General features: G+C 37.3%; 109 protein-coding genes, 1 tRNA gene, 1 other RNA gene, 3 pseudogenes and 1 riboswitch (1 of these 115 running past the window's edge). Of the genes and pseudogenes, 83 read left to right on the top strand and 31 right to left on the bottom strand.

Annotated features, from left to right (window positions below; translation table 11 throughout):
- Together CQ058_RS17800 and CQ058_RS17795 are read left to right on the top strand one after the other, a co-directional pair.
- A protein-coding gene (locus tag CQ058_RS17800; RefSeq protein WP_002016186.1) for a YkvA family protein crosses the window boundary here: on the top strand, positions 1–209 show its 3' portion. It extends 157 nt beyond the left edge of the window; the window shows 209 of its 366 coding nt (coding positions 158–366); its start codon lies beyond the left edge, outside the window; it ends in the stop codon at positions 207–209.
- Positions 210–259: 50 nt separating this feature from the next.
- Complete coding sequence (locus CQ058_RS17795) at positions 260–751, top strand: metal-binding protein (RefSeq protein WP_002089644.1); 492 nt, start codon at positions 260–262, stop codon at positions 749–751.
- A 176-nt stretch (positions 752–927) separates the two neighbouring features.
- On the opposite strand, the gene CQ058_RS17790 is transcribed toward CQ058_RS17795, so the two are convergent.
- Complete coding sequence (locus tag CQ058_RS17790; RefSeq protein WP_105589906.1) at positions 928–1245, bottom strand: magnetosome magnetite crystal formation protein family; 318 nt, start codon at positions 1243–1245, stop codon at positions 928–930.
- A 287-nt stretch (positions 1246–1532) separates the two neighbouring features.
- Here CQ058_RS17790 and lldP point away from each other — a divergent pair, with 287 nt between their 5' ends.
- On the top strand, positions 1533–3194 hold the full coding sequence (gene lldP, locus CQ058_RS17785; RefSeq protein ID WP_002016180.1) for an L-lactate permease: 1662 nt from the start codon (positions 1533–1535) through the stop codon (positions 3192–3194).
- A gap of 71 nt (positions 3195–3265) precedes the next feature.
- A riboswitch (TPP riboswitch) is annotated at positions 3266–3381 on the top strand.
- Between the two features lie 112 nt (positions 3382–3493).
- Positions 3494–5254: a phosphomethylpyrimidine synthase ThiC gene (thiC, locus tag CQ058_RS17780; protein WP_002016178.1), complete on the top strand. Its 1761-nt coding sequence runs from the start codon at positions 3494–3496 to the stop codon at positions 5252–5254.
- Positions 5255–5483: 229 nt separating this feature from the next.
- Here thiC and CQ058_RS17775 read toward each other — a convergent pair whose 3' ends face one another.
- The 3 genes from CQ058_RS17775 to cydA form a co-directional block, all read right to left on the bottom strand.
- On the bottom strand, positions 5484–6842 hold the full coding sequence (locus CQ058_RS17775) for an arsenic transporter (RefSeq protein WP_105589905.1): 1359 nt from the start codon (positions 6840–6842) through the stop codon (positions 5484–5486).
- A 219-nt stretch (positions 6843–7061) separates the two neighbouring features.
- Complete coding sequence (locus CQ058_RS17770; protein WP_002089640.1) at positions 7062–8087, bottom strand: cytochrome d ubiquinol oxidase subunit II; 1026 nt, start codon at positions 8085–8087, stop codon at positions 7062–7064.
- Positions 8080–9435 (bottom strand): cytochrome ubiquinol oxidase subunit I, encoded by a 1356-nt coding sequence (cydA, locus tag CQ058_RS17765; RefSeq protein WP_002034780.1) that lies wholly within the window; start codon positions 9433–9435, stop codon positions 8080–8082. Before cydA ends, CQ058_RS17770 begins: the two co-directional genes overlap by 8 nt.
- 262 nt (positions 9436–9697) lie before the next feature.
- On the opposite strand from cydA, the gene CQ058_RS31855 reads away from it, so the two are divergent.
- Together CQ058_RS31855 and CQ058_RS17760 are read left to right on the top strand one after the other, a co-directional pair.
- Positions 9698–9847: a hypothetical protein gene (locus CQ058_RS31855; RefSeq protein WP_002016173.1), complete on the top strand. Its 150-nt coding sequence runs from the start codon at positions 9698–9700 to the stop codon at positions 9845–9847.
- An 89-nt stretch (positions 9848–9936) separates the two neighbouring features.
- Positions 9937–11022: a hypothetical protein gene (locus CQ058_RS17760; protein WP_002191183.1), complete on the top strand. Its 1086-nt coding sequence runs from the start codon at positions 9937–9939 to the stop codon at positions 11020–11022.
- A 67-nt stretch (positions 11023–11089) separates the two neighbouring features.
- On the opposite strand, the gene CQ058_RS17755 is transcribed toward CQ058_RS17760, so the two are convergent.
- Positions 11090–11974: a LysR family transcriptional regulator gene (locus tag CQ058_RS17755; RefSeq protein ID WP_002129960.1), complete on the bottom strand. Its 885-nt coding sequence runs from the start codon at positions 11972–11974 to the stop codon at positions 11090–11092.
- Between the two features lie 135 nt (positions 11975–12109).
- Here CQ058_RS17755 and CQ058_RS17750 point away from each other — a divergent pair, with 135 nt between their 5' ends.
- A complete protein-coding gene (locus tag CQ058_RS17750) occupies positions 12110–14110 on the top strand; it encodes a YhgE/Pip domain-containing protein (protein ID WP_105589904.1) in 2001 nt (666 codons plus the stop codon).
- Between the two features lie 52 nt (positions 14111–14162).
- Here CQ058_RS17750 and CQ058_RS17745 read toward each other — a convergent pair whose 3' ends face one another.
- The 3 genes from CQ058_RS17745 to CQ058_RS17730 all read right to left on the bottom strand — a co-directional run bounded on the left by CQ058_RS17745 (position 14163) and on the right by CQ058_RS17730 (position 17281).
- On the bottom strand, positions 14163–14543 hold the full coding sequence (locus CQ058_RS17745; protein ID WP_002034775.1) for a VOC family protein: 381 nt from the start codon (positions 14541–14543) through the stop codon (positions 14163–14165).
- A gap of 195 nt (positions 14544–14738) precedes the next feature.
- A complete protein-coding gene (locus tag CQ058_RS17740) occupies positions 14739–15896 on the bottom strand; it encodes an acyltransferase (RefSeq protein ID WP_002129955.1) in 1158 nt (385 codons plus the stop codon).
- 167 nt (positions 15897–16063) lie between these two features.
- On the bottom strand, positions 16064–17281 hold the full coding sequence (locus CQ058_RS17730; protein WP_002016167.1) for a dicarboxylate/amino acid:cation symporter: 1218 nt from the start codon (positions 17279–17281) through the stop codon (positions 16064–16066).
- A 224-nt stretch (positions 17282–17505) separates the two neighbouring features.
- Between CQ058_RS17730 and CQ058_RS17725 the strand changes: the two genes are divergently transcribed.
- The 3 genes from CQ058_RS17725 to CQ058_RS17715 are packed head-to-tail and all read left to right on the top strand — an operon-like array spanning position 17506 to position 19451.
- The gene (locus tag CQ058_RS17725; RefSeq protein ID WP_002191180.1) at positions 17506–17808 is read left to right on the top strand and encodes a PTS sugar transporter subunit IIB; all 303 of its coding nucleotides are present in this window, start codon (positions 17506–17508) and stop codon (positions 17806–17808) included.
- 14 nt (positions 17809–17822) lie between these two features.
- Positions 17823–19124, top strand: a complete 1302-nt coding sequence (celB, locus tag CQ058_RS17720; protein WP_105589903.1) for a PTS cellobiose transporter subunit IIC — start codon at positions 17823–17825, stop codon at positions 19122–19124.
- 9 nt (positions 19125–19133) lie between these two features.
- Positions 19134–19451 (top strand): PTS sugar transporter subunit IIA, encoded by a 318-nt coding sequence (locus tag CQ058_RS17715; RefSeq protein ID WP_002016162.1) that lies wholly within the window; start codon positions 19134–19136, stop codon positions 19449–19451.
- Positions 19452–19561: 110 nt separating this feature from the next.
- Here CQ058_RS17715 and speD read toward each other — a convergent pair whose 3' ends face one another.
- The gene (gene speD / locus CQ058_RS17710) at positions 19562–19933 is read right to left on the bottom strand and encodes an adenosylmethionine decarboxylase (protein ID WP_060749239.1); all 372 of its coding nucleotides are present in this window, start codon (positions 19931–19933) and stop codon (positions 19562–19564) included.
- A 27-nt stretch (positions 19934–19960) separates the two neighbouring features.
- Positions 19961–21088 (bottom strand): polyamine aminopropyltransferase, encoded by a 1128-nt coding sequence (locus CQ058_RS17705; RefSeq protein ID WP_078175845.1) that lies wholly within the window; start codon positions 21086–21088, stop codon positions 19961–19963.
- Between the two features lie 425 nt (positions 21089–21513).
- On the opposite strand from CQ058_RS17705, the gene CQ058_RS17700 reads away from it, so the two are divergent.
- The 5 genes from CQ058_RS17700 (at position 21514) to chbG (ending at position 25732) form a co-directional block, all read left to right on the top strand.
- Entirely contained in the window at positions 21514–21816 is a 303-nt protein-coding gene (locus tag CQ058_RS17700; RefSeq protein ID WP_001023565.1) for a PTS sugar transporter subunit IIB, read from the top strand.
- Between the two features lie 16 nt (positions 21817–21832).
- On the top strand, positions 21833–23140 hold the full coding sequence (celB, locus tag CQ058_RS17695; RefSeq protein WP_002034742.1) for a PTS cellobiose transporter subunit IIC: 1308 nt from the start codon (positions 21833–21835) through the stop codon (positions 23138–23140).
- Between the two features lie 183 nt (positions 23141–23323).
- A complete protein-coding gene (locus tag CQ058_RS17690) occupies positions 23324–23647 on the top strand; it encodes a PTS lactose/cellobiose transporter subunit IIA (protein ID WP_000989054.1) in 324 nt (107 codons plus the stop codon).
- 3 nt (positions 23648–23650) lie between these two features.
- Complete coding sequence (celF, locus tag CQ058_RS17685) at positions 23651–24976, top strand: 6-phospho-beta-glucosidase (RefSeq protein WP_002129947.1); 1326 nt, start codon at positions 23651–23653, stop codon at positions 24974–24976.
- Positions 24977–25027: 51 nt separating this feature from the next.
- Complete coding sequence (gene chbG / locus CQ058_RS17680; RefSeq protein WP_002192270.1) at positions 25028–25732, top strand: chitin disaccharide deacetylase; 705 nt, start codon at positions 25028–25030, stop codon at positions 25730–25732.
- A 40-nt stretch (positions 25733–25772) separates the two neighbouring features.
- Here the strand turns inward: chbG and CQ058_RS17675 are convergent, their stop codons facing one another.
- Positions 25773–26954: a chromate transporter gene (locus tag CQ058_RS17675; protein ID WP_105589902.1), complete on the bottom strand. Its 1182-nt coding sequence runs from the start codon at positions 26952–26954 to the stop codon at positions 25773–25775.
- A 189-nt stretch (positions 26955–27143) separates the two neighbouring features.
- Between CQ058_RS17675 and exsM the strand changes: the two genes are divergently transcribed.
- Positions 27144–27557, top strand: a complete 414-nt coding sequence (gene exsM, locus CQ058_RS17670; protein ID WP_002166452.1) for an exosporium regulatory protein ExsM — start codon at positions 27144–27146, stop codon at positions 27555–27557.
- 73 nt (positions 27558–27630) lie between these two features.
- Here exsM and CQ058_RS17665 read toward each other — a convergent pair whose 3' ends face one another.
- The 3 genes from CQ058_RS17665 to CQ058_RS17655 form a co-directional block, all read right to left on the bottom strand.
- A complete protein-coding gene (locus CQ058_RS17665; protein WP_002191171.1) occupies positions 27631–30309 on the bottom strand; it encodes a sigma-54-dependent transcriptional regulator in 2679 nt (892 codons plus the stop codon).
- A gap of 258 nt (positions 30310–30567) precedes the next feature.
- Positions 30568–31305, bottom strand: a complete 738-nt coding sequence (locus tag CQ058_RS17660) for a polysaccharide deacetylase family protein (RefSeq protein ID WP_002129943.1) — start codon at positions 31303–31305, stop codon at positions 30568–30570.
- A 208-nt stretch (positions 31306–31513) separates the two neighbouring features.
- Entirely contained in the window at positions 31514–32587 is a 1074-nt protein-coding gene (locus tag CQ058_RS17655; RefSeq protein ID WP_002068377.1) for a glycosyltransferase family 4 protein, read from the bottom strand.
- Between the two features lie 450 nt (positions 32588–33037).
- On the opposite strand from CQ058_RS17655, the gene CQ058_RS17650 reads away from it, so the two are divergent.
- Both CQ058_RS17650 and wecB read left to right on the top strand, forming a co-directional pair.
- Entirely contained in the window at positions 33038–34408 is a 1371-nt protein-coding gene (locus CQ058_RS17650) for a UDP-glucose dehydrogenase family protein (protein WP_105589901.1), read from the top strand.
- A 75-nt stretch (positions 34409–34483) separates the two neighbouring features.
- Complete coding sequence (gene wecB / locus CQ058_RS17645; RefSeq protein WP_002034751.1) at positions 34484–35599, top strand: non-hydrolyzing UDP-N-acetylglucosamine 2-epimerase; 1116 nt, start codon at positions 34484–34486, stop codon at positions 35597–35599.
- 53 nt (positions 35600–35652) lie between these two features.
- Here wecB and CQ058_RS17640 read toward each other — a convergent pair whose 3' ends face one another.
- Positions 35653–36780 carry an LCP family protein gene (locus CQ058_RS17640; RefSeq protein WP_002191167.1) on the bottom strand — a complete coding sequence of 376 codons (1128 nt, stop codon included), beginning with the start codon at positions 36778–36780 and terminating at the stop codon, positions 35653–35655.
- Positions 36781–36854: 74 nt separating this feature from the next.
- Entirely contained in the window at positions 36855–37490 is a 636-nt protein-coding gene (locus CQ058_RS17635) for a YigZ family protein (RefSeq protein ID WP_002191166.1), read from the bottom strand.
- A 238-nt stretch (positions 37491–37728) separates the two neighbouring features.
- On the opposite strand from CQ058_RS17635, the gene CQ058_RS17630 reads away from it, so the two are divergent.
- The 7 genes from CQ058_RS17630 (at position 37729) to hpf (ending at position 44002) form a co-directional block, all read left to right on the top strand.
- Complete coding sequence (locus tag CQ058_RS17630; RefSeq protein WP_002016143.1) at positions 37729–38571, top strand: DegV family protein; 843 nt, start codon at positions 37729–37731, stop codon at positions 38569–38571.
- A gap of 162 nt (positions 38572–38733) precedes the next feature.
- Positions 38734–39048 (top strand): winged helix-turn-helix transcriptional regulator, encoded by a 315-nt coding sequence (locus CQ058_RS17625; protein WP_002089608.1) that lies wholly within the window; start codon positions 38734–38736, stop codon positions 39046–39048.
- Positions 39049–39281: 233 nt separating this feature from the next.
- Complete coding sequence (locus tag CQ058_RS17620; protein ID WP_105589900.1) at positions 39282–40631, top strand: C40 family peptidase; 1350 nt, start codon at positions 39282–39284, stop codon at positions 40629–40631.
- 130 nt (positions 40632–40761) lie between these two features.
- Positions 40762–42111: an ATP-dependent helicase ComFA gene (gene comFA / locus CQ058_RS17615; RefSeq protein WP_105589917.1), complete on the top strand. Its 1350-nt coding sequence runs from the start codon at positions 40762–40764 to the stop codon at positions 42109–42111.
- Positions 42111–42815, top strand: a complete 705-nt coding sequence (locus CQ058_RS17610) for a ComFC family protein (protein WP_078175854.1) — start codon at positions 42111–42113, stop codon at positions 42813–42815. The genes comFA and CQ058_RS17610 overlap by 1 nt, the downstream gene beginning before the upstream one ends.
- Positions 42816–42941: 126 nt before the next feature.
- Entirely contained in the window at positions 42942–43139 is a 198-nt protein-coding gene (gene cspC / locus CQ058_RS17605) for a cold shock protein CspC (RefSeq protein WP_001990088.1), read from the top strand.
- Between the two features lie 320 nt (positions 43140–43459).
- A complete protein-coding gene (hpf, locus tag CQ058_RS17600; RefSeq protein ID WP_002034758.1) occupies positions 43460–44002 on the top strand; it encodes a ribosome hibernation-promoting factor, HPF/YfiA family in 543 nt (180 codons plus the stop codon).
- Positions 44003–44105: 103 nt separating this feature from the next.
- Here hpf and CQ058_RS17595 read toward each other — a convergent pair whose 3' ends face one another.
- The gene (locus tag CQ058_RS17595) at positions 44106–44549 is read right to left on the bottom strand and encodes a VOC family protein (protein WP_105589899.1); all 444 of its coding nucleotides are present in this window, start codon (positions 44547–44549) and stop codon (positions 44106–44108) included.
- Between the two features lie 82 nt (positions 44550–44631).
- Here CQ058_RS17595 and CQ058_RS17590 point away from each other — a divergent pair.
- From CQ058_RS17590 to CQ058_RS17540, 10 genes and pseudogenes are all read left to right on the top strand, one after another.
- Positions 44632–45570: pseudogene (locus tag CQ058_RS17590) on the top strand (helix-turn-helix transcriptional regulator).
- Positions 45571–45823: 253 nt separating this feature from the next.
- Positions 45824–48331, top strand: coding sequence for a preprotein translocase subunit SecA (gene secA / locus CQ058_RS17585; protein ID WP_002191158.1), 2508 nt, complete (start codon positions 45824–45826; stop codon positions 48329–48331).
- Between the two features lie 143 nt (positions 48332–48474).
- A protein-coding gene (gene prfB / locus CQ058_RS17580) for a peptide chain release factor 2 (RefSeq protein ID WP_100248371.1) occupies positions 48475–49573 on the top strand; the annotation gives its coding sequence in 2 pieces (ribosomal slippage) (positions 48475–48546 and positions 48548–49573; 1098 coding nt in all).
- 456 nt (positions 49574–50029) lie between these two features.
- Positions 50030–50353, top strand: a complete 324-nt coding sequence (gene cccB, locus CQ058_RS17570) for a cytochrome c551 (protein ID WP_002016129.1) — start codon at positions 50030–50032, stop codon at positions 50351–50353.
- A 323-nt stretch (positions 50354–50676) separates the two neighbouring features.
- The gene (gene ftsE, locus CQ058_RS17565) at positions 50677–51363 is read left to right on the top strand and encodes a cell division ATP-binding protein FtsE (RefSeq protein ID WP_002016128.1); all 687 of its coding nucleotides are present in this window, start codon (positions 50677–50679) and stop codon (positions 51361–51363) included.
- Positions 51353–52246 carry a permease-like cell division protein FtsX gene (gene ftsX / locus CQ058_RS17560; RefSeq protein ID WP_002089596.1) on the top strand — a complete coding sequence of 298 codons (894 nt, stop codon included), beginning with the start codon at positions 51353–51355 and terminating at the stop codon, positions 52244–52246. The genes ftsE and ftsX overlap by 11 nt, the downstream gene beginning before the upstream one ends.
- A 118-nt stretch (positions 52247–52364) precedes the next feature.
- Positions 52365–53801: a S41 family peptidase gene (locus CQ058_RS17555; protein ID WP_012261984.1), complete on the top strand. Its 1437-nt coding sequence runs from the start codon at positions 52365–52367 to the stop codon at positions 53799–53801.
- 95 nt (positions 53802–53896) lie between these two features.
- Positions 53897–55081 carry a PDZ domain-containing protein gene (locus CQ058_RS17550; protein ID WP_181150769.1) on the top strand — a complete coding sequence of 395 codons (1185 nt, stop codon included), beginning with the start codon at positions 53897–53899 and terminating at the stop codon, positions 55079–55081.
- 128 nt (positions 55082–55209) lie between these two features.
- Positions 55210–56925: an ABC transporter ATP-binding protein gene (locus CQ058_RS17545; RefSeq protein ID WP_002089591.1), complete on the top strand. Its 1716-nt coding sequence runs from the start codon at positions 55210–55212 to the stop codon at positions 56923–56925.
- A gap of 65 nt (positions 56926–56990) precedes the next feature.
- Positions 56991–57302: a heavy metal-binding domain-containing protein gene (locus CQ058_RS17540; RefSeq protein ID WP_002068307.1), complete on the top strand. Its 312-nt coding sequence runs from the start codon at positions 56991–56993 to the stop codon at positions 57300–57302.
- Positions 57303–57585: 283 nt separating this feature from the next.
- On the opposite strand, the gene abc-f is transcribed toward CQ058_RS17540, so the two are convergent.
- The 4 genes from abc-f to CQ058_RS17520 all read right to left on the bottom strand — a co-directional run bounded on the left by abc-f (position 57586) and on the right by CQ058_RS17520 (position 61348).
- Complete coding sequence (gene abc-f, locus CQ058_RS17535; RefSeq protein ID WP_002191156.1) at positions 57586–59220, bottom strand: ribosomal protection-like ABC-F family protein; 1635 nt, start codon at positions 59218–59220, stop codon at positions 57586–57588.
- 264 nt (positions 59221–59484) lie between these two features.
- The gene (locus tag CQ058_RS17530; RefSeq protein WP_002191155.1) at positions 59485–60030 is read right to left on the bottom strand and encodes a flavodoxin family protein; all 546 of its coding nucleotides are present in this window, start codon (positions 60028–60030) and stop codon (positions 59485–59487) included.
- Positions 60031–60034: 4 nt separating this feature from the next.
- Entirely contained in the window at positions 60035–60403 is a 369-nt protein-coding gene (locus tag CQ058_RS17525; protein WP_002016114.1) for a MerR family transcriptional regulator, read from the bottom strand.
- A gap of 51 nt (positions 60404–60454) precedes the next feature.
- Positions 60455–61348 (bottom strand): LysR family transcriptional regulator, encoded by an 894-nt coding sequence (locus CQ058_RS17520; protein ID WP_002191153.1) that lies wholly within the window; start codon positions 61346–61348, stop codon positions 60455–60457.
- 152 nt (positions 61349–61500) lie between these two features.
- Between CQ058_RS17520 and CQ058_RS17515 the strand changes: the two genes are divergently transcribed.
- The 24 genes and pseudogenes from CQ058_RS17515 (at position 61501) to CQ058_RS17400 (ending at position 82352) form a co-directional block, all read left to right on the top strand.
- The gene (locus CQ058_RS17515; RefSeq protein ID WP_002191152.1) at positions 61501–62523 is read left to right on the top strand and encodes a YeiH family protein; all 1023 of its coding nucleotides are present in this window, start codon (positions 61501–61503) and stop codon (positions 62521–62523) included.
- Between the two features lie 125 nt (positions 62524–62648).
- Positions 62649–62846, top strand: a complete 198-nt coding sequence (locus CQ058_RS17510) for a helix-turn-helix transcriptional regulator (RefSeq protein WP_000538358.1) — start codon at positions 62649–62651, stop codon at positions 62844–62846.
- 11 nt (positions 62847–62857) lie between these two features.
- Positions 62858–63245: pseudogene (locus CQ058_RS17505) on the top strand (hypothetical protein).
- Between the two features lie 17 nt (positions 63246–63262).
- Complete coding sequence (locus CQ058_RS17500) at positions 63263–63484, top strand: hypothetical protein (RefSeq protein WP_002089582.1); 222 nt, start codon at positions 63263–63265, stop codon at positions 63482–63484.
- The gene (locus tag CQ058_RS17495; RefSeq protein ID WP_002129904.1) at positions 63481–63873 is read left to right on the top strand and encodes a hypothetical protein; all 393 of its coding nucleotides are present in this window, start codon (positions 63481–63483) and stop codon (positions 63871–63873) included. Before CQ058_RS17500 ends, CQ058_RS17495 begins: the two co-directional genes overlap by 4 nt.
- Positions 63874–63889: 16 nt before the next feature.
- Entirely contained in the window at positions 63890–64117 is a 228-nt protein-coding gene (locus tag CQ058_RS17490; RefSeq protein WP_002034710.1) for a hypothetical protein, read from the top strand.
- A gap of 100 nt (positions 64118–64217) precedes the next feature.
- Positions 64218–64979: a MerR family transcriptional regulator gene (locus CQ058_RS17485; RefSeq protein WP_002129901.1), complete on the top strand. Its 762-nt coding sequence runs from the start codon at positions 64218–64220 to the stop codon at positions 64977–64979.
- A complete protein-coding gene (locus CQ058_RS17480; RefSeq protein WP_002191150.1) occupies positions 64976–65596 on the top strand; it encodes a hypothetical protein in 621 nt (206 codons plus the stop codon). The genes CQ058_RS17485 and CQ058_RS17480 overlap by 4 nt, the downstream gene beginning before the upstream one ends.
- Positions 65597–65643: 47 nt before the next feature.
- Positions 65644–66075, top strand: coding sequence for a DUF4362 domain-containing protein (locus tag CQ058_RS17475; protein ID WP_080019288.1), 432 nt, complete (start codon positions 65644–65646; stop codon positions 66073–66075).
- 151 nt (positions 66076–66226) lie between these two features.
- Complete coding sequence (gene uvrB, locus CQ058_RS17470; RefSeq protein ID WP_002016097.1) at positions 66227–68203, top strand: excinuclease ABC subunit B; 1977 nt, start codon at positions 66227–66229, stop codon at positions 68201–68203.
- Positions 68204–68208: 5 nt separating this feature from the next.
- Positions 68209–71079, top strand: coding sequence for an excinuclease ABC subunit UvrA (gene uvrA / locus CQ058_RS17465; protein WP_002016096.1), 2871 nt, complete (start codon positions 68209–68211; stop codon positions 71077–71079).
- Positions 71080–71265: 186 nt separating this feature from the next.
- On the top strand, positions 71266–71646 hold the full coding sequence (locus CQ058_RS17460; protein ID WP_002089574.1) for a phage holin family protein: 381 nt from the start codon (positions 71266–71268) through the stop codon (positions 71644–71646).
- A 156-nt stretch (positions 71647–71802) separates the two neighbouring features.
- Positions 71803–72732 carry an HPr(Ser) kinase/phosphatase gene (hprK, locus tag CQ058_RS17455; RefSeq protein WP_002016091.1) on the top strand — a complete coding sequence of 310 codons (930 nt, stop codon included), beginning with the start codon at positions 71803–71805 and terminating at the stop codon, positions 72730–72732.
- Positions 72733–72756: 24 nt separating this feature from the next.
- Positions 72757–73569 carry a prolipoprotein diacylglyceryl transferase gene (lgt, locus tag CQ058_RS17450; protein WP_002034719.1) on the top strand — a complete coding sequence of 271 codons (813 nt, stop codon included), beginning with the start codon at positions 72757–72759 and terminating at the stop codon, positions 73567–73569.
- Between the two features lie 66 nt (positions 73570–73635).
- On the top strand, positions 73636–74283 hold the full coding sequence (gene ppaX / locus CQ058_RS17445; RefSeq protein ID WP_002089567.1) for a pyrophosphatase PpaX: 648 nt from the start codon (positions 73636–73638) through the stop codon (positions 74281–74283).
- 53 nt (positions 74284–74336) lie between these two features.
- Positions 74337–74843, top strand: coding sequence for an acyltransferase (locus CQ058_RS17440; protein WP_002139159.1), 507 nt, complete (start codon positions 74337–74339; stop codon positions 74841–74843).
- 145 nt (positions 74844–74988) lie between these two features.
- On the top strand, positions 74989–76500 hold the full coding sequence (locus tag CQ058_RS17435; protein WP_002143728.1) for a tetratricopeptide repeat protein: 1512 nt from the start codon (positions 74989–74991) through the stop codon (positions 76498–76500).
- An 84-nt stretch (positions 76501–76584) separates the two neighbouring features.
- Positions 76585–77541, top strand: coding sequence for a thioredoxin-disulfide reductase (gene trxB, locus CQ058_RS17430; protein WP_002089563.1), 957 nt, complete (start codon positions 76585–76587; stop codon positions 77539–77541).
- Between the two features lie 160 nt (positions 77542–77701).
- Entirely contained in the window at positions 77702–78508 is an 807-nt protein-coding gene (locus CQ058_RS17425; protein ID WP_105589898.1) for a DUF368 domain-containing protein, read from the top strand.
- Positions 78509–78723: 215 nt separating this feature from the next.
- Entirely contained in the window at positions 78724–79182 is a 459-nt protein-coding gene (locus CQ058_RS17420; protein WP_001190080.1) for an NUDIX hydrolase, read from the top strand.
- Positions 79183–79202: 20 nt separating this feature from the next.
- Positions 79203–80084, top strand: coding sequence for an RNase adapter RapZ (gene rapZ, locus CQ058_RS17415; protein ID WP_002016084.1), 882 nt, complete (start codon positions 79203–79205; stop codon positions 80082–80084).
- A 3-nt stretch (positions 80085–80087) separates the two neighbouring features.
- A complete protein-coding gene (locus CQ058_RS17410) occupies positions 80088–81041 on the top strand; it encodes a gluconeogenesis factor YvcK family protein (protein ID WP_002016083.1) in 954 nt (317 codons plus the stop codon).
- A gap of 88 nt (positions 81042–81129) precedes the next feature.
- Entirely contained in the window at positions 81130–82080 is a 951-nt protein-coding gene (gene whiA / locus CQ058_RS17405; RefSeq protein ID WP_002016082.1) for a DNA-binding protein WhiA, read from the top strand.
- Positions 82081–82103: 23 nt separating this feature from the next.
- Positions 82104–82352 carry an HPr family phosphocarrier protein gene (locus CQ058_RS17400; RefSeq protein ID WP_105589897.1) on the top strand — a complete coding sequence of 83 codons (249 nt, stop codon included), beginning with the start codon at positions 82104–82106 and terminating at the stop codon, positions 82350–82352.
- Between the two features lie 525 nt (positions 82353–82877).
- On the opposite strand, the gene clpP is transcribed toward CQ058_RS17400, so the two are convergent.
- The 8 genes from clpP to CQ058_RS17355 all read right to left on the bottom strand — a co-directional run bounded on the left by clpP (position 82878) and on the right by CQ058_RS17355 (position 87478).
- Positions 82878–83459, bottom strand: a complete 582-nt coding sequence (gene clpP, locus CQ058_RS17390) for an ATP-dependent Clp endopeptidase proteolytic subunit ClpP (RefSeq protein ID WP_001049163.1) — start codon at positions 83457–83459, stop codon at positions 82878–82880.
- A gap of 240 nt (positions 83460–83699) precedes the next feature.
- On the bottom strand, positions 83700–84569 hold the full coding sequence (locus tag CQ058_RS17385; RefSeq protein WP_105589896.1) for a DUF421 domain-containing protein: 870 nt from the start codon (positions 84567–84569) through the stop codon (positions 83700–83702).
- Between the two features lie 20 nt (positions 84570–84589).
- Positions 84590–84796 carry a DUF1657 domain-containing protein gene (locus CQ058_RS17380; protein ID WP_105589895.1) on the bottom strand — a complete coding sequence of 69 codons (207 nt, stop codon included), beginning with the start codon at positions 84794–84796 and terminating at the stop codon, positions 84590–84592.
- Between the two features lie 11 nt (positions 84797–84807).
- A complete protein-coding gene (gene spoVAE, locus CQ058_RS17375) occupies positions 84808–85158 on the bottom strand; it encodes a stage V sporulation protein AE (RefSeq protein ID WP_000575919.1) in 351 nt (116 codons plus the stop codon).
- Entirely contained in the window at positions 85155–86171 is a 1017-nt protein-coding gene (gene spoVAD / locus CQ058_RS17370; protein ID WP_000938981.1) for a stage V sporulation protein AD, read from the bottom strand. The genes spoVAE and spoVAD overlap by 4 nt, the downstream gene beginning before the upstream one ends.
- Positions 86172–86648 (bottom strand): stage V sporulation protein AC, encoded by a 477-nt coding sequence (gene spoVAC, locus CQ058_RS17365; RefSeq protein WP_002034730.1) that lies wholly within the window; start codon positions 86646–86648, stop codon positions 86172–86174. It abuts the gene before it with no gap.
- A 28-nt stretch (positions 86649–86676) separates the two neighbouring features.
- Positions 86677–87165, bottom strand: a complete 489-nt coding sequence (locus CQ058_RS17360; protein WP_002143725.1) for a YhcN/YlaJ family sporulation lipoprotein — start codon at positions 87163–87165, stop codon at positions 86677–86679.
- A gap of 106 nt (positions 87166–87271) precedes the next feature.
- A complete protein-coding gene (locus CQ058_RS17355; protein WP_000216167.1) occupies positions 87272–87478 on the bottom strand; it encodes a DUF1657 domain-containing protein in 207 nt (68 codons plus the stop codon).
- Between the two features lie 911 nt (positions 87479–88389).
- Here CQ058_RS17355 and CQ058_RS17350 point away from each other — a divergent pair.
- From CQ058_RS17350 to eno, 11 genes are all read left to right on the top strand, one after another.
- On the top strand, positions 88390–88590 hold the full coding sequence (locus tag CQ058_RS17350) for a hypothetical protein (protein WP_002129884.1): 201 nt from the start codon (positions 88390–88392) through the stop codon (positions 88588–88590).
- A 356-nt stretch (positions 88591–88946) separates the two neighbouring features.
- A tRNA-Arg gene (locus CQ058_RS17345) sits at positions 88947–89022 on the top strand.
- Between the two features lie 400 nt (positions 89023–89422).
- Positions 89423–89689 carry a hypothetical protein gene (locus tag CQ058_RS17340; RefSeq protein WP_002143723.1) on the top strand — a complete coding sequence of 89 codons (267 nt, stop codon included), beginning with the start codon at positions 89423–89425 and terminating at the stop codon, positions 89687–89689.
- 512 nt (positions 89690–90201) lie between these two features.
- Positions 90202–91509, top strand: a complete 1308-nt coding sequence (gene rpoN, locus CQ058_RS17335; RefSeq protein ID WP_002016074.1) for an RNA polymerase factor sigma-54 — start codon at positions 90202–90204, stop codon at positions 91507–91509.
- 9 nt (positions 91510–91518) lie between these two features.
- On the top strand, positions 91519–91764 hold the full coding sequence (locus CQ058_RS17330; RefSeq protein ID WP_002089547.1) for a glutaredoxin family protein: 246 nt from the start codon (positions 91519–91521) through the stop codon (positions 91762–91764).
- Positions 91765–91899: 135 nt separating this feature from the next.
- Positions 91900–92928, top strand: coding sequence for a gapA transcriptional regulator CggR (gene cggR / locus CQ058_RS17325; RefSeq protein ID WP_002089545.1), 1029 nt, complete (start codon positions 91900–91902; stop codon positions 92926–92928).
- Between the two features lie 26 nt (positions 92929–92954).
- Positions 92955–93959, top strand: coding sequence for a type I glyceraldehyde-3-phosphate dehydrogenase (gene gap / locus CQ058_RS17320; protein WP_002016071.1), 1005 nt, complete (start codon positions 92955–92957; stop codon positions 93957–93959).
- Between the two features lie 139 nt (positions 93960–94098).
- Positions 94099–95283 carry a phosphoglycerate kinase gene (locus tag CQ058_RS17315; RefSeq protein ID WP_002016070.1) on the top strand — a complete coding sequence of 395 codons (1185 nt, stop codon included), beginning with the start codon at positions 94099–94101 and terminating at the stop codon, positions 95281–95283.
- A gap of 32 nt (positions 95284–95315) precedes the next feature.
- Positions 95316–96071: a triose-phosphate isomerase gene (gene tpiA, locus CQ058_RS17310; protein WP_002016069.1), complete on the top strand. Its 756-nt coding sequence runs from the start codon at positions 95316–95318 to the stop codon at positions 96069–96071.
- A complete protein-coding gene (gene gpmI, locus CQ058_RS17305; protein ID WP_002129880.1) occupies positions 96068–97597 on the top strand; it encodes a 2,3-bisphosphoglycerate-independent phosphoglycerate mutase in 1530 nt (509 codons plus the stop codon). Before tpiA ends, gpmI begins: the two co-directional genes overlap by 4 nt.
- A 30-nt stretch (positions 97598–97627) precedes the next feature.
- The gene (gene eno / locus CQ058_RS17300) at positions 97628–98923 is read left to right on the top strand and encodes a phosphopyruvate hydratase (protein ID WP_002034740.1); all 1296 of its coding nucleotides are present in this window, start codon (positions 97628–97630) and stop codon (positions 98921–98923) included.
- A gap of 49 nt (positions 98924–98972) precedes the next feature.
- Here the strand turns inward: eno and CQ058_RS17295 are convergent, their stop codons facing one another.
- The gene (locus CQ058_RS17295) at positions 98973–99923 is read right to left on the bottom strand and encodes a nucleoside hydrolase (RefSeq protein ID WP_105589894.1); all 951 of its coding nucleotides are present in this window, start codon (positions 99921–99923) and stop codon (positions 98973–98975) included.
- A gap of 286 nt (positions 99924–100209) precedes the next feature.
- On the opposite strand from CQ058_RS17295, the gene CQ058_RS17290 reads away from it, so the two are divergent.
- The 7 genes from CQ058_RS17290 to ssrA all read left to right on the top strand — a co-directional run bounded on the left by CQ058_RS17290 (position 100210) and on the right by ssrA (position 106447).
- Positions 100210–100587: a CidA/LrgA family holin-like protein gene (locus CQ058_RS17290; protein WP_002016064.1), complete on the top strand. Its 378-nt coding sequence runs from the start codon at positions 100210–100212 to the stop codon at positions 100585–100587.
- Complete coding sequence (locus tag CQ058_RS17285) at positions 100584–101276, top strand: LrgB family protein (protein ID WP_002129877.1); 693 nt, start codon at positions 100584–100586, stop codon at positions 101274–101276. Before CQ058_RS17290 ends, CQ058_RS17285 begins: the two co-directional genes overlap by 4 nt.
- Positions 101277–101370: 94 nt before the next feature.
- Positions 101371–101604 carry a preprotein translocase subunit SecG gene (gene secG, locus CQ058_RS17280; RefSeq protein WP_002016062.1) on the top strand — a complete coding sequence of 78 codons (234 nt, stop codon included), beginning with the start codon at positions 101371–101373 and terminating at the stop codon, positions 101602–101604.
- Between the two features lie 161 nt (positions 101605–101765).
- Complete coding sequence (locus tag CQ058_RS17275; protein WP_162836430.1) at positions 101766–102506, top strand: alpha/beta hydrolase; 741 nt, start codon at positions 101766–101768, stop codon at positions 102504–102506.
- A 222-nt stretch (positions 102507–102728) separates the two neighbouring features.
- Complete coding sequence (rnr, locus tag CQ058_RS17270; protein ID WP_374954487.1) at positions 102729–105161, top strand: ribonuclease R; 2433 nt, start codon at positions 102729–102731, stop codon at positions 105159–105161.
- Positions 105162–105499: 338 nt separating this feature from the next.
- Positions 105500–105967 carry an SsrA-binding protein gene (gene smpB / locus CQ058_RS17255; RefSeq protein ID WP_002034685.1) on the top strand — a complete coding sequence of 156 codons (468 nt, stop codon included), beginning with the start codon at positions 105500–105502 and terminating at the stop codon, positions 105965–105967.
- A 125-nt stretch (positions 105968–106092) separates the two neighbouring features.
- Positions 106093–106447: a transfer-messenger RNA gene (gene ssrA, locus CQ058_RS17250) on the top strand.
- 296 nt (positions 106448–106743) lie between these two features.
- Here ssrA and CQ058_RS17245 read toward each other — a convergent pair.
- Entirely contained in the window at positions 106744–107691 is a 948-nt protein-coding gene (locus CQ058_RS17245) for a carbohydrate binding domain-containing protein (RefSeq protein WP_105589892.1), read from the bottom strand.
- A 1113-nt stretch (positions 107692–108804) separates the two neighbouring features.
- Between CQ058_RS17245 and CQ058_RS17235 the strand changes: the two genes are divergently transcribed.
- The 6 genes and pseudogenes from CQ058_RS17235 to alo all read left to right on the top strand — a co-directional run.
- Positions 108805–109482, top strand: a complete 678-nt coding sequence (locus CQ058_RS17235) for a response regulator transcription factor (RefSeq protein WP_002034688.1) — start codon at positions 108805–108807, stop codon at positions 109480–109482.
- A 481-nt stretch (positions 109483–109963) separates the two neighbouring features.
- Complete coding sequence (locus CQ058_RS17230) at positions 109964–110977, top strand: siderophore ABC transporter substrate-binding protein (RefSeq protein WP_002139176.1); 1014 nt, start codon at positions 109964–109966, stop codon at positions 110975–110977.
- Positions 110978–110996: 19 nt separating this feature from the next.
- Positions 110997–112013 carry an ABC transporter permease gene (locus tag CQ058_RS17225; protein ID WP_002166486.1) on the top strand — a complete coding sequence of 339 codons (1017 nt, stop codon included), beginning with the start codon at positions 110997–110999 and terminating at the stop codon, positions 112011–112013.
- On the top strand, positions 112010–113074 hold the full coding sequence (locus CQ058_RS17220) for an iron chelate uptake ABC transporter family permease subunit (RefSeq protein ID WP_002089519.1): 1065 nt from the start codon (positions 112010–112012) through the stop codon (positions 113072–113074). The genes CQ058_RS17225 and CQ058_RS17220 overlap by 4 nt, the downstream gene beginning before the upstream one ends.
- The gene (locus CQ058_RS17215; protein WP_002139178.1) at positions 113071–113823 is read left to right on the top strand and encodes an iron ABC transporter ATP-binding protein; all 753 of its coding nucleotides are present in this window, start codon (positions 113071–113073) and stop codon (positions 113821–113823) included. The genes CQ058_RS17220 and CQ058_RS17215 overlap by 4 nt, the downstream gene beginning before the upstream one ends.
- 568 nt (positions 113824–114391) lie before the next feature.
- Positions 114392–115343, top strand: a pseudogene (gene alo, locus CQ058_RS17210) (anthrolysin O/cereolysin O family cholesterol-dependent cytolysin Alo); the annotation flags it as partial.

Here is a 115343-nt window from a genome sequence, read left to right as displayed (position 1 = left end):
TTGCTTATTTCATTGCACCGATTGATGCCATTCCAGATTTCATTGCTGGAGTCGGTTATACGGATGATTTAGGTGCGTTAATGGCCGCACTATTACAAGCATCGATATACGTAAATGAAGATGTGAAAGATAAGGCACGAGTGAAGTTGGCAGAATGGTTTGGTTCGGATATAGACACATCATTTATCGATCAAAAATTAGATCAATAGGTGAGAACTGTCATAGGATGACAGGGCGAACGTAAGCGAGGAAGTGCATTATGCCATCAGGAAGAACGCATACGAAAATAAACTTAATATCCCTTCCGGTTGTTTTGTTTATGCTCTTTTCGTATGGATTAACAAGTTTTGATTTTTTATTAACTTTTGCAATTGGCTTTTTAGTAGGTACTTCATTTTTAACACCGGATTTAGATACGTACAGTAATGCGTATAATAAATGGGGATTCCTCCGCATTTTTTGGTATCCATATAGGAGCGTAATGCCCCATCGTTCCTTCTTCACACATACGATTATAATTGGTGATATTATTCGTATTGCATACATGTTAATTGTGTTTTCTCCGTTTTTATTCCTATTAAATATAATCGCATTCGGTGGAAATTTAATAGAAATTGCGAAGGAACACGAGGTTGAAATTGTAACGTTTGTAATGGGGATTGTTGTGGCAAGTACGCTCCACATTATAGCGGATAAAGCGAATACGCGCCGAAAGAAAATGATGAGAAAAAAGAAGAAACGCAGAAGATAAAAAAACCGTCCCAAAAGGTATTTTGGGACGGTCTTTTCTTATTAATAGGTAGGTTATTCTTTTCGTATTTTGTAGTTAAGTCGATATTCCTTGTCGAATCGCCGATAAAATTTCATTTACGATCATGCGACATTAATTTTTGGACAGTTCCTTTTTAATCAAACGTTTGTTTAAAACTAAGCTTTCAGTATCTTAATACCTTTCAAGATATTCCAAATGAAGTAGTATAAGCTAATGATTCCGCAAATGCATAAGACGATGATTGCTCCAATTCCAAGTGTTACGTCTGGTTGATCAGATCCGATGCCCATAATTCCTAAAATAACTAATCCAATAAATGAAGCGATGCTTGGAACGATATGTGTCCATAGAGCACGTTTCGCATGTGGTTTCGTTTCAGAATCGCCCACAATCCACACGATAATAGGGAATAAGATAGGTGCAAATAATACACTAAAGTATGATAAAGCTGCTAATATTTTGTTTCCGTTCATATATATCACCTCATAAGTAATGTCCGTTGTTATACTTTTAGTATGCGATAAATTTGGCAACCTTCCTATCGATTAACATTACAAAAACGTGACGCTTTTGTAAGATTTCCTTTTTAAATGATGAAATTTTCGAAAAAATCTTTTTAAATGAAAATTGTTGTGATAAAATTATTGAAAACGTTTTCTTAAATGTTTTGTATTTTTTAGGCTTAAAGGTATGATGACCTGGTAGTCTATTGATAAGGTTATATCTTATTTAAAAGGGGATTCTTTAGGGGGAGAGAACAATGAACACATGGACACAAGTTTACGATCCGTTCGGTAACATTTGGATTTCGGCAGCAGTCGCACTTATTCCAATCATCTTTTTTTTCTTAGCTTTAGCGGTTTTCCGCATGAAGGGGTATGTGGCAGGATTTATTACAGTTGTATTAACGATTTTGGTGGCGTTATTTGCGTATAAAATGCCATTCACAATGGCAATGGCAGCGACCGGATACGGTTTCTTATACGGATTATGGCCAATTGCTTGGATTATCATTATGTCGGTATTTTTATATAAAATTTCTGTGAAAACAGGTCAATTTGATGTCATTCGTGCATCTGTATTATCCATTACGAATGACCATCGTTTACTCGTTATTTTAATTGGATTTTCATTTGGAGCATTTTTGGAAGGGGCAGCAGGATTTGGTGCACCAGTAGCGATTACGGCAGCGCTTCTTGCAGGCCTTGGGCTAAATCCTTTATATGCAGCAGGTCTTTGTTTAATCGCAAATACTGCACCAGTAGCGTTCGGAGCGATGGGGATTCCGATTACAGTTGCTGGACAAGTAACAGGCATTGATCCGCATAAAATTGGACAAATGGCTGGGCATCAATTACCGTTCTTATCTTTATTTGTTCCGTTCTTTATCGTATTTTTAATGGATGGCTTTAAAGGAGTAAAACAAACGTGGCCTGCTTTATTTGTAGCGGGTAGTTCATTTGCAATTACACAGTTTATTACAGCGACGTTTTTAGGACCAGAACTTCCGGATATTACGTCAGCGCTTGTAAGTTTAGTAAGTTTATCGCTATTCTTAAAAGTTTGGCAACCGAAAGAAATTTATCAAACTAAGCAAGCGAATAGTGAAGTAGCAGCAACGACGACGGCGACATCTATGCCGAAACTAACGGTAGGAAAAGTAGTAAAAGCGTGGTCTCCGTTCATTATTTTGACTGTGATGGTAGTCATCTGGAGCCAGAGTTTCTTTAAAGCGTTATTCGCTCCGGGCGGCGCTTTAGAAAGTCTCGTATTTAAATTTGAAGTTCCAAGCTTGCACAATTTAGTAATGAAAGCAGAGCCAATTGTAAATAAACCAACACCTTATGAAGCAATCTTGAAATTAGATATTTTATCAGCGACTGGAACAGCAATTTTAATTGCTTGTATCATTTCTATCTTTATTTTGAAAATGAGTGCAAAAGATGCAGTAGCAACATTTAAAGAAACGTTAAACGAACTAAAAATGCCAATTCTATCTATTGGATTCGTATTAGGATTCGCATTTATCGCAAACTATTCTGGTCTATCATCTACATTAGCGTTAGCACTTGCAGGAACTGGCGGATTATTCCCGTTCTTCTCACCATTCTTAGGATGGATTGGCGTATTCTTAACAGGATCAGATACGTCAGCGAACGCACTGTTCTCGAATTTACAAGCAATTACAGCGCAGCAAGTCGGTGTATCTGAAGTGCTTCTTGTTGCAGCAAATACAACGGGCGGTGTAACAGGTAAAATGATTTCTCCGCAATCAATTGCGATTGCTTGTGCGGCAGTTGGACTTGCTGGGAAAGAGTCAGATTTGTTCCGCTTTACATTGAAGCATAGTTTATTCTTCGTTACTATTGTTGGGATTATGACGTATGTGCAGGCTTATTATTTAACTTGGATGATTCCGTAAACAACAAAAGAAATAAACTTTGCATTTTTCAGATTATAGTGTATGATGGGAAAGTATTGAAAATTAAATCAGTGATAAACTAGGGGTGCCTAACGTATGCGTAGGCTGAGAGAGAAGCGTGTGAACTTCTTAACCCTTTGGACCTGATCTGGCTCGTACCAGCGTAGGGAAGTTAACGGCTTTACATAATTATGTCTTTATGAGCCAGGTCCTTATTCTTTTATGGACCTGGCTCTTTTTATTTTGGCATGCGCTGGCCATATCTCGTCCTTGTCACGAACAGGGGGGCAACAAAGGTTATGAAACAGTCTGTTTCAGCTGAGCAAATTGAATTGAAATCGAGTTTACCAGGAAGTAAGAAAGTGTATGTGGATGGAACACGTGAAGGTATGAAAGTACCAATGCGCGAGATTGAACAAAGCGATACGAACGGTGTTCAAAATCCGCCAATCCGTGTGTATGATACGAGTGGACCTTATACAGATCCAGAGTATAAAGTGGAGCTGGAAAAAGGGATTCCAACGCCGCGCCACTCTTGGACCTTGGGGCGTGGTGATGTGGAAGCTTATGAAGGACGCGAAATTAAACCTGAGGATGACGGTGTGAAAGTGGCTTCAAAACATACACCTGTTTTCCCGCAAATGGATCGTAAGCCGCTTAGAGCGAAGCAAGGTGCAAATGTTTCGCAAATGCATTATGCGCGTAATGGCATTATTACGTCTGAGATGGAATATGTTGCGATTCGTGAAGGGGTAGAGCCTGAATTTGTTCGTAAGGAGATTGCAGAAGGTCGTGCGATTTTGCCGGCGAACATTAACCATCCTGAAGCGGAACCGATGATAATTGGACGTAATTTTCACGTGAAGGTAAATGCAAATATCGGAAACTCTGCTGTATCATCTTCTATTGCAGAAGAAGTAGAGAAGATGACGTGGGCGACTCGCTGGGGTGCAGATACGATTATGGATTTATCTACAGGTAAAAACATTCATACAACACGTGAGTGGATTATTCGTAATGCTCCGGTACCAGTTGGAACTGTGCCAATTTATCAAGCTCTTGAAAAAGTAAACGGAATTGCAGAAGATTTAACGTGGGAAGTATATCGTGATACGTTAATTGAGCAGGCGGAGCAAGGCGTTGATTACTTCACGATTCACGCTGGTGTATTACTTCGTTACATTCCAATTACTGCAAAGCGTATGACAGGTATTGTTTCGCGCGGTGGTTCGATTATGGCGCAGTGGTGTTTATTCCATCATAAAGAAAACTTCCTATATACTCACTTTGAAGAGATTTGTGAAATTATGAAGCAGTACGATGTTTCGTTTTCTCTTGGAGATGGATTACGTCCAGGTTCTATTGCAGATGCAAATGACGAAGCGCAGTTTTCTGAGCTTGAGACACTTGGTGAATTAACAAAAATCGCTTGGAAACATGATGTGCAAGTTATGATTGAAGGACCTGGGCATGTACCGATGCATTTAATTAAAGAAAATATGGAGAAAGAACTTGATATTTGTCAGGGTGCGCCGTTCTATACACTTGGGCCGTTAACGACAGATATTGCACCAGGTTATGATCATATTACTTCAGCGATTGGTGCTGCGATGATCGGCTGGTTTGGAACGGCGATGCTTTGTTATGTAACCCCGAAAGAACATTTAGGTTTACCGAACAAAGATGATGTTCGCGAAGGGGTTATTACGTACAAAATCGCTGCGCATGCAGCCGATCTTGCGAAAGGGCATAAAACGGCTCACCAGCGTGATGATGCACTTTCAAAAGCACGATTTGAATTCCGTTGGCGCGACCAATTTAATTTATCTTTAGATCCTGAACGCGCGATGGAGTACCATGATGAAACGTTGCCAGCAGAAGGGGCGAAAACAGCGCATTTCTGTTCAATGTGTGGCCCAAAGTTTTGTAGTATGAGAATTTCACATGATATTCGTGAATATGCGAAAGAAAATGACTTAGAAACGACAGAAGCAATTGAAAAAGGAATGAAAGAGAAAGCGGTAGAATTCAAAGAAACTGGTAGTCACTTATATCAATAACACGTTACACCTCTTTACTTGATTGATCACACTGTACCTAACTTAAATATAGAAGAAGCCCCCTTTGCTAAGACGGTAGCAAAGGGGGCTTCTGTCGTCTATCCCGCTATTTGTGGGCAGTAAAACTCCCACCTCAAAATTCGGCTGGAGCAAAGAAGTTAGGTGGGAGATAAACTGCCCGTAAAAATCAGTGGGGGATGAACACCCACCCACTGATTAAAGTTTCACTTTATAAGGTGAAGAATAATTGTACCCAGTAGTATAAGAGGAATAATGTGACGACTGTTGTGAGTGGGATTACGATGAGAGATACGCTTAAATAATCTTTCCATTTCACTTTAATTTTGTTTTGTCTTAAGATATACATCCAAATGAGGGAAGCTAGTGTACCGATTGGTAATAATAGTGAACCGATGTCACTACCGATGATATTTGCGAGATAGATAGTTTTTAATGTGACTGGATCTAGTCCCATTTCTGTTAATGTGATTGTACCAATCATAAGTGCAGGGTGGTTATTGAAGACGTTAGAGAGGAGGGAAACGAGTCCGCCCATTGCAAAGCTGGCATAGAGTAGATGCTGACTTACAACTGGTTCGAGCCAACTTACAAGTGCCGCTGTTAACCCTGCGTTATGAAGCCCGTAAATAATTACATACATAGAGAAAGCGAAAATTAAAATGTGCCACGGTGTCTTTTTCAAAATATCGACTGGGTTTGTTCGTAAGTAGTACCATCTCCAGATGAGAAGAACGAGTGAACCGAGTACGGCAACGATTTCGATTGGAATCGATAAGAAGGATGCAACGAATAGAAGACAGCGCATAAGGAAGACGAAGCCTAATACTTTTAACATGAATTTCGTACGTTTTTGTTTCGTATTAACAGAATTTTGTCCTTTTAACGGATGGAAGTTTTTCGTGAAGAAAATCTCTTCAATATCGTATGAAGAAACAGGCAATCTTTCTGGAAGTTTTTTCTTTAAAACTGTATACATGAGCCATGACATAAACAGTAGCCCTAATGTTGCAGGTACAAACATCATAGCTGTATGCATATAAAGAGTCATATTAACAATATTTAATGCGATTAAGTTTACGATATTACTTACACCGATTGGTGCACTAGATGCAGTGGCAATTAAAGCACCGCTTAATAAATAAGGGATTTGTTGATGAGGTTTTAATTGAAGGTTTTTCAGAAGTAAAATCAAAATCGGTGTTGTAATTAAAATACTACCGTCGTTATTGAATAAAAGAGTCATAAGAAAACATAATAATTGAATATACCAGTATAAGCGGCGACCGGAGCCCTTTGCTAAATTTGCAAGTTTTGCTGCGGACCAGTGGAAGAAGCCGAAGCTTTCTAATATAACCGCCATAACGATGGTCGCTAATATCGTTATAGAGGCACCGCCGATTTTACTTATAATGTCCATGACGTCTGGTTTTGATACAAGTCCAGTAATGAGGATAATGCTAGCGCCGACTGCTGCCGGCCATGCCTCATTTATACCACGAGGGCGCCAAAAGATAACAATCATCGTTAAGAAGAATACAATAATAGTAATCCATATTTCAATGCTCATATTTAACCTACCTTTCTATTTTCCCTTGAACAAATGTAGCTTGTCTCAAGTTTATATAGCATTATATTCAAAAGAAAATAAGAAGAACTAGGCATCTACCTTAATCTAGTGAATATGTGTATTTTGAGCAATAAGGCAAGTATAAGGAGTAGTGTAATAACTATTAGGAGAGGAGTCTAATAAATTAGGGGCATTCTATGTGTGAATGCCCCTAATTTACTATTTTTCCTTTAAAAATGTTCGATCTTTTAAGAATAAATTCCAGAAGAAAATAAATCCTGGTAGTAAAATTGCAATCCCGATTGCGTAAAGAATAAGAAGTGCATAGAATGTTTCGACCGTCGTAAAGCTTGTAAATACAGTTACGTCCGGGTAAATGATATAAGGTAAATGGGCGACGCCGTAAGCGTAGCTTGCAAATGCATATTGAGCGACGACAGCTAAAACTGCAATGCGAGGAAAGCCTAGTGTGCCATATTTCTTATTTGTCCACCAAAGGGAAGAGTATCCGATAACAAATAAAATGATAGAGACTGTAAACCATGGGAATTGCTTTATTAGTCCTTGCATAAGCCAGTGTGTTTCAGGGTCCATTACAACGAGAGCGATAATAGCAGTTACGAGCGTTGCAGGACCAAGTATGATGGCATTTCTTCTATAAATTCGGTACGTATCTTCAGAACCTTGTTCCCTAGCAAAGTCAGCAAGAAAGAGAGATGATAGAAATAGTTCCGAAGTTAGTCCGAAGAGCATATAACAATAAATAACGGGACTAGAAAGAAGTTTTCCGTAAAGGAGCACTTCTTTTCCTTCAGACATCGTAATATAGGCACCTTCTGTAACTGGCAGAACGGTAATTAATAGAGCTGGGATTAAGAGCCCGGTAATACCTGAAATAATCCGAAGAAGGTGTTGGTATTTTGGCAGGGAGTAAGCAAATACCATAAATGTACTACGAATCGCAACGAGTACTAAAATTAACATAACTGGTACAAACATAACGGTTGCAAGGGTAAAGGCCGCTTTTGGAAAGAAACCGAGAAAAGCAACGACGACAAAGACAAGAAACGTATTTGTTACTTCCCAAGTTGGTGATAAGTACCGATTAGCAAGCTTGGCAGCAAGCGTCGGGTGTTTAGCGTATACCATGCCCCAAAAACCAGCTCCAAAATCAATAGATCCTAATATGCTATATACGAAAATAAGAGCCCATAAGATGATGATTGCAATGCTTTCCTCATGCACGAGAATCGCCTCCTTCGTGATGTAAATCATTCTTTAACGGATGTTTCTTAAAGAATGTCCGTAGTACAAAGACTGTTAAAATACCGAGTCCGATATATAAAATGATGAATAAAACAAATAAAGGACCGACGAAATCAGCGCGCGTAGAAGCATCTACCGTGCGTTGCATGCCATAAATTGTCCATGGCTGACGACCACTACAACTAAAAATCCATCCGAATTCAATACCGAGCAACATAACGGGTCCACAGGCGGCAGCTCCCCAAAGAAGCCACTTCGGTAACTCTACTCCTTTTTTTCGGTAAACAAAGTACCAATATAAGAGGGCAATAGCTGCAACTGCAAAGGTAAAGGCAGCGGTGCCGACCATTAAATTGAACAGTGTATGTGTGTAAAATGGTGGCCATGTTTCTTGCGGGAATTCCTTTAGACCTTTTACAACGGTGTTAGGGTCTAGTCCCACTAATAAGCTAAGCATGTTCGGAATTTCAAGGGCATAGTTTAGTTCAAGTGTGTTAGGGTCCACAACCCCGCCAATCGATAAAGGCGCGTGTGATGTCGTTTCAAACAAAGCTTCAGCAGATGCTAGTTTTTCAGGTGAATGTTTATGTAAGGCAATAGCAGATTCGTGTCCTGAAAGCCACATCGTAGCACCTGTGATAAATGTAACGACAAGCCCTAACAGTAATCCTTTTTTATGGTAAGCAATTTCACGAGCACTTAAATTTTTCTTTAATAATTTAAATCCAGCGATAGAAGCAATAACAGCTGCTCCAGTTGTATAGGCCGTAATAACGACGTGGAATGCACTTGTGCCAAAGCTCGGATTAAAGAAAGCTTTCCACGGATCAACGTTAAAAACTGAGCCATCTGGATTCATTGAAAAGCCCGCAGGTGTATTCATCCATGTGTTTGCCGATGTAATAAGCACGGCAGATGCAGTGGCGCCAATCATAACGAAAAATAGCGAGATTAATCTCATAACTGGAGGCAGTTTATCAGCCGCATATACATAAATAGACATGAATAAAGCCTCTAAAAAGAAGGCGAAAATCTCAATTTGAAACGGAACGGAAATAACTTGCCCAACAATTTTGGCGAAACCAGGCCAAAGAAGTGAAATTTGTACACCAACAATTGTTCCAGTTGGAATTGCTACACCGAGAAGGATAGCAAAAGCCTTTGTCCATCTTTTTGCCATAATGGCATAGTCGGAATCTTTCTTCCAGTGATAGAGTATTTCACTTATAAAAATCATTAAAGAAAGCCCGACTCCAAGCGTTGCAAAGATAATGTGGAATGCTAATGAAGAACCAAAAAATGCCCTTGCTAATGTTACGGTATCCATATGTATACTCCCCTTCTTTTTGCCATTATTTTCTGATTGAATTGGAAAATTTATTCAAAAAACTACCAGAAATATATATGTATTTAAAAAATGAGTACGGTAATGCAATATTTAAATATTCTAAAAAGAAAGAAATTGATATTTGGTAATATTTTATTTGTTTTTTAGGGCTGAATCTTTTATAATCTTTTATAATCTTTTATGCGAACGTAAGTTCTATTTCCGGGATGAAGAAGTTTATGTGAAATGGAGAGGGTGTTTTATGTATCCTGAAGTCATTAAAAAGATGGCATTTTCAAGAGAGCATAGAGATTTATTATTAAAGTTGTATAATAAAGAAATTACGCGTCGTGAATATGATCGACTTGTGGAATCGCTATATAGACCTTCTAAAGAGGCTTGCGAAGGATAAGGTGAGAGAGACAATCTAAAGGATTGTCTTTTTTATATTTGCGTATGTTCTGGTAAAATTAAGGTTAGCCTTAAAAGGAGGTGAAAAGCTTGCGAAAACGTTTATATATAGGGATTGGGGTTATTCTCTTAATCGCTTTAGGTGGAGTTGTATTTTGGTCAGCTTTACAAGGAAATCGTACCGAGCATTTTATTTTACGACATATGGTGAATGAAAATGGAACACTTGCAACGTATCGCTTAGAGGATACAAAGGCAGGTAAGGGTGAAGCGAAGGGCCGTGAAGCTTTATCAGAATCTGCAGGGTTATGGCTACAATATACACTTGATAAAGATGATCAAGCTTTATTTGATGAACAAGTGAAGGTTATTCAAAATAACTTTGTACATAAGGATCGCATCGTTATATGGAAAATCTCTGAAAAGGGAGAAATGCAGTCAGCTACTAATGCACTTATCGATGATCTTCGTATTATAGAACAATTATATCGTGCTTATGAAATGTACAAGGAAGATCGCTATAAAAACCTTGCAGATCAATTGAGTGATTCTGTACTTCGTTATAATAAAAAAGGTAATTATTACGTTGATTATTACGATGCAGATACAGGAAAACAAAATAACTTTGCAACAACATCTTACATAAATCCGCATGCATTCTCTTATATGAAAAAGTATGGAAAAATTTCTGCACAGCAGTATCAGGAAGTTGTTCAGTTTTTAGCGGATTATCCAAGGCAGGGCTGGGCATTCCCGAAAGAGTATAAAGATGATGGGACATTTACGTACGATAAAGAAGTGAATCTTATTGACCAATCATACGTTGCTTATCATCGTAGTTTAGGCGGTCTTTCATCAGACGCTTATTTGGAATTTATAAAGAAGAAATTTCGCGAAGACGAAAAGTTATATGGTCGTTATAACTTAGAAACGGGAAAACAAGCTGTGAACTATGAATCACCAGCATCTTACGGATTAACAATTTTGTACGTACTACAAACAGGTGATACAAAGTTTGCGAAGGAATTGTATGAGCGGATGAATACATTCCGAAATGATAATGTATTTAGTAGATATTATGGTGGATATGTAACAGGTGAGAATAATAATACACATATTTTCGATAACGTATTGCCGCTTTTAGCGGAAATGGAATTGGATAAGAGTAACAAATAAAAGGTGCCACCCTATGGGGATGGTACCTTTTATTTGTGTCGTTATTTGTTTGTAAAGCGATATAATTTTACGCCCTAATATTGGAGAAGTAATCAATCACGAATTCACGAAATTGCTGGGCGGTGTTTGATAAATAGCGCTTCTTCGACCAACTTAAGCCGATAGTTCGTTCGCAATTAGGTTCAATAATACGTAACTTATTTGATGCTAAAGTAGAGTTTTTTAATAAAGTTAAACTTGGGACAAAGGCGATGCCAAGACCTTGCTTAATGAGATCGCTAATCACGGTTGGTTCATCTACTTCAAAAGCGATATGTGGAGTGAAACCAGCTTTTTTACAAAATTCATCTGTTAAGTGCCGAAATCCGTAACCAGTGTTCATACTAATAAACGATTCGTCTTTTACTTCATGCAAATAGATACTTTCGCGGTTTGATAACCGGTGTCCTGAAGGAACAGCTAAGAAAATTTCTTCTGTGATAAGTGGTTCCCAAACCATTTCCTCGCCTTCAATTGGTACAGAGGAGATACAAAAATCAATTTCCATATTATCTAGTTGCCGTTTCATAGAAGGAGTAGATGCGAGAAATTGTTGGAATCGAACGTTAGGGTGTTCTAGTAAAAAAGAACCGAGTAACTCGGGTAATATTCTTGGAATAGAAACTGCAAGTGTAATAGAGCCTTGTTGTAATTCAGCTAAATCTTTAATTTCGCGTTCCCCTTCACTTAATTCATGAAAAATGCGTTCCACTCGTTTTAAAAATACTTTGCCGAAAGAGTTTAATGTAATCTGTCGACCTTGGCGATCAAATAAGGGGACGCCTAAGTCCTTTTCTAGTCTAGCGATTGTTTTACTGAGTGAGGGCTGCGCGATATGCAATTCTTCAGCTGCTTTTGTCATATGTTCTAGTCGTGCGACTGTCTGAAAGTATTTTAATTGAAGAAGTTCCACTTCGAATCTCCTTTCTATAGACCAAAAGGAATGAATTGATAATTAAAGATGTATTATACAGTATGGAAAGTGACGTGTATAGTAAATCTGTTAAACCATTCGAAGGGTGTTAAATTAGGAGAAGGAGTATGTTTCATGAAGGGAATTCAACTTATATTTAAGGATTGGAAGGCGATGTGGAACCATAAACATGGACGTATCGCTTTAATTTTTTTATTAATCGTTCCTTTAATTTATTCAGGATTCTTCTTAGCTGGATATTGGGATCCGTACGGAAAATTAGATAAATTACCTGTTGCAGTTGTTAATTTAGATAAGGGTGCTGTGATGGATGAAAAAACAATCCAGGCTGGAGACGATTTTGTTAAAAATTTAAAAGAGAATAAGGAATTGGCGTTTCATTTCGTATCAGAAAAAGATGCTGATGAAGGGCTAAAAGAAGATAAGTATTATATGGTGGTTACGATTCCGGAGGAGTTCTCTAAAAAGGTAAGTACACTAATGGATGAGAAACCAGAGCCGGCGAGGCTGCAGTACAAAGTAAATCCAGGGAAAAACTTTGTAGCAGCTCAAATTGGAACGACAGCTGTTGAAAATATGAAAACAAAAATCTCAAATAGTATTACGAAATCTTATACAGAAGGTGTCTTTTCAAAGTTTCAAGATTTGGCACAAGGGTTGAGTGATGCAAGAAATGGCGCTGAGAAGTTGCACGAAGGAACGACGGATGCAAAAAATGGGGCGAATCAGCTTGCAGATGGTATTCATCGTTTAAGTGACGGGACATCAAAAGTGAAAGAGGGAAGTGAAAAACTTGCTTCTAGCCAATCTGCCTTAAGTGGCGGTGCAAATGAGCTGAGTCAAGGAGCGACATCACTTCATAATGGTATGGAGCTGCTAGCACAGGGTGAGAAGTCTTTACAATCAGGAGTTAGTGAATTAAGTGCTGGTACAAATGAATGGGTGAACGGAAGTGAGAAACTTGCTGAAGGGCAAGTGAAAGCGGACAATGTAGCAAATAGTGTAAAACAACAATTAGAAGAGTACGTGAAAAGTCATCCAGAAGTGCAGCAAGATCCTGCTTTTCAAAAGATCATTGCTACTTCTAACGGATTAGCTAAAGCAACAAACACTTTAAATAATAGCCAACAACAATTGACACAAGGTGCGCGGAAGCTTACTGATGGTCAGCATAAGATTGAGGAAGGCATGAATACATTCGGAGTTAAGTTAAACGAAGCTACCGCTGGAACGAAAAAGATAGCAGATGGTACTTCGAATTTAGCTGATGGATTTACGAAGTGGGGAAATGGATTTACATCATTACAAGAAGGTGTAAATCACCTTGCGAGTGGCGGAACAGAGCTGAATCATGGTGCTGATAAGTTAACGAACGGACTTGTTAAACTTGACGATGGTGCAAAAGAACTTTCTACGAAATTGGGAGAGGGCGCAGAGAAGATAGCGGATGTTCGCAATGATGATGCACGCAATACGATGTTCTCAGAGCCGGTTCAATTAGTGAAGTCGACAGTTTCTGATGTGCCTAACTACGGTTCAGGTATTGCACCATACTTTTTATCACTGGCATTTTATGTTGGCGGAATTATGGCATCAAATATTTTACCTCTTGGCCGTAGACAAAATATGAAGGTAAGCGGAACAGTACATTTTATTAATAAACTAGGATTAGTATATTTAATTGGACTCATTCAAGCACTACTTGTAGATGTGGTAGTGTTAGGAGTTATGAAATTAGAAGTTGCAAGTGTATCACTCTTTGTTTTATCAAGTATTGTTATTTCCTTTACGTTCATGACATTTATTCTTATGTTAGTAACGGTATTCGGCATTGTTGGGAAGTTCGCAGCGGTAACGCTTCTCGTTCTTCAATTAGCGACGAGCGGAGGTACTTTCCCAGGAGAGTTAAATATAGCTGTGCTTAGCAAAATTGGACAGTTTCTCCCAATGTCTCATTCTCTTAGAGGATTACAAGATGTTATCTCTTTAGGAGATTGGTCGCAATTACGAATGCAAATTTTAATTTTATTATGCTATCTCGTTGTCGCTGGTGGAATCACATGGGTTACGAGTCATATACAGCATAAGGAAACGAATGCAGAGCAAGTTTCTTAATAAAAGAAGCTATCCGAAAAGGTTTTATTATGACCTTTCCGGATAGCTTCTTTTATTTCTTTTCCATAACTGCAAAGTAGTTATTTTCATTATCAGCAAAGTTGAATGCTCTACCAGTAGGTAAATCTACAACTTGTCCAACTGTAACACTTTTCTCAGAAAGATCTTTATACAGTTGATCTAAGTTATTAGAGAAGAACATAAGTGAAGGGGTATTTAAGTTTAATTCAGGTTGCATCTTCGCAATTAACGCCTTATCGTGAAGGACGATGCTTGTTCCAGCTTCTTTTGCCGGCGCAATTTCAATCCAGCGAAATCCTTGACCGTTATTTTCTTCTGCAACAATTTGGAATCCTACTGTTTCTGTCCAAAATTGTACTGATTCATCTTGGTTATTTACATATAACATAATTTGTCCAATTTGATTAATCATAGGTGTGTCCTACTTTCTTTTCTTGTATGGAATTCTATCCCGCATTAACGGGCAGTAAGACCCCTACCTCAAAATTCAGCAAAAGAAATGAAGTTAGGTGGGGATCGGGCTGCCCGTAAATGCCCGATTGGTGAGGGCTGATAATCAGTGGGGGATGAAGAACCCCTCCACTAATTAAAGTTTCACTTTATTATATCAAAGATATGGTTTGAATACCTTTTCGTGATTTTTCCGAATGGCAATCTTCGCCCATCTCATATTTGTCGTAGGGGAAGGCCCTGTAACCCACGTGTGAAATGGTAGTATGCTACCAATGACCATTGCTGAAATAGAGATTGTGGTCGTTAATATAAATAGTAATAGGCTATATAATATTGTGTTTTCTTGCAATGCGAATAAGGAAAGAAATTTTGTACATAGTTGCAAGAAGAAAAAATGAGCTAAATAAGCGCCATACGTGTAATTCCCGATAAAACGTAAAGCTTTATATAAGAAACCACGTCGCTGTACAATTGTAATAGATAACACGTACAGTATCATAATTTCACAAACAATATATAAAAACATGGACGGTTTTAAATAAGTAGAAACCGTTAAATGAATAGAATTGGCGCCGTAAAAACTAAATAACTCATAATTGATGAATAAAAATAAGATGAAAAATAGTATTGTGATAAGCGGAATATGTTTCATGACAAATATACGCCAAGTTTTTAATGCTACAGCAGCTATTCCTCCCATGACGAAATAGAATGAGTAGAAGAAGAAGGAACGATCTGTATAATGTAAAATGGTTGAACTAGTCAGTTTCTCTCCATTAAAAATGTAGTGAGAAGAGTACCACATTAAGAAGAAATATAGACAAGCGAAAATGGTCATATATTTATATATGTCTTTTTTATTTTCTGTTCGTTTTTGAAACCAATAAAATAGTGTGCATAGTAACGGGAACAATAAGTGAATTTGGAACATCATAATAACGTACCAAAGATGAGGTGCAGCTGTTCCGAGTAATAAACTTTTTATTCCGCCTTGTAGTGTAATGACATCGTTTGTTGTTAATAGGTAAAGAATAGACCAGAAGAAATAAGGAATGAGTAAATGTGCGGCTTTTTCATAAATATATTCTCTGTAAACGAGTTGCTTCGTATATAGCCGAATTAAATGGAAGCCGACGATAAATATGAATGCAGGTGCTGAAAATTTTGCAAGATTAAATAGCATGCCCATAATGAGGGATTGCTCAAGTAAGACATTTCCTTGATTCATTGTATATAATAAGGAACTTTGCAAAACGACAGCAAGAAATGCAATGCTTTGCAAAACTTTGAATTCTGGTGCGCTTTGAGTCATTGTATCCATCTCCTTTTCCATACATGATTATAGTACGGAGAATGGATAATGGATGTGGAATATTTGTGAAGATTATAACAAAATTGTGGCGGGATGGGATTATATCGACGTTTCGACAAATAACAACAAAAAAGAGGATGCTCCACCGAGCATCCTCTTTCTATATATTAAGCAAATTTATTTTTGATCCAGTTTTTACCTTCTACAAGGCGAGCTGTCATTACGGCACAAGCGTTATCTCCTGTTACGTTTAACACTGTTGCAGGAGGATCGATGATTGTACTAATTGCTGCGATAATTGGCAATGCTTCTGGTGGGAATCCGTATAGAGAAACGATTAACATTTCACCAATCATACCCCCGCCCGGAATAGCACCCATTACTGTTCCTACTAATAGAGAAACAACAAGTGCAATTGCTAATGTTTTCGGTCCTTCGAATTCCATGTTGAAAATACCGAATAAGAAAGCAATTTTCAATACCCCGCCTAAAACAGATCCGTCTTTATGAAGTGTAGATCCAAGAAGGACAACTGTTTCACGAACGTCAGAAGAAATACCCATTTTCTTCGTTGCTTCTAAGTTCGCTGGAATACTTGCGGCACTACTACAAGTTGCAAGTGATGTAACTGTAGGAGAGACCATGTTCTTCCAAAATACTTGTACACCTTGTTTGCGACCTGCAAGGTACGCATAGAATGTAAAGAATACAAAGAAGTAAATAAGAGAAGCTGGATAGTATACCATTGCTGCTCGGAAGTAAGTTCCAAGAAGTTGTGGTCCGAATTCACCAACTAATGCTGCGAAGTAGGCAGCTAGTCCGATTGGAGCGTAGTACATAATGAAAGATACGACTTTCATTGAAATTTCTGCACCAGCTTGTAGGAATGTAGCGAATGGTTTCCCTTTTTCACCAACTGCTGAAGTTGCAACCCCCATTAAGATAGAGAAGAAAATAAGAGCTAGCATGTTCTCGCGAGATAGTAACTTTGAAAAGTCTGATACTGTTATGATACCAACAATTTGATCAGCAACACTAACTGCTTTTTCAGCTTTATCAGGCTGCGTTAGTTCTAATACAACACCTTGTGCTGGCGGGAATACTTTCACGATAATAATCATAAAAATAGCAGCTAAAATACTTGTAAATAAGAAAGTTCCAGCCATACTAGACATAATTTTACCGAAACGTTTTAATCCATCCATATTAGCAATAGATGATGCGATGCTAAAGAACACTAACGGTACAACAATCGTAAACATTAAGTTTAAGAAAATGTCACCAAGCGGCTTTAAAGCAACTGCATCGGCACCCATGAAATAACCAATGAAACCACCAATTAGGATAGAAGATAATAAAATAAGTGGAAAGCGATATGCCTTCATAAATATATCCTCCTATCGATTATAAAAAATCATACTGAATCATTATAGCGAGTTAGAGACTTCTTTACTAGGAAAATACGGATAGATGGAATAGCGTGAAAACCGAGAAATTTTTGTTTTTAAGCTCGGCATACAGTTAGAAATCTAGACATATATATTTGTAACCTAGTGGTGGCAAGGGCTACACCATAACTTAGGTTTGGAAAAAAGGGGAGGGGAGCGAGATGAATATTTTACTTTGCTGTGCAGCGGGAATGTCTTCCAGTTTGATTGTTACAAAAATGGAGAAAGCAGCAGAGGCAAGAGGGATACAGGTAAAGATTTGGGCAGTATCAGGTTCAGAAGTGCGAAATCATATTGATACTGCAGATGTACTTTTACTTGGACCGCAAGTACGTTATTTATTACCGAAAATGAAAGAATTATGTAAGGAGAAGGGAATACCTGTTGATGTCATTCAATCCGTCCATTACGGGCTTTGTAATGGAGAAGCTATCTTGCAAGCAGCTTTGTTAATGAAACCATGAGGAGTGTGGGATAGATGATAGGGTTCTTAGAGAGATATGTGATGCCAGTAGCAGGGAAGGTTGCAGAACAGAGACATTTGCAAGCGATTCGTGATGGAATTGTTTTAACGATGCCTTTCTTGATTATTGGATCTTTTTTTCTAATCATTAGTGCTCTTCCGATACCTGGGTATAATGATTTTATGGCAGGAATCTTCGGAAAGAATTGGAATGTAGCATTAGGGTACCCAGTGGGGGCTACTTTTAATATAATGTCTTTAATAGCTGTTTTTGGAATCGCTTACAGATTAGGAGAACAATATAAAGTAGATGCTTTAGCGGCAGGTGCATTGTCACTTGTAGCATTTTTGCTTGCAACACCATTCCAAGTTATGTATATGATACCAAATACGAAAGAAAGTATACTTGTAGATGGAGTTATACCAGCTGCGTTAATGGGAAGCCAAGGGTTGTTTGTAGCGATGATTATTGCAATTATATCTACTGAAATTTATCGATTTGTTGTACAGAAAAAGATGATTATAAAGATGCCAGAGACAGTTCCGCCAGCAGTAACGCGTTCATTTGCTGCGCTTATTCCAGGCTTTATTGTTGTGACGGTTATTTGGATCATTAGATTAATTTTTGAACATACGACTTTCGGTAGCATCCATAATGTTATAGGAAAGCTTTTACAGGAGCCTCTTAGTGTACTTGGGGCTAGCATTTGGGGTGCGATAATCGCAGTTATCATTGTCCATGTACTTTGGGCGTGCGGAATTCATGGAGCTGCAATTGTTGGTGGTGTAATGAGTCCGATTTGGTTGTCATTAATGGATCAAAATCGAATTGCATTTCAGGCAGGGCAAGATGTACCGAATACGATTACTGCACAGTTCTTTGATTTATGGATTTATATGGGCGGTTCTGGTGCAACACTTGCTTTAGTTGTAGGAATGTTATTATTTGCGCGAAGTCAGCAATTGAAAAGTTTAGGGCGATTATCGATTGCACCAGGTATTTTTAATATTAATGAAATGGTGACTTTCGGTATGCCGATAGTAATGAACCCGCTTTTACTTATTCCATTTATACTTGTACCAGTTGTTTTAACGATTGTTTCTTATTTTGCAATGGAATGGGGATGGGTTGCACGTCCGAGCGGAGCTGCTGTACCTTGGACTACACCTATTCTTTTTAGTGGATATTTAGGATCAGGCGGGAAAATTTCAGGGGTTATTTTACAGCTCATTAACTTTGCACTTGCATTTCTTATTTATTTTCCATTCTTAAAAATATGGGATAAACAAAAAGTAGCGGAAGAAAAGGGGGAGTAAAGAACTAAAATGGATACGATAGAGACGAAAGCTTTTCACTTAATTTTGCATGGTGGTAATGCGAGAAGCTGCTCAATGGAAGCAATTGATTGCGCAAAGCGCGGTGAATTTCAGGAAGCAGAAGCGAAACTACAAGAAGCTTTAAATGAATTGCAAGAGGCGCATCGCTTACAAACAGAGCTCATACAGAAAGAGGCCGCCGGGGAAAAAACCGAAGTTACCCTTTTGATGGTGCATGCACAAGATCATTTAATGAACGCAATTACAGTGAAGGAATTGGCGAGTGAGTTTGTAGAATTATATAGGAAGATGTCGGTGGATGAATGAACCTTGCTTATGCGAGGTTTTTTTATGTATGTGTCCGTACCATCAGTGGAGTGTTTGTTCCACTGATGGTATTTACAATCCTCCTTTTTACGGATGGGTAAGAGTGATAATTAATCGGCAGTAATAATCTCTCCTGTACCACGAATTAGTTTTTTTATATGCATCTCATTTGGTCTTAATATGCTTACGATATAATTAATCGCTATTTGCGGTTCAACGGTCGTACCGCACGTATAACAGTCGATGGCTGCAAAGTTTTTTTCTGGATAAGTGTGAATTGAAAGGTGGCTTTCGGATAGTAAAACTAAAACAGTAACGCCATGCGGATCGAATTCTTTTGTACTTACGTTTAAAATATGGGCACCAGAGCAATCTGCAGCGTTAACTAAATGATATTCTAAAAAGTGAACATCATCTAATAGGGAAAAGTCCACTCCCCATAAATCTACTATTATATGCTTACCAAAAGTAGAATATTCCATAGGGTAGCACTCCTTACTATAATATTGTCAAAACTCCATTTCCTTTTTGTAACATTGATGTAGGATAAGATTCGATTCTGAGTTTAAAAGAGCGAGATTACGTTGTTCTAAATGTTCTTCTTTAAATTGAAACAAAGGAGAAAGAAGAGAAGGTAATGTTCGAGGAGTTGGTATTACATATAATTGCTCAATTTGATCGAGTACATAGGCAGAATTAGCAGCAATATGAAATCCCCAGTCAGTTCCGAAAGAAGGAACGATTGTATGATAACTTTTCACAGTTAATCCAGCATGTTCAATAGTGTTACCGATGCTCCAATATACTAGAGGTGCATCAGCAGGTGAATTAGATTGGCAGACGAACGCACCATCTTCTGTTAAAAACGTAGCTATACGAGCAAAAAGTTCGCTTGTATATAAAGTACTTAATAACTCTGTCGCTGGATCAGGAAAATCAATAATGATTACATCGTATAAAGATGAAGGTGAATTTAGAAATTCTTTTGCATCGCATACGTGCACGTTCACGCGATTATCAAAAAAAGCGTTTTTGTTTAAAGATACTATTTCTGGAACATTACGTGCCATATTAATCATTGCCTCGTCTAAATCAACAAGGTCTACGTGTAGCACAGTTTCATATTTCAAAACTTCTCGTAAGGCAAGACCATCGCCACCACCTAATATGAGAACACGTTTTGGATCAATTACTTTTGCCATAATCGGATGTACAAGCGCTTCATGATAAATTTGCTCATCAACGGAGCTGAATTGTAGTTGCTTGTCCAAGTATAAGCGAACATCGTTTACTTGGACTAAATTAATATTTTGATAATTACTCTTTTCTTCAAATAAATTCGTATGTTCACCAGCTTGTATTTCCTTTAGAGAAATTTCATCCCACACATCTAAGCTGTGTGAATCTGTGGGTACTATAATTACATTTTCCGATTGTACTTGCTTATCGTCTTCATCCTCGTCGTGTTTATCTGGTTCGTCGTGTTTGTCAGGTCTGTCTTGTTTATCTTCAGTGTCCTGTCGATCTAGTGTATCCGTGTTGGAATTTAATTCAGAATCCTCTTCTTGTTTATACCATTTATTTTGAACCTGTATTCTATAAATCTTCATTCTCTTCTTTTTTCTATGCTTTGGCATTGGAATCCCCTTTCAAAATACTTTATTTTATTCTATTCTATGTAATTTAATAGAGTTTGACTGGACAATAACTAGACGAGTGTTTTGAATAGGTATTTGTTTTGATTTGAGTTGAAATATTATATTTTTTGGTACTATATTTTCGCACTTTTAAAAAAATTAGTGTTTTTTTGTTTTAAACACAACTAGACAACTAAACACTAATCTATTTTCATACAGTTATGTGTTAAAAGTGAGGTGTTTTATAACACACTGTGTGTTTTTTTGGGGACACACTAATTGAAAGCGGTAACACACAAAGAAATCACTCGAAAAAACGCTGATTTTAGGCGTTTTGAAAAGTTGGCACGGTAATTGCATTAATAAATAGCGTAAAGAAAAATAAAAAACATAAATTTTTTATACCACACAAGGGGGATTTATAAATGAATATTTTATTATGTTGTTCAGCAGGGATGTCTACAAGTTTACTAGTTACAAAAATGGAAGCGGCTGCAAAAGCTCGTGGTCTAGAAGGTAAGATTTGGGCTGTATCTGGGGATGCAGTAAAAAACAATATCGATCAAGCAGACGTACTATTATTAGGACCGCAAGTTCGTTACATGCTTTCTACAATGAAAACGCTTGCCGATGAGAAAAACGTTGGAGTCGATGTTATTAACCCAATGCACTACGGCATGATGAATGGAGAAGCAGTTTTAGATCACGCATTAACACTAAAAAAATAATTAGGGGGGAAGCGAAATGCAAAAGTTTATTGCATTTATGGAGAAGTATATTGTTCCTGTCGCTGGTAAAATCGGATCGCAACGTCACTTAGCTGCGATCCGTGATGGATTTATTGCAGTTATGCCACTTATTTTAGTTGGTGCATTGGCATCACTAATTAATGGTTTTCCGTCTGAAGCTTTCCAAGAGTTCATGAAAGGTTTGTTTGGTGAAACGTGGAAACAAGTTGGCGGTGGAATGTGGACTGGTTCTTTCGCAATTCTAGCACTAATCATAGCATTTACAACAAGTTATAACTTAGCAAAATCTTACGGCGTTGATGGTTTGTCAGCAGGTATTATTTCATTTGGTGCGTTAATTATTCTTACGCCAACAACACCGAAAGAAGGCGGATTGAACTTAGCTTGGACAGGGGCACAAGGGCTATTCGTAGCAATTATCGTGGCACTCCTTGTTACTGAGGTATTCCGTTTCTTTGTACAAAGAAACATTACTTTTAAAATGCCTGATGGAGTACCACCAGCAGTTTTAAGATCTTTCGCAGCTATAGTTCCAGCATTTGTTATCTTAACAGTAGTTGCAGGTATTCAATTAGCAGTGAAATTAGCTGGTACAAGTGTTCATGAATTTATCTTTAATACGATTCAATCACCACTGCAAAGTTTAGCAGGGACATTACCAAGTGCAATTGTCATTGTACTCCTTGTTCATCTTCTTTGGTTCTTCGGTTTACATGGGCCAAATATCGTTGGTGGTATTATTGAGCCATTATACTTACCGGCATTAGAGAAAAATATGAAGTTATTCCAAGGTGGTACATCCGCATTTGATGTTCCAAACATTATTACAAAACCATTCTTTGATACTTTTGTATATCTTGGTGGTTCTGGTGCAACATTAGCGTTCTTAGTGGTCGTATTACTTGTAGCAAAAAGTGCACAATTACGCGGTGTATCTCGCTTATCAATTGGACCAGGTGCATTCAATATTAACGAACCAGTAATCTTTGGTACACCAATTATTTTAAATCCAATTTTATTCTTACCGTTTATCATAACACCAATCGTATTAGTAATTACTTCTTATACAGCGATATCTATTGGTTGGGTACCAAAAACAGTTGTGATGATTCCATGGGCAACACCACCAATTATTAGTGGTTATCTTGTAACGGGTGGACATTTCTCAGGTGCAGTTCTACAGTTATTCAACTTTGTAATTGCGATGGTAATCTACTATCCATTCGTTGTATTATCTGACCGTTCTGTTGTTCGTACTGAAAAAGCAGCAGCACAAGGAAATAACAACTCTGTACCTATGTAACATAGTAATTGTTCTCACAGGTAACATTATCTGTGAGAACAATCACCTTTATATCATGTTCAGAAAGATGAGACCCATCTACAAGAACACCAAACTATCATTAATAAAATAATAATTTAATAGAAATGTTCAAACTGAAGGGGTATTTAAATCGGTTGAACCATAATAGAGAGGGCGGTAATTATGATGACTACAGCAGAACAAATTCCATTCCAATTGATTTTAAATAGTGGTAATGCACGAAGCTTTGCAATGGAGGCACTGCAATTCGCCAAACAGGGGAAAATGGCAGAAGCTGATGAAGCGATGGTAAAGGCGAAAGAAGCGATTAATGAAGCGCATCATTTCCAAACAGAGCTCATACAATCAGAAGCAAGAGGGGAAAAAACAGAGATTAGTGTTCTTTTAATTCATGCGCAAGATCATTTAATGAATTCTATTACGGTAAAAGAATTAGCGGCAGAATTTATTGACCTTTATAAAAAGCTAGAAGCGAAAGGGGAATAAAGCATGACTGGAATTAAAATTGCTACAATCGGCGGTGGCTCTAGTTATACACCAGAGTTAATTGAAGGATTTATTAAACGTTATGACGAGCTTCCTGTTCGTGAAATTTGGTTAGTAGATATTGAGGCAGGAAAAGAGAAGTTAGAAATCGTTGGTGACTTAGCGAAACGTATGGTGAAAAAATCAGGTTTACCAATTGATATTCATTTAACACTTGATCGCCGTGAGGCATTAAAAGGTGCTGACTTCGTAACAACGCAGCTTCGCGTTGGTTTGTTAGAAGCACGTGCAAAAGATGAAGCAATTCCATTAAAATATGATGTAATTGGTCAGGAAACGAATGGTCCTGGTGGTTTGTTCAAAGCGCTGAGAACGATTCCTGTTATTTTAGATATTTGTAAGGACATGGAGGAGCTATGTCCAAATGCATGGCTTATTAACTTCGCAAACCCAGCAGGTATGGTAACAGAAGCTGTACTTCGCTACACGAACATTCAACGAGTAGTTGGTCTATGTAACGTTCCAATCGGAATTCGTATGGGTCTTGCAAGATTACTTGAAGTAGATGCAAGCCGGGTACACGTTGATTTCGCTGGTTTAAATCATATGGTATACGGATTAGATGTATACTTGGATGGCGTAAGCGTAATGGATCGTGTATTAGAACTTGTAACAGATCCAGAAAAGCAAATTACGATGGAAAACATTGCTGCGCTTAACTGGGAGCCAGACTTTATTCGCGGTCTTCGTGCAATTCCGTGTCCATATCATCGTTACTACTATAAAACACGTGAAATGTTGGAAGAAGAGAAAGCAGCTTCGATTGAAAAAGGTACACGTGCAGAAGTAGTAAAACAATTAGAAGATGATTTATTCGAGCTGTATAAAGACCCGAATTTAGATATTAAGCCACCACAATTAGAAAAGCGCGGCGGAGCTTATTATAGTGACGCAGCATGTAGCTTAATTACGTCTATTTACAATAATAAAGGTGATATCCAGCCTGTTAATACACGAAACAACGGAACAATTGCAAGCTTGCCACATGATTCGGCTGTTGAAGTGAACTGTATTATTACGAAAGAAGGTCCAAAACCAATTGCGGTCGGAGATCTTCCAGTACCAGTTCGTGGTTTAGTACAGCAAATTAAATCATTTGAGCGCACAACAATTGAAGCTGCTGTTACAGGGGATTATCATAAAGCGCTGCTTGCTATGACAATTAACCCACTTGTACCATCAGATAAAGTTGCAAAACAAATTTTAGATGAAATGTTGGAAGCACATAAAGAACATCTTCCACAATTCTTTAAGAAGATAGAGAAATAAGAAGCGGCGCTGTTTAGCCCGCTTTTTTTAATTCTAGTAGGAGGTATTGCGATGATTAAACTAATTGTAAATGCAGATGATTTCGGTCTTACGGAAGGTACAAATTACGGAATTATTGATGGACATAAAAACGGGATTGTAAATTCAACGACGATGATGATGAATATGCCAGGGACAGAGCATGCCGTACGCTTAGCGAAAGAGTATAAAACGTTAGGGATAGGAGTTCATCTCGTATTAACGGCAGGAGAACCGCTTCTTAAAGATGTTCCATCACTTGTAAGTAGCGATGGATTGTTTCATAAACAAAGTGTTGTCTGGGAAGGAAATATAAATCCAGAAGAGGTAGAAAAAGAATGGACTGCTCAAATTGAGAAGTTTTTATCTTACGGATTAACACCAACTCATTTAGATAGTCATCATCACGTGCATGGATTACCGCTTTTACACGACGTTCTTGAGAGATTAGCAAGTAAATATAATGTTCCAATTCGTCGTTGTGAAGAAGAGCGAGCGGTGCGCCCATTTTCAGATGTGTTTTACAGTGACTTTTACGCTGACGTTGTGACGGAAGATTACTTTGTGAAGTTAAAGGAAAGAGTGCAGGACGAGCAAACGGTAGAAATTATGGTGCATCCAGCTTATATTGACCCAGAGCTTGTGAAACGTTCTTCTTACGTAATGGATCGCGTGAAAGAGCTGCGTATTTTAACGGAGAGTGAGCTGCCTGAGGGAATGGAGCTTGTGAAGTTTTAATAGGAAAACGACGGCTAAATGGGGCCGTCGTTTTTTGTGCTTACAAAATGGATAGAACATATCCACCGAAGGCCCCGATTATAACGATAACCCAAGGTGGTGTTTTCCAAAAAGCGAGTAAGCAAAATAGAAGAGAAGCAAAAACGAAATCTACAGAATTCATAATTGTACTCGTCCAAATTGGATCATAAAAAGCTGCAAGTAAAATGCCGACAACGGCTGCGTTTACTCCAAGTAGTGCACCTTGTATGTAAGATACTCTCCTTACACTGTCCCAAAATGGTAAAACGCCAACAACGAGCAGGAAGGCAGGAAGAAAGATAGCGATCGTTGCAACAACTGCTCCGGCGGTTCCATTTAGCGCTGCTCCTATATAAGAAGCGAATGTAAATAGTGGCCCTGGCACTGCTTGTGTTAATCCGTATCCAGCTAGAAATTGTTCTTTTGTCATCAGCCCGTTTTGTACAAACTCACTTTCAAGAAGAGGAAGTACGACGTGCCCTCCGCCAAATACAAGTGCACCAGAGCGATAGAAGCTGTCAAATAAAGAGATGAAATAAGAGTATGGTCGTAACATCGGTAACAGTATTAATAGTCCGAAGAATAAGACGAGACAAGATATGGCTACCATTTTTGAAATAGGTACGTTTATTTTATGAGCTTGGCTAACTGGCTGGCCACGATATAAAAACCAACCGATGAAACCAGATACTATAATGAGAATTACTTGTGTCCAGCTACTTGGCCATAATAGGGCGATTGCGGCAGTTGCAATTGCGATTGTTGCACGGTTTCGGTCTGGTGTTAACTTTTGAGCCATTCCCCATATTGCATGAGCGACAATTGCGACCGCTACAAGTTTCAGTCCGTGAATCCAGCCAGTACTTCCAAGCTCGAATTGGTTAAAAAATGAAGCGAAGAAAACTAAAACGAGCACAGATGGGAGAGTGAATCCGATCCATGAAATAATGGCTCCTAATAATCCGCTGCGCAATAAGCCAACTCCCATACCGACTTGGCTGCTAGCAGGGCCAGGAAGGAATTGACATAGTGCTACTAAGTCCCCGTAACTTCGTTCATCCATCCATTTTCTTTTTTGCACGTATTCATGGTGGAAATAACCAAGATGGGCGACGGGACCACCAAATGAAGTAAGTCCCAATTTAAATGATACGAGAAAAATCTCTATTAATGATTGGAAAGAGTAGTTATTATTTTTCAAAATTTCCTCCTAGACTGTTTTTCTAAGTGCATTATACAAGAGGGAGTAAAGCAAAAGAAACGATTTTAATGTAAAGATTGTGTGAATCTTTTCTTCGTAATTAAAATTTGAAAAAGTCATAAATGATTATGTCTAAACCATAAAGTAGTAGAAGTAGTGCTGGGAAATTTATATGAGGAGAATGCCCGTATGACAACACATTTCTTTGCTAGGTTAACAGGGAAGAGGGAAGTACCTCCTGTAAATACAGAAGCTTACGGTGTAACAGAGCTCATTTTTAGTGAAGATTTAAAGAAGTTGCAATATCGGGTCATATTAAAAAATATAAAAAAAATCACGTCATGTCAAATTCATTTAGGAAAAGCGAATCAAATTGGTCCAGTTATTTTAAGTTTGTTTGGTCCGTTAGAGCAAGGGATTAGTGTGAATGAAGGAGTCGTTACTGGTGTAGCTAGAGTAGAGGATTTTGAAGGGCCTTTACAGGGGAGAGCATTTGACAGCTTGTTTCAAGAGATAATGCAAGCAAATGTATATGTAAATGTTAATACGAAATCTAATAAAAAGGGAGAAATAAGGGGGAGAATAAGGGAAGTAAAGAAGTAAGCGAAAAGGCTGTCCAAAAAACATTTTGGAACAGCCTTTTCTAATTATATAGAGTGCTACAATATCCCCTAGTTTAATTTTTTACAGGCTGATTTTTAATGAAGAAGTCCATTATATAAAATACTTCGTCATCTGGGATTTGTATTTCAAATGTATTTTCAATAGGTTGCAATGCTTTTTTCACTTTCATATACATCCAGTACTCATCTTGTCTTCGTTTCTCTTTATCAGGATGAGGGAGGAGACTTTCGCCTTTTTGAAGACGGTCAACCATGCAGCTCATATGCAAAATCACACCCATTAAACTGTCGGGAGTTAGCTGTAAAGAAATCAATTCTTGAATTGTATTTAATGCATAACGAATTGTTTTAATAAGTAATGCTCCATCGTTACGCTGCATTTGTTGTTCAAGAATATCAGCCATTTTTGCATATGTTTCTTCATACGTAATCAATTCTTGAATTGGTTGAATAGCTGTGTAGTTCACAATGTCTTGGAAATGATATGTTAAGCAAGGTATTTGCATATCGAAATTCGTGACGATACAAATGATATTACGCTCTTTTTTTATGTTCTCGATCATTTTCGTTAAATCTTTTTCATGAACGATGCTAATCGGAATAATTTCAATTAAGTCTTTATCAAAGCGTAAATAGTTCTCTAACATTTTTTGAATTGCTAAAGCACTTCCTTCGCCGGTTAAACAAGCTGTTAAAATCACGGATTTCATTGGCGATAGTGGCTTTTTCTTTTCTTCCTGTACGTTTAAATAGAACGGTGTTAAGTTCTTCACTGTTTCGTATAGTGCATCTAATGAATAGCCAAGTTGAGCTTTTCGAGCTGCTTCTAGTGCGTGTGGTGTACTCGTCATGGAAAGAACACGTACAGGGATTTTGAATTCAGTTTCTAATATATCACCAATATAAGCGAGAGATCCCATATCAACAAGTAAGAGAAGCCCGTTTACATTTTGAAGTGTTTTCATATACACTTTAACACGCTCTAAGAAGTCTTTTGGTGATTCATGCAAGGGCATATCGATACCAGTTACTTCATCAATACCGAGAAGTTCGTTTGCAACGTTTGCCATTTCTGTTGCGATGCCATTACCGTGTGCTAATATTAATACTTTTACTTCTGTTTGTGAGGCAGGAATTGGATCAACAACGAAGAACATTGTTAAAAAGCCAGCTTCATCAATAGGTATTGTTATTTGTAATTCTTCTTCTAATAGCTGAATACATTGCATAGCTACGGAAAAAGCTTCTTTATATTTCGTACGAATTTGATTTAATTGTGGGTGGTGAATTTGTTTCCCGCCCTGTAAACGTTGTAGAGTTGTCTGTACATGTAAACTTAAAGCGAGAAATACTTTTTCATCGAAAGTTTTAGATAAATATTTTTCAGCTAGTTCCGCGATTTTTTCACATACGGAAACGATATTACGATCCACAATTTTAAAAACATTTTCATGACTTGTCTTTTTAGATATTTGGTTAAAGTATTGGACGAAAAAGCTTTGAATATCATTTTCTATTAGTAATTCTAATTCTTCCTCTTCAATGCCGCGTGCTTGAAGTTCTTCATATTTATAATCAATATAATCGTAAATAGAAGAGCGACTTCCTTCGGGTTTTATTGTATGTTTACTCCAACCTTCATCACCTGTAAATACAAATGTTTCATTTGGTATTTGATATAGATGACGGCTCTTTCTTTCAATAAATAATCCTTCTTTCATATACCAAGGTAAATCTGTACTTGAAACACAGACAGAATCACGTTTTTTTGTTACGAAATCAGAATAAGCTTTCGCACAGGCAATTTGTACGTCCGTTTTCAATTGACCGATGTTATTTGGACAATTGTAAAAGACGAAAGCACGCATTGTATTTGGACTAACATGAATCTCTTTCCTTAGACGAATTGCTTCATTTGTAAAAAATAGTTGTAGTAAAGCAAACCGTTCTTTATGTGTTCGCTCACGAAGTGGTGGAAGCGTAACGGTCATCGGAATACGTCTTGTAAATGTTTTTAATAAAAATGAATTTGGTTCTTCGGTTGTTGCAGTAATAATCAACACTCGTGCCTTACGTTCATTTTCCGTTTCTCCAAGGCGGCGGTATACTCCGCGATCAATAAATGTGAAGAGCATCTCTTGTCCTTCTGGAGGAAGGCGATGTACTTCATCTAAGAAGAGGATTCCTTCATGTGCTTTTTCAATTAACCCTTTTTGATCACTGGCACCTGTGTAAGCTCCTTTTTTTATCCCAAATAACTGTCCAAGTAGTAGTTGTGGATTGTTTGCATAATCAGCACAGTTAAAGACGATAAAAGGTGCATCTTTTGGAAGTTGTTCCACTTCAATTGCGTATTCGTGCATTAAAGAAGCGAACATCGATTTTCCGACACCTGTTTCTCCAAGTAGTAAAGTATGCATACCGTTTGGAGGATAGAGAATAGAAGCTTTTGCTTTTTCAATTGCAATTTTTAGGCTTGTATTTTCAATAGCAAATGTATCTAATGAAGTGCCCTTTGTTGAATGCGTTTCCAATGAAGTGTTCGTTTCTATATAAAAACGGACAGGGCGTGTACTCGTTTTTAATAAACGATTATCTTTCACAAGCTTGTTTAAATCGCTACTAACATTTGCACGGTCTAACTGTAGAATTGTAGCGAGTTCTGATGCTGTTATACCTTCTGTATAATTCCCTTTTTGTATTGCGTTAAAAATGAGATCTATTCGTTTCATTTCTATTCACCTCGAAACTTCATCACTATTTAAAATTCTACACAAAAATGAGAAGTGTGGGAAGAGAAAAATAAAGTGAAACTTTAATCAGTGGGGTTTTTGTTCATCCCCACTAATTATTAGCCTTCACCAATCGGGCGTTTACGGGCAGTTGATCTCCCACCTAACTTCTTTGTTCCAGCTGAATTTTGAGGTGGGAGTCTTACTGGCCGGCAAATAGCGGGGTAAAACAGCTTTAGTACATAGGCACTAAAGCTGTTACAATCTTGTGTCTTTCCAAAAATTCACTTCGAGATGGGAAGATGGATTGTAGGGAAGTAGTTTATATCCTTGTGAGTGTAAATAATCAATTACTTTTGGGAGTATTTGCACTGTGACACTAGAATCATGCATTAAAATAACCTCTACTTGTTCATCGCTTTGATTTCGTACCCTTTCTAGTATTGCGGAAGGATTATCATAGCTTTTCCAGTCATATGTATCAATTGTCCAATCCCACATTTTATACTGGGCAGATACGAGTGCATCACGGTAATTCTTTTTTAAGTAAGGCATGCTACCGTATGGGACCCGAACGAGATGTGTATTTAAATGTGTAACTTGCTGGACAATGTTTTGGGTTTGCTCCATTTCTGCAATTAAAACAGATGGATCGCCAGTATAAAGACGTTTTACATCATGCGACATACTATGGAGACCGATATAATGTCCATCTTTAATCAATCGCTCCATCGTTTTTTTATAATGTGGCACCTTTCCGCCAATAACGAAGAAAGTTGCTTTTCCGTTCTTCTCTTTTAAAATATTTAAAATTTGTGGTGTGTATTTATTTGGTCCGTCATCAAATGTTAAGTACGCAATTTTTGTTGTAGGAGAGGTAGTTTGAATACTTTGGTAATCTTTTACTTGAATGTCTGTAGTTGCTTTTGTATTCGATGATGCGTACATAGTAATAGTTAAAAATAAAATTATACATTGAAGTAATCGCTTGATCATAACATTCACCCTCAGTTTGACAATCAAGATGTAAAAATGAAAATTTGATACTTTTTTCGTTATACGTATATCTTTCTCCAATAGAGGCACTCTCAAACAATCTATATTTTGGAAATGGGGAATAAGGATTAAAAAATAAAAAATAGCATCCTCTTATGAAAAGAGGATGCTATTTGAATATTTCATAATAGTAAAGGCTATACTACAATTAGTCTTCGCGTTTTTTCACTTTTTTATAGAAGGAAATAATTGGTTTGTAACGTTCGTGTACAAGACCGATTACTTCAGCAATGATTTCTGTAAAGAAGATTAAAATGAAAAGAAGAATAATGGATAACCATAATGTTGCACTACTGAAAATAATTGCATTTACACTAAAGAAAATACCCAATGCGTAAATAATTAGTACCGTTTTACGATGAGAGAATCCCATTGCAAGCAAACGGTGATGTAAATGCGATTTATCAGGTGCTGAAATAGGCTTTTTATTTACGATACGGCGGATAATTGCAAATGTCGTATCAAATATAGGTACACCTAAAATAATGATTGGAACGATAAAACTGAATAACGTTACGCTTTTGTATAATCCAAGTAACGATATAACAGAAATACAGTATCCTAAAAATAGTGCTCCTGTATCTCCCATGAAAATTTTTGCTGGATGGAAGTTGTAGAATAAAAATCCAATTGTACTTGCTAATGTAATCAGTGCTAGAGGTAATATAATAGCTGCTCCAGTACCCCATGGGCTAGTGAAGGCCATATATGCTAGCGTTGCAAGTACGATAGATGAAATCCCTGCGGATAATCCATCTAATCCATCAATTAAGTTGATGGCATTTGTAATACCTACAATCCAAAATACAGTAATTGGATAAGCAAGCCATCCGAGTTCAGTATCTCCAAGAATTGGAATATATAATACTTGCACTAATAATCCACTTTTTACAATCATGATGGCAACTAATAGTTGTCCACCGAATTTTACCCTCGCAGATAGTTCGTACATATCATCTAAAATCCCGATGATAACAATGATGATAGCACCTAAAGTTATCGATAACATTCTTTGTTCGTACAATCCACCGACAACAAATCCTACGGCTACACCGATGAAAATTGCTAACCCGCCAAGACGAGGCATAATTTTTTGGTGTACTTTACGCGCATTTGGCTTGTCTGTTGCTCCTATTTTGAAAGCTAATTTAATAACTAAAGGAGTAACGACGAGTACAGTGATGAAAGATGCCAAAATGGCATAAATCACTTGTGAGTCCATTAATACCCCACCCTTTATAGTTTAACGTAATTTTTTCAATCATATTTATCTGAAAATTATGATGTTTATTTACAGGCTCATAACATATGGTATCACAAAAAGATTAGAATTCAATCTTTTTTTCTTTTGGCTGTAAAGGGCAGTGAATAGAATATATGACAATTGGATATGGAATGTTGTGTCCTTAGAGAAGGTTGATCTCATATTGTGTCTTGTAATATGACATTGTACTCCCCTCTCATATAGCGATGACTTTTGTTTCAGTATTATAAGTGTTGCACGTAAAATGAGTAAGTTCCGTGTTAAATTGTGGGAATTTACATTTTGTATATATTGCATCATTTAACTTTACAAAATCTTAAAAAATAATAAAAAAACGATTCATATAATGAAGAAGTGAAAGAGTTTTCTCATTCTTAGTGTGAGAGGGGGAAGCGCAGGGGGAGTTCTATGTATTCGTATATTTTCTTATGTATATTCCTGTGCGAAAAGAAAATGAAAATTACGATAATAGGTACCGGATATGTTGGATTGATTACAGGAGTAGGATTGGCGAGATTGGGACATTCAGTCACATGTTTCGATATAAATAGTGGGAAAATTGAACGGATTAAACAAGGCGAGTTACCTATTTATGAATGTGGATTAAATGAATTAATAAATGAAGCATACGAGAATAATCATTTAACTTTTACAGCAAGTAAATCAGCGGCATTTAATGATGTAGAGTTTATATTTATTGCAGTTGGAACGCCATCTTTATTAGATGGAACAGCAGATTTAACGTATATTCGTAGTGCTTGTGATGATATTGGAACATATGTGAATAACGATATTATTGTTGTTACGAAAAGTACGGTTCCTGTAGGGACAAATGATGTAATGAGAGAATGGATTGAGGATAAACTACAAGGTAGACATGAATTATATATTGTATCGAATCCAGAGTTTTTAAGAGAAGGTTCTGGTATTTATGATTTTTTTCAGGGTGATCGTATCGTAATTGGAGCATGTAGTGAAGAAGCAGCAAGGAAAGTAGAGAATTTGTACAGTAAATTAAGCTTACAAACGTATATTACAGATATTCGAAGTGCTGAGATGATTAAATATGCATCTAATGCTTTTTTAGCTACGAAGATTAGTTTTATTAATGAAATTTCTAATATATGTGAGCAAGTGGGTGCAGATATAGTAGATGTAGCTACAGGGATGGGGATGGATAAGAGAATTGGTGCATCTTTTTTAAATGCAGGCATCGGATATGGAGGATCTTGTTTTCCAAAAGATACGAAAGCACTTGTGCAAATTGCAGGGAATGTTTCTCATGATTTTCGCTTGTTGAAAGCAGTCATTGAAGTGAATAATAAACAACAGTTGTTGTTAGTTGAAAAAGCGAAGAAGATTATAGATATGAAGAAGAAGCGAATTGCGGTTCTTGGTGCAGCATTCAAACCGAATACTGACGATATTAGGGAAGCGCCATCACTTATTATAATAGAAGGATTAATTAATATAGGTGCGGATGTGGTTTTATATGACCCGCAAGCTATTCAAAATGTAAGAAGTTTATTTGGAAATACGATACGATACGCTGAGTGTATAGATGAATCGATTAGAGAGGCGCATGCAGTTTTTATCGTAACAGAATGGGAATCAATTCGAAATTATCCGCTAGAAAAGTATGCACAGCTTATGAGGGAACCTATTCTATTTGATGGGAGAAATTGTTATACTAATGAGGATGCCGCGAAGCATGGATTAGATTATTACTCAGTTGGGCGAAAAGACGTCTGTAATAGTAATGTTTCTCAGGCACGTTAAAAACTGTATTTTCACATGCATATTTTTATATGCGATAATAGAAGTTTTAACTAGTGAAAGAAAAGAGGTAATGAAATGACTGAACGTTTAAAAGTAATGACAATTTTCGGGACACGACCAGAAGCAATTAAAATGGCCCCTCTTGTATTAGAGTTGCAAAAGCACCCAGAAAAGATTGAATCAATTGTGACTGTAACAGCACAACACCGTCAAATGTTAGATCAAGTATTAAATATCTTTGGAATTACGCCAGATTTCGATTTGAATATCATGAAAGATCGTCAAACGTTAATCGATATTACAACACGTGGTTTAGAAGGTTTAGATAAAGTAATGAAAGAAGCGAAGCCTGATATCGTACTTGTGCATGGTGATACAACGACGACATTTATTGCAAGCTTAGCTGCTTTCTATAATCAAATTCCAGTAGGACATGTTGAAGCAGGACTTCGTACATGGGATAAGTATTCTCCATATCCAGAAGAGATGAATCGCCAACTAACAGGTGTAATGGCGGATCTTCATTTCTCACCTACAACAAAATCAGCAACGAACTTACAAAAAGAAAATAAAGATGAGTCACGCATTTTCGTAACAGGAAATACAGCGATCGATGCACTGAAGACAACTGTAAAAGAAACTTATAGCCATTCGGTGTTAGAGAAACTTGGAAATGATCGTCTTGTACTTATGACAGCACACCGTCGTGAAAATTTAGGAGAACCAATGCGCAATATGTTCCGTGCAATTAAGCGTCTTGTTGATAAGCACGAAGATGTACAAGTTGTATACCCTGTTCATATGAATCCTGTTGTTCGCGAAATAGCGAATGATATTTTAGGCGAGCATAGCCGTATTCATTTAATTGAGCCGTTAGATGTAATTGATTTCCATAACGTTGCAGCTCGTTCATACTTAATGTTAACTGATTCTGGTGGTGTACAAGAGGAAGCACCATCACTAGGTGTGCCAGTCCTTGTCCTTCGTGATACGACGGAACGCCCAGAAGGTATCGAAGCAGGTACGCTGAAATTAGCAGGAACAGATGAAGAGACAATCTTTGGTCTTGCTGATGAGTTGTTATCTGATAAAGAAGCTCATGATAAGATGACGAAAGCATCTAACCCTTACGGCGATGGTCGTGCATCAGAGCGTATTGTAGAAGCGATTTTACAACACTTTAAGAAGTAACAACAATTGCGTGAAATAAAAAGAGCCAAATCGTATACGATTTGGCTCTTTTTTTATTCATGATTCCTCATAATCCACTCTGCATGAGCATTTGTAGAAGGGGGAGGAGGCGGTGGTGTTTTGTTCTCACTCGGCTCCTTCTTTGCTTTTGCGCTGGAGTTAGAATTTGAATCGGAATTTGTATTCTCATTTTTCGTAGTCTCTGTTGGAACTTTTGCTTTTTCTCCTATTTCCTTTTCAATTTCGTTACGTGCAGTCTCTACACTGATTGGATCTGGAAGGAAGTAATAAATACCGCCAATTTTTCTGTCTTCTCCTTCAAGTTTTAACGTTTGTATTGTAGAAGGATCGAATCCAGAGATTTTATTGTAAAGAGCAAGTCCGTCTGAAATAGGAATATCGGTTTTTATATATTTTCCAACTACCTTTGTTAAATCTTTAATTTTAAATACGGTAGAAGCAGAGTTTAGCTTTTGGGCAACAGCAGCCAGTACTTGTCTTTGTCTAGCAGCTCGACCGTAATCACCGTTAGGATCCTGCTTTCGCATACGGACGTATGCGAGTGCTTCTTCACCATTTAAGTTTTGTTGACCTTGTTTAAATTGGATTTTTTTATAGTAATCCACGTCAGAGCGTTCCCAGAAATCGAAGGGGACATCAACGGTAATACCGTCAACAGCATCAACGATACCTTTAAATCCTTGGAAATCAATTTTAATATAATGATCAACAGGAACTTTTAAAAACTCTTCGACGGTGTCGATTGCCATTTTTTCTCCACCGTAAGCATGGGCAGCGTTAATTTTGTCTTCTTTATTTTTGCCAACAATCTTAACACGAGAATCGCGTGGGATACTCATAAGTGAAACCTTTTTTGAGTTTGGATTAACTGTCGCGAACATGAGTGAATCTGTTCGGCCGTTTTGACCATCTGTTGCGTAATCCTCAATACCCATAATTAGTATTGTGAAAGGTTTTTTTGTGATTTCCACATCTTCTGCTCGTAATTTAGATTTTTCACGGCTAAATCCACTGTACATCCCCATGAGAGAAGTGTAGGAATTTAACATATAAAGTCCTACGCTACCAAATAAAAATGCGAAAATAAGAAAGAAGAAAAACTTTCTTCTACGTTTCTTTTTTATTCTGCTATTTTGGAGATGATAATAACGTTCTTCCATATATAATCTCCTTAGTTCATTTGTAGGGAATTAATTCACTACATTAATCTTTAAAGGCGATACGTTAGCTATTCTTAGATAACACCTTGTTCTAAGTACAACATATCTCCTTCTTTAATTGTACACTTCCCGTTTGTTAATTCAATCATCCAATCCGTAAATGTTTGTTTTCGATTTTCTTCTACATACGTATCGAATGTGACGTTTTCTAGATAATGTATATCTTTAATGTTATATTCTGAATTACGTAATTCATTTTCAACTTTGCCAAGCAATGTGTAATCAATTTCTGTTTCCATAACGCGCATTAGTTTTCGCTCAACAACGCCTACGTGATTAAGTCCTTCACTTGTACATTTTCCATATGCGCGAATTAATCCACCAGCACCAAGTTTAATGCCACCAAAATAGCGCGTGACGACAACGACAGTATCCTTTAGACCTCTCTTTTTTAATACTTCTAACATAGGTACACCAGCTGTGCCGCTCGGTTCGCCGTCATCGTTTGCCTTTTGAATTTGATCTTGTTCACCGATTAAATATGCGGAACAATTATGTGTTGCATTCCAATGCTGTTTTTTTATTTTTTGTATAAATGTTTGAGCTTCCTCTTCCCTTGTGGCGCGATTCACATAGAAAATGAATCTTGATTTTTGAATCACAATTTCATGCTCTCCATAGCCTTTTATTGTTAAATATTGTAATAACAATGGTATACGCCCCTATCTTTCAAAATAACTAGTACTTTACATTTTAAAAGCGAGCGTTTTTATATTCAAACATTTTTTACAAATATGTTGAAATTTTTGGTGAGTATTTTATCTTTTTGTTGTAATTTGTCGAGCGAGTGATTGTAGTTTCTAGCCGGCATTTTTATGTATGGATGCACCTTTTCTAGTTTTCGTGTAAAATTAGGGGATAAAAATTTTTTATAAGGCAGGTACGAAAATGAAAACAGCTATTGTTACCGATAGTACAGCATATATACCGAAGCATATTCGTGACGAACTCAATATATATATGATTCCATTAAACGTTGTGTTTGGAACGGAATCTTATCAAGAAGAGGCTGAAGTTTCAGCAAATGATTTTTATATAAAGGTACGTGAACAAGAGGAACTTCCGAAAACTTCGCAACCAGCAATTGGAAAGTTTTTAGAGTTATATGAAGAGTTATCTAAAGAATATGATGCAGTTATTAGCATTCACCTTTCCAGTGGAATTAGTGGTACATATCAAACAGCAACGGCAGCTGGACAGATGGTAGATGGTATTGATGTATATACGTACGACTCTGAAATTAGTTGTGAAGTACAAGGGTTTTACGTGCGTGAAGGGGCAAAATTAGTAAGTGAAGGGAAAGCCCCAGAAGAGATTATCGCTCGCTTTGATGAAATGAAGCAAACGATGGATGCTTATTTTGTAGTGGATGATTTACATCATTTACAACGTGGTGGAAGATTAAATAGTGCACAAGCTTTTATTGGTAGTTTGTTACAAGTAAAACCAGTATTATACTTTAGAGATAAAGTAATTATTCCATTCGAAAAAATTCGTACGCGTAAAAAAGCGTTAAAGCGTATCGTTGAAATCTTTGATGAGCAGGCAAATAAAGGTGTGCCTATGGAAGCTGTTATTATTCATGCGAATCGTGAAGAGGAAGCTAATGAATGGAAACAAGAATTAGAAGAGATATACCCTCATGTTACAATTCGTACGAGTTATTTCGGAGCTGTAATTGGGACGCATTTAGGTGAAGGTGCGCTTGGTTTAGGTTGGTATACGAAGTGATAAAGATATAAAAGCTCTCTTACTTGAAGAGGGTTTTTTTACGGGGATTTGACAAGTTAATATTTGGAAATGGTAAAATGTATGTAAAATTAAATAATGAGGAAAGTTTTATTACTTACTTTTTACAAGAAACTATATTATAATAGAAGAGAGGTGAAACATATGGAGCATAATTCTTGTTTATGTCCAAAGTTTGAGTCAGCTTTTACAATGCTTAGTAAGAAATGGACTGGCTTAATTATTAAATCTTTGCTCGAAGAGCCGAAACGTTTCAGAGAAATCGCAGATATTATACCGAATATGAGCGATCGTATGTTGTCAGAACGTTTAAAGGAATTAGAAGGCGAAGGTATTGTAGTTCGTAATGTTTATCCAGAAGTACCAGTTAGAATCGAGTACGGTGTAACTGATAAAGGGAAAGCGTTGGAAAGTGTTATGGATGAGGTCCAAAATTGGGCTGAGAAATGGATGAAGTAACGTTTCTATTTCATTCATATTGGAGTATTTTCAAAACGTAAGGGGTTCCCTTACGTTTTTTTTCAATCCTATAAAAAACGGTGTAAGGCTCTTAAAATTCTACATATATATACAAATTTAGATATACTTTGCTATAGAGATAAATGTAATATTACATTTATTTTACAAAACCGTAACATTAGCAAAAAAACTCCCGAATTATGGTATAAATTTTAATAGGTTATATACGGAAAATGAAAAAAGAAAGCGGTGTAAAAAATAAAATGAAAAAGCTAAAAATGGCATCTTGCGCATTAGTTGCAGGGTTAATGTTTTCAGGGCTAACACCAAATGTATTTGCAGAAGATAAAATTTCTGACGTGAAATCACAAATTAACACACAAAATGATACTTTACATAAACAACAACAAGAACGTGATGAATTACAAAAACAAATGAATGACTTAAACAAAACAATCCAAGGTTTGGATAAGTCTGTTCAAGAGAATGCTTCAAAACTTGATGAAACAACAAAAAAAGTTTCTGATACTGAGCAATTAATCGAAAATAAAAATAAAGATATTGCAGAACTACAAACAAAGATTGCAAAACGTGAAGAGTTATTAAGAAAACGTTTAGTTGCACTACAAGAACAGCCAAATACGAACATTGTAACAGAAGTTCTTGTAAACTCTAAAAACGTTGCAGATTTAGTTGATCGTTTAGCTTCTGTGTCTAAAATTATGGAATCTGACGAAGATATCATGAAAACACAACAAGAAGATCAAACGAACGTGAAAAAAGATGTTGAGACAGTAAAAGAAAAACAAAAAGAATTAAAAGAAGCACAAGCTCAAATTGAAACTGCTAAGAAAGAACTTGACGTTGAAAAAGAGAAAAAAGCAACAGCAGTAAACGATTTAAGTGGTAAAATGGATACAGTTGTAACTACAATGACAAGTACGGAAAGTCAATTGAAAGATCTTGAGAAACAAGCACTGCAATTACAACGTATTGCGGAAGAAGAAGCGCAAGCAAAAGCGGCACAAGAAGCTGCTGCTCAAAAACAAGCAGAACAAGCTGCTAAAGAAGCACAAGCTCAACAAGCTGCACCAGCGCAAGCGCCTGCAGAACAAGCTGCACCAGCAAACAATGCTGGACAAGCTCAAAAAGAAGAACCTAAAAAAGAAGAGCCTAAAAAAGAAGAGCCTAAAAAAGAGACACCTAAACAAGAAAACAAAAAACCAGAGCCAACTCCGGATACTGGCGTGATTGGTAAAGCACGACAATACTTAGGTATGCCATATGTTTGGGCAAGTGCATCTCCATCAAACGGTGGTTTTGACTGTAGTGGATTCATTTCTTACGTATTTGGTGTAGGACGTCAAGATGTTAATGGATATTGGAATTCAGTTTCGAAAGTAAGTAGCCCGCAGCCGGGAGATTTAGTATTCTTCCAAAATACTTATAAAGACGGTCCATCTCACATCGGTATTTACGTTGGTAACGACCAAATGATTCATGCTGGTGATAAAGGGATTGCTTACGCTAGCTTAAGCAGTAGCTACAACCAAAAACATTTCTTAGGATACGGTAGATTCTAGGATTTATAACTGAATAAAAAACGTGTATAAAGTCGATAGCTTACTATTTTATAAGTAGGTTATCGGCTTTTTTGAGTTTTTACGAGATAAAGAGAAGGATTTATAGTAGTGCTGGAGGTGGCTATTGATGATGTTAGCTGGTAGACAGTTACTGTTAGAAGAACTCTCTTCAGATTTGCAGAATAAATTGGATCATCTGAAAAGGAATCGAGACGTCGTTTGTGTGCAAGGGGTAATTAAGAAGTCTTCAAAATATATGTGTCAGCGCTGCGGAAATATAGAGCAGCGACTATTTGTATCATTGCTATGTAAAAGGTGCAATGAAGTATGTACGTATTGCCGGAAATGTATAACGATGGGCAGGGTAAGTGAATGTACTGTACTTGTTCGTGGGATTGCTGAAATAAGCGGAGAAAGTTATTTGAATCCGTTACAGTGGGAAGGCGTTTTGTCTGACGGTCAGGAGTTAGCTGCGCAAAGTGTCGTTGACGCTGTTAAGCAGAAAGAATCATTTTTTATTTGGGCGGTGTGCGGGGCTGGAAAAACAGAAATGTTGTTTCGCGGAATTGCAGAGGCACTACAAAAGGGAGAAAGAGTTTGTATTGCAACGCCGAGAACGGACGTTGTACTTGAATTAGCACCAAGATTACAAGAAGTGTTTCCAAATATAAATGTAGCTGCTTTATACGGAGGGAGTTTAGACCGAGAAAAAGATGCGGCGTTAATCGTTGCAACTACACATCAATTGTTACGTTATTATAGGGCGTTCCATGTCATGATTGTAGATGAGATAGATGCTTTTCCGTATCATGCAGATAAGATGTTGCAGTATGCAGTAAACGAAGCGATGAAAGAGAAGGCAGCACGTATTTATTTAACTGCAACTCCAGATGAAAAGTGGAAGCGTAAGTTGCGAAGTGGTAAGCAAAAAGGGGTTATTATTTCAGGGCGATACCATCGTCATCCATTGCCAGTTCCGATATTTCGGTGGTGCGGAAATTGGAAAAAGGGTCTTATACGTAAAAAAATTCCTCGTGCTTTATTACAATGGTTAAATCTGTACTTATCGAAACGATACCCCATTTTTCTATTTGTTCCTCATGTGCGATATGTAGAAGAAATTAGCCAGTTATTAAAATCATTAAACAATCAAATTGACGGTGTGCATGCAGAAGATCCGGCGAGAAAAGAGAAGGTAGCAGCTTTCAGAAAAGGAGAAATCCCTTTATTAGTTACAACGACGATTTTGGAACGAGGAGTAACTGTTAAAAATTCACAAGTTGCAGTTTTAGGAGCTGAGGAAGAAATATTTTCAGAAAGTGCTCTCGTTCAAATTGCAGGGCGTGCTGGCAGAAGCTCTGATGAACCGCATGGAGATGTTATCTATTTTCATTATGGAAAGACAGAGGCGATGGTTCGTGCGAAAAAACATATTCAAAGTATGAATAAGAATGCTAAAGAACAAGGACTGATAGATTGATGCATTGTCTACTTTGTGATGAGTATATTTCATATGCGATTAGTTGGTACACTTTTTTTGTTAAGCTTCATAAAAAGTATATATGTGATAGATGTGAGCAAAAACTTTCCTATATTATAGGAGATATTTGCAAGGAGTGTGGTCGGCCTTTAGAACTTGTACCAGCTGAATATAAAAACGGGGATATTTGTATGGACTGCATAAGGTGGACGAACGAGCAGGGGTTTCCGTCTCTCATAAATCGTTCGTTGCATGTGTATGATGAAGGGATGAAAGAAATATTAGCACAGTTTAAATTTCGAGGAGATGCTGAATTAGTGCATATTTTTCATCAGCCTTTTCGAAGTCTTTTTCAAAAATATTTTGCGAATGTTTCAGTTGCCATTCCGGTCCCTCTTAGTGAAGAGCGAGAATACGAGCGTGGTTTTAATCAAGCAGAGTTACTAGCTTCTTGTTTGCCTATCAAAATGCTTTGTACATCATTAAGAAGAATAGAAACAGAAAAACAAAGTAAGAAGAAGCGTAAAGAAAGGATATCGGGAGTTAATCCTTTTTATTTTCAGGGAGAAGAGATGTTTCATGAGCAACACGTTTTAATCGTGGATGATGTGTATACGACAGGAATTACTGTTAGGCAAATTGGAAGCCTTTTGTATGATCGAGGAGCGAGAGAGGTTTCTTGTTTGACGCTTTGTAGAGGTTAATATGTGAATGTCGAAAGGAGTAATAAAAAGACGACAGGTCTTCTTTGACTTACAGTCTTGTCATTCGTTATAGTCAGAATATGGGGCGAATGCCCTGATTTTAAGAGTGAAGGGAATGGAATGAACATGCAAGGACGAGTAAAATGGTTTAATGCAGAAAAGGGATTTGGATTTATTGAGCGTGAAGATGGTGACGATGTGTTTGTTCATTTTTCTGCTATTCAACAAGATGGGTATAAGTCGTTAGAAGAAGGTCAACAAGTGGAGTTTGATATTGTTGATGGAGCACGTGGGCCACAAGCGGCTAATGTTGTGAAACTGTAAAAATTAAGTTTTTGGAAAAGATAGAGCTGTATTTTTAGCAGCATTATATAGATGGCGAAAGCTCTTGCTCGTAACAAGGGCTTTTTTGTTTTGTAGGAGTTGTCAAAAAGTTGTCTCTTTTCTGTAACTAATTGTCCACAGTTACATTCGTTATTCACGATGTTAATAGGATAAAATAAAGATAGAAACGATGCATCTTTTCATTTCAACAAAAAACGATAAAAAAATCGCAATTCCACTAATTTTTTAAAAAAATTAGAAGGAGTTTTTAAGCCAATGTCGAAATTATAGTACATAGGCTTGAAAGGAGGAATTCATCTATGAAATTCAACATTCGTGGTGAAAATATTGAAGTAACTCCAGCATTAAAGGAATATGTAGAGAAAAAGCTAAGTAAATTAGAGCGTTATTTTGATACATTCCCAGAGATTAAGGTTAATTTAAAAGTATACTCTGACAAGCAACGTATCGAGGTAACAATTCCATTTACAGATTTATTACTTCGTGCAGAAGAAACAAATAGCGATATGTACGCTGCGATTGATTTAGTAGTTGATAAAATTGAGCGACAAATTCGTAAACATAAAACAAAGGTAAACCGTAAATTACGTGAGAAAGGTTCTGTGAAAACTAACTTTATCCTTCCGGAAGCAGTAGCTGTTCTGGATGCGGTAGAAGAGGATGAATTAGAACTTGTACGTACAAAACGATTCGATTTAAAACCGATGGACGTTGAAGAAGCGATCTTGCAAATGGATATGCTAGGACATAGTTTCTTCGTCTTCACAAATGCTGATACAAATGAAACTAATGTTGTATATGGCCGTAAAGATGGGAAATATGGTTTAATCGAAACAAAATAATCATTCAAAAGCGCAGCCGAAATGGCTGCGCTTTTTTTATATGTTTTTGCCTTCCTATCTTGTAATATTGATATGAATTTAAATGGCTTATTCGTAATGAAATTTAGAAGTCATGTTTTGTAACGGTCAATTGTATTACTATTCCAAAAGGATCTCGCACAATGGCGTAACCCGGGCTGAAGGAGTTTTTTTCAAAAGGTATTAAAATATAAACCTCATCATGTTGAATTAGATTGTGATAGAGTGCTTCAATGGTTTGGAAATCTTTAGATTGAATGCATAATGATGAGCTATTACTTAATTGCCAAGGACGTGTGGAATCCACTGCCTGTTCTGCAATCATAATTTTATTAGTGCCAATTTGTAAAACGAAATGGGTAATATAATGTTCTTGGCTTTCTTTATACGTGAAATTCGGATCTATTTCTTTCATTTCTTTATAATTCTTTTTAAATAAAACTTTTGCGTCTAAATACTGTTCGTAAAATGCAATTGCTTTAGCACCTTGCCCATTTAATGATAAAAAAGGGATTACTTCAAAGTTCATTGTATTGCCTCCTTCATATATGTTTACACTTATTACTATACAAATATAAGGTGCCACGCATTGGCACCTATAGGGAGAGTTTATGAAAAAAGTTGAGCGTTTAAATCAGATGCTACGTTTTATTAATCAAAAACAAATATTCACATTGAAAGATTTAATGGATGAATTTCAAATTTCAAAAAGGACAGCTTTACGTGATATTGCATCATTAGAGGAAATGGGTGTACCTCTTTTTGCAGAGTATGGTCGGTATGGAGGGTATCGTTTAATAAAAACGATGACATTACCACCGATTTCATTTACAAATCATGAAGTTTTTGCACTTTATTTTGCAATGCAAGCACTAAGTAGTTTTGTAAGTATTCCTTTTCAAATCTCGTTTCGTTCGATTAATAAGAAATTTTTAGATAGTGTTTCGTCAAAACAGCGTGAGTAAATTGAAAACTTGCAAAAAAGAGTGTCCTTTTTTCATTTGGAACAAGCACATGAATGTGGTTATTTAGAAGAGATTTTGTTAGCTGCTGTTCAAAATAGGGCTTTAACTATAAACTATGTAACGCCGAAACAAACGACAATGCGCCGTATTCAGCCGATTTCGATTTATGCAATGAAAGGTTATTGGTATTGTCAGGCTTACGATTTAGATAAAGCGACTTATCGAGTGTTTCGCTGTGATCGTATTAGGTCGTTAGAAATGGTAGATGCTCAGGGTAGTCTGGATTTGGAAAATATAAATATACATAACGCACATAGTCTTTGGAAGGCAACTGAACAAGCTATTCAATTTAAATGCTCAATTACTGCGAGGGGGATAGAGATATTCAAGCAACAACAATATCCTTCGATGAAATTATGGGAAGAATGTGAAGATACATATTTAATAGGAACTTATGAGCCTGCTGAAATCAACTTTATCATTTCATATCTAGCTAGTTTTGGTAAAACTATAAAAATAATTGAGCCATCTTCTTTAAAAGAGAACTTGAAAGAATACTACTTAGATTTAATACAAAATTTGTAACGAAGAGATAGTAGTTTGTTGGAAGAAATAAAATAAAATAAAAACTTTTTCTGAATCTACGGCTCGACATTTGGACGATTGTTGTCATAGTTATAAGACAAGTGTTACAATTATCATTAGGTTTATACATTTTAGTTTTTTAATTAGGAGAAAAATTGGCATAACATAAATTTGATTTTTATAACGACTGATTGTAAAGAGAAAAAGAAAGCAATCGGAAGTTTTATTTTAATAAAAGAGGAGCGTATTTCCTATGATCGGTATTTTAAAAAAGGTATTTGATGTCAACCAACGCCAAATTAAACGTATGCAGAAGACAGTGGAGCAAATTGATGCATTAGAATCATCTATTAAGCCGCTAACTGATGAACAATTAAAAGGAAAGACGATTGAATTTAAAGAACGTCTAACAAAAGGTGAGACAGTAGATGATCTACTTCCTGAAGCTTTTGCGGTTGTTCGTGAAGCAGCGAATCGTGTTCTTGGAATGCGTCCATATGGCGTACAGCTAATGGGTGGTATCGCCTTACATGAAGGAAATATCTCTGAGATGAAAACAGGTGAAGGTAAAACGTTAACATCTACTTTACCTGTATATTTAAACGCATTAACAGGAAAAGGTGTTCACGTTGTTACAGTCAATGAATATTTAGCGCAACGTGATGCGAGCGAAATGGGACAACTTCATGAGTTCCTTGGCCTAACTGTAGGGATTAACTTAAATAGTATGTCACGTGAAGAGAAACAAGCTGCTTATGCTGCTGATATTACGTATAGCACAAATAACGAGCTTGGGTTCGATTACTTACGTGACAACATGGTGTTATATAGAGAGCAGTGCGTTCAGCGTCCACTTAATTTTGCTATCATCGATGAAGTCGATTCTATTTTAGTCGATGAAGCACGTACGCCGCTTATTATTTCGGGACAAGCTCAAAAATCAGCAGAGCTATACATGTTTGCAAATGCATTCGTTCGTACATTAGAAAATGAAAAAGAATATTCATTTGATGTGAAAACGAAAAATGTAATGTTAACAGAAGATGGTATTACGAAAGCTGAGAAAGCTTTCCATATCGATAACTTATTCGATTTAAAACATGTAGCACTTCTTCACCATATTAATCAGGCGCTTCGTGCACACGTTGTTATGCACCTTGATACAGATTATGTTGTACAAGAAGGCGAAATCGTAATCGTAGACCAATTCACTGGTCGTCTTATGAAAGGTCGTCGTTATAGCGAAGGTTTACATCAAGCTATTGAAGCAAAAGAAGGCGTAGAAATTCAAAATGAAAGTATGACGCTTGCAACAATTACGTTCCAAAACTACTTCCGTATGTACGAAAAATTATCTGGTATGACTGGTACAGCGAAAACGGAAGAAGAAGAATTCCGTAGTATTTACAATATGAATGTTATCGTAATTCCAACGAATAAAGATATTATTCGTGATGATCGTGCTGATTTAATCTTCAAATCAATGGAAGGTAAATTCAATGCAGTTGTTGAGGATATTGTAAATCGTCATAAGCAAGGGCAACCTATTCTTGTTGGTACAGTTGCAATTGAAACGTCAGAGCTTATTTCAAAAATGTTAACACGTAAAGGTGTACGTCATAATATCTTAAATGCAAAAAACCATGCGCGTGAAGCAGATATCATTGCAGAAGCTGGTATGAAAGGCGCTGTAACAATTGCGACGAATATGGCTGGTCGTGGTACGGATATTAAGTTAGGCGACGATATTAGAAACGTTGGCCTAGCAGTTATCGGTACAGAGCGTCACGAAAGTCGTCGTATTGATAATCAGTTACGTGGTCGTTCTGGTCGTCAAGGGGACCCTGGTGTAACACAGTTCTACTTATCAATGGAAGATGAACTAATGCGCCGCTTCGGTTCTGACAATATGAAAGCGATGATGGATCGTCTTGGTATGGATGATTCACAGCCAATCGAAAGTAAAATGGTTTCTCGTGCTGTAGAATCTGCACAAAAACGTGTGGAAGGAAATAACTATGATGCACGTAAGCAGCTATTGCAATACGACGATGTACTTCGTCAACAACGTGAAGTAATTTATAAACAGCGTCAAGAAGTAATGGATTCAGAGAACTTACGCAGTATTATTGAAGGTATGATGAAATCTACGATAGAACGTGCTGTTGCACTTCATACGCAAGAAGAAATCGAAGAGGATTGGAACATTAAAGGTCTTGTCGATTATTTAAATACAAACCTTCTTGAAGAAAGCGATGTAAAAGAAGAAGAGTTACGTCGCCTTGCTCCAGAAGAAATGAGCGAATCAATCATCGCGAAATTGTTAGAGCGTTATAATGAAAGAGAGAAGCTTCTACCTGAAGAGCAGACGCGTGAATTCGAAAAGGTTGTTGTATTCCGTGTTGTAGATACGAAATGGACAGATCATATCGATGCAATGGATCATCTTCGTGAAGGTATTCATTTACGTGCTTACGGACAAATCGATCCACTTCGTGAATACCAAATGGAAGGATTCGCAATGTTCGAGTCTATGATCGCTTCTATTGAAGAGGAAATCTCTCGTTACATTATGAAAGCTGAAATTGAGCAAAACTTAGAGCGTCAAGAAGTTGTTCAAGGTGAAGCTGTTCATCCATCAAGCGATGGCGAAGACGCGAAGAAAAAACCGGTTGTAAAAGGTGACCAAATGGGACGCAACGATTTATGTAAATGCGGTAGTGGCAAGAAATATAAAAACTGTTGTGGCATTGGGCAGTAATAGGGAACTGTAGTTCAGGCTGCTTTGCAAACTTTTACATCAAAAATGTATAATGAAAAGGTTTAAACTCTCTCCGTAATAAGCGGAGAGAGTTTCCCTTGTTTTCATATGAAAGTAACAGCAATTACATAGAGGTGAAGGAAATGGAATTAGTAGAAATTAGGCAAGAATTAGAAAAAATGGCTAAGAGATTAGCGGCTTTTAGGGGGTCTCTTTGACCTTCCTACTAAGGAAAAACAAATTGCAGAATTAGAAGAAACGATGATGGGCGCAGGATTTTGGGATGACCAACAAGGCGCACAAGCTGTAATTAATGAAGCGAATGCGCTGAAAGATATGGTTGGAAGGTTCCGTCAGTTAGATGAGACGTTCGAAAACTTAGAAATGACGCATGACTTACTTAAAGAAGAGTATGATGAAGATTTACATGAGGAACTAGAATCAGAAGTGAAAACTTTAATTCAAGAAATGAATGAGTACGAGCTGCAGTTACTATTAAGCGATCCTTATGATAAAAATAACGCTATTTTAGAATTACACCCAGGTGCAGGTGGAACAGAGTCACAAGACTGGGGTTCTATGTTATTACGTATGTACACGCGCTGGGCTGAAAAACGTAGGTTTAAAGTAGAAACGGTTGACTACTTACCGGGCGATGAAGCTGGTATTAAGAGTGTTACATTATTAATTAAAGGTCATAACGCTTACGGTTACTTGAAAGCGGAGAAAGGTGTACATCGTCTTGTACGTATTTCACCGTTCGATTCTTCAGGTCGTCGTCATACATCGTTCGTATCTTGTGAAGTTGTACCTGAATTCAATGATGAAGTTGAAATTGAAGTGCGTACAGAAGATTTGAAAATAGATACGTATCGTGCAAGTGGTGCAGGTGGACAGCACGTTAATACGACAGATTCGGCAGTTCGTATAACTCATCTACCGACAAACACGGTTGTAACATGTCAGTCAGAGCGTTCTCAAATTAAAAACCGTGAGCATGCGATGAAAATGCTAAAAGCGAAATTATATCAAAAGAAATTAGAAGAACAACAAGCACAATTAGATGAGATTCGCGGAGAGCAAAAAGAAATTGGATGGGGAAGCCAAATCCGTTCTTACGTATTCCACCCGTATTCTCTTGTGAAAGACCATCGTACAAATACAGAAGTTGGTAACGTACAAGCAGTTATGGATGGAGAAATTAATCCGTTTATTGATGCGTATTTACGTTCTCGTATTTAATAAGAGAAAAAGCCAACAGAATTGTTGGCACATGCTGAGGTCCAAGAGGATATAAAGAGGCTTATCTTATTTATATTGATGAAATAAAGAGGAAGAGAAGTTGGAAACGACAACTTCTCTTTTTGATGAGATTATATGTAGAATACAATGCCGTATATTGTTTTGTAAAAGGTAGAGAATAGTAAAACAAAGTGGTAATAGAGTAGGACTTTATATAGAGTTTCTCAGTTTTGATTGGAGAAAAAGGCTCTTTATAGAACTTTCTAAGGTGTTCACAGAATTGAAACAATTTATGAAAGCTTATTTTATTAGGCTTCTCACTATATTTGTGAAAAATATGAAATACACCTTAGTTTTTCTATATAAAGATAATGCTTATAATGAATATTGAATGTGTTATGAAAACTATTGCCTAGTTATGAATGAAAAGAATATCAACAATGGGGAGCGATAGAAGTGAAAAAGAAATTGTTGGCTATTACGCTGGGGACGTCAGTCGTTTTTGCTTTAGGAGCATGTGGAAATAAAGAAGAGAGTAAACCATCAAAACAATCTGCAAGCACAGATAGCGCAGAGCAAATTTACCAAAAAAGTTGTATAGGTTGTCACGCTAAAGATTTATCAGGAGCAACTGGACCAGATTTACGAAAAGTAGGACAGAAATATGACGCAGCAGAGATTGAAAAGATTATTGAAAAAGGCCGCGGTTCAATGTCACCAGGAATTATTCAAGGTGAAGATGCGAAAAAAGTAGCTGAATGGTTAGCGGAGCATAAATAAGAAACGTAATTAATAAACGAGCTGATTGTATAACTTGACCGAAAAGTGCTTCGATTTAAGTAATTACATGAGCTCGTTTACCTTTTATTAGGATGTAACATAACTGTAACAAAATTGTATCCGAATTGGAAACCGATTGATGTTACAATGGGGTTTGTAGAATTTTGATGAAATATATTACATAGAGTAGCGTTGCTAATAAAAAGCATGTATGGAAGCTACCTTCAACAAGAATGGTCGAATGAAAATAAAGGTTTTTCTTTTATTTTCAAATGTACAGAAAAATATTTCTAAAAAAATCATTAAGTATTGGGTGATAAATAATGATAAAAATGACGAATGTTTATAAGGAGTACCCAAATGGTATGAAAGCCATTGCTGGTCTCACAGTTAACATTAAACAAGGTGAATTCGTATACGTAGTTGGACCGAGTGGAGCCGGAAAATCTACATTTATTAAAATGATGTATCGTGAAGAGAAGCCATCTACAGGATCAATTAATGTAAATGGACTTGTAATTGAAACATTAGCAGAAAGAGATGTTCCATATTTCCGTCGTCAATTAGGCGTGATTTTCCAAGATTTTAAATTGCTACCTAAATTAACGGTATATGAGAATGTTGCGTTTGCTTTAGAAGTAATTGAAGAAGAGAAGGAAGCGATTCGTGAGCGCGTTACAGAAGTGTTAGGTCTTGTTGGTCTTGAAGAGCGTGCCGATGCACTTCCAAATGAGCTTTCGGGCGGAGAGCAACAACGTGTGGCGATTGCAAGAGCGATTGTAAATAAGCCAAAGGTTGTAATTGCCGATGAGCCAACAGGTAACTTAGATATTGAAACAGCTCTTGATATTATGAAGATTTTTAAACGTATTAATGAGCGTGGTACAACGATTGTTATGGCGACACATAACGCAGATATCGTAAATACAATTCGTCATCGTGTAATTGCAATTGAAGGCGGAAGAATTGTTCGAGACGAGATTGAGGGAGGATACGGATATGAAGGCTAAAACCCTTAGTCGACATTTGCGAGAAGGTGTGAAAAATCTATCCCGTAACGGATGGATGACATTTGCTTCTGTAAGTGCAGTAACAGTTACATTATTACTTGTAGGTGTCTTTTTGACAGCGATTATGAATATGAACCATTTTGCGACGAAAGTAGAGCAAGATGTAGAAATTCGTGTGCATGTTGATCCAGCAGCAAAAGAAGCTGATCAAAAGAAATTAGAAGAAGATATGAGTAAAATTGCGAAAGTAGATTCTATTAAATATTCTTCTAAAGAAGAAGAGTTGAAACGTTTAATTAAAAGCTTAGGCGATAGTGGAAAAACGTTCGAGTTATTTGAGCAAGATAACCCACTGAAAAACGTATTTGTTGTAAAGGCGAAAGAACCAACAGATACGGCAACAATTGCGAAAAAGATTGAGAAAATGCAGTTTGTAAGTAATGTTCAATACGGTAAAGGTCAAGTTGAAAAATTATTTGATACTGTAAAAACTGGTCGTAACATCGGGATTGCGTTAATTGCGGGTCTTCTATTCACAGCGATGTTCTTAATCTCTAACACAATTAAAATTACAATTTATGCTCGTAGTACTGAGATTGAAATTATGAAACTTGTTGGTGCAACAAACTGGTTTATTCGTTGGCCGTTCTTGTTAGAGGGATTATTCCTAGGAGTATTAGGATCAATTATTCCAATTGGCCTAATTTTAGTTATGTATAATTCGTTGCAAGGTGTGTTTAATGAAAAACTTGGCGGAACAATTTTCGAGCTTCTACCATACAACCCATTCGTATTCCAATTAGCTGGTTTATTAATGTTAATCGGTGCATTAATCGGTATGTGGGGAAGTGTAATGTCAATTCGTCGCTTCTTAAAAGTATAAAAAGTTGCAAACATAATTCGTACAAGCTTATCATATAGTAGAAATAGGTAAAGGCATCACACATCGTGTGATGCCTTTTGCTACACCACCTGTGTGTTCTGGAAAGGGGAATTCCGCATTGAAACGTAGAGTTGCAATTATTGGAATGGTTGTTGCATTTTTAATTGGTGCTGGCGGGATGTTTGGTGGTATGTACTGGTTTGGGATAAACCCAGCGTATGTAACGCAAACAGTATCGAATGGTAATGCTGGCACAGCGCAAGGGAATTTGGTAAAAATTAATGAGGCGTATGCACTAATTGATTCACGTTATGTGGAAGACGTGAAAGACGACAAATTAGTCGAAGGTGCGATACAGGGAATGTTGTCTACGCTGAAGGACCCTTATTCCACGTATATGGATAAAGAAACGGCAAAACAGTTTAGTCAGTCACTGGATCCTGAACTTGAAGGGATTGGAGCTGAAGTGAACAAGACGGACGGTAAGCTTATTATCGTATCGCCAATTAAAGGTTCACCAGCAGAAAAGATAGGAATTAAACCGAATGACCAAATTTTATCTGTAGATGGAAATAGTGTGAAAGATTTATCACGTGAAGAAGCAGTATTAAAAATTCGTGGTAAAAAAGGAACGACTGTTGCAATTGAAATTAAGCGCGCAGGAGTGGCTGATCCGATAGAATTTAAAATTAAGCGTGAAAAGATTCCGATTTTCACTGTATTTAGTTCTGTAAAGCAAGATAGCGGAAAAGATATCGGTTATATGCAAATTACTTCTTTCGCTGAAAATACTGCGAAAGAATTTAAGGATCAGTTAAAAGAGCTAGAGAAGAAAAACATAAAAGGCTTAGTTATTGACGTGCGTGGTAATCCTGGCGGTTATTTAAATAGTGTAGAAGATATACTAGGAGACATCATGACAGATAAAAAGCCAATGCTACAAGTAGAACAGCGAAATGGTGAGAAGAAGAAATTCTCTACGGAACTGAAAGAGAGAAAGTCATATCCAATTTCAGTATTAATTGATAATGGAAGTGCTTCTGCTTCAGAGATTTTAGCTGGTGCGCTAAAAGAAGGAGAAGGATACGATTTAATTGGTGAAAAAACGTTTGGTAAAGGTACTGTTCAACAGGCTGTTCCATTTAAAGATGGCAGCAACATTAAATTAACAATGTTTAAATGGTTAACACCAGATGGCAATTGGATTCATAAAAAAGGAATCGCGCCAACTGTAGAAGTGAAGCAACCAGATTATTATCATGCGACACCAATTCAAATTGAAAAGACACTTTCATACAATTCAAATGATGTACAAGTAAAACACGCGCAAGAAATGCTTAAGAGCTTAGGATATGTACCAGGACGTGAAGATGGATACTTTAGCAAAGAGACAGAATCAGCACTAAAAGCATTCCAAAATGCGAATGAGATGGAAGCAACAGGACAACTTGATAAAAAGACAGCTGAAGCGATTCAAACTAAAATCATTGAAAAAATCCGTTCTGGAGAAAATGATTTACAATTACAGACGGCATTGAAATTAATAGCGAAATAAGAAAGAATACAGGCACTTTGATGCCTGTATTTTTTTATGTGTTAAATATGATAAGATAAAAAGAAAGAATGATATAAATGGTGGTGAATGAATTCGTGGAGGCATGGCTTTTTGAAATACTACGAGCAGTTGGACGTTTTTTCTTACACCCTGCTGTCTATGTATTTTTAATTAGTAGTATCTTCGTTGGATACTTACGTATATTACGAGAACGAAAAGATTTTTCTTTTAAAGTATATGATATTTGGTTTGAACTACGAACAACTCTATTTGCAGGTATTGGGTACGGATTAATCGTATCTATTATTACGATTGGGCTTGGGCTTGTTGTTTCAAAAGCGAGTTTATGGGCAATTTTACTTTGGACGTTATTATTTGGATTAACTGCTATGTATCGATATTTATCTGTAGCTTATACTTTCGGAATCGCGATTGCACTCGTGTTGTTATCGTCTAAGGTACCAGTTTCCTTCTTACAGCTTGGAGAAGGTGAAGAGGGTACGATTGTATCCCTTGCTATTTTACTAGGCGTTATGCTCGTTGTAGAGGGTTTATTAATCTCTAAAAATGCAGTTCGTTATTCTACGCCGAAAATTAGCAAAGGTAAGCGTGGGCTACGAATTGGACTACATGAATCCAATCGTTTATGGCTTGTACCAGTATTTATTCTTATACCAGGAGACGCGGTGACAGGATTTATTTCTTGGTGGCCTGTCGTTTCAATAGGTTCGACTACATACTCTTTATTCCTCGTTCCATTTTTAATTGGATTTATGAGAAAGGTTAGAAGTTATGAGCCGACGGAAGCTTTATTATTTACAGGAAGACGCGTCTATGGTTTAGCGGGGCTCGTACTCGTTTTAGGTATCGCAAGTTACTGGTGGCACGTACTCGCAATTATCGCGATGGGAGTCGCAATGCTTGGACGCTTTACAATCTCGATGCAAGAGAAAATTGCAGACGAGAAAAGACCAGCATACTTTGCCGCACGTAATGATGGACTTGTTGTGTTAGATACAATTCCTAATACAATTGGGGCAGAGATGAATTTAAAACCTGGAGAAGTTATTACGAAAGTAAATGGAATCATTCCAAGAAGTACCGAAGAGTTTTATGACGCGCTTCAAACGAAGACGACAGGAGCGTTTTGTAAATTAGAAGTAGTAGATACAAATGGTGAGCTTCGTCTTGCTCAAACGGCATTATACGCCGGGGGACATCATGAATTAGGTGTTGTATTTGTTCAGCAAGAGCACGAGTGGGATTCGGAAGCTATATAAAATAAAATGGAAACCTTCATCAAATATAGATGAAGGTTTTTTTAGTTTCATAGACGGATAACTTGAATAATCATTTGATAATGGTTATCATTTAGAGAGTCTTTTAATTTGGAAAAGGGAGGAAAGATATGCTACGTAAATTTTTTTCTTACTATAAACCGTACAAAGGTTTATTCGTACTCGATTTTTCCTGTGCAGTTATTGCAGGTTTACTCGAACTTGGTTTCCCGCTTATCGTAAATCAATTTATTGATAAGTTATTACCAGGACAAAATTGGACGCTTATTTTATGGGCTTGTTTCGGCTTGTTCGTAGTTTATGTGTTAAATGCAGGTTTGCAATATGTCGTTACATATTGGGGACATATGCTTGGGGTTAACATTGAAACAGATATGAGGCAGAAATTATTTGATCACATTCAAAAGCTATCATTCAGATTTTTTGATAATAATAAAACAGGTCATTTAATTTCACGTCTTACAAACGATTTAATGGAAATTGGGGAAATTGCTCACCATGGACCAGAAGATTTATTCATTGCCATTATGACTTTAGTTGGAGCATTTTCATTTATGATGATGATTAACTGGAAGTTAGCACTTCTAACATTCTTCGTAATCCCGTTCTTATTATGGTTGGCACTTTACTTCAATAAAAAAATGACAGGTACGTTTAGACGTTTATTCTCAGACGTTGCTGATTTCAATGCATGTATCGAGAACAATGTAGGTGGTATCCGCGTTGTACAAGCATTCGGAAATGAAAAGTTTGAGAAAGAGCAATTTGCTGTAAATAATGCTCGTTTCCGTACAACAAAATTAATGGCGTATAAAATTATGGCGTTAAATTCATCGATTAGTTATATGCTGATGCGTCTTGTAACACTCTTTGTATTAATATGTGGTACATGGTTTGTTCTGCAAGGTGAATTAACGTACGGTGGATTTATTGGATTCGTTTTATTAACGAATATTTTCTTCCGCCCAATTGAAAAAATTAATGCAGTTATTGAAAGTTATCCGAAAGGAATCGCTGGTTTTAAAAGATATGTAGAACTTCTGGAAACAGAGCCGGATATTGTAGATTCTAAAGATGCAATAGAAGTTAAACATGTACACGGCGATATTCAATACAATAACATCACGTTCGGATATGAAAATAAAGAGCCGATTTTAAACGATATTAGTTTGAAAATACATGCAGGTGAAACAGTTGCTTTCGTTGGACCATCAGGGGCAGGGAAAACAACACTATGTAGTTTACTACCTCGTTTTTATGAACACTCATCTGGATCAATTCAAATTGATGGCATTGACACCAAAGAGATGACGTTATCGTCACTTCGTAAGCAAATCGGAATTGTACAGCAAGATGTTTTCTTATTCTCAGGAACAATTCGTGAAAATATCGCTTACGGAAACTTAAAAGCTTCAGAATCTGAAATTTGGCAGGCGGTAAAACGTGCTCAGCTAGAGGACTTAATTTACTCGCAACCAGACGGTTTAGATACAGTTATTGGTGAGCGTGGTGTGAAACTTTCAGGAGGACAAAAGCAGCGCTTAGCAATTGCCCGTATGTTCTTGAAGAACCCGCCAATTTTAATTTTAGATGAAGCAACTTCTGCGCTAGATACAGAGACAGAACTTGCTATCCAAAAATCACTTGCAGAACTATCTGTTGGCCGTACAACATTAGTTATTGCTCACAGGCTTGCAACGATTAAAAATGCAGATCGTATCGTCGTTGTAAATAAAGATGGTATTGCAGAACAAGGTTCACATGAGGAACTAATCGAACGAGGCGAGGGTTACAGCCGATTGTATGAGGCGCAGTTTAGTTCGTAAATATAATTTCTGCTGAATTAGTGCACCATAAGTAAGTGGAAATCTTATATGGGAGGCTATAAAGCATGATTGTAACAACAACTTCTACAATTCAAGGGAAAGAAATTATTGAGTATATCGATATCGTTAATGGCGAAGCAATCATGGGTGCGAATATCGTGCGTGACCTTTTCGCTTCTGTCCGTGACGTTGTCGGTGGTCGCGCAGGCGCCTACGAAAGTAAATTAAAAGAAGCGCGCGACATTGCAATGGAAGAGATGAAAACTCTCGCAAGACAAAAAAATGCGAACGCCATTGTTGGTATCGACGTGGACTACGAAGTAGTTCGCGAAGGAATGTTAATGGTTGCGGTGAGTGGGACTGCTGTCCGTATATAAAGTGAAACTTTAATCAGTGGGGGGTTCATCCCCCACTGATTATTAGCCCTCACCAATCGGGCGTTTACGGGCAGTTGATCTCCCACCTAATTTCTTTGCTCAAGCCGAATTTTGAGGTGGGAGTCTTACTGCCCACAAATAGCGGGATAAAGTGAAAAGCCGTGCTGGTGCACGGCTTTTTGTTGTTATTGTGTCTAACATGATAGGTAGGGTGATATTCTATGTCGAAGCCTCGATATTTCTTGGGAGATGCGGAAGGTCCCGTCGATATATGGGGAAGACATTAGAGCGCTTCTTTACACTGCCGAATTCGAACTAATAATTTTTCGTATTCTTGTTCGAGAAATGTGATGTCATCATGCTGATTTGGGATAGAAATCCGGCTGATGATTTCTGTTAATTTTGTTTGTAATCGTAATAATTCTTGTTCAGTAACGTTTACAGAAGCTTGGGTGGTTCTTTTTGTGTATTGCTCGTAATTGCCGTGGAATATTCTTGGTTCACTCTCATCTACTTGTAGAATATGGTTTGCAACAGAACGAATAAAGGCACGGTCATGGCTAATGAAAAGTATTGTACCAGGATACTCCTGTAACATGCTTTCTAATTCTTCTTGCGTTGCCAAGTCTAAATAGTTTGTCGGTTCGTCGAGCAGAAGCATATTATAGTTTCCTAAAAATACTTTTGCGAGTGCAACCTTCATGCGTTCTCCACCACTTAAGATGTGCACAGGTTTATGAACATCTTCACGGCGGAATAGGAGCCTTGCAAGTATTGTTCGAACGAACGATTCTGTATAGTTTGTTTCTTCTAGAACGTTTTCTAAAATTGTTTTATCTGTTTTTAAAATAGATAATGTTTGTTCAAAGTATCCAATTTTACAACTTTTCGAAAGCTGAATGCTACGCTCGTTCGCGAGAAGCATTTTGAACAAAGTTGTTTTTCCGCTTCCGTTTGCCCCTAAAATAGCAAGCTTTGCCCCAGGGACAATTGTTCCATTCATATTTTTAAATAATGTGCGATCCCCTATTTTCTTCGTTGTTTTATTAAACTGAACAACTGCTTTACTATGAATTGGTGTGTGGTATTGTACGTCAAACTGAGCTTGAGAAAAGTCCTTCGGTTTTTCTTTCTGTTCCAACTTTTCAAGGCGTGTTTCTAGTGCTTTCGCTACTTTGCTAACATTTTCTTGCCCATGAGCCCCGCTGCACTTATAAAGTTTAGATTCAGATGAACTGAACCGTGTTGGGATTTTTGTCATGCTAGAAGCACGTTGCTTTCTTTGTGAAATTGACTGTTCTAACCGATTTTTTTCTTGTATATATTGATCATATTCTGCTTGCTTTTGTATTCGCTCACGTTCTTTTTGCTTTCGATAGTTTGAATAATTACCTTTATATTCTTGAATAGTACCGTCTTCAACTTCGATGATTTTTGTACATATGGCATCTAAAAGATCACGATCATGCGATATTAAAACAAGTGTACCTTTATAAGATAAAAGTGCCTTTTCTAATTGCTCTGTACCGAACATATCTAAGTGACTTGTTGGCTCATCAGCAAATAGAATGCCTGCATCTTGTTCGAGGGCATGGGCGATCTTTAGGCGCATTCGTTCACCGCCGCTCATTGAATTTGCGACGTTTGAAATATTCCATTTGCCCTTAGCGAGGGGAGAAGCGGTTTCCGGTATCCCCTCGCTAAGCTGTGGAATGATGGCGATAGAACTATGATGAGTTACTGTGCCTTTGTCAGCTTCTATTTCTTTACTTAATATTTGTAATAACGTAGATTTTCCAGCTCCGTTGACTCCGACAATCCCTATACGATCGTTTGCTTGAATTTCTAGTGATGGTAACGTAAATATGGTGCGATCACCAAAGCTCTTTTCGATATTACGTGCGATTAAAATAGTCATAAAAAAACCTCCCTAGTTTCACTAGAGAGGATAAATGTCGCCCTTCAATGTAAAAATCGTACATAAATAAACGATTTTTTACATGATCGTATCGAAAGAAAGTATCGACAAATGGACAGACTAATCCTCTGCTAGTTTTCATCATTTTTGTTCACTATTTGTGATGGATGAAATAAATAAGAGAATTAGAACTTCATTGGTCAAAGTACCTTCCTTTCATAATATTATTTTTATTGTATGCGCATACAAATGGATTTGTCAAACTTATTTCTGTGTGCTATTTTTGAAATTATTATTATACAATTGTGCTTTTGCCAGCGCCTCAGCATCGTTCTTGATTTCATCCAGTCCATTCGCATCCCCAATAATATATCCTTCAAATGATGAACCAACAAAATCAAAGATATATTGAAACTGGGCGATAAGCGGCAATGCTTTCAGTTTTGGACTGTCTCCGCCAACGATGACAACGTACATTTTTTTGCCTTTCATTTTTTCTTTGAAATGAAGAGATTTATTACGCAAGCTTTGTGACCAGCGATCAACGAAGTTCTTCATGTGGCCGCTCATTCCGTACCAGTATAGCGGTGTAGCGAAGATAATCGTGTCGTGCTCTAGCATGCGTTTGGTTAACTGCTCGTAGTCATCATTTACAGGTTGAAATCCTTCTACATCATGGCGCTGATCTATGATTGGGTGGACGATATGATCACGCAAGTAAATTTGTTCTGTTTCAATCCCATCAATCACCATATGTGTTAAAGCTTCCGTATTTCCGTTTTGTCTTGAACTGCCATGTATAACAAACATGTAATCATCCCTTTTCTTTTGCTTGTTTTAGGAGTGAAACGTGTTTTTGCAAATTCGTTTGAATGTTGGAAAGTAATGTGATTTGCTTTGTTACCTCATCAAGTTTGTCTTCGTAAAGTGCAAGGATACTACTACACGGATTTTCGTAAAGATGTGGCTCGATTTCAAGGCAACGTAGCATTCGTTCTGTTTCTTCTAAATTTAAGCCGATTTGCAAGTACATTTGAATCAGCTCTACTTTTTCGATTGCACTTTCATCAAAATCACGGTAGCCATTTGCTAGGCGTTTCGAAGGGAGTAATCCCTTTTCTTCATAATGTCTTAGTGCCCTTTCGCTAACCCCAGTTTCTTTTGATAACTCTCCAATTCGCAATGCGTTTCACTCCTTTTACATGTATTGTAAACCTTCACACTAATGTGAAGGTCAACTTTGTTTTTTCGCAAAAGAATTCACATGATTTAAAAACACTTGAATGGCTTTAGACGGGATAAAATATTTGCCGCGCACGATGGAGAATGGACGGATTAGCTCTTCGTTCGGAACAGGGATGTGGAATAGTTCTTTTGCTAATAGCTCTTTTCGAACAGTCCAATCTGAAAGGATAGCGATGCCAAGACCGGCTGCAACGGCTTCCTTCACGCTTTGAATACTGCTAAATGTAAAGAAGCGTTTCATTTTTAAATGATGTTGGTGTATAAATCGATCGCTATAGGCACGTGTGCCAGAGCCGCTCTCCCTTAATACCCAGACTTGGTCTTGCATTGTATTTTCGTTAATCCCCTTGATATGGAGCAATGGGTGGTTTGGAGGGACGACGAGTTTCATTTCATCTTGCATAAAAGTTTCAACATCTACGTCAGCGTATACGACTTGGCCTTCCACTAAGCCGATATCAATTTGATTAGAGCGGAGGCTTTGCAAAACTTCTTCCGTATTGGAGATAAATGTATGAACTTCGACGTGTGCATTTTCATTGGCAAAGCGCGCAAGTATTTTTGGAAGTAAGTATTCGCCAATTGTAAAGCTAGCGCCGATGCGAAGTGTTCCTGTTACGACGTTATGCAGCGCATTAATTTCCTGTTTTGCATCTTCATAAAGTGAGAGCATCTGCTTTGCGTGTATGTATAATATGTTTCCAGCTTCCGTAACTTGGACGTGCTTTGGGGAGCGCTGTATAAGTGTAGTCCCAAATTCATTTTCCAAGTTGCGAATGTGCATACTAACGCCAGGTTGTGAAAGGTTTAATAGTTCCGCAGCACGCGAAAAATGTTTTTGTTCAACGACAGTAACAAAGATCTTTAAAATGTCGACGTTCATTTGTTAGGCCCCTTTATTTTTGCTTTTATTTTATCATAAGTATTTCTGATGATAGGGATTCAATATTGATATTAAACTTATTATTAAAACTCTCTTATAATGTAACTAGAAAGAACATGCATGTTCCAATACGATTATTGGGGTGGTACAAAGTGGAACAAACACTTGTTATACAAAAGAAGAAGGGCTTTGGATTTTCGCAAGGTATTGGGATTACGTTATTAATCGCAATCGCCGCGAAATATTTAGCAGAGCTTCCATTTTTAAATATTATGGGACAATTAGTAATCGCTATTCTAATCGGGATGGTTTGGCGCGCCGCAATCGGGATTCCTCAAGAAGCGATAGCGGGAACGAACTTTGCGAGTAAGAAGTTGCTACGCTTTGGGATCATCTTACTCGGAATGAGGTTAAATCTTGTAGATATTGCGAAGGCGGGGCCGAAAGTATTGGTCATCGCAGCGGTTGTTATTACATTTACAATTTTCGTTGTATATGGATTAACGAAAGTATTTAAAGTAGAAAAGAAACTTGGGATTTTAACAGCATGCGGGACGGCAATTTGCGGTGCGGCAGCGGTCGTGGCAATTGCACCGCAAGTGAAAGCGAAAGATGAAGAAACAGCAGTCGGGGCAGCAATTATTGCAATTTTAGGTACAATATTTACACTTATTTATACGCTATTATACCCAGTGCTTGGCTTCTCACCCTACGGTTACGGGGTGTTCTCAGGTGCGACGCTGCACGAAATTGCTCACGTTATCGCGGCTGCAGCGCCAGGAGGTAGCACGGCTGTAGACATCGCGGTTATTGTGAAGTTAACGCGCGTAGCAATGCTTGTGCCAGTAGCGATTTTAATTGGATTATGGTTTGGTAAGAGCGAGGAAAGCAAGGAAAAAAGATCGTGGCGCGACCTTCCGATTCCTTGGTTCATCTTCGGATTTTTAGCAATGAGTGCGGTGCATTCGATTGGGATTATCCCCGAAGTTGTTGCCGGATATATTGTAGTAATTGCGTACATGCTTATTGCAATGGCAATGGCAGGGCTCGGTTTAAATGTAGAGTTTAAAACGTTCCGTAAATTAGGAAGTAGGGCATTCATGGCAGGATTGATTGGCTCGGTTTGCCTATCTGTTCTTGGGTATGTTCTTGTGTATGCTTTAGGATTTATGTAGCAAAAAAAGAGGCATCTTATAGATGTCTCTTTTTTTTTACCTTTTTTTGTAAAGATATCTTTACTTGGATTTGGAAAATATTTATAATTAAAGTAAAGATATCTTTACTTTCGAAGGTGGAGCCTATGGGTGTGAAAAATAAAATTAAGGAATTACGAAAACAACATCATATAACGCAAGTGGAAATGGCAAAGGCGATGCAGGTGACGCGGCAGACGATTGTGGCGATTGAAAACCATCATTATAATCCGAGTCTAGAGCTATCCCTAAAAATCGCCAAATATTTTGGGATGAAGGTAGAGGAAATATTTACGCTGGAGTAAGGGGAGAGAAAATGAACGACACTAAAAAGTTGTATATCGCTACTGTCTTAGGATTATGTGGAGGGACGTTTTAGTTCGTATTATGGACCCATCCATACCGATGTTATCGCTAATAGTTAGTAACATTTTAGCAATTGTATTTCTGATATTGTATACGAATTACAAAAAGCGGAAGTACAAAAAGAAGAACTTCCAGATATAGATGAGCGAGTAAATGAAAATATAAAAAGGCATGTAAATGTCTCGCTTATATTCGCATTTGTCCTTCTTATTGTTTACATTGGTGCGAGCAAAGTTGTAGGCAGAGATGTCATACCTACGCCAGAAATATTCATTGTATGTAGTTTCTTATTTGCTGGTAGTCTCATCATAGGAGTAATGGCGGGAAAACGAGCATAACGATAGGAGGAATGAAAATGCAAGATGAGTTTGAGAGATTTCAGTCGGATAAAGCGTTTAAATATTTAGGGTTGTTTTTAACAATGAGTTTAGCGGTATGGAGTTTGTATAATTTAATTGTTTATGGAAATGCGGGCATGCCGTTTGTTTTATTTGTATTAGGACAGTTTGTTTATTTCTTTGTGAACTATTGGCCGAAATGGAAATATAGAAATCAAAAAGAGGCTGATCATGTGTGAGTAAGCAAGATATTATACGGTTCATAGGAAGTTTGTTTTTAGCGGGTCTTGTTTTAAATGTGAGTTTAATGATTTTAAGTATTTCGTGGGGAACGATCTTCATATCGAATGTAGCACTAGTCATTTTATATGGTATTTCGGAATATAGAGAACAGAAACGTTTGAAAGAAGAGAGAGTACCGTCAATTGATGAGCGAGTTGTGAACAATATGAAGTCATATTTTACGATTTGTATTACAAGCTGCGTTTTTTTGTTCATTATGTATCTTTGTGTAAATAAGTATTTAGATAGGCAAGTAGTACATGTAAATGAGTTATTATATATTGCTATTTTTGGTTTATTAATAAGTATGGCATCGACGAGTGTGTTAGCAACAAGGAATAGATAGAAAAAGGGGAACTGGGATGGGATTACCGGTATTATGTGTCGCTACGGCTATTTTTGCTTTGTTTTGGGGAATACAAAACTTCTCTCGTAATCCAGTGCCAAGTGTATGTATTATGATTGGTGCTGTAGGTTTATCATACTATTTATTAATTTTAGCGCATTATCATAAAACAGCAACAAGTGTTGTTGTAGGGGCAATTATTTTATTTTGTGGTCGTGCTATACAAAAGGGATTATTTCCATAAAAGCTGTTTATACAAAAGGTATAAACAGCTTTTTGTATTTTTTTTACAAACTACTTGAAAGTTACGTTACGTCACCTTTTATAATGAAGGAGAAGAGGTGATGGAGTTGATTTCAATTCAAGAACTAACGAGGGAAACAGGGGTTACAGTAAGGACGTTACGTTATTATGATCAAATTGATTTATTAAAGCCGAGTGGGAAAACTGATGGAGGACATCGGTTATATAGCGAGAGAGATGTTGTTCGTTTGCAGCAAATTTTATTTTTAAAAGAAATGGGTTTTTCATTAAAAGAGATTACGAATATGTTAATAACGGATGAGCTCAATTTAAAAGTATCGCTTGAAAAGCAACTTAGATTTGTACAGGAAGAACAGAAAAAATTTAATCGAATGGAACGTATTTTACAGGCAGTTGTTTATTCAGTAGATGTGGAGGGAGAACTGGATTGGAAAGTTATGTTTGAACTCATTCAGCTTTCGAAACAGTCTCCGCGAATACGTGAGATGTTTCAAAATGAAGTTTTTTCTAAGGGAGAACAAAAGTTGCTTCATAATTTGCCGAACATGAGTGAAGAAGATCCGAATGTTTTAGAATGGGTAAATTTATTGAAGCAACTACGTAACTTTATGAAAGACGGTAAGGAAGCATCATGTGATGAAGTACAAGGCGCAACAAAGAAATTAATGCAGAAGTGTTTAGAGATGGCAAATGGTGATGAAGCATTTTTAGATAAACTGTGGGAAGTAAGAAAGTCAAAAGAAGATTCACAGAAAATGAGTATGTATCCAATTGAGGAAGAGCTTCTAGTATATATGGATGAGGCTTTTCGTATATATGATGAAAGGGAGAGGGATAAATGAGTATACTTGCAGAATATCGTTGGTATTTTTTAATTGGGGCAGAGATTGTATTTTGGTTATCAGCTATCGGATTCTTTTTACTAAGGTATGGATTTCGCTTGAAAAAGGCAAGTTTTATTATGGGGATTGTGCTACTTGTAAATGAAGTGTTTATTTTAACTTTAGGAGTAGTGGACTACTATCAAACAGGGAAGTTCTCTAATTTTCAAATCATTACGGTAATCATTTTATTATATGCAGTTTTTTATGGGAAAAAGGATTTGAAGAAATTAGATATATATGTACAAAAATTAGTTGCGAAGTGGCGGAATGAACCGGCGCCTATTATCGAAGAACCACTTGAAGTAACAGGGATGGCGCATGCGAAGCAGGAAATAAAAAATTGGATTTTACATCTTATTTTGTTTATTGCGGTTCATATATTCTTTTTCTTCATGTATGGGCTTATTCCAATAGAACAGTGGGGGAATTGGTTAGAGTCAGGAATTGTTTTAAATAAAACAGCAAGCCGTGTAAGCCAAGTATGGGCTATTATTCTTTTAGTGGATACTGCGATTTCATTTTCATATGTTATTTTTCCGAAGAAGGAGAAAGGAAACAAGAAGCTACTTTCATAGAGGAAAGTAGCTTTTTTCTAGTATACCAATAGTTTGTATAGGAGAGGATAACAATAGGGAAAAGAACAGGTTTTATATGCTTATTTCTCTTTAGTTTAGTAGCATGTTCACAACCTAACAGTGCAATTGATAAGAAGAATGATGTCGTTGCAGAGGGGGCGGAAATTTCTAATCTAGATAAATTCGAGAAGTTCGTTTGGAATGTGGAACAAGGGGAAGTTGATAAAATAAGAATTGTACAGTATACACATGAAGGTGACCCGATTTTTCAAACGTTAGAGCATAGTGAGAAAGATATACTTTATGTGTTAGATAATAGACAAGATCAATTTGCTGGTGACCATAAAGGGTTACATAAAGATAGTTGTAAAAGGATTGTTAAAGAGCAACGTGAATCAGAAACGGTATATAGGTTAATAGATTGTACGAATGAAAATGGGCGCAATGGATATGACTTATTATATGTACTTAAAAAATAGAGTTAGTAAAGGAAGGAAGTATTTATTCCTTCCTTTTTCTATATATAACTTGTCGAAAACTTTACCGAATATCTGTTCGTTTTTTTAGGTTTTTTATGGGCATTCGTGGTAAAATAATAATACAGATTTTTATGAGGAGGTCGGTTTTTAGTTGGAACATCCATTTGAAATTATCTCAGAGTATTCCCCGCAAGGTGATCAGCCGGGAGCGATAGAGAAGCTTGTAGAGGGAATTAATAGTGGAAAGAAAAAGCAAGTGTTGCTTGGAGCGACAGGAACGGGTAAGACATTTACGATTTCAAATGTCATTAAAGAAGTGCAGAAGCCAACACTTGTAATGGCTCATAATAAAACGTTAGCAGGACAGTTATATAGTGAGCTGAAAGATTTCTTTCCTAACAATTCTGTGGAGTATTTTGTTAGTTATTACGATTATTATCAGCCGGAAGCGTACGTACCACATACGGATACGTTTATTGAAAAAGATGCGCAAATTAACGATGAAATTGATAAATTACGCCACTCGGCAACGTCTTCTTTATTTGAACGAGATGATGTTATTATCGTTGCGAGTGTTTCGTGCATATACGGTTTAGGTTCTCCGGAAGAATACCGCGAGTTAGTTGTTTCGCTTCGAGTTGGTATGGAAAAGGACCGCAATCAATTGCTTCGTGAACTTGTTGATGTACAGTATGGACGTAATGATATTGATTTTAAGCGTGGTACATTCCGTGTGCGCGGAGATGTAGTTGAAATCTTCCCCGCATCACTTGATGAGCATTGTATTCGAATTGAATTTTTTGGGGATGAAATAGATCGTATTCGAGAAGTAAATGCATTAACGGGTGAAGTATTAGCAGAACGTGATCATGTAGCAATCTTCCCGGCATCTCACTTCGTTACACGTGAAGAAAAGCTGAAGGTCGCTATTGAAAATATCGAAAAAGAATTAGAAGAGCGTTTAAAAGAATTAAATGATAACGGTAAGTTGTTAGAGGCGCAGCGCATAGAACAGCGAACGCGTTATGATTTAGAAATGATGCGCGAGATGGGCTTTTGTTCAGGGATTGAAAACTATTCCCGTCATTTAACACTTCGTCCAGCAGGTTCAACGCCGTATACGCTTTTAGATTATTTTCCAGAGGATTTCTTAATCGTTATGGATGAGTCGCACGTATCGGTTCCGCAAGTAAGAGCGATGTATAACGGGGACCAAGCACGTAAGCAAGTGCTTGTTGATCATGGATTCCGTCTGCCATCAGCTTTAGATAATAGACCGCTCACGTTTGATGAGTTTGAAGAGAAAACGAATCAAGTTATTTACGTTTCGGCAACGCCAGGACCGTACGAGTTAGAGCAGTCACCGAAAGCAATAGAACAAATTATTCGTCCAACAGGGCTTTTAGATCCACCAATTGATATACGACCAATTGAAGGACAAATAGATGATTTATTAGGAGAAATCCATGACCGGATTGCGAAAAATGAACGTGTATTAATTACGACTTTAACGAAGAAAATGTCAGAGGATTTAACGGACTATTTAAAAGATGTAGGAATTAAAGTGAATTATCTTCACTCTGAAATTAAAACATTAGAGCGTATTGAAATTATCCGTGATCTTCGCCTTGGTAAGTTTGATGTACTTGTCGGTATTAACTTATTACGAGAAGGATTAGATATTCCAGAAGTATCACTTGTAGCTATTTTAGATGCTGATAAGGAAGGTTTCTTACGTTCAGAGCGTTCATTAATTCAAACAATTGGTCGTGCGGCGCGTAATGCAAACGGCCGCGTTATTATGTACGCAGATCGCATAACGAGATCAATGGGAATTGCAATTGAAGAAACACAGCGTCGTCGTAGTATACAAGAAGCTTACAATGAAAAGCATGGTATTACGCCGAAAACGATTCAAAAAGGAGTACGTGACGTTATTCGTGCGACAACAGCAGCTGAGGATACGGAAATATATGAAGCAACACCAGCTAAAAAGATGACGAAAAAAGAACGTGAAAATACAATTGCGAAGATGGAAGCAGAGATGAAAGAAGCAGCAAAGGCATTAGATTTCGAGCGTGCAGCTGAATTAAGAGATTTACTATTAGAATTAAAAGCGGAAGGGTGAAAAGAGTGAGTAAAGATTTTATTGTTGTAAAAGGTGCTAGAGCGCATAATTTAAAAAATATTGACGTAACCATTCCGAGAAATCAGCTTGTTGTTGTGACGGGATTGTCTGGTTCGGGGAAATCATCGTTAGCATTCGATACGATTTATGCAGAAGGGCAGCGTAGATACGTGGAATCTTTATCTGCGTATGCGCGCCAGTTTTTAGGACAAATGGATAAGCCGGATGTTGATATGATTGAAGGTTTATCTCCAGCGATTTCAATTGATCAAAAAACGACGAGTCGTAATCCTCGTTCAACGGTTGGAACGGTAACGGAGATTTATGATTATTTACGTTTATTATTTGCACGAATTGGTACGCCGATTTGTCCGAATCATGGAATTGAAATTACATCACAAACAGTGGAACAGATGGTAGACCGTGTTCTTGAATATCCTGAACGTACGAAGTTGCAAGTGCTAGCGCCTATCGTGTCAGGGCGTAAAGGTGCGCATGCGAAAGTATTAGAAGATATTAAGAAGCAAGGTTATGTTCGTGTGCGCGTTGATGGAGAGATGCTGGATGTATCGGAAGAGATTACTTTAGAAAAAAATAAGAAGCATTCAATTGAAGTTGTTATTGACCGTATTGTTGTGAAAGAAGGAATTGCAAGCCGACTTGCAGATTCACTAGAAAGTGCTTTAAAGCTTGGCGGGGGCCGAGTTTTAATCGATGTAATGGGAGAGGAAGAACTTCTATTTAGTGAACATCATGCTTGTCCACATTGTGGTTTTTCAATCGGAGAATTAGAGCCGCGTATGTTCTCGTTTAATAGTCCGTTCGGCGCGTGTCCTTCTTGTGATGGACTTGGATCGAAGTTAGAGGTAGATTTAGAACTTGTTATTCCGAACTGGGATGTATCATTAAATGAACATGCGATTGCTCCTTGGGAACCGACAAGTTCACAATATTACCCGCAATTATTAAAATCTGTGTGTAATCATTACGGCATCGATATGGATATGCCGGTGAAAGATATACCGAAGGATTTATTTGATAAAGTGCTGTACGGAAGCGGGGAAGAGAAGCTTTATTTCCGCTATGTGAATGAATTTGGTCAAGTAAAGGAAAATGAGATTTTATTTGAAGGTGTTATTCCGAATATTGAGCGTCGTTATCGTGAGACGAGTTCTGATTATATTCGTGAGCAAATGGAGAAATATATGGCAGAGCAAGCTTGTCCGAAGTGTAAAGGTGGACGCTTAAAGCCTGAGAGTTTAGCTGTTTTCGTTGGTGATAAAACGATTGCCGATGTAACGAAATATTCTGTTCAAGAAGTACAGGAGTTCTTCTCAACTGTTGAGTTAACGGAGAAACAACAAAAAATTGCTCATTTAATTTTAAGAGAAATTCAGGAACGTGTTGGGTTCTTAGTGAACGTCGGTTTAGATTATTTAACGTTAAGTCGTGCTGCAGGAACTTTATCAGGTGGTGAGGCGCAGCGTATTCGTTTAGCGACACAGATTGGTTCTCGCCTTACTGGCGTACTTTACATTCTTGATGAGCCTTCTATTGGTTTGCATCAGCGTGATAATGATCGTCTTATTCGTACATTGCAGGAAATGCGTGATTTAGGAAATACGTTAATTGTTGTTGAGCATGATGAAGATACGATGATGGCTGCTGATTATTTACTTGATATCGGACCTGGTGCAGGTATTCATGGTGGTCAAGTTGTATCAGCAGGTACACCAGCTGAAGTTATGCAAGACGAGAATTCATTAACTGGGAAATATTTAAGCGGTAAAGAGTTTATTCCGGTACCACTTGAAAGACGTAAAGGTGACGGACGTAAAGTGGAGATTGTCGGTGCAAAAGAAAATAACTTAAAGAATGCGAAAATGTCATTCCCTCTAGGAACATTTGTAGCAGTAACAGGCGTATCTGGCTCTGGAAAAAGTACGATAATTAATGAAGTACTATACAAATCATTAGCTCAAAAGCTATATAAAGCGAAAGCGAAGCCAGGGGCTCATAAAGAAATTAAAGGTCTTGAGCAGTTAGATAAAGTGATTGATATTGATCAATCACCAATCGGGCGTACACCACGTTCAAATCCGGCGACATACACTGGCGTATTTGATGATATTCGTGATGTATTTGCGCACACGAATGAAGCGAAAGTACGTGGGTATCAAAAAGGACGTTTCAGCTTTAACGTAAAAGGCGGCCGTTGTGAAGCGTGCCGTGGTGATGGAATTATTAAAATCGAAATGCATTTCTTACCAGACGTGTATGTTCCGTGTGAAGTTTGTCACGGTAAACGTTACAACCGTGAAACGTTAGAAGTGAAATATAAAGATAAGAATATTTCTGAAGTGTTAGGGATGACAATTGAAGATGGGGTAGAGTTCTTTGCTAATATCCCGAAAATTAAGCGTAAACTTCAAACGCTTGTAGATGTAGGGCTTGGTTATATGAAATTAGGACAACCAGCTACGACGTTATCAGGTGGTGAGGCGCAGCGTGTGAAATTAGCTTCTGAATTACATCGTCGTTCTACAGGGCGTACGTTATACATTTTAGATGAGCCAACGACTGGCTTACATGCACATGATATTGCACGCCTTCTAGAAGTGTTGCAACGTCTTGTTGAGAGTGGTGAGACGGTACTTGTAATTGAGCATAATTTAGATGTTATTAAAACAGCTGATTATATTATTGACCTTGGACCAGAAGGCGGAGACAAAGGCGGACAAATTGTTGCTTCCGGAACGCCAGAGCAAGTAGTGAAAGAAGAGCGCTCTTATACAGGTAAGTATTTAAAAGAGATTTTAGATCGTGATAAAGCAAGAATGAAAGAGAAAATAAAAGAAGTAGAGTTATCACAATAAGTTGTTAATAAAAACCGAGTGGGAATTGCACTCGGTTTTTATTTCACTAAGGGAAACTGGTAAGAATGTTAGTAGGTATACAAGTATAAAGAATAGAATAAATTGGTATAAGTGTTTGCATGTTACTTGCGTTTATTATCTATTAGCGTATGATGAAATATATATGTTAAAAGGATGTGTAAGGAAATGAGATGGATTGTATCACTTCTTGTAAATAGCGTTGTGTTAATCGCTGTATCCGGACTTTTAAAAGGGGTTGCACCAGACGCATTTTACATAGCAAATATACAAACTGCAATTATTGCGAGTATTATATTGGCGATTTTAAACGTATTTGTAAAGCCGCTTTTAATTTTAATTACGCTACCGATTACTCTTGTAACTTTCGGTTTCTTCTTAATTGTTATTAATGCGATTACGTTAAAGATGACGGATTCGTTATTAGGGGACGCCTTTAATATATCTGGATTTGGTGTAGCGATTGTTGCGGCAATTTGTATTTCTATTTTTAATATGATAATTGAAAAAGTAATTGTGGAACCATTACATGAAAAAAAGAGAAAATGACAAAAAGAAAAACATTTCATGATTCATATGAAATGTTTTTTTCTATTTATTAGAAACCGAGTTTCTTGTTTCCAGAAAAAAATGGTACAATATCCGATAGAATGGAATTTTACATCAAATGAGACTGAACCCGCAGCGGAGTGGAGGTTTATACATATGCCGAAAGTAAGGACAAAAGATTTAATTGAACAATTTCAATTGGAGTTAGTAAGTGGTGAAGAAGGGATTCATCGTCCGATTGATACGAGTGATTTATCGCGACCTGGAATTGAAATGGCAGGATTTTTTACATATTATCCAGCTGATCGCGTGCAGCTTCTTGGAAAAACGGAGCTTACGTTCTTTGATACGTTAACGACAGAGCAAAAGCAAGAGAGAATGAAAGCGCTTTGTACTGAGGAGACGCCTTGTATTATTGTAACTCGTAATCAAGATGTACCGGATGAGTTATTACAAGCATCACGTGAATCAGGCGTGCCTTTATTACGTTCTGCTCAAACGACGACGAGATTATCAAGTCGTTTAACAAACTATTTAGAAGGTAAGTTAGCGCCAACAACAGCTGTTCATGGTGTGTTAGTAGATATTTATGGTGTTGGTGTTTTAATTACAGGTCAAAGTGGTGTCGGGAAAAGTGAGACAGCGCTTGAACTTGTAAAGCGTGGTCACCGCCTTGTTGCGGATGATAGCGTAGAAATTCGTCAAGAAGATGAAGATACATTAGTAGGGAGCTCACCTGATTTAATTGAGCACTTATTAGAAATTCGTGGTCTAGGTATCATTAACGTAATGACGTTATTCGGTGCAGGGGCAGTACGAAATTATAAACGTATTACACTTGTTATTAATCTTGAAATTTGGGATCAAAAGAAAAATTATGATCGCTTAGGTCTTGATGAAGAGAAGATGAAGATTATTGATACAGAACTTACGAAGATTACACTTCCAGTTCGTCCTGGTCGAAACTTGGCTGTTATTATTGAAGTAGCAGCGATGAACTTCAGATTAAAACGTATGGGAGTCAATGCGGCACAACAGTTCTCTGAACGATTAATGAGTGCGATTGAGTTAGGAAATCAAGAGTAGACTCTGGAGAGGGAGGTCATATATATGCTGTTAGGTTCTGTACCACAGCTTGACCGTATAGCAGTCCAACTTGGGCCGTTCCCTGTTTATTGGTATGGGGTTATTATCGGTACAGGTGTGCTATTAGGTCTTTGGCTAGCAACTCGCGAGGGAGAAAGGCTTGGTATTCACAAAGATACATTTATCGACCTTGTATTAATCGCAGTACCAATTGCCATTCTTTTTGCGAGAATGTATTATGTCATTTTTGAATGGGAATATTATTCGCAAAATCCGAGTCAAATTATTAATATTCGTCAAGGTGGTTTGGCGATTCATGGTGGTTTAATCGGGGCTGTTATTACAGGAATCCTTTTTGCGAAACGACGCGGGCTTTCATTCTGGAAGTTAGCGGATATTGCTGCGCCGAGTATTTTACTAGGACAAGCAATTGGCCGATGGGGAAACTTTATGAACCAAGAGGCGCATGGTGATGAAGTAACGAGACAGTTTTTAGAAGGTCTTCATTTACCGGATTTCATTATTAATCAAATGTACATTGATGGTGTGTATTATCACCCAACGTTTTTATATGAATCATTATGGAACTTTGCAGGTGTTATTTTACTACTCGCGTTACGAAAAGTGAATTTACGCCGTGGTGAATTATTCTTCACATATTTAATTTGGTATTCAGTGGGACGCTTCTTCGTAGAAGGTTTGCGTACAGATAGTTTAATGTTAGGACCACTTCGTATTGCGCAAGTAATGTCTATTGGAATTGTTGTTATTTCTATCATTTTCATTATTGTGAGACGAAAAATGGGGCAAGCTGATAAAAGATATTTAGAAAATTAGAGAAAAGTAGCATCTTATATAAGATGCTGCTTCTTTCATATTCAGGTAATGAAAGGATTAAGGACGATGAAAATAAATACAGTGTTATTTGATTTAGATGGAACGTTAATTAATACAAATGAACTTATTATCTCTTCTTTTTTACATACGTTAAATCACTATTATTCTAATCAGTATAAGCGTGAAGATGTATTGCCATTTATCGGTCCATCTTTGCATGATACTTTTAGTAAGATTGATGCAAGTAAGGTTGAAGAGATGATTACATGTTATCGTCAATTTAATCATGAGCATCATGATGAATTAGTGGAAGAGTATGAAACTGTATATGAAACGGTTCAAGAATTGAAGAAGCAAGGTTATAAGATCGGCATCGTTACAACGAAAGCGAGACAGACGGTTGAAATGGGATTAAAGCTTTCGAAACTTGATCAGTTTTTTGATGTTGTCGTGACGATTGATGATGTGGAACATGTGAAACCACATCCAGAACCACTTCAAAAAGCATTGAAATTATTAGATGCAAAGCCAGAAGAAACATTGATGGTTGGTGATAATCATCATGATATCGTCGGTGGACAAAATGCAGGTACGAAAACAGTAGCGGTTTCATGGACATTGAAAGGTAGAGCGTATTTAGAAGCGTATAAACCAGATTATGTGCTAGATAAAATGAGTGATTTACTACCGATTTTGTCCCGCATTAACGGGTAGTAAGATTCCTGCCGGTTAAAGTGTCACTTTATATAAGTAGAGGAGAGAGTTCAGTGCGACGGACAACGCGCTATCCTGTTTCAGGAGAAAATTCATTGTGGAATGTGTATAAAACAGTTTCTTTTTGGAAGGTAATGAAAAATTTTATTATCATCCAAATCGCACGTTACACGCCATTTTTATCCGTAAAGAATTGGTTATATCGCACGTTTTTACGGATGGAAGTAGGAAAGAAAACGTCGTTTGCACTTATGGTAATGCCAGATATTATGTTTCCAGAAAAGATTACTGTGGGAGACAATTCAATTATCGGCTATAATACAACGCTTTTAGCGCATGAATATTTAATTCGTGAGTATCGGCTCGGAGAAATCGTCATAGGGAATGAAGTTATGATTGGAGCGAATACGACAATTTTACCAGGTGTGACAATTGGAGATGGAGCTATCGTTTCTGCAGGCACACTTGTCCATAAAGATGTACCAGGCGGCGCTTTCGTAGGCGGGAATCCGATGCGTATTATTTATACGAAAGAGGAAATGGCCACTAGAGAAGGTTGATGTTAAAAATGTAACATTTCCCTTCTCTTTTTATGAATAAAAAGGAAATAATTGATTATAATATACTGTTTTGTTTTTTACGGAATCGTTTATACTTATAGATAGAAGAATGTGTGAACGAAGAAAACAAAAAACTGGAGGATATATGGGGAAAAATCAAAGAATATATAAGGAGAACGGACAAGTTATCTCTTTTAATCAGTTAGCGGACTTCTTTTATAAAAAAGGGATGAGGGCTTATAAAGGGCAAAAATTGCAAGATGCAATTAAATATTTTCGAAGAGCAGCGCAAAGCGAGAAGGAGCCGTTTATTTTATGCCAACTAGCAATAGCATTATCTGAATCTGGTGAATATCAAGAGTCGAATCAGATATTTCTAAAGCTTGTTAGATCCAATCCTGAACTTGAGCAATGCTATTATTTTATTTCAAATAATTATGCATATATGGGCTTGTTTCAACAGGCGAAGAAGTATGCAGAGCGATATTTAGAAGTTGCGGAAGAGAAGGAATTTGTAGAAGATACATTAGAATTGCTTGAGATTATGGAAGAAGATGCAATGGGTGCGGAAGAGATTGAGGATGAAGATGAGCTAATTGTTATGCAAGAAGAAGCGAACCGCTACATTCGTAACGGACAATTAGAAGAGGCGATTGCTACACTAGAAGTTGTTACGAAAGAATATCCAGAATTTTGGTCAGGACATAATAATTTAGCGATTGCACATTTTCAATCAGGTAATGTAGATCAAGCGCTTAAGTTAACAGAAATGATTTTAGAGAAAAATCCTGGTAATATGCATGCGCTTTGTAATACACTTATTTTTCTATATTCAATTGGAGAGCATAAGCAAGTAGAGTCATTAGCGGGGCAGTTAGTTTCGGTATATCCAATTTCATTTGAGCATCGTTTGAAACTTGGAACAACGCTTGCAACAATTGGTCATTTTGAACCTGCATATAAATGGTTCAAAGTATTAAAGCGTCAAGGGTACGAAGGAGACGTCAGTTTTTATTACTGGTTTGCATACTCTGCGTATATGGTGAAGGAACAGCAAGTAGCTGAAAAAATGTGGCAACATGTTGTAGAATTACATCCTGATAAAAAAGGAAAAGAACCGTGGAATGCACTGAATTTAGCAGATGAAGGACAAAATCTTTTATTTGAAGAGTTACGAAAATCATTTCAGCAAAGTACGACGCTAGAAGAGAAAATGCTAGCTTTATATTTAATGAATGAATTGTCAACACCAGAGAAGGTTGGATTCTTCTTTGATGTAACGCAAGCGAAAAATGGTGTTCCAATCGTATCGCAACTTGCAAAATATTTCTTTTTACTTAATAGTCATAAAAGCATCCCAGCTGATTTACAGCAATTTGAAAAGTGCGTACGAATCGCGGATGCATTATACAATTATACGAAAAAAGACGATGAATTAATCGAAGAGTGTTTAAATTTTTGGTTTTGCACGTTCATACGTTTATATACATCTGGAGCGACTTTTACAAATGTGTACGGTTGGTCAGCGGCAATTGAATACATTGTACGCGGCGAACAAAGAAATAAGATGACACAGGCAGAGCTTGGTGATGTATATAATGTATCTGTAGCGACTGTACGAAAGTATGTGCAGGCTGTTAAGCGCACGCACACGTAGGGTAGGCAAATCATTGGGAAAAAAATGATGCTAACAGTATAATGAGGGTAACTTAATGTGTATGAATGAATGGGAGTGAATAGTGTGTCAGAAGAAAAAATTTATGATGTCATTATTATTGGTGCAGGACCAGCTGGTATGACAGCTGCGGTATATACATCTCGTGCGAATTTAAGCACACTGATGCTTGAGCGTGGTATTCCAGGTGGACAAATGGCAAATACAGAAGATGTAGAGAACTATCCAGGTTATGAGTCTATTTTAGGACCAGACTTATCAAATAAAATGTTTGAGCATGCGAAGAAATTTGGTGCTGAATATGCATACGGTGATGTAAAAGCAATCATCGATGGTAAAGAGTACAAAACAATTATTGCTGGTAAAAAAGAATATAAAGCACGTGCAATTATCGTTGCAAGCGGTGCAGAGTATAAAAAAATTGGTGTGCCAGGTGAAACAGAACTTGGCGGCCGCGGTGTATCATATTGTGCAGTATGTGATGGTGCATTCTTTAAAGGGAAAGAACTTGTTGTTATTGGCGGCGGAGATTCTGCTGTTGAAGAGGGTGTGTTCTTAACACGCTTCGCATCAAAAGTAACGATCGTTCACCGTCGTGACACTCTTCGTGCACAGAAAATTTTACAAGATCGTGCTTTCCAAAATGAGAAAGTAGATTTCATTTGGAATCACACTATAAAAGAAATTAACGATGCAAATGGTAAAGTAGGAAGCGTAACACTTGTAGATGTAAACAGCGGAGAAGAACAAGAAGTTAAAACTGACGGCGTTTTCATATACATCGGTATGTTACCATTATCAAAACCGTTTGTTGAGCTAGGTATTACAAATGAAAATGGTTATGTTGAAACGAACGAGCGTATGGAAACGAAAGTCCCTGGTATTTTCGCAGCTGGTGATGTTCGTGAAAAAATGCTTCGTCAAATTGTAACGGCAACAGGCGATGGTAGTATTGCAGCGCAGAGTGCACAGCATTATATAGAAGAGTTAGTAGAGGAACTAAAGACTGTAACAGAAAAATAAGGTTATTTTTCCTTTTGAGAAGAAAGCTACCGATAGGTGGCTTTCTTTTTTTGTCCAAATGTCAAACTATTGTCAAAAACAATTAAGAATATAATGATTCTTATTGTTATACTAGAATTTACGGGAAAAATCATTATAAGAAATGAGGAATTTATTCAGTATGGAATGGCGTAATATATATCGTGGATTTTGTATGGGCGTTAGTGATTTAATTCCTGGTGTGAGTGGCGGAACAATCGCTGTTGTGTTGGGAATTTATGAACAATTGCTCGCAGCAATTAGCGGATTTTTTAGTCGTGAATGGAAAAAACATTTAGCGTTTTTAATCCCACTTGGAGCTGGTGTAGCGGCAGCTTTTCTAACGTTAAGTCACGTTATTAAATATTTATTAGCAAATCATTATGAACCGACTCAATTTTTCTTTCTCGGTTTAATTATTAGTATATTACCGATGTTAATGAGAGAAGCTGATGCAAAGGCAACGTTTAAAGGTAGTCATATTGTCTTATTAATAATTGCAGCAATTCTTGTTGCAATAACAGCATTCTTTAAACCAGATAAGGCAGCTGATCCGATTACGACGTTAACAATTTTAAATGCAATTGGTTTATTTTTCGCAGGATGGATGGCTAGTATGGCTATGCTTCTTCCTGGAATTAGTGGATCGTTTATTTTATTAATTATTGGTGTGTATCCGACAGCAATTAACGCTTTAACTACACTCAATTTACCGTTAATCGTGGTTATCGGTGCCGGCGTGATGGCTGGATTTGTTGTAAGTAGTAAAGGAATTAGTTATTTGTTAGATCGTTATAAAAGTATGACATTTGCGGCAATTATTGGGCTCGTTATCGGGTCGATTGTCATTGTGTTCCCTGGCATTCCGACTGGTGGAATTTCAATTGTAAGTTCAATTATTACTTTTATTTTAGGATTTGCGGTTGTTACTTATTTCGGTAAGAAATAAGTGTTTTAATCCCCTTAACGATAAAAATCGTTAAGGGGATTTTTATGTGCTATTCATGGGAAGTAAGGTATTTTGATTGCGTGTTATAGAAAGAATTTTTACAATTGCTTAGCGAAAGGGGACTGGCACCTTCGTTGTAGCAAACTGTTTTTGATAGTATAATGAAATGAGTATGCAGTGAGAAATTTTGCTGCAAGTAGCTGAGGTGAAGAAACATGCAAAGAGTGACAAACTGTGTGTTAATTAGAGATAATGAAGTACTCTTACTCCAAAAACCTCGCCGGAATTGGTGGGTTGCACCGGGCGGGAAAATGGAGCGTGGTGAGACAGTAAGAGATTCCGTTGTTCGCGAGTATCGTGAAGAAACAGGTATTTATTTAAAGAATCCAGCATTAAAAGGGGTCTTCACTTTTGTCATCCAAGAAGGTGATAAAGTTGTTTCTGAATGGATGATGTTCTCCTTTTTAGCAACAGATTTTGCAGGAGAAAACAAATTAGAGAGCGAAGAAGGCATCATTGGTTGGCATACATTTGATAAAATTGATGATTTAGCAATGGCACCAGGAGATTATCACATTATTGATTATTTAATTAAAGGGAATGGTATAATCTACGGTACATTTGTATATACCCCAGATTTTGAGTTGCTTTCATATCGATTAGATCCGAGTTAAACCTGCAAGGAGAGGATACGATGACAGAGAATAATGATATAAAAATGGTAATTATTACAGGGATGTCTGGAGCTGGAAAGACGGTAGCGTTACAAAGTTTCGAAGATTTAGGATATTTTTGTGTAGATAATTTACCACCGATGTTATTGCCGAAGTTTATTGAACTTATGGCAGATTCAAAAGGTAAAATGAATAAAGTGGCACTCGGTATTGATTTACGTGGCCGAGAGTTTTTTGAATATTTATGGGGAGCGCTTGATGATTTATCAGAACGTACATGGATTATTCCTCATATTTTATTTTTAGATGCGAAAGATAGCACACTTGTAACTCGTTATAAAGAAACGAGACGTTCACATCCACTTGCGCCAACTGGCTTGCCGTTAAAGGGAATTGAAGCTGAGCGTGGTCTCTTAACTGATATGAAGGCACGAGCGAATATTGTGCTTGATACATCTGATTTGAAACCGAAAGAATTACGAGAAAAAATTGTTCACTTATTCTCAACAGAAACTGAGCAAGCATTTCGTGTAAATGTTATGTCATTTGGATTTAAGTACGGAATTCCAATTGATGCTGATTTAGTATTTGATGTTCGTTTTTTACCAAATCCATATTATATTCCACATATGAAGCCATTAACAGGACTGGATGAAGAAGTTTCGTCGTATGTGTTGAAATTTAATGAAACACATAAGTTTTTAGAGAAATTGACGGATCTTATCACTTTCATGCTGCCTCATTATAAAAGAGAAGGTAAGAGTCAACTTGTAATTGCGATTGGATGTACAGGTGGGCAACATCGTTCTGTTACGCTTACAGAGTACCTTGGGAAACATTTGAAACCAGAGTATAGCGTTCATGTATCTCATCGTGATGTGGAGAAGAGAAAGGGCCATTAAGGGATGAAAAAAGAGAGAAAACCTAAAATTGTTATCATGGGAGGTGGAACTGGACTTTCTGTTTTATTAAGGGGATTAAAACAATATCCTGTTGATATTACAGCAGTTGTAACAGTAGCCGACGATGGAGGCAGTTCAGGTAGACTACGTGATGAGCTAGAAATTCCACCTCCAGGTGATATTCGTAACGTACTTGTTGCGTTATCGGATGTAGAACCATTAGTGGAGGCTTTATTTCAGCACCGTTTTACAACTGGAGACGGACTGAAAGGGCATGCGTTAGGAAATTTATTATTGGCAGGTATGACTTCGATTACAGGAGACTTTTACCACGCGATTACGGAAACGAGTAAAGTATTAAATGTCAGAGGACGTGTATTACCAGCAGCGAATCAAAGTGCGGTACTTCATGCAGAATTAGAAGATGGAGAAATTGTAACAGGTGAATCAAAGATTCCTCATTTCGGGAAGAAGATTAATCGTGTCTTTTTAACTCCAGAAGATGTAGAACCGTTATGTGAAACGTTGACGGAAATTAAACGAGCTGATTTGCTTGTTTTCGGTCCAGGAAGTCTGTACACAAGTATATTACCGAATTTAGTCGTTAATAAAATTGGAGACGCTGTTCTTGCTGCAAAAGCGAAGAAGGTATATGTATGTAATGTTATGACGCAAGCGGGCGAAACGAAGGGTTATACTGCGTTTGATCATGTGCAGGCGTTACATGATCATTTAGGTAAACCATTTATCGACACTGCGATTGTAAATAATCGTGATATTCCTCGTGAATTACGTAAGTTATATGAGGAAGAGATGTCGGAACCAGTTGCACTGGATACAAATCGTTTTGCTGAACATAATATCGAAATCATTCAAGATCGATTAGCGAAATATGATGATCGTGTTGTAAGACATGATACATTAAAGTTAGCTTCTATTCTATATTCATTGTTATAAATGTGCGTTGCCTCATTTGAGGTAACGCTCCTCATTCATATAGGACAAGATTTTTGTTCCAAAGTAATAGTATAAGGAGGTGTTGACTGTGTCATTTGCATCAGAAACAAAGAAAGAGTTGACCAACCTTGAAATGAAGGAATGCTGCGAGAAATCAGAATTATCGGCGTTGCTTCGAATGAACGGATCGCTTTCTTTTTCAAACCGTCGCCTATCTATCGATATTCAAACGGAAAATGCAGCAATTGCAAGAAGGATTTATACGCTTTTGAAAAAAGGATATGATGTGACGGTAGAATTACTTGTTCGTAAAAAAATGCGATTGAAGAAAAATAATGTATATATCGTGCGGCTTGTTGAGAAGTCTCGTGAAATATTAGCAGATCTTCACATTGTTCGAGATGACTTTTCGTTTATTCGAAATATATCGCAGGAATTAATCGAGAAGAAATGTTGTAAACGATCGTATTTACGCGGTGCATTTTTAGCAGGTGGTTCAGTAAATAACCCAGAAACATCATCTTATCATTTAGAGATCTTTTCGTTATATAAGGAACATAATGATTCTATATGTGAACTGATGAACGGATTTGATTTAAATAGTAAGACGTTGGAAAGAAGAAAAGGGTACATTACGTATTTGAAAGAAGCTGAAAAAATTACAGAGTTTTTAAATATTATAGGTGCTCATAATGCACTTTTAAGATTTGAAGATATTCGAATTGTTCGCGATATGCGTAATTCAGTAAATCGTTTAGTTAACTGCGAAACAGCTAATTTAAATAAAACAATTGGTGCAGCGCTAAGGCAAATTGAGAACATCCGCTATATTGATGAGACGGTTGGGCTTGATATTTTGCCAGATAAATTAAGAGAAATTGCACAGTTACGAAGAGATTATCAAGATGTAACATTGAAAGAGTTAGGTGAGATGGTATCCGGGGGGAAAATTAGTAAATCGGGTATTAATCATCGTTTGCGTAAAATCGATGAAATTGCAGAGAAATTACGCGCGGGGGAAACAGTAGCAAAAAAATAAAAGGTTAAAGGGGAAATGGAGCTGTGGTTCAAAAACTGGTTAAAGTGGCATTAAAAAACGGCTTACAAGCACGTCTGGCTGCGTTGTTTGTACAAGAGGCAAATCGCTTTCATGCGGATATCTTCATCGAGAAAGATGGAAAGACAGTGAATGCAAAGAGCATAATGGGGATTATGAGCTTAGCAATCGGAACTGGTAGCATGATTACAATCACAACAGAAGGTTCAGATGCAGAAGAGGCTTTGGAAGCATTAACTGCATATGTACAATAAAGGGTTATCGCGAATGTGCGATAGCTTTTTTTATTTTTCTGTTTGTGGGGTGCGTGGTTGGTGTGATAACGAATGATCAGTGGGTATATAGCTGGTTCGCGCTTGTCGGGAATGGTCGGTAAGTCGATAAGTTGTGTCGAAACGCCGATATAATTTGAGTTGTGGTCGATAAAATTGAAAAATCACCGATATATTGGGTTAGATACTAGGTGGGGTATGTGATACCCTTGTACATAATAAAAAAAGCGCCCTGTTGACGGGCGCTTCCGCTTTTAGATGTATCCAGCTCCAGCGGCTAGAATCTTCGGTCGTTTCGCTTTTACATTCGAGGCAAAAAGCGCCTCGGATGTAAAAGCTCCAACGCCCTGCGATTCTGAACGAGCCACTTCCGCTTTAAATTCTATCCAGCTCCGGCGGCTAGAACAGTCGGTCGTTTCACCCCTTCATTCGAGGCAAAAGGCGCCTCGGAATCAGGGGTTCCAACTTCCTCCTGTTCTAAACGAGCCGCCTCCGCTTTTAAGTGTCTTAACGATTTGTAAAGATCTTATCGATTAAGCCGTATTCTAGAGCTCTTTCTGCTGTCATGAAGTTGTCGCGGTCTGTGTCGCGTTGTAGAACTTCAAGTGGTTGACCTGTGCGGTCAGCAAGAATTTGGTTTAATTTTTCACGTAAGAATAGGATACGTTTTGCAGCGATTTCGATTTCAGTCGCTTGACCTTGTGCTCCGCCAAGTGGTTGGTGAATCATAACTTCACTGTTTGGAAGTGCGTAACGTTTTCCTTTTTCACCTGCTGCAAGTAAGAATGCACCCATAGATGCAGCCATACCGATACAGATTGTTGATACTTGTGGTTTAATAAACTGCATTGTATCGTAAATTGCCATACCAGCTGTGATAGAACCACCAGGGCTGTTGATGTAAATGTGAATATCTTTTTCTGGATCTTGAGATTCCAAGAATAAAAGCTGGGAAACGATTGAGTTTGCTACATTGTCATCAATTGCGCTACCAAGCATAATGATGCGATCCTTTAATAGTCGAGAGTAAATATCGTAAGCGCGTTCTCCACGATTTGTTTGTTCAATTACTGTAGGAATTAAATTCATCTGTTATTTCCTCCTTTAAAAGCTTTCTTAGTCTTATAATACAATTATGGTCAATGAAGGTCAAACGAAACCACTTTAAATCAAAAAATATGTAGTTGTATCATGATTTATTCGCTATGTTTTTAAAATTCCCTGCTTATGTATCTTCAACATCATAACCGAATTACATAAATTTAAACGTGATTAATGGTGTGGAAAAGGCAAAAGAACGCCTTTTGTATAGAAGCGTTCTTTCATTTTTTATTCTTTTAACAGATAGGTTACTTTATTTAAGATTTTCTCGATTTGTTTTGCGTTTTTACTATACATATCACTCGCTGATTTTGATTTCGTTTCTAAAGAGAATAATTCAAGATCAGCATTGCATTTCTTTAAGGATGCTAATAATAAAGGCTTGTTTTGAGGAGAAGGCATTTGGAGTTTATCATTATAGATGTCGATAGTAAGTTGTCCGTATGAATCAACTTGACCAAGAAAGACATTTTCAATGACAACACCGAGTTTTTCTAGCTCAGAATGTAACCAAGCGCGATTATGTCCGCTAGCAGAAAGAGGTTCATCTAGTATATTTCCATCCATAATAACGGTTTGCGGTTCTTTTTCGTTTGGTACTTTTAAGCTGATGTCTTTTGCTGTAAGTGGTTGACGATCTTTCTTCAATAATACATTTAATTCTCCGCTCGGTTCTAGTACTGCAAATTCAACATCAGCTACGCTGAACGCATTTTTTCCTCTGAGAAGCTCAAGCAATTCATCACTTGTATACTTTTCTTTCTTTAAGTTATCTTCGAGTATTTTTCCGTCTTTTATTAATACGGTAGATTTTCCTTCAAAGAAGTCCCGAGCTGTTTTGTTCTTTAAGGAGATGATTCCTGTGAAAAAAGGTACCACAGCGAAAATGAGTATCGCAAAGACGCCGTGGAAAAATTTTGAATCGAGCCCTGTAGATACTTGGGCAGCGATGTCACCGATGGTCATTCCGGCTATGTATTCAAAAAAGGAGAGCTGAGAGATTTGTCTTTTCCCTAACCATTTCGTAATAGCGAATAAAATGATTAATATGAATACAGAGCGAAGAATAACGAGTGTCCATTCGGGCAGGTGAGACATAGTCATTTCCTCCAGTCTACTTAAAACCCTTTATATTGAGGTTCTTCACGTTCTAATACTGAAATTCTATTCTTTAAATCAGCGATGACGCTGTCCATTTCTAACATACATTCATGAAATACGCGTTTTGATTCTTCGTCTTGTGAATTTAATGAAAGGGAGCTTAAACTTGCTTGAGCCCCTCTTACACTGGCAAGGCAAGTTTTTACGCTAGCGATAACAGTCATGAAAACACCTCTTATCCTTTCGGTTTGAATAGCAATGCTCCAATGAAGCCGAAAATAATGGCAGCTGATACACCAGCGCTCGTTACTTTAAACATGCCGGTAATAACGCCGACGATGCCATGTTTGGCTGCTTCCTCCATCGCGCCATGAACGAGGGCATTACCGAAACTTGTAATAGGTACAGTTGCGCCAGCGCCTGCAAAGTCTATTAATGGTTCATACAGATTGAATCCATCTAATATAGCTCCAGCAACAACGAGTGTTGCCATCGTATGAGCGGGGGTTAGTTTGCCGACATCAAACATAAGCTGTCCGATTACGCATATGAGTCCACCAATGACGAAAGCCCAGAAAAAAATCATTGCGTTGCACCTCCAAATTCAATCGAAACAGCGTGAGCGATACACGGAATCGTTTCTTCTTGTTGGAATGTAAGTGGAGATAGTAAAGCGCCTGTCGCAACGACAAGTATTTTTTTAAATTCTCCTCTTTTCATTCGGTTTAATAAATGTCCGTATACGACTGTTGCTGAACAGCCTGGACCACTTCCACCAGCTATGACAGGTTGACCTTCTCTATAAATGATGATTCCGCAATCTTGAAATTGCTCGCTCTTTACCTTTGTTCCATGTTTATGTAGTAGGTCGTAAGCGATTTCGCGACCGACATGTCCAAGGTCACCTGTTACGATTAAGTCGTAATAAGAGGCGTCAATTTGTCGTTCGCGTAAATGAGCTTCAATCGTATCGACAGCAGCTGGGGCCATCGCACCACCCATATTAAAAGGATCTGTTAGTCCCATATCAATAACTCGTCCAATGGTGGCCGATGTTACTTGTGGACCATATCCAGTGTCGCTTAAAATAGCCGCGCCTGCACCGGTCACTGTCCACTGAGCCGTAGGAGGTTTTTGACCACCATATTCAGTTGGATAGCGGAATTGTTTTTCTACCGCAGCGTTATGACTTGATGCCCCAGTTAATAAATACTTTGCACCTTTTGCATTTACGATACTTGCGCCGAGTGCTAAGCCTTCCATAGAGGTAGAACAGGCACCGAATAAACCGAGATAAGGTGTTCCGAGTGTGCGGCATGCAAAGCTCGTTGGAGTTATTTGGTTAATTAAATCCCCTGCGAGTACGAATTGAATATCGTCTTTACGGAGCTTTGCCTTTTCGGTAGCGCGGCTACAAGCTTCTTCAAATAAAATTTTATGTGCCTTTTCGTAAGAATCTTGTCCGAGCCATAAATCTTCATGCAGGGTATCGAAGTCTTCAGGAATTTTTCCATTTGCCTCAAATGGGCCACCGACTACACCTGTTGAGATGATAACTGGTTTGTTTTCGAATACCCATGTTCGGTGTCCTTGTAACATTTACAGCCCTCCCCATTGAAAGAGAATCGTTTTAATAAGAGCGATGACAAAAGCTGAAAATACGCCAAATAAGATGACCGATCCTGCTAGTTTAAACATGTTACCACCAACGCCGAGAACGAACCCTTCTGTACGGTGTTCAATACACGCGGCAATAACAGAGTTACCAAATCCAGTAACGGGAACTGCGGTACCAGCACCAGCAAATTGTCCGAGGCGATCGTAGACGCCAAATCCCGTCAGTAGCATGGAGATAAAAATAAGAGTTGCAACGGTAGGGTTCCCGGCAGATCTTTCAGTGAAATCAAAGTACGTAATATAAAAGGTGGAAATCAGTTGGCCTATTAGACAAATTAATCCCCCGACGAAAAAAGCTTTTATACAATTTTTTAAAACGGGGCGCTTCGGTTCGCGCTGTTGTTCGAATTTTTTATATTCTTGTTGTACAGGTGTTAAATTTTTATCTTTACTAGACATTTGAATCCTTCCTTCTCTTTTAGAAAGCTTAAATATTAGATCCCATTTCTGATTGAATGAGTTTTAACTGTTCTTTAATGCCATCCTTACTCACTTTCTTTTTCTTAATTTTGTTTTCAAGTTCTTCTATGAGCATAAAGATCTTTTTGTCTGTACTTACACGAATATCGAAAGTAGGGTTTTCATCACTTAGCTTCTTTTTTAATTTACTTCTTAAAGGCTTTAAACCAAATCTTTCGTGATGTTCAGGTTTAACGGCTATGTAAAGATCTAAATTTGTATTAACTGCGGTGGCTTCTGTAATTCCCTCTATAGTGAGAGCTTTTTTCTTAGCTTCTTGCGATATAGATTGATTAAAGGATTCTGTACTCATTTTTGTTAATTTAGGGCCCTTTTTCTCATCTGTTCGCTTAGCTTCTTCTTTCTTTACTTTTTTATCTAACGGGCTATTATCACATCCGGTAAGTGAACCGAATAGGAGCATAAATAACGCGGTTATGATTCCGAGTTTTCGCATTATAATCATTCCATTTCTATTGCATTATGTAATTTGAGAAAAAAGGATGATTGCATATCACCCTTTTTCTCAAATTGTGTACCATTAGATACAATGGCACCTTTGGTTATTGCTGTGTGTATTGTGGTTCTTCTTGCTGGACTTCTTCAACACGTGGGTTTAAAGAATCAATAATTGTTTGTGTTTGCTGCGCAGCTGTTTGGAAAAGTTGCTTTGCTTGTTGGTTATCCGTATCAAGAGCGAATCCCTCTAAGCTAGCTTGTGCACTTTTTAATCCAGAAACAGTTTGCTTTAGTTTTGTAATTACAGTCATTGAATGAAGCCCCCTTTGGAATATCAATTCAAAGATTATAATTTGTGGGTTTGGGTGAATTTATGATTGGAAAATTTAGGTTTTTGAAGTTGAAGCTTTGATTCAAGCGTCAATGAATTCTTTGTTATAGTGGCGCTTTATAAGATGGAAGAGGATGATATGTAATTCATGATGTAGGTATGTTACCTGTTGAAGATTAAAAAGTAACTGAAAATTACATGAGGTTAAATTTCTAATTATTCACAAAAAACACATCGATAAAATATATATATTTCTATTCTTGTAGTTATTTTCAATTTAAAATAAAATTTTCTTGTATAGTAAAAAAAGGATGTGTCCAGTTTTAAAAAAATAATATCTTCATTATCTTATTCATTCAATCGAAGTCATTCACGAAAGAAGAACGTTATTAAATCAATGTTTCTTTTAATGCATAAAACATTTACGAATTGTTTTGTTCATCGAAAGTCTTGCGAATTCTTTTAAATCAACGTTTAGAAGAGAAAGTCGAAAGTAACAAAAGTCATTTATGTTGTATTCGTCATTCATCAAAATGAATACGCTATTCACCACAAGCCAACCCAAACGAAAATTTTCCGAACCCTCCAAGCCACCCCGCTGAGCCGTCGCAGAAGTCCCTTAGAGATAGTATTTGTGATTTTTAAATCAGGGGGTTGATCTCTCGCGAAGTCCTGACGTAGCCCAGCGAATTGTCTTTTACCCAATCCTCGCCGAGTTTCTACTATCAAAGAAAATAACGTTTCTAATGCGATTGGGCAGCCGTTATCGGAACTTACCCCCGACAGTGTGTTAAAATTAATCTAAGCGGAAAACGAGGATCTCCAATTGACTGGACGTGTGATCGGTTGGACAGTTTAAGAGGGTTGTATAAAAAGGGAGATGGCGCAAAGATGGTGAGATCAAAAGAGAATGATTTAACGGAGAAATTGGCAGAAGGTCACCGAGAATATGGTGACGGCAACTTTACAGTACAGAACATCGGTGATGAAACTAACCCGAATTGGACTGTCGTAAAAAATGTGAGGAAGGGATCGGCAGGCATTCGTGAAGGGGAAGATATATTTAGCCTGCGATCAAAATATATAAAATAGTGCGGAGATGGGCGGGCATCACTTCGCCTGTCTTTTTTTTATAGATTATATGCGAAAAGTGCGATGCCGAGAGATGTAATTCTAGACGATTAGATTTAATATGATGAAGTTATGAGCCTATATGCGTTCTATTTCGATTTAAGTAGATTAAGGGGGAACGAAAGAAGGAAAACTGCGCGCTAAAGCTAGTGTAGAAGAGGTTTTTATGCTTGCGTATTAGGTTAGCGTCAGGATATAATATCCATATGTAAAGAAGCGAACGTCTACGTGTTGGTGTTCGTATCCTACGTTTAACTTTCGGTAAGAACAAATCGGAAGAAGACGGAAGCAAACCGTTGATATTATCATAATCTCATGCGCCCATAGCTCAGTCGGATAGAGCGGTGGTTTCCGGTACCACGTCTGCCGGGGGTTCGAATCCCTCTGGGCGCGTTATGTATTGTTGTTGTGATGTGTTCTATTTAAAAGTATTGAGTAAATAGCACATAATAGCGTGAAGAACGTGTTGAAAATTAATAGTAAATCTAAAGAAACCCCTTGTATGTGATTAGAAATAATCGTGTATAGGGGGTTTTTCGTTATGAAAAGAATTAAAGAGTGAAATGCAATTCAAATCAGAACAGATTTTAGCACTAAAAGAAATTGTAACGAGATATATTGCACAAGCGTATTGTTAAGTTGCTGAACGAAGATATGACACGTAAGATAGTAGTGATTCACAAAGCAATAGGGGCAGGCTAGCCGTCTTTGCCAGTAAGCTGAAGTTTAATAAAAGTGATCATCTTTCGTTGGCATTATCGGACTTTCTTGACCGTTATGAAGGAGAAGAAGAATGAAAAAAGGTTCTCGCAAGCTATTTGAAATAAAATCGTTTCTTACATGTATTGAAGAAGAGGAGTGCGGAGAAAAGGTCTATTATGTAACGATGGAACATCACAACAGTAGTGTGACTCGTCACAAGATAACGAAAGATGATGCATTCGAAATGTTAGTTGCGTATGCAAAAGGAATACCTGAAATCATGGAGGTCTTCATGGAAGATGAAAATTTCAATGAAGTTTATAAGATAACGGCATCGCTAGGTATTTATTGCAGTTAAGTAAAAAGTACATGTCATAAATGTTGTTCACTTGTACGAATAGACCCTGGAAAAATAACTCAGAGGTAATCCAAGTCACAATTCGAAAATTACACAAAGCAGATAAACAAGAAAGTATCTTTATAGCAAATCGCAACGCTGTGAATTTGGTGCGTGTGGTACTCGTAGAGGATACGAACGGAATTAATCTATCAAATGAAAATGCGACAATGGTGAAGAAACGTGTAATATTCGATATGTACTCGCCATTGTAAAAAAAGGTCTGAACTTACAAGTATAAGTTCAGACCTTTTTTTATTATCACTTGTTATATCTGATAATAAGATTTACTATTAGTATGTGGTAATAATTTTTATTGCGCTATTATTTTCTTTCAATATTATTCAAATTTCGGTTGTAAGATGTAAATCTCATTAATACATATAAATTAATAATATTTTGGAATGGGTGTCTGCGTGAGGATTCTCCTTTTACCAAACTTATTGTACAATAGAAACAAGGGGGAGATTAGTTTGAAGGCAAGTCTTTTACAAGAACAAAGCTTACGTTTGGCAATGACACAAGAGTTAAGGCAAGCGATTACAATGCTCCAGTATAATGTACAAGAATTATCGGAGTTTTTGTATGAGCAATCGTTAGAGAATCCCCTTATTGAGTTAGGTGGTTTTGAGAGGGAGAAGAAAAAGAGCTCTAACACAAGTAAAAGTACCCGCAAACAAGTCGAGAATCAAATGGAAATCTACAGTGTGGATTCTACAACGATTCAGCAACATTTATTAAATCAACTACAGTATTATAAAATAGATGAAGAAGAGCGAAAAGCAGCTTCTTTCATTATTATGAACATGGATGGAAATGGCTATTTACAAGAAACAAATGAAGAGTTATCAGAGCTTCTTTCTGCGCCAATTGATGTAGTGGACTGTTCCGTGGAGCTTGTTCAATCGTTAGAGCCAGCAGGGGTAGGTGCGCGTAATATTCAGGAATGTCTATCAATCCAATTGAAGCGCTTACAAAGAAGAAATGGGTTAGCGGAAGAAATTATAGATGATCATTTTAATTATTTCGTTAAGAAAGATTGGCGAAAGCTCGTTCAAGTGTTGAAGTGTACCAACGAGGAATTACAGGATGCGGTGAACTGTATTACATCATTGCAGCCGAAACCAGGTCTTGCATTTTCTTCTGATAAACCACTTTATATTGTGCCTGATATGGCGGTGAAAAAAGATGGCGATCATCTCGTTTTACAGATGAATGAGAGAAATATGCCAAGAATTGAAATTCACTCTGAGTATAGTGCGTTACTAAATAATAGTGAAAGTGAAGTGGCTTCTTACGTATCGGAGAAGTATCAGCATGTGCAATGGATTATGCGCAGTTTGAAACAGAGAAAACAAACACTCTTACAAGTGATGAATATTATTATGGAAAAACAGCATGATTTCTTCTGGGGAGGTCCAGAGTATTTAAAACCACTTGCTTTAAAAGAGGTGGCGGAAGAGTTAGGTGTGCATGAGTCTACAATTAGTCGTGCAACGCGTAATAAATATGTGCAAACGCCGCACGGTTTATTTGAGATGAAATCGTTCTTTAGTAATTCTATTTCTACGACGGAAGATGAGGCGGTTTCTACAAAGCGTGTGAAACAATTCATTCAAACGCTTGTTGGAGCAGAAAATAAGAAAAAGCCACTTTCGGATCAAAAGATTTCAAAATTATTAGAAGAAGAGCATGAAATCGTTATTTCTCGAAGAACGGTTGCGAAGTATAGAGAACAAATGCATATTCCTGCTTCGTCTCTAAGAAAAACAATTGGATAGGTGAAGAAGATGAAGGTTGTACTATATACAAAAAAAGATTGTGGTCTTTGCGTGAAGGCGAAACAAGTTTTAAAAGAAGTACAATATGAATATTCTTTTCAAATTGAGGAAATAGATATATATGAAGATAATGACCTTTTAGAGAAATACCATCTAATGATTCCTGTTGTAGAAATAGGCGGAAGACAAGTAGAATATGGTAACATTCACAAAGGTGTCATAATAAACTATATAAACAATGCAGTTAAGAGTTGAATAAGTTTCTGTCTCCTGTTACAATAATACACGTAGCAGGGATTATTTTTTTAACCTAAGTGGGACGGAAAATGTCACTATGGGACATAAAGTGACCACGAAGGGAAATGAACCGATGTAGTGAGGAGAAAAGATATGCGCTCATGGATTCAGAACACAAAAAAATTATTACCTGATCTGCTACCTGTTATGCAAACGAGAATGCAAGTGCTTCAGTACATTAGGCTTATGCAGCCGATTGGAAGAAGAAACTTATCTGCAAGTCTCGGTATGACAGAACGAGTATTGCGAAGTGAAGTTCAAGTTTTGAAAGAACAAAACTTAGTTCACGTCGCTTCTTCTGGAATGACTTTGACAGAAGAAGGAACAGCTTTAGTTCTTGCTTTGGAAGACTTTATGAAAGAAATTTCCGGGTTAAAGGTTTTAGAAAAACAACTTAAGGAAACATTAGACTTGGATGAAGTTTTCGTTGTCCCTGGTGATAGTGATGAATCACCTTGGGTCAAACTGGAGATGGGCCGTGCTTGTGTGACTTGTATAAAAGACCGTCTGACAGTGAATAATATCGTTGCTGTGGCTGGAGGAACTACGCTAGCTGCTGCTGCGGACATGATGCAACTTGATTGCAAAGATTTACATATGCTATTTGTCCCAGCACGTGGTGGAATTGGAGAAGGTGTCGAGTTAGAAGCCAATACCATTTGCGCCAAAATGGCACAAAATACGATGAGTAATTATCGCTTATTGTATGTTCCAGATCACGTTAGTAGCGAAGCATATGCGTCTATTGTAACAGAGCCCTCCGTGAAAGAAGTTCTTGAGTTGATTCGATCTTCCAATATCGTCATTCATGGAATTGGTGATGCGTTAACAATGGCACGTCGCAGAAATACTTCAGAAGCAGATTGGTTAAAGATTCAGGCAAGCGAAGCAGTTGGCGAAGCTTTCGGTTACTACTTTAATGAACAAGGAAATGTTGTTCATAAAGTAAGAACAGTTGGTATGCAACTTGAAGATTTACAACATGTATCTCACGTTGTCGCAGTCGCTGGAGGTTCTTCAAAAGCAAAAGCAATACAGGCTGTAATAAAGCAAGGGCACACTTCAATTCTAATTACAGATGAAGGTGCAGCAAAACAATTAACAAAGGGTATTACCCTTTAATATAATCCCCCAAGGAGGAAATTTAAATGACTAAAATTGGTATTAATGGATTTGGACGTATCGGACGTAACGTATTCCGCGCAGCTCTTAACAACTCTGAGGTAGAAGTAGTAGCAATCAACGACTTAACAGATGCTAAAACATTAGCTCACCTTTTAAAATATGATACAGTTCACGGAACTTTAAATGCAGAAGTATCTGCTAACGAAAACAGCATCGTTGTTAACGGTAAAGAAATTAAAGTTATCGCTGAGCGTGACCCAGCTCAATTACCATGGAGCGACTACGGAGTAGAAGTAGTAGTAGAATCTACTGGCCGTTTCACTAAAAAATCAGACGCTGAGAAACACTTAGGTGGATCAGTTAAGAAAGTTATCATCTCAGCTCCAGCTTCTGACGAAGATATCACTGTAGTTATGGGTGTTAACCACGAACAATACGATGCAGCTAACCACAATGTAGTATCTAATGCTTCTTGTACTACAAACTGTCTAGCTCCATTCGCTAAAGTATTAAACGAAAAATTCGGCGTAAAACGCGGAATGATGACAACAATTCACTCTTACACTAACGACCAACAAATCTTAGACTTACCACACAAAGATTTACGTCGTGCTCGTGCAGCAGCTGAAAACATGATCCCAACATCTACTGGTGCTGCTAAAGCTGTAGCATTAGTATTACCAGAACTTAAAGGTAAATTAAACGGCGGCGCTGTACGTGTTCCAACTGCTAACGTTTCTCTTGTTGACTTAGTTGTTGAACTTGACAAAGAAGTAACAGTTGAAGATGTAAACGCAGCATTCAAAGCAGCTTCTGAAGGCGAATTAAAAGGTATCCTTGGATACAGCGAAGAGCCATTAGTATCTATCGACTATAACGGATGTACAGCTTCTTCTACAATCGATGCATTATCTACAATGGTAATGGAAGGTAACATGGTTAAAGTACTTTCTTGGTACGATAACGAAACTGGTTACTCTAACCGCGTAGTAGACCTAGCTGCATACATGACTTCTAAAGGTCTTTAATTCTTAAGTATATAAGCAATCAATGACAAAACGAGGGAGAGGGTTTGTTCCCTCTCTCTCTTCTTTCGTTTTAGAAGCAAATGTGTTAAGCTTTTGAATGGGTTTTGTCAATCCTAACTAGTAGTCGGAGGGAAATCCAATGAACAAAAAATCAATTCGTGACGTAGATTTAAAAGGTAAGCGTGTATTTTGCCGCGTTGATTTCAACGTACCTATGAAAGAAGGCAAAATTACAGATGAAACTCGTATCCGTGCAGCTCTTCCTACAATTCAATATTTAATAGAGCAAGGTGCGAAAGTAATTTTAGCAAGTCATTTAGGCCGTCCAAAAGGTCAAGCAGTAGAAGAATTACGTCTTACTCCAGTAGCAGCACGTTTAGGCGAGCTTCTTGGTAAAGATGTTAAAAAAGCGGACGAAGCATTCGGACCAGTTGCACAAGAAATGGTTGCAGCAATGAACGAAGGCGACGTATTAGTTCTTGAAAACGTACGTTTCTATGCGGGCGAAGAAAAGAACGATGCAGAACTTGCGAAAGAATTTGCAGCTCTTGCTGATATCTTCGTAAACGATGCATTCGGTGCAGCTCACCGTGCTCACGCTTCTACAGCAGGAATCGCAGACTACCTACCAGCAGTATCTGGTTTATTAATGGAAAAAGAGTTAGATGTATTAGGTAAAGCACTTTCTAACCCAGAACGTCCATTCACAGCTATCATCGGTGGTGCGAAAGTAAAAGATAAAATCGGTGTAATTCGTCATCTATTAGACAAAGTAGATAACTTAATCATCGGTGGCGGACTTGCTTACACATTCGTTAAAGCATTAGGTCATGAAATTGGTCTATCTCTATGTGAAAACGACAAAATTGAACTAGCTAAAGAATTTATGCAACTTGCAAAAGAAAAAGGCGTAAACTTCTATATGCCAGTTGATGTTGTAATCACAGAGGAATTCTCTGAAACTGCAACAACTCAAATCGTTGGTATCGACTCTATCCCTTCTACATGGGAAGGCGTGGACATCGGTCCTAAAACACGTGAAATTTATGCAGATGTAATTAAAAACTCTAAGCTTGTTGTATGGAATGGACCAATGGGTGTATTCGAAATGACTCCATTCGCAGAAGGTACAAAAGCAGTAGGGCAAGCATTAGCAGATGCAGAAGATACATACTCTGTTATCGGCGGTGGTGACTCTGCAGCAGCTGTTGAAAAATTCGGTATGGCTGATAAAATGAGCCACATTTCTACTGGCGGCGGTGCGTCATTAGAATTCATGGAAGGTAAAGAACTTCCAGGTGTAGTTTGTCTTAACGACAAATAAGTAGCAGCCAAAGAAAAAGGACGGTGCAAAGCATGCGTAAACCAATTATCGCAGGTAACTGGAAAATGAATAAAACTCTATCTGAAGCAGTTAGCTTCGTAGAGGAAGTTAAAGGTCAAATCCCAGCAGCTTCAGCTGTTGATGCAGTAGTTTGTTCGCCAGCTCTATTCTTAGAGCGCTTAGTAGCAAAGGCTGAAGGAACTGACTTACAAGTAGGTGCACAAAACATGCACTTCGAAAAAAATGGTGCATTCACTGGCGAAATTAGCCCAGTAGCACTTAGCGACTTAAAAGTAGGCTACGTAGTACTTGGCCACTCTGAGCGTCGTGAAATGTTTGCTGAAACAGACGAGTCAGTAAATAAAAAGACTCTTGCAGCATTTGAACATGGTTTAACACCAATCGTTTGTTGTGGTGAGACTTTAGAAGAGCGCGAAAGCGGAAAAACATTTGATCTAGTAGCAGGTCAAGTAACAAAAGCACTTGCAGGTTTAACAGAAGAGCAAGTTAAAGTAACTGTTATCGCTTATGAGCCAATCTGGGCTATCGGTACAGGTAAATCTTCTTCTTCTGCAGATGCAAATGAAGTATGTGCGCACATCCGTAAAGTTGTTGCAGAAGCTGTTTCTCCAGAAGCTGCAGAAGCTGTTCGTATTCAATACGGCGGTAGCGTAAAACCAGAAAACATTAAAGAGTATATGGCACAATCTGACATCGACGGCGCTTTAGTTGGCGGTGCTAGCTTAGAGCCTGCTTCGTTCTTAGGTCTTCTGGGGGCGGTAAAATGAGAAAGCCAACAGCTTTAATCATTCTTGATGGTTTCGGACTACGTGAAGAAACTTACGGGAATGCTGTAGCACAAGCTAAGAAACCTAATTTTGATGGTTACTGGAACAAATTCCCTCACACAACGCTTACAGCTTCTGGTGAGGAAGTAGGTCTTCCAGCAGGTCAAATGGGTAACTCAGAGGTTGGTCACTTAAATATCGGTGCTGGCCGCATCGTATATCAAAGCTTAACACGCGTAAACGTTGCAATTCGTGAAGGTGAGTTCGATCAGAACGAAACTTTCCAAAATGCAATTAAAAGCGTGAAAGAAAAAGGTACTGCTCTTCATTTATTCGGTTTACTTTCTGATGGTGGTGTGCACAGTCACATGAACCATATGTTTGCTCTTCTTCGCTTAGCAGCAAAAGAAGGCGTGGAGAAAGTATATATCCATGCATTCTTAGATGGCCGCGATGTTGGACCACAAACAGCAAAAGGTTATATCGATGCAACAAATGAAGTAATTAAAGAAACAGGAGTAGGACAATTCGCGACTATCTCTGGTCGTTATTACTCCATGGACCGTGACAAGCGCTGGGATCGCGTAGAAAAATGTTACCGTGCTATGGTGAATGGTGAAGGCCCTACTTATAAATCAGCAGAAGAGTGTGTAGAAGACTCTTATGCAAATGGTATTCATGATGAATTCGTATTGCCGTCTGTAATTGTTAACGAAGATGACACGCCAGTTGCAACAATCAATAATGATGATGCAGTTATCTTCTATAACTTCCGTCCAGACCGTGCAATTCAAATTGCTCGTGTATTTACAAACGAAGACTTCCGTGAGTTCGATCGTGGTGAAAAAGTACCTCACATTCCTGAGTTCGTTTGTATGACACATTTCAGTGAAACTGTAGATGGTTACGTGGCATTCAAGCCAATGAACCTTGATAACACATTAGGTGAAGTTGTTGCGCAAGCGGGATTAAAGCAACTTCGCATCGCGGAAACTGAAAAGTATCCGCACGTTACATTCTTCTTTAGCGGTGGTCGTGAGGCTGAATTCCCAGGAGAAGAGCGTATTTTAATTAACTCACCGAAGGTTGCAACATATGACTTGAAACCTGAAATGAGCATTTATGAAGTAACGGACGCTTTAGTAAATGACATCGAAAATGATAAACATGATGTTATCATTCTTAACTTTGCAAACTGTGATATGGTTGGCCATTCTGGGATGATGGAACCAACAATTAAAGCAGTAGAAGCAACTGACGAATGTTTAGGAAAAGTTGTAGAAGCGATTCTTGCAAAAGATGGTGTAGCACTTATTACTGCTGACCATGGTAATGCCGATCAGGAGTTAACTGCTGAAGGTGGACCAATGACAGCTCATACAACTAACCCGGTTCCTTTCATCGTTACAAAAAATGATGTAGAGCTTCGTGAAGGTGGTATTTTAGGAGATATCGCCCCAACAATGCTTACACTTTTAAATGTGGAACAACCGAAAGAAATGACAGGTAAAACAATTATTAAATAATTTGCTTATATAAAAAGGAGAGAATTTATTATGTCAACAATTATTGATGTTTATGCTCGCGAAGTCCTTGACTCTCGTGGTAACCCAACTGTAGAAGTAGAAGTTTACACAGAAAGCGGCGCATTCGGACGCGCTATCGTACCAAGTGGTGCATCTACTGGTGAGCACGAAGCAGTAGAATTACGTGACGGTGACAAATCTCGTTACCTTGGTAAAGGTGTTCTTAACGCAGTAAACAACGTTAACGAAGCAATCGCTCCAGAAATCGTTGGTTTCGACGTAACTGACCAAGCTGGTATCGACCGTGCTATGATCGAATTAGATGGCACTCCAAACAAAGGTAAACTAGGTGCTAACGCTATCCTTGGTGTATCTATGGCAGTAGCTCACGCAGCAGCTGACTTCGTAGGTCTTCCATTATACCGTTACCTTGGTGGATTCAATGCAAAACAATTACCAACTCCAATGATGAACATCATCAACGGTGGTTCTCACGCTGATAACAACGTTGACTTCCAAGAGTTCATGATCTTACCAGTTGGTGCTCCAACATTCAAAGAATCAATCCGTATGGGTGCTGAAGTATTCCATGCACTTAAAGCTGTATTACATGACAAAGGTCTTAACACTGCAGTAGGTGACGAAGGTGGATTCGCTCCAAACCTTGGTTCTAACCGTGAAGCATTAGAAGTAATCATCGAAGCTATCGAAAAAGCTGGTTACAAAGCTGGCGAGAACGTATTCTTAGGAATGGACGTTGCTTCTTCTGAGTTCTACAACAAAGAAACTGGTAAATATGACCTTGCAGGCGAAGGCCGTACTGGCTTAACTTCTGCAGAAATGGTTGATTTCTACGAAGAGCTTTGCAAAGACTTCCCAATCATCTCTATTGAAGATGGTTTAGACGAAAACGACTGGGATGGTCACAAATTATTAACTGAGCGTATCGGTGATAAAGTACAATTAGTTGGTGACGATTTATTCGTAACTAACACTCAAAAACTTGCTGAAGGTATCGAAAAAGGTATCTCTAACTCAATCTTAATTAAAGTTAACCAAATCGGTACTTTAACTGAGACTTTCGAAGCAATCGAAATGGCTAAACGTGCTGGTTACACAGCAGTTGTATCTCACCGTTCTGGTGAAACTGAAGATGCTACAATCGCTGACATCGCAGTTGCAACTAACGCTGGCCAAATCAAAACTGGTTCTATGAGCCGTACTGACCGTATTGCTAAGTACAACCAATTATTACGTATCGAAGACGAGCTAGGCGAAATCGCTGTTTACGCTGGTTTACAATCTTTCTACAATATCAAACGATAATTGTAGAAAATAACGACAGACCGTGAGAAATCACGGTCTGTTTTTTTTGCTAAAATTGTTCGTCTGTCATAAGTGACATGAAGTATTTAAAGAAGAGATTATAATCAGAATCGATAGCAATTTGCTGCGAGGGCCGATTGGTGAATGGGTTTGATCCTACTAAAGAGCGGAAATCACCGATGCTTGCTCCTTGAGCGTAAGATTCGGTCATGACGGTAATTGGTGATTTGTAGTAGGTAAACATAGAATTATCAAGTAAAGCTAATATCGGTATCGTGTCATGAAAAGGGCAGCCTTTTAATTGTGGTAAAATTTTTTCGTAATATCCATAGTAGTAATGATCGAATAGAGGTTTGACGAGAGAAGCCTTTCCTTTCGCCTCAATATATTCAGCCATATCAGGTGTAACGATGGAATACTGAGTTACATTTAACAGGTATATGTACATGTTGGATGCAGATTGTAATACAATGTTAGCCGCGATTGGATCGCCATAAAAATTCGCTTCTGATACGGGAGTTACATTACCTGGGTACAGAAAGGAACCACCCATTACATAATAAGATTTAATTTGCTGCATTAAGTTTTTACATAAAATAAATAAAGCAGCTAGGGAAGTGAGTCGCCCTAAACTTACAATGATTAGTTCGTCTTTATACTGCTCGATAAGAGGGATAACTTCAAAAAAATTCTCCATTTCTCCGTTTTGTAACTTTTCATTTGGGATGATTGGCCCTAACCCTTCTTTACCGTGAATATTAGTAAAAAAAGCGGGTGGACCTCCATTGAGAGGACGGTCTGAACCACCAAATATTTTCATATCTCTATTTCTTGATTTTTGTTTAAGAAAATGAGCATTTTGCACGGCCATTTCTTTTGGAACATTGCCGTAATCAGCGACAATCCCAACAATTTCAATTTCATCGATAAAGAATGCGAGGAGGAGGGCTATCGCATCGTCGATTCCAGGATCACAAAAAATGAGAATTTTTTTAGACATGCGTTCACCACCTATCTTTATATATATATGTGTGCTAGAGAGAAGGCAGAATAAAAATGGAGTGAAGGATTTTGTTTTATTAAAATAATAACCATCAAAATTCAGAAAATATAAACTTTATATATTAGGTCAAGGTTTTTGACGTAAATTACATTAGGAAACGCAGTCATATCAAGGGTGTAAGCGTATAATATAGTGAGTTTTCGTTGTCGATTTGATAAATTGCAGGTTTTTACAATTTATACTATGATAAGGATATTAACAGAAGACCGTATAAACATGAGGGATGATGAACATGAAACTTACAAAGATTCTTGTCCAAATTGCTGCTCTTTATGTATTTTATATGGTTGGAAATTGGGTGCAAGAAATGTTGAATCTTCCGATTCCAGGAAGTTTGATTGGGATGTTCCTCCTACTTGTTTTGCTTAGCCTAAAAGTACTTCCAGTGAAATGGTTTGATTTAGGAGCAGAAACACTCGTTGCTATTATGCCGTTTTTATTAATTCCGCCAACGCTTGGCTTAATGAATTACGGTGCTTTTTTTATGAGTAAAGGAATTTCCCTTTTCATTACAGTTGTAGCGAGTACGTTTTTAATTATTATTGTCGCAGGACATACAGGACAATATCTTGCGAATAGAAAGGAAAAAGAGACACAATGAGCCAAATATTAATCGGAATCGGTTGGGTTCTTTTTACGGTGCTATTATATCAATTATCTAAAAAAATCTACAAATTATTTCCAACACCATTTACCATTCCAATGCTTGTTGCAACAGGATTAATGGCTTTCTTATTTATAATGCTTGATATACCATATCAAAATTATATGGAAAGTGGTGGTGGCTGGATTGCGAAGCTACTAGGACCAGGTGTTGTAGCATTTGCAATCCCGCTTTATAAACAACGTCATGTTCTGCAAAAATATGTTGTACCAATTGCTGGTGGTGTATTAGTAGGTACAACAGTTGCTATTGCAAGTGATTTTGCTATCGCCACACTTATGGGAACAGATAAAAGCTTAATTTTATCTTCTTTACCAAAATCAGTGACAATGCCAGTTGCGATGAGTGTATCTGAACAAGTTGGTGGTGTCCCGTCCTTAACAGCAGCATTCGTCGTTATCGCAGGGATTACTGGAACGATTTCAGGACCAATTTTATTAAAATGGAGCCGTGTTACAAACTCAGTTGGTAAAGGGATTGGCTTTGGATGTGCGTCTCATATTATGGGTGTTATGAGAGCGATGAAAAATAATGAGCATGAAGGTGTTATTGGATCGGTAACAATGACATTAACAGCAATTTTGACATGTTTGCTTGGACCGTTATTCGCAATGATGTTCATGTAATAGAAGAAAAGCGAGAGCGATTCTATAGCTCTCGCTTTTCTATAGGATTTATGCTACATTTAAAATAACTGAATCTTTGTAGGAGGTACGCCAAGTGCATACGTTATTATCAGTTTTACTTATTATTGTATCGATTTTAATGATTGTTATGGTACTTATGCAGTCTAGTAATAGCTCAGGCCTTTCAGGCGCTATTTCAGGTGGTGCAGAGCAATTGTTTGGTAAGCAAAAAGCACGTGGAATTGAAGCGGTATTAAACCGTGTTACAGTTGTCTTAGCTGTACTATTCTTCGTACTAACAATTGGTGTTACGTACTTAAATTTATAAAATTAAAAGAAGAAGCGTTAGCGGATTATGCTAATGGTTCTTCTTTTTTTGATTTGTTATTCAAAAAAAGTTTCTAATTAGATTATAGAATTATAAATATGGTACACTAAGAATAGAAAGAATACGACTAGATTACAGAAGAGAAAGAGGAGAAGTACATGATGAAATTAGCATCTCCGAAACCATTTACATTTGAAGGTGGAGACCGCGCTGTTTTATTATTACATGGATTCACAGGGAACTCAGCTGACGTACGCATGCTAGGGCGTTTCTTAGAGAAGAAAGGCTATACTTGTCATGCGCCAATTTATAAAGGACACGGTGTACCACCAGAAGAGCTTGTTCATACAGGCCCTGAAGACTGGTGGAAAGATGTAATGAATGCCTACCAGCATTTAAAAGATCAAGGTTACGAGAAAATAGCTGCGGTTGGATTATCATTAGGCGGAGTATTCTCATTAAAACTTGCTTATACATTACCGATTTTAGGTGTTGTACCAATGTGTGCACCGATGTACATTAAAAGTGAAGAAATTATGTACCAAGGTATATTGGCATATGCCCGCGAATATAAAAAGCGTGAGCAAAAATCACCAGAACGAATTGAGCAGGAAATGTTTGAATTTAAACAGACACCAATGAATACATTAAAAGCATTACAGGAGTTGATTCGTGACGTACGCAATAATGTTGATATGATTTATGCTCCAACATTCGTTGTACAAGCACGTCATGATGAGATGATTAATACAGATAGTGCTAACATTATTTATAACGGTGTAGAATCTACGTTAAAAGACATTAAATGGTATGAAGACTCTACGCATGTCATTACACTTGATAAAGAACGTGATGTGCTACATGAGGATGTATATAACTTCTTGGAGCAACTAGATTGGTAAGGTCTAGTTGTCTCTTTTTTTCATAAGGGAATTTTTATCCCGCTATTTGTGGGCTAATAATCAGTGGGGACGGACAAAAAACCACTGGTTAAAGTTACACTTTATGAAAGCTGTAAAAAATCATTGGGAGATGATTAAAGTTTCACTTTATACATCCCCCATCTTTCGGATACACTAAATAATATAAGGGTTTAAAGGAGGTATTTCTGCTTGGAAGAAATCATGCAAGAACATATTGATAAGTTGTTATTATTTATGAGGGAAGAAGCGTATAAACCGTTAACGATACAAGAATTAGAATCGGCATTTGGAATCGAAGGCTCTGAGGGCTTTAAAGATTTCGTAAAGGCACTTGTAATGATGGAAGAGAAGGGGCTTGTTATCCGCACACGTAGTAACCGCTACGGTCTTCCAGAAAAAATGAATTTAGTACGCGGTAAATTAATTGGGCACGCACGTGGTTTTGCGTTCGTCGTTCCAGAAGAGAAGAAAACAGGAGATGATGATCTTTTCATCCCGCCGACAGAATTAAATGGTGCACTTCATGGTGATACAGTATTAGCACGTGTTAGCGCACAATCAAGTGGATCACGCCAAGAAGGCGCGATTGTTCGTATTTTAGAGCGTGGAACGAAGGAATTAGTTGGTACATATACAGAGTCAAAGAACTTTGGATTTGTTATACCTGATAATAAACGCTGGACAAGTGACATTTTTATCTTGAAAAGTGCATCTATGGGCGCTGTAGAAGGTCATAAAGTAGTTGTGAAAATTACGGGTTACCCAGAGAACCGTTTAAGTGCAGAAGGTGAAGTTATTCAAATTCTAGGTCATAAAAATGACCCAGGAGTAGATATTTTATCTGTCATTCATAAACATCATTTACCTTTAGCATTCCCTGAAGAAGTGATGGAGCATGCAAACAGTGTACCAGAAACGATTTCAGAAGAAGATATAAAAGATCGTCGTGATTTACGTGATCAAATGATTGTTACAATTGATGGTGCGGATGCGAAAGACTTAGATGACGCTGTTACAGTAACGAAGCTTGAGAACGGTAACTATAAGCTTGGCGTTCATATTGCGGATGTAAGTCATTACGTTCAAGAAGGTTCTCCAATTGATGTTGAAGCAGCAGAGAGAGCAACGAGTGTATATCTTGTAGACCGTGTAATTCCGATGATTCCGCATCGTTTATCAAACGGTATTTGTTCATTAAATCCGAAAGTAGACCGTCTGACACTATCTTGTGAAATGGAAATCAACAATCTAGGTGATGTTGTAAAACACGAGATTTTCCAAAGTGTAATTAAAACGACAGAGCGTATGACGTATGCTGACGTAAGAAGCATTTTAGAAGATGAAGACGAAGCACTAATTGAACGTTACGAGCCGCTAGTACCAATGTTTAAAGAAATGGGGCAGTTAGCACAAATTTTACGTGAAAAACGTATGCGCCGTGGTGCGATTGACTTTGACTTTAAAGAAGCGAAAGTACTAGTAGATGAAGAAGGAAAACCGACTGATGTTGTAATGCGTGATCGTTCTGTATCAGAGAAGTTAATTGAAGAGTTTATGCTTGTTGCGAACGAAACAGTAGCGGAGCATTTCCACTGGATGAACGTACCGTTTATGTACCGTGTCCATGAAGATCCGAAAGAAGATAAGCTTGAGCGTTTCTTCGAGTTTGTAACAAACTTCGGATATGCAGTAAAGGGACGTGCGAATGAAATACACCCTCGTGCATTGCAGCAAATTCTTGAAATGGTTCAAGGTCAGCCGGAAGAAATAGTCATTTCAACAGTTATGCTTCGTTCTATGAAGCAAGCACGTTACGATTCGAACAGCTTAGGACATTTTGGTTTATCAACTGAGTTCTACACGCATTTCACATCGCCAATTCGTCGTTACCCAGATACGATTGTTCATAGATTGATTCGTGAATACATCATTAATGGTAAAGTAGACAACGAAACGCAAGCGAAATGGCGTGAAAACTTACCTGAGATTGCAGAGCACTCTTCTAATATGGAACGCCGTGCTGTTGAAGCAGAGCGTGAAACAGACGAAATGAAAAAAGCAGAGTATATGGTCGATAAGATCGGTGAAGAGTATGACGGTATGATTAGCTCTGTAACAAACTTCGGTTTATTCGTAGAGCTTCCAAATACAATTGAAGGTCTTGTACACGTTAGCTATTTAACAGATGATTACTACCGTTATGACGAAAAACATTTTGCGATGATCGGAGAACGTACAGGTAACGTATTCCGCATCGGTGACGAAATTACAATTCGTGTTATTAACGTAAATAAAGACGAGCGTGCAATCGACTTTGAAATCGTTGGCATGAAAGGCACACCTCGTCGTAAGTTCAAAGATCGTCCAGTTGTGATTGAACAGCCAAGAACAGGCAGAAAGAAACGCGGTGGACGTAGCGAACGTAGTAATGAGCGCGGTGGTGAACGCGGCACAGGAAGAAAGTTTGATCGTGGTGGACAAGGAAAAGGAAAAGCATCAGCATCTGCATCCACATCCGCTAGTCAGCCAGGGAAAAAAGATGGTAATAGTAATAGTAATGGTAATGGTAAGAAGAAAAAAGGATTCTTTGAAAATGTACCAGGATTCAAGAAGAAAAAGAAAAAGCGCAAGTAAGAAAAGAGTGGCTTCGCCTCACATTCTGAGCGAGCCACTTTCGCTTTTTGTTGAATCCAGCTACAGTGGCTAGAATGTTTGGTGGCTTCGCTTCTTCCCAGGAGGCAAAGAGCGCCTCAAGGTCAGAAGCTCCATCCACCTCACATTCTGAGCGAGCCACTTTCGCTTTTTGTTGGAATCCAGCTACAGTGGCTAGAATCTATTGGCCATTTCGCGCCCTCGGACGAAGCAAAAAGCGCTTCTCTGTCGGGAGCTCCAATGTCCAAAGATTCTGAGCGAGCCACTTTCGCTTTTGGTTTACATTTGTTACAATGGTAAAAATAGAGGAGGGACGTTATATGCCAAAAGGTACAGGTAAGGTTATTGCGCAAAATAAAAAAGCATTTCATGATTATTTCATCGAAGAAACATACGAAGTAGGGCTTGTCCTTCAAGGAACGGAAATTAAGTCGATTCGCGCTGGACGCGTGAACTTGAAAGATGCGTTTGCACGTATACATAACGGTGAAGTATGGGTTCATAATATGCATATTAATACATATGAACAAGGGAATCGTTTCAATCACGATCCGCTACGTACAAGGAAGTTACTTCTTCATAAAAAAGAAATTGATAAGCTAGCAGGTTACGCAAAAGAAACAGGATATGCATTAGTTCCAGTTAGAATCTATTTGAAAAATGGATTTGCGAAAATGGCACTTGGTTTAGCAAAAGGTAAGAAGCAATATGATAAGCGTCACGATTTAAAAGAGAAAGAAGCTAAACGTGAAATTGCACGCGTGTTCCGTGATCGTCAAAAGATGTAATACAGATATTTACATTTGTAAAACGGCGCGCGTATGATATAATAACTTATGTAAGATTGTTGCACATTGAAAAACAGCTCTTAGTAGCTATCACGATATTTCTTCGTATGCTCCATTTTTATCATGGGGACGTTACGGATTCGACAGGGATAGTTCGAGCTTAGGTTGCGAGTCGAGGGGATCGGCCTCGTTAAAACGTCAAAGCCTATAATTGGCAAACAAAACAATCTTTCTTTAGCTGCTTAATTGCACTAAAGGTTCCTCCCTCCATCGTCCATGTGGTAGGGTAAGGGACTCAAACTAAGTGGACTACGCCGGAGTTCGCCGTCTGAGGGCGAAGGAAGAGAACAATCAGACTAGCAACTTGGAAGCCTGTCGATAGGCCGAAGAGTTCGCGAAATGCTAATATATCGACTACACTCGTAGAAGCTTAAGTGCCGATATTTTTGGACGTGGGTTCGACTCCCACCGTCTCCACCAATACATATTTGGTGGTTTTTTTATTTTGTATATAACAAGAAGCATAAGATGGCTGTTTTGGTCAACTTATGCTTCTTTTAGTTTACGGCCAACTTGTGCTTCCAGGATTTGAAGAATATTTTTAATGTCGCCTTTAAATAAAGTCGCGACTTTTAGGGATAGCATCACATTGCCATCAGTTTAAGAAATTCATTGTTCCTCAAAATGAAAAACGCGCTGACTTCCCATAAATAAATGCATAAAGAACAAACTTCGTTTTGGATACATTTCAAAGTCTCAAGTCGATAGGCATATGGCTACTTTTCAACTAGTACGATATCATCAAGATAGGCATGAAGATATTCATTATCATCGCCTGGTAATACGGAATCAGTAAAAATATTGATTTCTGGACTTGGAGAACTATAATTTCGAGTAGTAAATTCGAACGATTTTTGTTCATACTGTGAGGAAGTAAATCCAAAGCCGTTTGTTTTTATTACATCAGGCCCCCCTACTGATACGTATATATTTCTACCAGGAGTAGTTACTTTTCCAGATGCGGACAGTATGTATGTAGTATTAGGCTTCAAAGTTACGCGCCCCCTAAATCCACCGCCATATCCACTTAAATGAATTCCTTTAGAATTATTTACTCCTGCATGCTCTTCAATATTGTAATTTATATAGCCCTCAAGTTTAAAAGGTTCTAAACTTGAATTGTAGTCAAAATCAATATTAAAAATATAAGATTTTTCCTTTTCCTTTAATTGTACATTATCAAACTTAACCCTCCCATTTGCTGTAGAAGCAAGTTTGACAGCAAAGTTTGACACATCCTCCCCTGTTTTAAACTTTATCTCATGATGTTCCGGCTTAAATCCTGTATACTGCTTCTTTGTTAATGGAACGATTTCTTGATTGGCATTCAGATTACCTACTGTTACTTCTGATGGGGAAACTATACTTCCCGCTATATCAAATGTTAATGTATATTCTGTATTCGGTTTTACAGTAACAAGTTGATAGGCTGTGTCTGCATGTATTAATTTGAGATAATGATTGCCGGGTTCAGAAGTGCCGATATTCTCGGTAGAAGAATTAGGGTTAGATAAAATCCAGTTATTTAGCCCATCCTCAAAGTCTCCATTCCTAACTTGTTCATTTGCAGATGAACTATCTGCTGATACAATACCTGAAAAACCTATACTGGCACTTAATACAATTGCTGTAGAAAATACTCCTATACCGACTTTTTTAAACAATTTCTTCATCTCCTTTGGTCAGATTAAACTTTATTTTTTTCATACTTTCTATATATATTTGGATAAACCTTCCAAAGAACAACTTTATTTATAAGTGATTTATAGGTTATTTTCAATTGAAAGATCTTCAACATATACAAGGCCACTTTGCTCAAATTGAACGGGTAAAGAAATCATATCAAGAGAGCATAGTGACCTATTAACTAACGAAAGCGTCAGTTCCACTTGCTCGTATATTAAGGTTATTAGTATCAATTTAACCAAATATTATTCCAAAGCTACATTAATAAAACACACGGCCAGCTTATGGGTAAAGTGACATTTATTTTATACTCTTATCATTACAATAAGAATCTCTTTCCACAATGCTAGGAACATTTGATTGAACTTCGTTTTTTCTGCATGAGCAAAAATGCTTACCCTACTTAACAATGAATTAGCCAAAATAGAAGTAGCGACTAACTTTTGTTATACCCAAAATATCTATCTCATAATTTTTATTCGAGAGATAAATAATAGAATGTTCTAGTATTTCGAAGTGCACGATAAACAGCAAAAGCATAAATATACTATTCTTTTTTTGTTTATCAGAATTAATAGCCCTATAAAGAGAAGTTTGTGAAACTCCTGTTTTTTGAATAATTCCTTTTATTGAATACTTATTGCTATAATACAATTGAAATCTTCTCCTTTTCTAATGGTGGTCTCCCTAATTTCGTCCCTTTTTTTCACTTTGTTTCAGACTCTTTTTTATCCTCTTCCCAACCAATTTATTTTCTAGATTTAAAACAATAGAAAGAATACAGTTTTTTTGTTTTGTGGTTTTATAAAATGCTTAAGTTGAGGACGGTACCCTTGAAACAGAAACTGAATGAATAGTTATTGATAATAAGCAACTAGATAATATAGTTGCTCTTAATGATTAAATAATATGTATTTAAATCTTCATATATTTTGTGTTTTCATCCATATCTATTGTAAGATTATATATAGTTCTCCTAATAAGCTGTTATAACGGCTTTTTTAGGGATTTAATATTTATAGATCTTAAATTATTTTTTTGGGATAACTTTTTATCCAACTAAGTTATATTGAAGTAGAGGTGAACCATCGGTGAAGCAGGTGTTAGTAATTAAGAATGAACGGTCTTTTGCAAAGAAAATCGTAAGCGGTCTAACGCAAGAGGGCTATTTCATTTTAAAACTTCACAATGAAAACCAAGGTTTAAATATAGTATATGAACAAGATTGGGATATTATCATATTGGATTGGGATTCGTTAAGTATATCGGGGCCAGAAATTTGTAGACAAATACGACTTGTTAAAACGACACCGATAATTATTGTGACCGACAATATTTCTAGCAAGGATTGTATAGCAGGGCTACAAGCAGGAGCAGATGATTATATTAGAAAACCATTTGTGAAAGAAGAATTAGTAGCGAGGGTTCAAGCTATTTTAAGGAGAAGTGACTGTATCCAGCAAAATGAGACAAACTTTTTTCAGTTTAAAGATCTCTTTGTTGATGCATCTAGCAATATTGTGAAAAAAGGTGGTAAAAATCTCACGCTTACTAAGCGCGAGTACGATTTACTTGTATTTTTAATCAAGAATAAAAACACAATATTGAGCCGTGAAATGCTTTTGAACCAGGTTTGGGGATATAACGTAGTAGTCAATCCCAATGTAGTGGATTTATATATTGGGTATGTAAGAAAAAAATTAAAGTGCGAGAAGAGAGATAGATATATTCAAACGATACATGGCAGGGGCTATTCAATGATTGAATGATAAAATAAGATAATAGGTAAAGTACAATTTGTCATAATAGAAAAAACGAGTAAAACTATTTCATACAGTTTTACTCGTTTTTTCTATTAAACCTGATAATCAAATAGTTTCTGTGAAATATTAAAAGACGGAAACTATAAAAAGAAGATTGCTACCAGGCAATGGATTATGAAAAAATTAGCTATTCATGGGCATTTTTTTTGCAGTAGAAATCATGGTTTATAAGGTGCCCAATCTATTGATTAGTACGTGTGGGGGATGACTCTGGTGCGCATTAGATGAGACTGTATCTAATGTATGTTTAATTTTATTAACTCACACCATTCACAAGATTTTCACATAATTAATGACTATACTTATTAACAGGATGTTCAAATGAAAATGATTATCAATAGCAATTTAGATGCATAAAGGTTACTATCTAATTTAATCTATGGACGTTATCATTTTCGAACTAAATTACATTATAAGGAGTATACGTATGAAAAAAACTATGCTTTTAAAATTAGTAAGTATTTTAGCAATTTTCACTTTAATGTTAGTGGCTTGCTCAGATTCAAGTAAGGAAACTTCGAAAGCTAATAAAGGTGATAGTAGTGATAAGCCAAAAACAGTTGAAATCACTGATGCACATGGAACTGTTAAAGTCCCTGTAAATCCAAAAAATGTAGTTGCTTTGGATAATAGAACTTTTGAAACTTTAGCTGATTGGGGAATTAAATTAGCGGCTGCTCCAAAGGATGTAATGCCTGCAGATTCAGCATATGTAAAGGATAGTAAAGTTCAAAATATTGGAAATCACCGCGAACCAAATCTTGAAATTATTGCAGCGGCAAACCCTGAACTTGTAATCGTTGGTCAAAGATTTGCTGGCCATTACGAAGAAATCAAAAAATTAGTGCCAAATGCGGCTGTTATTGATCTTAATGTTGATGTTTCTGAGAAAGCTACTAAGCCTGGAGAAAACTTAGTAAAAGGACTTAAAGATTCTACAATTTCTCTAGGAAAAATCTTTGATAAAGATAAAGAAGCTAAAAAATTAGTAGCTGATTTTGATAAATCTATTGAAAATGTAAAATCTGCTTATAATGGAAAAGATAAAGTTATGAGTGTTATCGTTACTGGTGGGAATATTGGTTTTGCTGCTCCTCACTCTGGTCGCGTTTGGGGACCAATGTATGAGATTTTCGGTTGGACTCCAGCACTAGAAGTGTCTAATTCTACTGCAGGTCATAAAGGTGATGACGTTTCTGTTGAAGCTATTGCACAAACAAATCCTGATTGGCTTTTCGTATTAGATCGTGATGCTGCAACATCTGATGCTGCTACTTCAGCTCCTGCTCAAGATGTTATTTCTAAATCACCTGCTCTTCAAAACACAACTGCTGTTTCTAAAAAACAAATTGTTTATGCACCAGCAGATACTTACACAAATGAATCAATTGAGACTTATATAGAGTTATTTGGAAATATCGCAAAAACTTTAGCTAAGTAGTGTAAAGGAGTACGAAACAGTGTCAAAAAATATGATTTCTAGGGTTGAGAATATTTCTCAACCCCAGTTTTATAATCACAATAAAATATGGACAAAACCTTTTATAATAGCGATTATAGTTGTTATAATTTTAGGGATTATATCACTGTTTACTGGAGTTTATGATATACGTGGACAAGAGGACGGAATGGAGATGTTTTTCATAACTCGTGTTCCGAGAACAGTTGCATTAATGCTTACTGGAGCTGCAATGGCGATGGCAGGGCTCGTAATGCAACTAATTACACAGAATCGTTTTGTTGAACCTACTACAACGGGGACTATTGAATGGTCAGGCTTAGGCCTGCTTTTTGTATATTTATTATTTCCTGCCCCGACGTTAGTTCAAAGAATGACTGGTGCAATCATTTTTTCTTTTATAGGAACTATGATTTTCTTTCTATTTTTAAGAAGAGTTAAACTTCGTTCGTCTTTAATTGTCCCGATTATTGGATTGATGCTTGGAGCAGTTATTTCTGCAGTGTCTACTTTTTTGGGACTCCTTTTTCAAATGACGCAAAGTATTGAAACTTGGTTCGTAGGTTCATTTGCTACCGTTCAGGTGGGAAGATATGAATATTTATGGCTGATTGTTATCGTTACTTTGCTTATTTTTATGTATGCTAATAGATTGACTTTAGCTGGACTAGGAGAAGATGTCGCAACAAGCCTTGGAGTTAATTACAATAGAATTGTTCTTTTTGGGACTGGCCTTATCTCTGTTGCAGTTGGAATTGTTGCAGCTGTTATTGGAAACTTACCTTTCTTGGGATTAATTGTTCCAAACATTGTTTCAATGTTTAGGGGAGATGATCTTAGGAGTAATTTACCTTGGGTATGTGTGATCGGAATGGGGACAATAACTGCCTGTGACATCATTTCTCGAACAATTATAAAGCCTTTTGAAGTACCTGTTTCTTTAATACTTGCAACAGTGGGAGCAGTCGTATTTATTACTATTTTATTGAGAAAAAGAAAACCAAGGAGGCTGCGATGATCACATTAGACTATAGAAATAAAGAAAATGTCGAAATCGATTCTAGCCTTCATAATGAAAGTAGATCAGCTAGCGCTTTTCGTTCTAAGAAGGAAGCAAGACGTTATTGGATTGTACTGATAACATTGATCGCTTTAGGTCTCCTTTCTTCATATGGACTTTTAGTTTATAACAATCCAGTTCCGATAGATTCACCTTCTTTTATCCCAGTTGTTAAGAGAAGGATAATAGCCATTGTTGCGATGATTATTGCTGCAGTTTGCCATAGCTTGTCGACAGTTGCTTTCCAATCTATTACGAACAATAAGATTATTACTCCTTCGCTTTTAGGTTTCGAATCACTTTATTCAGCAATTCATACGAGTACAATATTCTTCTTTGGTGCTAGTGCATTAATAAACTTTAATGGAATTGGATCGTTTGTATTCCAAGTTGTTGTTATGGTCTTCATGAGTTTGATACTTTATGGATGGTTACTTTCCGGTAAATACGGGAATTTACAACTTATGCTTTTAGTTGGAATTATTATTGGTACCGGACTAAATTCTGTGTCAACTTTTATGAGAAAGCTACTTGCGCCTTCAGAGTTTGATATTTTACAAGCGAAATTATTTGGTTCTGTTAATCACGCAGATCCTGCATATTTTCCTATTGTAATTCCTATGATCATAATTGTAGCAGTATTAATTTTTGCACATTCTAAGAATTTGAATGTTTTGTCACTAGGAAAGGATGTTGCTACTTCTTTTGGAGTTAAATATCAACCTAGTGTAATTTATACGCTTGTATTAGTTGCTATTTTGATGTCCATTTCAACAGCTCTAATTGGGCCACTTACTTTCTACGGCTTTTTAGTAGCAACTTTGAGTTATCAGGCGGCGTCAACTTATGATCATAGATATATTTTTCCAATGGCTTTTGCAATAGGATTTTTGATAATGACGAGTGCATACTTTTTAATGTATCATGTATTCCATGCTCAAGGTGTAGTTTCAGTTATTATTGAATTATTTGGTGGAATAATATTCTTAACTATAGTTTTAAGGAAGAGGGCTTTATGATAAAAATTGATAATGTTAAAAAGTTCTATACTGATAAGGTGAAAATAGGACCTTTGGATATTGAAATACCAAAAGCGGGCTTTACTTCTTTAATTGGACCAAATGGCGCTGGAAAGTCAACGACACTATTGATGATTGGAAGACTTTTAGATATGGATGAAGGTCAAATTCAGGTAGCAAATATGGATGTTTCTGAATCCAAATCAAAAGACTTAGCAAAAGTTTTGACTATATTGCGACAAGAGAATCATTTTGTAACTAGGCTTACTGTTAGACAATTAGTTGGATTTGGGCGCTTTCCTTATTCAAAGGGAAGATTAACTAAAGAGGATGAAGCTATTATTTCTAAATATATCGATTTTCTAGATTTAACTAATTTAGAGAATAGATATTTAGATGAGCTTTCTGGTGGTCAAAGACAAAGGGCATATGTAGCGATGGTATTGTGCCAAGAGACTGAATATGTACTTTTGGACGAGCCTCTGAACAACCTTGATGTTGCTCGTTCTGTTCAAATGATGGAGCATTTGAGACGTGCAGCTAATGAATTTGGAAGAACAATTTTGACTGTTATGCATGACATAAATTTTGCAGCCAAATATTCGGATAAAATTTGTGCTATGAAGGATGGACAAATTGCTGCTTTTGGAACAGTAGAAGAGGTTATGGACCCGGAAATTTTGACAGATATTTTTGAAACAAAAATAGAAATTATCAATGGTCCTTATGGGCCAATTGCTGTTTATTAGTTCCAAAGTGTAAAAAATGAGTATGTCAAAAAAATACTGTAGCTTGCGTAAATCATGCCAGCTACTCTAGTTGAAGTTGCTGTCTGTATTTTATAGGCAGCAGCTTTTTTTAATGCGGTTGCCCATGATAACTCTTAATATTTCTGGCTGCTCGTAACAGTCCTGCATGTATTTCATTACTTCAGGTCCTGCGATGCTTCCAACAATAAACTTGTAAATTACTCATGAAATGCAAAGAAAGCTTCGTATTTTCAAGTATTTACCAAACGTAAAATTTATCTCTGTATAACTTTTTATAAGAATTCAGCTTGTTTTTTTTGTATGTAATATTGCATATAAGAGTGTATTGATAAAAGTGTAAGGGGTCACTATAATGAGGGCATAAAGATAAATCACATTTTCGTAGCAATAAAAAAGGAGGAAATAATATGGAAATCGCAATGGCAGTTTTGAAATTTGTAGGTGGCGTAATCCCGTTAATTCAAGAACTTTTGAAAGCATTTATGTAGGTTTATTAGTTAGCTATCATTTATCAATCATTATCATATCTTACTAAAAAAAGAACGGGGTGATTTTTCTGAATATTAAGAAAAACACTAAGAGAAGAAAGTTCCTTGCGTGTTTATTAGTTAGTCTATGCACTATTAATTATTCATCTATTTCCTTCGCAGAAACACAAGCAAGTAATACAACTGATGTAACCAAAAATGCTAGTGGCATTGATACTGGTATAGCAAATCTTAAATATAATAATCAAGAGGTTTTAGCTGTAAATGGTGATAAGGTAGAGAGTTTTGTTCCGAAAGAAAGTATCAATTCAAATGGTAAATTTGTAGTAGTGGAACGCGAGAAAAAATCACTTACAACTTCACCGGTGGATATTTCAATTATTGATTCTGTGGCTAATCGTACTTATCCAGGAGCAGTACAACTTGCAAATAAAGCTTTTGCAGACAATCAACCTAGTTTATTAGTGGCTAAGAGAAAGCCTTTGAATATTAGTATAGACTTACCTGGCATGAGAAAAGAAAATACAATTACTGTCCAAAATCCGACATATGGTAATGTGGCTGGAGCAGTGGATGATTTAGTATCTACTTGGAATGAAAAGTATTCTAAAACACATACGTTACCTGCAAGAATGCAGTATACAGAATCTATGGTTTATAGTAAATCACAAATCGCAAGTGCCCTTAACGTTAACGCTAAATATCTTGATAACAGTCTAAACATTGATTTTAATGCGGTTGCAAATGGAGAGAAAAAAGTGATGGTAGCGGCATATAAGCAAATATTTTATACCGTAAGTGCTGAACTACCTAACAATCCATCCGATCTTTTTGATAATAGTGTTACTTTTGGTGAGTTAACTCGTAAAGGTGTAAGTAATTCGGCTCCACCTGTTATGGTCTCAAATGTAGCTTATGGTAGAACTGTTTATGTAAAATTAGAAACAACATCTAAGAGCAAAGATGTACAAGCTGCCTTTAAAGCCTTAATTAAGGGGCAAGGCGTTGAAG

Source organism: Bacillus sp. MYb56 (assembly GCF_002976445.1).
Taxonomy (GTDB): Bacteria; Bacillota; Bacilli; order Bacillales; family Bacillaceae_G; genus Bacillus_A; species Bacillus_A mycoides.
The sequence above is the reverse complement of the archived record's forward strand: the minus strand, read 5'-3'. Positions and strand labels throughout refer to the sequence as shown.

Bases quoted from the DNA above. Each gene is read 5' to 3' on its own strand.
- CQ058_RS17795 (WP_002089644.1), top strand. From the start codon at position 260: ATGCCATCAGGAAGAACGCATACGAAAATAAACTTAATATCCCTTCCG.
- CQ058_RS17790 (WP_105589906.1), bottom strand. From the start codon at position 1,245: ATGAACGGAAACAAAATATTAGCAGCTTTATCATACTTTAGTGTATTA.
- lldP (WP_002016180.1), top strand. From the start codon at position 1,533: ATGAACACATGGACACAAGTTTACGATCCGTTCGGTAACATTTGGATT.
- thiC (WP_002016178.1), top strand. From the start codon at position 3,494: ATGAAACAGTCTGTTTCAGCTGAGCAAATTGAATTGAAATCGAGTTTA.
- CQ058_RS17775 (WP_105589905.1), bottom strand. From the start codon at position 6,842: ATGAGCATTGAAATATGGATTACTATTATTGTATTCTTCTTAACGATG.
- cydA (WP_002034780.1), bottom strand. From the start codon at position 9,435: ATGGATACCGTAACATTAGCAAGGGCATTTTTTGGTTCTTCATTAGCA.
- CQ058_RS31855 (WP_002016173.1), top strand. From the start codon at position 9,698: ATGTATCCTGAAGTCATTAAAAAGATGGCATTTTCAAGAGAGCATAGA.
- CQ058_RS17750 (WP_105589904.1), top strand. From the start codon at position 12,110: ATGAAGGGAATTCAACTTATATTTAAGGATTGGAAGGCGATGTGGAAC.
- CQ058_RS17745 (WP_002034775.1), bottom strand. From the start codon at position 14,543: ATGATTAATCAAATTGGACAAATTATGTTATATGTAAATAACCAAGAT.
- CQ058_RS17740 (WP_002129955.1), bottom strand. From the start codon at position 15,896: ATGACTCAAAGCGCACCAGAATTCAAAGTTTTGCAAAGCATTGCATTT.
- CQ058_RS17730 (WP_002016167.1), bottom strand. From the start codon at position 17,281: ATGAAGGCATATCGCTTTCCACTTATTTTATTATCTTCTATCCTAATT.
- CQ058_RS17725 (WP_002191180.1), top strand. From the start codon at position 17,506: ATGAATATTTTACTTTGCTGTGCAGCGGGAATGTCTTCCAGTTTGATT.
- celB (WP_105589903.1), top strand. From the start codon at position 17,823: ATGATAGGGTTCTTAGAGAGATATGTGATGCCAGTAGCAGGGAAGGTT.
- CQ058_RS17715 (WP_002016162.1), top strand. From the start codon at position 19,134: ATGGATACGATAGAGACGAAAGCTTTTCACTTAATTTTGCATGGTGGT.
- speD (WP_060749239.1), bottom strand. From the start codon at position 19,933: ATGGAATATTCTACTTTTGGTAAGCATATAATAGTAGATTTATGGGGA.
- CQ058_RS17705 (WP_078175845.1), bottom strand. From the start codon at position 21,088: ATGCCAAAGCATAGAAAAAAGAAGAGAATGAAGATTTATAGAATACAG.
- CQ058_RS17700 (WP_001023565.1), top strand. From the start codon at position 21,514: ATGAATATTTTATTATGTTGTTCAGCAGGGATGTCTACAAGTTTACTA.
- celB (WP_002034742.1), top strand. From the start codon at position 21,833: ATGCAAAAGTTTATTGCATTTATGGAGAAGTATATTGTTCCTGTCGCT.
- CQ058_RS17690 (WP_000989054.1), top strand. From the start codon at position 23,324: ATGATGACTACAGCAGAACAAATTCCATTCCAATTGATTTTAAATAGT.
- celF (WP_002129947.1), top strand. From the start codon at position 23,651: ATGACTGGAATTAAAATTGCTACAATCGGCGGTGGCTCTAGTTATACA.
- chbG (WP_002192270.1), top strand. From the start codon at position 25,028: ATGATTAAACTAATTGTAAATGCAGATGATTTCGGTCTTACGGAAGGT.
- exsM (WP_002166452.1), top strand. From the start codon at position 27,144: ATGACAACACATTTCTTTGCTAGGTTAACAGGGAAGAGGGAAGTACCT.
- CQ058_RS17665 (WP_002191171.1), bottom strand. From the start codon at position 30,309: ATGAAACGAATAGATCTCATTTTTAACGCAATACAAAAAGGGAATTAT.
- CQ058_RS17660 (WP_002129943.1), bottom strand. From the start codon at position 31,305: ATGATCAAGCGATTACTTCAATGTATAATTTTATTTTTAACTATTACT.
- CQ058_RS17655 (WP_002068377.1), bottom strand. From the start codon at position 32,587: ATGGACTCACAAGTGATTTATGCCATTTTGGCATCTTTCATCACTGTA.
- CQ058_RS17650 (WP_105589901.1), top strand. From the start codon at position 33,038: ATGTATTCGTATATTTTCTTATGTATATTCCTGTGCGAAAAGAAAATG.
- wecB (WP_002034751.1), top strand. From the start codon at position 34,484: ATGACTGAACGTTTAAAAGTAATGACAATTTTCGGGACACGACCAGAA.
- CQ058_RS17640 (WP_002191167.1), bottom strand. From the start codon at position 36,780: ATGGAAGAACGTTATTATCATCTCCAAAATAGCAGAATAAAAAAGAAA.
- CQ058_RS17630 (WP_002016143.1), top strand. From the start codon at position 37,729: ATGAAAACAGCTATTGTTACCGATAGTACAGCATATATACCGAAGCAT.
- CQ058_RS17625 (WP_002089608.1), top strand. From the start codon at position 38,734: ATGGAGCATAATTCTTGTTTATGTCCAAAGTTTGAGTCAGCTTTTACA.
- CQ058_RS17620 (WP_105589900.1), top strand. From the start codon at position 39,282: ATGAAAAAAGAAAGCGGTGTAAAAAATAAAATGAAAAAGCTAAAAATG.
- comFA (WP_105589917.1), top strand. From the start codon at position 40,762: ATGTTAGCTGGTAGACAGTTACTGTTAGAAGAACTCTCTTCAGATTTG.
- CQ058_RS17610 (WP_078175854.1), top strand. From the start codon at position 42,111: ATGCATTGTCTACTTTGTGATGAGTATATTTCATATGCGATTAGTTGG.
- cspC (WP_001990088.1), top strand. From the start codon at position 42,942: ATGCAAGGACGAGTAAAATGGTTTAATGCAGAAAAGGGATTTGGATTT.
- hpf (WP_002034758.1), top strand. From the start codon at position 43,460: ATGAAATTCAACATTCGTGGTGAAAATATTGAAGTAACTCCAGCATTA.
- CQ058_RS17595 (WP_105589899.1), bottom strand. From the start codon at position 44,549: ATGAACTTTGAAGTAATCCCTTTTTTATCATTAAATGGGCAAGGTGCT.
- secA (WP_002191158.1), top strand. From the start codon at position 45,824: ATGATCGGTATTTTAAAAAAGGTATTTGATGTCAACCAACGCCAAATT.
- ftsE (WP_002016128.1), top strand. From the start codon at position 50,677: ATGATAAAAATGACGAATGTTTATAAGGAGTACCCAAATGGTATGAAA.
- ftsX (WP_002089596.1), top strand. From the start codon at position 51,353: ATGAAGGCTAAAACCCTTAGTCGACATTTGCGAGAAGGTGTGAAAAAT.
- CQ058_RS17545 (WP_002089591.1), top strand. From the start codon at position 55,210: ATGCTACGTAAATTTTTTTCTTACTATAAACCGTACAAAGGTTTATTC.
- CQ058_RS17540 (WP_002068307.1), top strand. From the start codon at position 56,991: ATGATTGTAACAACAACTTCTACAATTCAAGGGAAAGAAATTATTGAG.
- abc-f (WP_002191156.1), bottom strand. From the start codon at position 59,220: ATGACTATTTTAATCGCACGTAATATCGAAAAGAGCTTTGGTGATCGC.
- CQ058_RS17530 (WP_002191155.1), bottom strand. From the start codon at position 60,030: ATGTTTGTTATACATGGCAGTTCAAGACAAAACGGAAATACGGAAGCT.
- CQ058_RS17520 (WP_002191153.1), bottom strand. From the start codon at position 61,348: ATGAACGTCGACATTTTAAAGATCTTTGTTACTGTCGTTGAACAAAAA.
- CQ058_RS17510 (WP_000538358.1), top strand. From the start codon at position 62,649: ATGGGTGTGAAAAATAAAATTAAGGAATTACGAAAACAACATCATATA.
- CQ058_RS17500 (WP_002089582.1), top strand. From the start codon at position 63,263: ATGCAAGATGAGTTTGAGAGATTTCAGTCGGATAAAGCGTTTAAATAT.
- CQ058_RS17490 (WP_002034710.1), top strand. From the start codon at position 63,890: ATGGGATTACCGGTATTATGTGTCGCTACGGCTATTTTTGCTTTGTTT.
- CQ058_RS17485 (WP_002129901.1), top strand. From the start codon at position 64,218: ATGGAGTTGATTTCAATTCAAGAACTAACGAGGGAAACAGGGGTTACA.
- CQ058_RS17480 (WP_002191150.1), top strand. From the start codon at position 64,976: ATGAGTATACTTGCAGAATATCGTTGGTATTTTTTAATTGGGGCAGAG.
- CQ058_RS17460 (WP_002089574.1), top strand. From the start codon at position 71,266: ATGAGATGGATTGTATCACTTCTTGTAAATAGCGTTGTGTTAATCGCT.
- hprK (WP_002016091.1), top strand. From the start codon at position 71,803: ATGCCGAAAGTAAGGACAAAAGATTTAATTGAACAATTTCAATTGGAG.
- lgt (WP_002034719.1), top strand. From the start codon at position 72,757: ATGCTGTTAGGTTCTGTACCACAGCTTGACCGTATAGCAGTCCAACTT.
- ppaX (WP_002089567.1), top strand. From the start codon at position 73,636: ATGAAAATAAATACAGTGTTATTTGATTTAGATGGAACGTTAATTAAT.
- CQ058_RS17435 (WP_002143728.1), top strand. From the start codon at position 74,989: ATGGGGAAAAATCAAAGAATATATAAGGAGAACGGACAAGTTATCTCT.
- CQ058_RS17425 (WP_105589898.1), top strand. From the start codon at position 77,702: ATGGAATGGCGTAATATATATCGTGGATTTTGTATGGGCGTTAGTGAT.
- CQ058_RS17420 (WP_001190080.1), top strand. From the start codon at position 78,724: ATGCAAAGAGTGACAAACTGTGTGTTAATTAGAGATAATGAAGTACTC.
- rapZ (WP_002016084.1), top strand. From the start codon at position 79,203: ATGACAGAGAATAATGATATAAAAATGGTAATTATTACAGGGATGTCT.
- CQ058_RS17410 (WP_002016083.1), top strand. From the start codon at position 80,088: ATGAAAAAAGAGAGAAAACCTAAAATTGTTATCATGGGAGGTGGAACT.
- clpP (WP_001049163.1), bottom strand. From the start codon at position 83,459: ATGAATTTAATTCCTACAGTAATTGAACAAACAAATCGTGGAGAACGC.
- CQ058_RS17385 (WP_105589896.1), bottom strand. From the start codon at position 84,569: ATGTCTCACCTGCCCGAATGGACACTCGTTATTCTTCGCTCTGTATTC.
- CQ058_RS17380 (WP_105589895.1), bottom strand. From the start codon at position 84,796: ATGACTGTTATCGCTAGCGTAAAAACTTGCCTTGCCAGTGTAAGAGGG.
- spoVAE (WP_000575919.1), bottom strand. From the start codon at position 85,158: ATGATTTTTTTCTGGGCTTTCGTCATTGGTGGACTCATATGCGTAATC.
- spoVAD (WP_000938981.1), bottom strand. From the start codon at position 86,171: ATGTTACAAGGACACCGAACATGGGTATTCGAAAACAAACCAGTTATC.
- spoVAC (WP_002034730.1), bottom strand. From the start codon at position 86,648: ATGTCTAGTAAAGATAAAAATTTAACACCTGTACAACAAGAATATAAA.
- CQ058_RS17360 (WP_002143725.1), bottom strand. From the start codon at position 87,165: ATGCGAAAACTCGGAATCATAACCGCGTTATTTATGCTCCTATTCGGT.
- CQ058_RS17355 (WP_000216167.1), bottom strand. From the start codon at position 87,478: ATGACTGTAATTACAAAACTAAAGCAAACTGTTTCTGGATTAAAAAGT.
- CQ058_RS17350 (WP_002129884.1), top strand. From the start codon at position 88,390: ATGGTGAGATCAAAAGAGAATGATTTAACGGAGAAATTGGCAGAAGGT.
- CQ058_RS17340 (WP_002143723.1), top strand. From the start codon at position 89,423: ATGAAAAAAGGTTCTCGCAAGCTATTTGAAATAAAATCGTTTCTTACA.
- CQ058_RS17330 (WP_002089547.1), top strand. From the start codon at position 91,519: ATGAAGGTTGTACTATATACAAAAAAAGATTGTGGTCTTTGCGTGAAG.
- cggR (WP_002089545.1), top strand. From the start codon at position 91,900: ATGCGCTCATGGATTCAGAACACAAAAAAATTATTACCTGATCTGCTA.
- gap (WP_002016071.1), top strand. From the start codon at position 92,955: ATGACTAAAATTGGTATTAATGGATTTGGACGTATCGGACGTAACGTA.
- CQ058_RS17315 (WP_002016070.1), top strand. From the start codon at position 94,099: ATGAACAAAAAATCAATTCGTGACGTAGATTTAAAAGGTAAGCGTGTA.
- tpiA (WP_002016069.1), top strand. From the start codon at position 95,316: ATGCGTAAACCAATTATCGCAGGTAACTGGAAAATGAATAAAACTCTA.
- gpmI (WP_002129880.1), top strand. From the start codon at position 96,068: ATGAGAAAGCCAACAGCTTTAATCATTCTTGATGGTTTCGGACTACGT.
- eno (WP_002034740.1), top strand. From the start codon at position 97,628: ATGTCAACAATTATTGATGTTTATGCTCGCGAAGTCCTTGACTCTCGT.
- CQ058_RS17295 (WP_105589894.1), bottom strand. From the start codon at position 99,923: ATGTCTAAAAAAATTCTCATTTTTTGTGATCCTGGAATCGACGATGCG.
- CQ058_RS17290 (WP_002016064.1), top strand. From the start codon at position 100,210: ATGATGAACATGAAACTTACAAAGATTCTTGTCCAAATTGCTGCTCTT.
- CQ058_RS17285 (WP_002129877.1), top strand. From the start codon at position 100,584: ATGAGCCAAATATTAATCGGAATCGGTTGGGTTCTTTTTACGGTGCTA.
- CQ058_RS17275 (WP_162836430.1), top strand. From the start codon at position 101,766: ATGAAATTAGCATCTCCGAAACCATTTACATTTGAAGGTGGAGACCGC.
- rnr (WP_374954487.1), top strand. From the start codon at position 102,729: ATGCAAGAACATATTGATAAGTTGTTATTATTTATGAGGGAAGAAGCG.
- smpB (WP_002034685.1), top strand. From the start codon at position 105,500: ATGCCAAAAGGTACAGGTAAGGTTATTGCGCAAAATAAAAAAGCATTT.
- CQ058_RS17230 (WP_002139176.1), top strand. From the start codon at position 109,964: ATGAAAAAAACTATGCTTTTAAAATTAGTAAGTATTTTAGCAATTTTC.
- CQ058_RS17220 (WP_002089519.1), top strand. From the start codon at position 112,010: ATGATCACATTAGACTATAGAAATAAAGAAAATGTCGAAATCGATTCT.
- CQ058_RS17215 (WP_002139178.1), top strand. From the start codon at position 113,071: ATGATAAAAATTGATAATGTTAAAAAGTTCTATACTGATAAGGTGAAA.